This window comes from Pseudoalteromonas sp. KAN5, assembly GCF_022846535.1.
Classification (GTDB): Bacteria; Pseudomonadota; Gammaproteobacteria; order Enterobacterales; family Alteromonadaceae; genus Pseudoalteromonas; species Pseudoalteromonas haloplanktis.
Map to the genome: position 1 here is coordinate 3,105,001 of NZ_AP025589.1, position 115,343 is coordinate 3,220,343.

General features: G+C 41.3%; 97 protein-coding genes, 3 rRNA genes, 1 pseudogene and 1 riboswitch (1 of these 102 running past the window's edge). Of the genes and pseudogenes, 27 read left to right on the forward strand and 74 right to left on the reverse strand.

Annotation, left to right across the window (positions count from 1 at the left end):
• Window positions 1-271: 271 nt before the first annotated feature.
• Window positions 272-751, forward strand: coding sequence for an RNA-binding protein (locus KAN5_RS13900; RefSeq protein ID WP_016710347.1), 480 nt, complete (start codon window positions 272-274; stop codon window positions 749-751).
• Here the strand turns inward: KAN5_RS13900 and murI are convergent.
• Together murI and KAN5_RS13910 are read right to left on the reverse strand one after the other, a co-directional pair.
• Window positions 714-1,511 (reverse strand): glutamate racemase, encoded by a 798-nt coding sequence (murI, locus tag KAN5_RS13905; RefSeq protein WP_244389938.1) that lies wholly within the window; start codon window positions 1,509-1,511, stop codon window positions 714-716. The genes KAN5_RS13900 and murI overlap by 38 nt on opposite strands.
• 63 nt (window positions 1,512-1,574) lie before the next feature.
• On the reverse strand, window positions 1,575-2,696 hold the full coding sequence (locus KAN5_RS13910) for a DUF5610 domain-containing protein (protein ID WP_244389939.1): 1,122 nt from the start codon (window positions 2,694-2,696) through the stop codon (window positions 1,575-1,577).
• A 165-nt stretch (window positions 2,697-2,861) separates the two neighbouring features.
• Between KAN5_RS13910 and trmA the strand changes: the two genes are divergently transcribed.
• Window positions 2,862-3,959 carry a tRNA (uridine(54)-C5)-methyltransferase TrmA gene (gene trmA / locus KAN5_RS13915; RefSeq protein WP_244389940.1) on the forward strand — a complete coding sequence of 366 codons (1,098 nt, stop codon included), beginning with the start codon at window positions 2,862-2,864 and terminating at the stop codon, window positions 3,957-3,959.
• 19 nt (window positions 3,960-3,978) lie between these two features.
• Here trmA and KAN5_RS13920 read toward each other — a convergent pair whose 3' ends face one another.
• From KAN5_RS13920 to galU, 20 genes are all read right to left on the reverse strand, one after another.
• Complete coding sequence (locus KAN5_RS13920; RefSeq protein WP_244389941.1) at window positions 3,979-4,680, reverse strand: VpsP family polysaccharide biosynthesis protein; 702 nt, start codon at window positions 4,678-4,680, stop codon at window positions 3,979-3,981.
• Window positions 4,680-5,411 carry a CpsB/CapC family capsule biosynthesis tyrosine phosphatase gene (locus KAN5_RS13925; RefSeq protein WP_244389942.1) on the reverse strand — a complete coding sequence of 244 codons (732 nt, stop codon included), beginning with the start codon at window positions 5,409-5,411 and terminating at the stop codon, window positions 4,680-4,682. Before KAN5_RS13925 ends, KAN5_RS13920 begins: the two co-directional genes overlap by 1 nt.
• Complete coding sequence (locus tag KAN5_RS13930; RefSeq protein ID WP_244390953.1) at window positions 5,408-7,624, reverse strand: polysaccharide biosynthesis tyrosine autokinase; 2,217 nt, start codon at window positions 7,622-7,624, stop codon at window positions 5,408-5,410. The genes KAN5_RS13925 and KAN5_RS13930 overlap by 4 nt, the downstream gene beginning before the upstream one ends.
• A 21-nt stretch (window positions 7,625-7,645) precedes the next feature.
• Window positions 7,646-8,176, reverse strand: a complete 531-nt coding sequence (locus tag KAN5_RS13935; protein ID WP_244390954.1) for a polysaccharide biosynthesis/export family protein — start codon at window positions 8,174-8,176, stop codon at window positions 7,646-7,648.
• A 2-nt stretch (window positions 8,177-8,178) separates the two neighbouring features.
• Window positions 8,179-9,372 carry an outer membrane beta-barrel protein gene (locus KAN5_RS13940; RefSeq protein ID WP_244389943.1) on the reverse strand — a complete coding sequence of 398 codons (1,194 nt, stop codon included), beginning with the start codon at window positions 9,370-9,372 and terminating at the stop codon, window positions 8,179-8,181.
• Between the two features lies 1 nt (window position 9,373).
• Window positions 9,374-10,774: an undecaprenyl-phosphate glucose phosphotransferase gene (locus tag KAN5_RS13945; RefSeq protein ID WP_244389944.1), complete on the reverse strand. Its 1,401-nt coding sequence runs from the start codon at window positions 10,772-10,774 to the stop codon at window positions 9,374-9,376.
• 514 nt (window positions 10,775-11,288) lie between these two features.
• Window positions 11,289-11,912 carry a heparin lyase I family protein gene (locus tag KAN5_RS13950; protein WP_244390955.1) on the reverse strand — a complete coding sequence of 208 codons (624 nt, stop codon included), beginning with the start codon at window positions 11,910-11,912 and terminating at the stop codon, window positions 11,289-11,291.
• Window positions 11,899-12,141: a hypothetical protein gene (locus tag KAN5_RS13955; protein ID WP_244389945.1), complete on the reverse strand. Its 243-nt coding sequence runs from the start codon at window positions 12,139-12,141 to the stop codon at window positions 11,899-11,901. The genes KAN5_RS13950 and KAN5_RS13955 overlap by 14 nt, the downstream gene beginning before the upstream one ends.
• Before the next feature lie 59 nt (window positions 12,142-12,200).
• Window positions 12,201-12,283, reverse strand: a riboswitch (cyclic di-GMP riboswitch).
• A 110-nt stretch (window positions 12,284-12,393) separates the two neighbouring features.
• The gene (locus KAN5_RS13960; RefSeq protein ID WP_279612615.1) at window positions 12,394-13,080 is read right to left on the reverse strand and encodes a WecB/TagA/CpsF family glycosyltransferase; all 687 of its coding nucleotides are present in this window, start codon (window positions 13,078-13,080) and stop codon (window positions 12,394-12,396) included.
• Window positions 13,081-13,132: 52 nt separating this feature from the next.
• Window positions 13,133-13,879: a heparin lyase I family protein gene (locus KAN5_RS13965; RefSeq protein WP_244389947.1), complete on the reverse strand. Its 747-nt coding sequence runs from the start codon at window positions 13,877-13,879 to the stop codon at window positions 13,133-13,135.
• Window positions 13,857-14,894, reverse strand: a complete 1,038-nt coding sequence (locus KAN5_RS13970) for a glycosyltransferase family 4 protein (RefSeq protein ID WP_244389948.1) — start codon at window positions 14,892-14,894, stop codon at window positions 13,857-13,859. Before KAN5_RS13970 ends, KAN5_RS13965 begins: the two co-directional genes overlap by 23 nt.
• A gap of 2 nt (window positions 14,895-14,896) precedes the next feature.
• Complete coding sequence (locus KAN5_RS17540; protein WP_279612616.1) at window positions 14,897-15,454, reverse strand: DapH/DapD/GlmU-related protein; 558 nt, start codon at window positions 15,452-15,454, stop codon at window positions 14,897-14,899.
• Window positions 15,447-15,896 (reverse strand): glycosyltransferase, encoded by a 450-nt coding sequence (locus tag KAN5_RS13980; protein ID WP_347881517.1) that lies wholly within the window; start codon window positions 15,894-15,896, stop codon window positions 15,447-15,449. Before KAN5_RS13980 ends, KAN5_RS17540 begins: the two co-directional genes overlap by 8 nt.
• A complete protein-coding gene (locus tag KAN5_RS13985; protein WP_244389949.1) occupies window positions 15,859-16,545 on the reverse strand; it encodes a glycosyltransferase in 687 nt (228 codons plus the stop codon). The genes KAN5_RS13980 and KAN5_RS13985 overlap by 38 nt, the downstream gene beginning before the upstream one ends.
• Window positions 16,542-17,471, reverse strand: a complete 930-nt coding sequence (locus KAN5_RS13990; protein ID WP_244389950.1) for a glycosyltransferase — start codon at window positions 17,469-17,471, stop codon at window positions 16,542-16,544. The genes KAN5_RS13985 and KAN5_RS13990 overlap by 4 nt, the downstream gene beginning before the upstream one ends.
• Window position 17,472: 1 nt before the next feature.
• Entirely contained in the window at window positions 17,473-18,795 is a 1,323-nt protein-coding gene (locus KAN5_RS13995; RefSeq protein WP_244389951.1) for a flippase, read from the reverse strand.
• Window positions 18,788-20,008, reverse strand: coding sequence for an O-antigen ligase family protein (locus KAN5_RS14000; protein ID WP_244389952.1), 1,221 nt, complete (start codon window positions 20,006-20,008; stop codon window positions 18,788-18,790). The genes KAN5_RS13995 and KAN5_RS14000 overlap by 8 nt, the downstream gene beginning before the upstream one ends.
• Before the next feature lie 48 nt (window positions 20,009-20,056).
• On the reverse strand, window positions 20,057-21,295 hold the full coding sequence (gene wecC / locus KAN5_RS14005; protein ID WP_244389953.1) for a UDP-N-acetyl-D-mannosamine dehydrogenase: 1,239 nt from the start codon (window positions 21,293-21,295) through the stop codon (window positions 20,057-20,059).
• Window positions 21,296-21,322: 27 nt separating this feature from the next.
• Complete coding sequence (wecB, locus tag KAN5_RS14010) at window positions 21,323-22,456, reverse strand: UDP-N-acetylglucosamine 2-epimerase (non-hydrolyzing) (protein WP_244389954.1); 1,134 nt, start codon at window positions 22,454-22,456, stop codon at window positions 21,323-21,325.
• A 4-nt stretch (window positions 22,457-22,460) separates the two neighbouring features.
• The gene (galU, locus tag KAN5_RS14015) at window positions 22,461-23,396 is read right to left on the reverse strand and encodes a UTP--glucose-1-phosphate uridylyltransferase GalU (protein ID WP_244389955.1); all 936 of its coding nucleotides are present in this window, start codon (window positions 23,394-23,396) and stop codon (window positions 22,461-22,463) included.
• 330 nt (window positions 23,397-23,726) lie between these two features.
• On the opposite strand from galU, the gene KAN5_RS14020 reads away from it, so the two are divergent.
• The 4 genes from KAN5_RS14020 (at window position 23,727) to KAN5_RS17570 (ending at window position 28,298) form a co-directional block, all read left to right on the forward strand.
• Window positions 23,727-24,392, forward strand: coding sequence for a transglutaminase-like cysteine peptidase (locus tag KAN5_RS14020; protein ID WP_244389956.1), 666 nt, complete (start codon window positions 23,727-23,729; stop codon window positions 24,390-24,392).
• 15 nt (window positions 24,393-24,407) lie between these two features.
• On the forward strand, window positions 24,408-26,399 hold the full coding sequence (locus KAN5_RS14025) for an EAL domain-containing protein (RefSeq protein WP_244389957.1): 1,992 nt from the start codon (window positions 24,408-24,410) through the stop codon (window positions 26,397-26,399).
• 21 nt (window positions 26,400-26,420) lie between these two features.
• Complete coding sequence (locus tag KAN5_RS14030; protein WP_244389958.1) at window positions 26,421-26,903, forward strand: hypothetical protein; 483 nt, start codon at window positions 26,421-26,423, stop codon at window positions 26,901-26,903.
• 654 nt (window positions 26,904-27,557) lie between these two features.
• The gene (locus KAN5_RS17570; RefSeq protein WP_347881502.1) at window positions 27,558-28,298 is read left to right on the forward strand and encodes an O-antigen ligase family protein; all 741 of its coding nucleotides are present in this window, start codon (window positions 27,558-27,560) and stop codon (window positions 28,296-28,298) included.
• Here KAN5_RS17570 and KAN5_RS14040 read toward each other — a convergent pair.
• The 5 genes from KAN5_RS14040 to ccoG all read right to left on the reverse strand — a co-directional run bounded on the left by KAN5_RS14040 (window position 28,239) and on the right by ccoG (window position 32,570).
• A complete protein-coding gene (locus KAN5_RS14040) occupies window positions 28,239-28,727 on the reverse strand; it encodes a DUF523 domain-containing protein (RefSeq protein WP_244389959.1) in 489 nt (162 codons plus the stop codon). The genes KAN5_RS17570 and KAN5_RS14040 overlap by 60 nt on opposite strands.
• 61 nt (window positions 28,728-28,788) lie before the next feature.
• Window positions 28,789-29,424 carry a thiol:disulfide interchange protein DsbA/DsbL gene (locus KAN5_RS14045; protein WP_138555041.1) on the reverse strand — a complete coding sequence of 212 codons (636 nt, stop codon included), beginning with the start codon at window positions 29,422-29,424 and terminating at the stop codon, window positions 28,789-28,791.
• Between the two features lie 18 nt (window positions 29,425-29,442).
• On the reverse strand, window positions 29,443-30,066 hold the full coding sequence (locus KAN5_RS14050) for a thiol:disulfide interchange protein DsbA/DsbL (protein ID WP_016710341.1): 624 nt from the start codon (window positions 30,064-30,066) through the stop codon (window positions 29,443-29,445).
• 27 nt (window positions 30,067-30,093) lie between these two features.
• Window positions 30,094-31,071, reverse strand: a complete 978-nt coding sequence (locus tag KAN5_RS14055; protein WP_016710340.1) for a serine/threonine protein kinase — start codon at window positions 31,069-31,071, stop codon at window positions 30,094-30,096.
• Between the two features lie 68 nt (window positions 31,072-31,139).
• A complete protein-coding gene (gene ccoG / locus KAN5_RS14060) occupies window positions 31,140-32,570 on the reverse strand; it encodes a cytochrome c oxidase accessory protein CcoG (protein WP_244389960.1) in 1,431 nt (476 codons plus the stop codon).
• A gap of 289 nt (window positions 32,571-32,859) precedes the next feature.
• On the opposite strand from ccoG, the gene KAN5_RS14065 reads away from it, so the two are divergent.
• Window positions 32,860-33,219, forward strand: coding sequence for a hypothetical protein (locus KAN5_RS14065; RefSeq protein ID WP_016710338.1), 360 nt, complete (start codon window positions 32,860-32,862; stop codon window positions 33,217-33,219).
• On the forward strand, window positions 33,219-33,422 hold the full coding sequence (locus tag KAN5_RS14070) for a hypothetical protein (RefSeq protein ID WP_016710337.1): 204 nt from the start codon (window positions 33,219-33,221) through the stop codon (window positions 33,420-33,422). The genes KAN5_RS14065 and KAN5_RS14070 overlap by 1 nt, the downstream gene beginning before the upstream one ends.
• A 2-nt stretch (window positions 33,423-33,424) precedes the next feature.
• Here the strand turns inward: KAN5_RS14070 and KAN5_RS14075 are convergent, their stop codons facing one another.
• The 13 genes from KAN5_RS14075 to gspC all read right to left on the reverse strand — a co-directional run bounded on the left by KAN5_RS14075 (window position 33,425) and on the right by gspC (window position 45,528).
• Entirely contained in the window at window positions 33,425-34,045 is a 621-nt protein-coding gene (locus KAN5_RS14075; protein WP_244389961.1) for a UPF0149 family protein, read from the reverse strand.
• A 17-nt stretch (window positions 34,046-34,062) separates the two neighbouring features.
• Window positions 34,063-34,821: a type II secretion system protein N gene (locus KAN5_RS14080; RefSeq protein ID WP_016710335.1), complete on the reverse strand. Its 759-nt coding sequence runs from the start codon at window positions 34,819-34,821 to the stop codon at window positions 34,063-34,065.
• A gap of 3 nt (window positions 34,822-34,824) precedes the next feature.
• Complete coding sequence (locus tag KAN5_RS14085) at window positions 34,825-35,298, reverse strand: type II secretion system protein M (protein ID WP_016710334.1); 474 nt, start codon at window positions 35,296-35,298, stop codon at window positions 34,825-34,827.
• Window positions 35,295-36,503, reverse strand: coding sequence for a type II secretion system protein GspL (gene gspL, locus KAN5_RS14090; protein ID WP_016710333.1), 1,209 nt, complete (start codon window positions 36,501-36,503; stop codon window positions 35,295-35,297). Before gspL ends, KAN5_RS14085 begins: the two co-directional genes overlap by 4 nt.
• Complete coding sequence (gspK, locus tag KAN5_RS14095; RefSeq protein ID WP_244389962.1) at window positions 36,500-37,495, reverse strand: type II secretion system minor pseudopilin GspK; 996 nt, start codon at window positions 37,493-37,495, stop codon at window positions 36,500-36,502. The genes gspL and gspK overlap by 4 nt, the downstream gene beginning before the upstream one ends.
• Window positions 37,485-38,183 carry a type II secretion system minor pseudopilin GspJ gene (gene gspJ, locus KAN5_RS14100; protein WP_016710331.1) on the reverse strand — a complete coding sequence of 233 codons (699 nt, stop codon included), beginning with the start codon at window positions 38,181-38,183 and terminating at the stop codon, window positions 37,485-37,487. Before gspJ ends, gspK begins: the two co-directional genes overlap by 11 nt.
• Complete coding sequence (gene gspI / locus KAN5_RS14105; protein WP_016710330.1) at window positions 38,184-38,561, reverse strand: type II secretion system minor pseudopilin GspI; 378 nt, start codon at window positions 38,559-38,561, stop codon at window positions 38,184-38,186. It lies immediately after the preceding gene.
• Entirely contained in the window at window positions 38,561-39,163 is a 603-nt protein-coding gene (locus tag KAN5_RS14110) for a prepilin-type N-terminal cleavage/methylation domain-containing protein (RefSeq protein WP_138555046.1), read from the reverse strand. The genes gspI and KAN5_RS14110 overlap by 1 nt, the downstream gene beginning before the upstream one ends.
• A gap of 46 nt (window positions 39,164-39,209) precedes the next feature.
• On the reverse strand, window positions 39,210-39,629 hold the full coding sequence (gspG, locus tag KAN5_RS14115) for a type II secretion system major pseudopilin GspG (RefSeq protein WP_016710328.1): 420 nt from the start codon (window positions 39,627-39,629) through the stop codon (window positions 39,210-39,212).
• Window positions 39,630-39,703: 74 nt separating this feature from the next.
• Complete coding sequence (gspF, locus tag KAN5_RS14120; RefSeq protein WP_138555047.1) at window positions 39,704-40,939, reverse strand: type II secretion system inner membrane protein GspF; 1,236 nt, start codon at window positions 40,937-40,939, stop codon at window positions 39,704-39,706.
• 2 nt (window positions 40,940-40,941) lie between these two features.
• Complete coding sequence (gene gspE / locus KAN5_RS14125) at window positions 40,942-42,501, reverse strand: type II secretion system ATPase GspE (RefSeq protein ID WP_029216273.1); 1,560 nt, start codon at window positions 42,499-42,501, stop codon at window positions 40,942-40,944.
• A complete protein-coding gene (gene gspD / locus KAN5_RS14130; RefSeq protein WP_244389963.1) occupies window positions 42,494-44,557 on the reverse strand; it encodes a type II secretion system secretin GspD in 2,064 nt (687 codons plus the stop codon). The genes gspE and gspD overlap by 8 nt, the downstream gene beginning before the upstream one ends.
• 23 nt (window positions 44,558-44,580) lie before the next feature.
• Entirely contained in the window at window positions 44,581-45,528 is a 948-nt protein-coding gene (gspC, locus tag KAN5_RS14135) for a type II secretion system protein GspC (protein ID WP_016710324.1), read from the reverse strand.
• Window positions 45,529-45,779: 251 nt separating this feature from the next.
• Here gspC and hslR point away from each other — a divergent pair, with 251 nt between their 5' ends.
• Complete coding sequence (gene hslR / locus KAN5_RS14140) at window positions 45,780-46,154, forward strand: ribosome-associated heat shock protein Hsp15 (protein ID WP_050901608.1); 375 nt, start codon at window positions 45,780-45,782, stop codon at window positions 46,152-46,154.
• Window positions 46,155-46,166: 12 nt separating this feature from the next.
• Window positions 46,167-47,012 carry an Hsp33 family molecular chaperone HslO gene (hslO, locus tag KAN5_RS14145; protein WP_016710322.1) on the forward strand — a complete coding sequence of 282 codons (846 nt, stop codon included), beginning with the start codon at window positions 46,167-46,169 and terminating at the stop codon, window positions 47,010-47,012.
• Between the two features lie 803 nt (window positions 47,013-47,815).
• Here the strand turns inward: hslO and rrf are convergent.
• From rrf to KAN5_RS14160, 3 genes are all read right to left on the reverse strand, one after another.
• A 5S ribosomal RNA gene (gene rrf, locus KAN5_RS14150) occupies window positions 47,816-47,930 on the reverse strand.
• Window positions 47,931-48,188: 258 nt separating this feature from the next.
• A 23S ribosomal RNA gene (locus tag KAN5_RS14155) occupies window positions 48,189-51,075 on the reverse strand.
• A 295-nt stretch (window positions 51,076-51,370) separates the two neighbouring features.
• Window positions 51,371-52,912, reverse strand: a 16S ribosomal RNA gene (locus tag KAN5_RS14160).
• The 16S, 23S and 5S rRNA genes sit together here, the layout of an rRNA operon.
• Window positions 52,913-53,503: 591 nt before the next feature.
• Between KAN5_RS14160 and KAN5_RS14165 the strand changes: the two genes are divergently transcribed.
• A complete protein-coding gene (locus tag KAN5_RS14165; protein ID WP_016710385.1) occupies window positions 53,504-54,037 on the forward strand; it encodes a gamma carbonic anhydrase family protein in 534 nt (177 codons plus the stop codon).
• Here KAN5_RS14165 and KAN5_RS14170 read toward each other — a convergent pair.
• Window positions 54,034-54,288 carry a DUF1488 domain-containing protein gene (locus KAN5_RS14170; RefSeq protein ID WP_016710386.1) on the reverse strand — a complete coding sequence of 85 codons (255 nt, stop codon included), beginning with the start codon at window positions 54,286-54,288 and terminating at the stop codon, window positions 54,034-54,036. The genes KAN5_RS14165 and KAN5_RS14170 overlap by 4 nt on opposite strands.
• Window positions 54,285-55,109, reverse strand: a complete 825-nt coding sequence (aroE, locus tag KAN5_RS14175; RefSeq protein WP_244389964.1) for a shikimate dehydrogenase — start codon at window positions 55,107-55,109, stop codon at window positions 54,285-54,287. Before aroE ends, KAN5_RS14170 begins: the two co-directional genes overlap by 4 nt.
• Before the next feature lie 53 nt (window positions 55,110-55,162).
• Here aroE and KAN5_RS14180 point away from each other — a divergent pair, with 53 nt between their 5' ends.
• The gene (locus KAN5_RS14180; protein WP_016710388.1) at window positions 55,163-55,600 is read left to right on the forward strand and encodes a group II truncated hemoglobin; all 438 of its coding nucleotides are present in this window, start codon (window positions 55,163-55,165) and stop codon (window positions 55,598-55,600) included.
• 51 nt (window positions 55,601-55,651) lie between these two features.
• Here KAN5_RS14180 and hemF read toward each other — a convergent pair whose 3' ends face one another.
• The 6 genes from hemF to KAN5_RS14210 all read right to left on the reverse strand — a co-directional run bounded on the left by hemF (window position 55,652) and on the right by KAN5_RS14210 (window position 60,584).
• On the reverse strand, window positions 55,652-56,602 hold the full coding sequence (hemF, locus tag KAN5_RS14185) for an oxygen-dependent coproporphyrinogen oxidase (protein ID WP_016710389.1): 951 nt from the start codon (window positions 56,600-56,602) through the stop codon (window positions 55,652-55,654).
• 2 nt (window positions 56,603-56,604) lie between these two features.
• Complete coding sequence (locus KAN5_RS14190) at window positions 56,605-57,171, reverse strand: L-threonylcarbamoyladenylate synthase (RefSeq protein ID WP_016710390.1); 567 nt, start codon at window positions 57,169-57,171, stop codon at window positions 56,605-56,607.
• 35 nt (window positions 57,172-57,206) lie between these two features.
• On the reverse strand, window positions 57,207-57,779 hold the full coding sequence (locus KAN5_RS14195; RefSeq protein WP_244389965.1) for a topoisomerase DNA-binding C4 zinc finger domain-containing protein: 573 nt from the start codon (window positions 57,777-57,779) through the stop codon (window positions 57,207-57,209).
• Window positions 57,780-57,840: 61 nt separating this feature from the next.
• On the reverse strand, window positions 57,841-58,314 hold the full coding sequence (locus KAN5_RS14200; protein ID WP_016710392.1) for a DUF494 family protein: 474 nt from the start codon (window positions 58,312-58,314) through the stop codon (window positions 57,841-57,843).
• A 36-nt stretch (window positions 58,315-58,350) separates the two neighbouring features.
• Complete coding sequence (gene dprA / locus KAN5_RS14205; protein ID WP_016710393.1) at window positions 58,351-59,433, reverse strand: DNA-processing protein DprA; 1,083 nt, start codon at window positions 59,431-59,433, stop codon at window positions 58,351-58,353.
• A gap of 29 nt (window positions 59,434-59,462) precedes the next feature.
• A complete protein-coding gene (locus KAN5_RS14210; protein ID WP_244389966.1) occupies window positions 59,463-60,584 on the reverse strand; it encodes a LysM domain-containing protein in 1,122 nt (373 codons plus the stop codon).
• Between the two features lie 118 nt (window positions 60,585-60,702).
• On the opposite strand from KAN5_RS14210, the gene def reads away from it, so the two are divergent.
• From def to KAN5_RS14235, 5 genes are all read left to right on the forward strand, one after another.
• Entirely contained in the window at window positions 60,703-61,209 is a 507-nt protein-coding gene (def, locus tag KAN5_RS14215; protein ID WP_016710395.1) for a peptide deformylase, read from the forward strand.
• A gap of 21 nt (window positions 61,210-61,230) precedes the next feature.
• Window positions 61,231-62,184: a methionyl-tRNA formyltransferase gene (fmt, locus tag KAN5_RS14220; protein WP_138554303.1), complete on the forward strand. Its 954-nt coding sequence runs from the start codon at window positions 61,231-61,233 to the stop codon at window positions 62,182-62,184.
• A complete protein-coding gene (rsmB, locus tag KAN5_RS14225) occupies window positions 62,177-63,466 on the forward strand; it encodes a 16S rRNA (cytosine(967)-C(5))-methyltransferase RsmB (RefSeq protein WP_244389967.1) in 1,290 nt (429 codons plus the stop codon). Before fmt ends, rsmB begins: the two co-directional genes overlap by 8 nt.
• Before the next feature lie 17 nt (window positions 63,467-63,483).
• Complete coding sequence (trkA, locus tag KAN5_RS14230) at window positions 63,484-64,860, forward strand: Trk system potassium transporter TrkA (RefSeq protein WP_016710398.1); 1,377 nt, start codon at window positions 63,484-63,486, stop codon at window positions 64,858-64,860.
• A 193-nt stretch (window positions 64,861-65,053) separates the two neighbouring features.
• On the forward strand, window positions 65,054-67,204 hold the full coding sequence (locus KAN5_RS14235; protein ID WP_244389968.1) for a TonB-dependent siderophore receptor: 2,151 nt from the start codon (window positions 65,054-65,056) through the stop codon (window positions 67,202-67,204).
• A gap of 77 nt (window positions 67,205-67,281) precedes the next feature.
• On the opposite strand, the gene KAN5_RS14240 is transcribed toward KAN5_RS14235, so the two are convergent.
• The 15 genes from KAN5_RS14240 to KAN5_RS14310 all read right to left on the reverse strand — a co-directional run bounded on the left by KAN5_RS14240 (window position 67,282) and on the right by KAN5_RS14310 (window position 78,277).
• Window positions 67,282-67,497, reverse strand: coding sequence for an EF-hand domain-containing protein (locus KAN5_RS14240; protein WP_016710400.1), 216 nt, complete (start codon window positions 67,495-67,497; stop codon window positions 67,282-67,284).
• A gap of 68 nt (window positions 67,498-67,565) precedes the next feature.
• A complete protein-coding gene (locus KAN5_RS14245) occupies window positions 67,566-67,778 on the reverse strand; it encodes a calmodulin (RefSeq protein ID WP_016710401.1) in 213 nt (70 codons plus the stop codon).
• A gap of 152 nt (window positions 67,779-67,930) precedes the next feature.
• Window positions 67,931-68,143, reverse strand: a complete 213-nt coding sequence (locus KAN5_RS14250; protein ID WP_244389969.1) for an EF-hand domain-containing protein — start codon at window positions 68,141-68,143, stop codon at window positions 67,931-67,933.
• A 485-nt stretch (window positions 68,144-68,628) separates the two neighbouring features.
• The gene (locus KAN5_RS14255) at window positions 68,629-69,108 is read right to left on the reverse strand and encodes an OsmC family protein (RefSeq protein ID WP_244389970.1); all 480 of its coding nucleotides are present in this window, start codon (window positions 69,106-69,108) and stop codon (window positions 68,629-68,631) included.
• Window positions 69,109-69,122: 14 nt separating this feature from the next.
• Window positions 69,123-69,542 (reverse strand): GNAT family N-acetyltransferase, encoded by a 420-nt coding sequence (locus KAN5_RS14260; RefSeq protein ID WP_029216279.1) that lies wholly within the window; start codon window positions 69,540-69,542, stop codon window positions 69,123-69,125.
• A gap of 52 nt (window positions 69,543-69,594) precedes the next feature.
• A complete protein-coding gene (locus KAN5_RS14265; RefSeq protein ID WP_244389971.1) occupies window positions 69,595-70,188 on the reverse strand; it encodes a DUF998 domain-containing protein in 594 nt (197 codons plus the stop codon).
• 179 nt (window positions 70,189-70,367) lie between these two features.
• Window positions 70,368-70,580: a calmodulin gene (locus KAN5_RS14270; RefSeq protein WP_244389972.1), complete on the reverse strand. Its 213-nt coding sequence runs from the start codon at window positions 70,578-70,580 to the stop codon at window positions 70,368-70,370.
• 146 nt (window positions 70,581-70,726) lie between these two features.
• Window positions 70,727-70,939 carry a calmodulin gene (locus tag KAN5_RS14275; RefSeq protein WP_016710407.1) on the reverse strand — a complete coding sequence of 71 codons (213 nt, stop codon included), beginning with the start codon at window positions 70,937-70,939 and terminating at the stop codon, window positions 70,727-70,729.
• A 147-nt stretch (window positions 70,940-71,086) separates the two neighbouring features.
• On the reverse strand, window positions 71,087-71,299 hold the full coding sequence (locus KAN5_RS14280; RefSeq protein ID WP_016710407.1) for a calmodulin: 213 nt from the start codon (window positions 71,297-71,299) through the stop codon (window positions 71,087-71,089).
• A gap of 74 nt (window positions 71,300-71,373) precedes the next feature.
• The gene (locus tag KAN5_RS14285; protein ID WP_016710408.1) at window positions 71,374-71,586 is read right to left on the reverse strand and encodes a calmodulin; all 213 of its coding nucleotides are present in this window, start codon (window positions 71,584-71,586) and stop codon (window positions 71,374-71,376) included.
• Window positions 71,587-72,028: 442 nt separating this feature from the next.
• Window positions 72,029-72,709, reverse strand: coding sequence for a flagellar brake protein (locus KAN5_RS14290; protein ID WP_016710409.1), 681 nt, complete (start codon window positions 72,707-72,709; stop codon window positions 72,029-72,031).
• Between the two features lie 77 nt (window positions 72,710-72,786).
• Window positions 72,787-74,238, reverse strand: a complete 1,452-nt coding sequence (locus KAN5_RS14295) for a TrkH family potassium uptake protein (protein ID WP_016710410.1) — start codon at window positions 74,236-74,238, stop codon at window positions 72,787-72,789.
• 51 nt (window positions 74,239-74,289) lie between these two features.
• Window positions 74,290-74,904: a YigZ family protein gene (locus KAN5_RS14300; RefSeq protein ID WP_016710411.1), complete on the reverse strand. Its 615-nt coding sequence runs from the start codon at window positions 74,902-74,904 to the stop codon at window positions 74,290-74,292.
• Window positions 74,905-74,962: 58 nt separating this feature from the next.
• Window positions 74,963-76,285 carry a Xaa-Pro dipeptidase gene (gene pepQ / locus KAN5_RS14305; RefSeq protein ID WP_016710412.1) on the reverse strand — a complete coding sequence of 441 codons (1,323 nt, stop codon included), beginning with the start codon at window positions 76,283-76,285 and terminating at the stop codon, window positions 74,963-74,965.
• A gap of 105 nt (window positions 76,286-76,390) precedes the next feature.
• Window positions 76,391-78,277 carry a transglycosylase SLT domain-containing protein gene (locus KAN5_RS14310; protein ID WP_016710413.1) on the reverse strand — a complete coding sequence of 629 codons (1,887 nt, stop codon included), beginning with the start codon at window positions 78,275-78,277 and terminating at the stop codon, window positions 76,391-76,393.
• A 193-nt stretch (window positions 78,278-78,470) separates the two neighbouring features.
• Here KAN5_RS14310 and fadB point away from each other — a divergent pair, with 193 nt between their 5' ends.
• From fadB to tusA, 3 genes are all read left to right on the forward strand, one after another.
• Window positions 78,471-80,630 carry a fatty acid oxidation complex subunit alpha FadB gene (gene fadB, locus KAN5_RS14315; RefSeq protein WP_244389973.1) on the forward strand — a complete coding sequence of 720 codons (2,160 nt, stop codon included), beginning with the start codon at window positions 78,471-78,473 and terminating at the stop codon, window positions 80,628-80,630.
• A 4-nt stretch (window positions 80,631-80,634) separates the two neighbouring features.
• Window positions 80,635-81,804, forward strand: a complete 1,170-nt coding sequence (gene fadA, locus KAN5_RS14320) for an acetyl-CoA C-acyltransferase FadA (protein WP_244389974.1) — start codon at window positions 80,635-80,637, stop codon at window positions 81,802-81,804.
• A gap of 202 nt (window positions 81,805-82,006) precedes the next feature.
• Entirely contained in the window at window positions 82,007-82,246 is a 240-nt protein-coding gene (tusA, locus tag KAN5_RS14325; protein ID WP_244389975.1) for a sulfurtransferase TusA, read from the forward strand.
• Between the two features lie 62 nt (window positions 82,247-82,308).
• On the opposite strand, the gene KAN5_RS14330 is transcribed toward tusA, so the two are convergent.
• The 8 genes from KAN5_RS14330 to dnaA form a co-directional block, all read right to left on the reverse strand.
• Complete coding sequence (locus KAN5_RS14330; RefSeq protein WP_244389976.1) at window positions 82,309-83,931, reverse strand: P-loop NTPase fold protein; 1,623 nt, start codon at window positions 83,929-83,931, stop codon at window positions 82,309-82,311.
• 72 nt (window positions 83,932-84,003) lie between these two features.
• Window positions 84,004-84,453: a hypothetical protein gene (locus KAN5_RS14335; RefSeq protein ID WP_138555542.1), complete on the reverse strand. Its 450-nt coding sequence runs from the start codon at window positions 84,451-84,453 to the stop codon at window positions 84,004-84,006.
• A gap of 60 nt (window positions 84,454-84,513) precedes the next feature.
• Window positions 84,514-86,583, reverse strand: a complete 2,070-nt coding sequence (glyS, locus tag KAN5_RS14340) for a glycine--tRNA ligase subunit beta (protein WP_244389977.1) — start codon at window positions 86,581-86,583, stop codon at window positions 84,514-84,516.
• Between the two features lie 2 nt (window positions 86,584-86,585).
• Window positions 86,586-87,485 carry a glycine--tRNA ligase subunit alpha gene (gene glyQ / locus KAN5_RS14345; protein ID WP_016710419.1) on the reverse strand — a complete coding sequence of 300 codons (900 nt, stop codon included), beginning with the start codon at window positions 87,483-87,485 and terminating at the stop codon, window positions 86,586-86,588.
• A 142-nt stretch (window positions 87,486-87,627) separates the two neighbouring features.
• On the reverse strand, window positions 87,628-90,054 hold the full coding sequence (gene gyrB, locus KAN5_RS14350) for a DNA topoisomerase (ATP-hydrolyzing) subunit B (RefSeq protein ID WP_016710420.1): 2,427 nt from the start codon (window positions 90,052-90,054) through the stop codon (window positions 87,628-87,630).
• A 12-nt stretch (window positions 90,055-90,066) separates the two neighbouring features.
• Window positions 90,067-91,161, reverse strand: coding sequence for a DNA replication/repair protein RecF (gene recF / locus KAN5_RS14355; protein WP_138555541.1), 1,095 nt, complete (start codon window positions 91,159-91,161; stop codon window positions 90,067-90,069).
• Between the two features lie 6 nt (window positions 91,162-91,167).
• Window positions 91,168-92,271 carry a DNA polymerase III subunit beta gene (gene dnaN, locus KAN5_RS14360; RefSeq protein ID WP_138555540.1) on the reverse strand — a complete coding sequence of 368 codons (1,104 nt, stop codon included), beginning with the start codon at window positions 92,269-92,271 and terminating at the stop codon, window positions 91,168-91,170.
• Between the two features lie 13 nt (window positions 92,272-92,284).
• Entirely contained in the window at window positions 92,285-93,679 is a 1,395-nt protein-coding gene (gene dnaA, locus KAN5_RS14365; RefSeq protein WP_029216280.1) for a chromosomal replication initiator protein DnaA, read from the reverse strand.
• 507 nt (window positions 93,680-94,186) lie between these two features.
• On the opposite strand from dnaA, the gene rpmH reads away from it, so the two are divergent.
• The 7 genes and pseudogenes from rpmH to KAN5_RS14400 all read left to right on the forward strand — a co-directional run.
• Entirely contained in the window at window positions 94,187-94,321 is a 135-nt protein-coding gene (gene rpmH, locus KAN5_RS14370) for a 50S ribosomal protein L34 (protein WP_004335215.1), read from the forward strand.
• 7 nt (window positions 94,322-94,328) lie between these two features.
• Window positions 94,329-94,754 carry a ribonuclease P protein component gene (gene rnpA, locus KAN5_RS14375; protein ID WP_016710423.1) on the forward strand — a complete coding sequence of 142 codons (426 nt, stop codon included), beginning with the start codon at window positions 94,329-94,331 and terminating at the stop codon, window positions 94,752-94,754.
• A 125-nt stretch (window positions 94,755-94,879) separates the two neighbouring features.
• Window positions 94,880-95,155, forward strand: a complete 276-nt coding sequence (gene yidD, locus KAN5_RS14380; RefSeq protein WP_016710424.1) for a membrane protein insertion efficiency factor YidD — start codon at window positions 94,880-94,882, stop codon at window positions 95,153-95,155.
• 8 nt (window positions 95,156-95,163) lie between these two features.
• Window positions 95,164-96,802, forward strand: a pseudogene (yidC, locus tag KAN5_RS14385) (membrane protein insertase YidC).
• 113 nt (window positions 96,803-96,915) lie between these two features.
• Window positions 96,916-98,262: an IS1182 family transposase gene (locus KAN5_RS14390; RefSeq protein WP_244389844.1), complete on the forward strand. Its 1,347-nt coding sequence runs from the start codon at window positions 96,916-96,918 to the stop codon at window positions 98,260-98,262.
• Between the two features lie 306 nt (window positions 98,263-98,568).
• Window positions 98,569-99,933, forward strand: a complete 1,365-nt coding sequence (mnmE, locus tag KAN5_RS14395; RefSeq protein ID WP_138555539.1) for a tRNA uridine-5-carboxymethylaminomethyl(34) synthesis GTPase MnmE — start codon at window positions 98,569-98,571, stop codon at window positions 99,931-99,933.
• A gap of 361 nt (window positions 99,934-100,294) precedes the next feature.
• A protein-coding gene (locus KAN5_RS14400) for an Ig-like domain-containing protein (protein WP_244389978.1) crosses the window boundary here: on the forward strand, window positions 100,295-115,343 show its 5' portion. Its footprint extends 9,983 nt past the window's final position; the window shows 15,049 of its 25,032 coding nt (coding positions 1-15,049); the start codon lies at window positions 100,295-100,297; its stop codon lies off the right edge, out of view.

The following is a 115,343-nucleotide window of genomic DNA, read 5'->3' on the forward strand; positions in this document are numbered from 1 at the left end:
TTCGCTATGCGATGCGCTCTGCCGTCTCAGTGGGGTCGCATTATAGGGAGTTCCAAAAACAGATCAACACTTTTTTGTAATCTTTTGATCGTTCGCTCAAAAAGCATGCAAAACCACTAAAAAAACACATTAAAGCCGCTTTTTATGCACTTTTTTTGCTGCAAATTAAATAATTTCACACAAATAACATTGCTATGTTCATTTATCGCGTTAAGATAGCAAGTTCACAATGTTAAATTAATGTTTATTTCCTGTTTATTGGTAGATCAAAATGAAATTACCCGATCAAAAATCTCTTATCTCTTCAGTTATCCTTGCTGTTATTGGTTTCGTTATAGTTAACTTTGCACTTTCAAGCTTACAATTAAGTCCTGCACTATTATTTGCTGCTGGTTTATTAATTGGTGGTGTGGTTATTGCTGCAATGTCATCTGACGATGTTGAAGATGCCGAAGTAAAAACAAAAACACTTTATGTTGGCAACCTTCCTTATCGTGCAAATGAAGGCGTAGTTCGCACTTTATTTGAAGAGCAAGGTAAAGTATTTAATGTTCGTTTATTAAAGGATAAGAATACTGGCAAACGTCGTGGCTTCGGTTTTGTTGAAATGGCAGAACTTGATGCTGACAACGCCATTGCTAAATTAAACGATAGTGAGTTTCAACAGCGTACGTTAAAGGTACGTGAGGCAAAACAAAAACAAGATGATGAATCTAGCTCTTTTCGTTCTGAGTCAGATCAGTCAGCGTAACTAGCTCCACCGGTTGCTTATCGATATAAATAGAAGCCGTTGCGTAAAAATGCAGCGGCTTTTTTTTATCTACCGCTACTTCAGGCCTTTTTTCAGTTGCTAATAAAGTTACAACTCTCTTTGCAATTGCAGCCCCTGAATCAAGTAGCTTAACAGCTCCCGCAAAATAGTCATTAATGCCATGAGTTAGGAGCGGGAAATGTGTACATCCTAAAACTATGACATCCACACTATGATCAATTGCTAACCTATCTAGTTCGGCGGTTAGTTTATTCTGGTCTAGTTGCTTATTTAAGTAAGCCTGCTCTGCAATATTAACCAACTCTACACTTGCGTATAAATGAACAGTTACATCCTGTGCATACTCTTGTATTAATTGCTGCGTATAAGCACTTTGTACTGTTGCAGGTGTTGCTAATAATGCAATATGCTTTGATTGAGTTATAAGTGTGGCGGGCTTTATTGCAGGAACAACACCTACAATAGGGATACTCGCTAGTTTCCTAACGGCTGACAGTGCGGCTGTTGAAGCGGTGTTGCAGGCGATAACTAAGATATCAACGGTTAATTGATTAACCGTTATGTAATCGAGCAAAGCGCTTAAGCGATTAATGATAGTTTGCTGGCTCTGTTTGCCATAAGGTAAATAAGCATTATCCATAAAATAACTAAATTGCGCTTCAGGGAGCGCACATCGAATATGTTCAAGTACTGTAGTGCCACCAAGGCCAGAGTCAAAAACCAAAATATGTGCAGACAAACTACTCGCCTCGTATTTACTTTAAGCGAAGCAGTTTGCCATGCAGTTAAGCAGAAATAAAGCTTACGCTTCGCTGTCTGTCGCGGCTGAACGTAGCTTATTCATTTGCTCAAACATTGATTTAGTATATTCAACCAATTTGCCAACTTCTTCTTTATCTTGGTTCAACCATTGTAAGATACCCGCAAGCTCATTTTGTAAACCTAAATCACCTGCCTTATTGAAGGCTTCTTTTAAATCATCATTAAATGGGGCTATTTTTTCAGCAACTTTTTTCTCTGGGGCAGGTTTATTTTCTTCATAGCCTTTTATTGCAGCGAAGGTTTTGGTCTGCCTTAAATCCATTGAAAACGCCACCAGCTGTTCATTACCAAGGCTTAGCTCTTGTGCTTGTGCAAACGCCTGCTCTAAATCGCCACCAAAAAAGGTTTGGCTCACATTTTGAAGATCCTCCATTAAGGCATTTATTGCCTCTTGCTCGTCTTCATTTAAATCACCATTGACCGACATACTAAAGGACAGTTCACGTGATTGTGATGATTCACTAGCATAACCTTCGTTTTGACCATTACGTTGATAACTACTTGCTGATTGTTGTTTAAAGGCATCAGCAAAGCTAATCGTCACTTCATCACCCTCTGCAGTGGTAAAATTATATTCTGCATTGTTACTTAAACTTAAGTATTGTGCTTGGCTGACACTGACAGATTCTGGTTTTGGATTAAATAGACTCTCTTCAAACTCATCAAGGCCGCTAAAAATCCCAGCTTTTGATTTTTCAATGCCCTCTTCTATTTCATCATTTAAAACTCCTGTGCCTTTTAACTCTTCATACGCATCATCAATGCCTATTTGCACACCTGTGCGTGCATCACTGAGCATCCCTTTGAGTTTGTCATCATCGGCACCACCGGCTTGTGCTTTTTTAACCGCACCCGTTACAAAATCCAGTACATTTTTGACAATTTCTTCAAAATCGAATAACGGTTTGTCTTTTTTCTCTTCAGCGACAGGTAAACCCAAGGCTTCAGCCATTTTATCGCCTAATACTTTTGCGGCTAACTCCCTACCACGTTGCTGGTAACTATCTTGGGGAGACTGTATTGTAGGTTGCTGTAATGCATCTTTGTTACTGTATTTATTGACATTGTTATTTGGAACAAAGCCAAAGTTACCAATTTTCATGATCCGACTCCTATAGTTGCATTCTTTAGTATCGGCCTAAAAATAAATAACTGAAGCGAAATGTACAAAAAAACAGCACCTTTCATTACGCAAAACTAGACAAATACTCCCTGCCCCCTACAATAGCGCCGATAAATAGCTTAAAGATAGAAGGTAGTGGGCATAATGGCAGTTATTAAGATCGATACATCAATATACGATGCGCAATTAAGCGAAAAAGAGCAGCGTATTATTGCGCAATTCCAACGATTTGGGGTTGAGCAATTAGAAGTATTTGGCTCAGAGCCTATTCACTACCGTCAACGCGCTGAGTTTAGAGTGTGGCATGATGGGGATGATTTATTCCATATTATGTTTGACCAAGCTACCAAAGAAAAAATTCGTGTAGATACCTTTGATCCAGCAGCACCGCTGATTGGCGAAGTTATGCAAGCGATGATCGAAAATTTAAAGGGTTGTGAGATATTACGCCGCAAATTATTTCAAATAGATTATTTATCAAGTCTCAGTGGTGAAATTCTTGTAAGCTTGCTTTACCACAAACCATTAGATGATGAATGGCTAACAGCGATTAAAGCGTTAAAAGTGGCGCTGAGTGAACGCTTTAAAATTGATTTTATTGGCCGTGCCCGCAAACAAAAAGAAGTGTTGGGTGATGACTATGTTACTGAACGTCTAACCGTTAATGGCCAAGAGCTTATTTATCAACAAGTAGAAAATAGCTTCACCCAGCCTAATGCCAAAGTAAATATTAAGATGCTAGAGTGGGCTCAGGATTTATGTAAGCCATTAAAAAATGATTTGCTTGAGCTGTATTGTGGCAATGGTAATTTTTCGATTGCATTGGCAGGCTCGTTTAATCGTGTGTTAGCTACAGAGATCTCTAAGTCATCAGTACACTCTGCTCAATACAATATTGCCAAAAACAAGGTGACTAACTTAGATATTATTCGCATGTCTAGTGAGGAGTTCACTCAAGCGATGAATGGCGAGCGCACTTTTTCACGTTTAGAGGGTATTGATTTAACAAGCTATAACTGCCAAACCATTCTAGTTGACCCGCCACGGTCTGGCATGGATACACTCACTTGTGATCTAGTCGCTAACTATGAAAGCATTATTTATATTTCATGTAACCCAGATACTCTCGAGCGAGACTTAGAGCACTTAACTCGTACTCACGAAGTTAAGCGCTTCGCAATTTTTGACCAATTCCCTTACACCCACCACATAGAATCAGGGGTGTTTTTACAACGTAAGTAACTTAACTTAGCTATTGTGCTTATTTAGCACAATAGCTGTTGTTCACCCATGACCGCTTAACTTCCTCAAACCGACTATCCTTATCAAGGATTAAACACATCAGGGGTAATTGCTGAGACTGTTTTGCAATTTTTAATATCTCTACAAATTTATAACCATGGTGTAGTGCTAGAAGCAAATGTTTAAAAAAATAAACTTTATATTGTGGTTGTAAATTTGACCAGTGCTGAAGCATAATTTCTACCACTGTTTTGTGTACATCAAAGTCATAGGGGCCAACCTCCTCAGCACGAGAAATATAGTTAATTACTCGCTCATCAACATTTTCTAAATATGCTTGAACTCGCGCAAGTTCAATCCAACTTTTTGCCCATGCTTTCCGGTTATTAATAGAGTCGAGCAATAAATCTCTGGCTACCGACAACTCAGATTCAGGTAACCAATGCTGGCTAATGCCAAGGGTGATTATATTAGCTTTGAAATGTAAGTAATGTGGATGCGTTGGATCTTGCATAACCGCGCGGTCAATAGACGATAGCATTGCTTTATAATCACTTTCTTGAAAGGTAAGTGGATCAGATTGCCATGCTTGCAGACTATACAATGAAGAAAAATACCAGGCGTTTGATGTTGCTTTTTGCAAACTCCAATAGCCTACCGCCAGAGCCATACCCATCAAGACGAGGCACTGCAATAAATAAACAGCTCTACGCGTAATCATTATACTGATTTAAATAATGATTGTGTTAAACGCTTAGGATTGCTATAAAAAAGCTCATGGGCGTATGCTAAATCACTGAAACGACAAATGCGCTCGTGGGCTAACGTAAGCATTGGTGGCCGGCGTTTAACGCTATGCATATCAGACGCTACATAAGTAGCTAAACGGTGCGCTAAAATATATTCACTCAGCTGTTGTGCTTGCTCTCCAAAATGACCAAGAATACTACTTGCTGTAAGTTGTAGCTCACAACCTAATTTTTTTAATTGCGCTAAATATGCGACATTTTTTTGAATATCACGATTACGCTCAGGATGAGGGATTACAGGCACTATATTATGTTTCGCTAGCCAACGAATAAAGTTTTCAAAACCAACAGGCATATGCGAATGAGGTAGCTCTAACAGCACATAGTTAACACCATTTACCTGCCCTATAAATGGTAGCTTTTTTTGCTTAACGAGAGGCATCACTTCCAAGTCGAGTCTTACCTCAGCTGCAACTGCCAGCTGTATGTTTATATTCGCTTTCGCAACAATAGCGCAAAAAATATCAAACTTCTGCTTAATCAGCTCTACACTATTATCAAAACGACCAAAATGTATATGCGGCGTTGCTACCAGATGAGTAATGCCATCATCTTGTGCCAATCTTAATAATGCTAAAGATTCAGATATATCCTTAGCACCATCATCAATTTCAGGGAGAATATGACTGTGAATATCTATCATGCCACTTTTTTAGGATCCGATGCAGTGTCGTGTCCATAACCATAGTAGTCATAATAACCTTGGTAGCTACCATCATGATCTTTAGTCACATCAACTTGATTTAATACTACACCAGCAATATTGGCTTTAACTTCAAATAACCGGTCTAAGCCACCTTTGATTGCTTTGATCCGTGTACTATCTGATTTAACAACATAAACAACAGTATCTGCCAGTTGTGCAATCACTAATGGATCACTCACAGCTTGTGTCGGCGGCGTATCTATAACAATGTAATCAAACTGGTTTTTTAATGAGTTAATTAGTTTTGTAAACCGTTCTGATGCAAGTAGTTCCAGCGGGTTACTTGGCACTGGCCCACTTGGCATAATCATAAAGTTTGCTGTTTTATCCGTAAAAATACACTCATCAAGTTTTTCAGTGCCTATGATTAAGTTTGATAAACCGGGATGATAAGCAGGTATATCAAAACGTCTGCATATACTTGGCTTTCTTAAATCGGCATCGATCAATAGCACTTTACCTAACTGGCCAAGCGACATTGCAAGGTTCGCCGAGGTTGTCGTTTTACCCTCCCCCGGGACTGTCGACGTAACAGCTATAACGTGATGATTACGCTCCATTTGTGTCAAAATTAGACCGGTGCGAAATGTTCGTACTGCTTCGGCAAAGTTTTTATAACCATCCTGTAAATAAGCATGGATAGGTAAGTTTGCTTTCTTTGGTAGGCGTACTAAAGGTAATAGCCCTAACATACGGTGCATTAAACGATTTTCAATATCAGCTTTACTTTTTATCGTGTCGTTTAAAGAGTCGAAAATTAATGCCATTATTATTGCAAAACCAACGCTTGCTACAAATGTTAGTAGCACAATCACTTTTTTATTTGGTTTACTTGGGTTAATTGGTGCAAAGGCCCGATCGGTAAAGCGTGCTGCTGCCGAGCTAAAATCACTGGTGACTTCAGTTTCTTTCGAGCGAGATAAAAAACTATTAAAGATAGTTCGATTAGTATCCACCTCTCTTTTAAGCTGATTATAGTCGGTTTCTTTACGAGATATATCTTGATAACGCGCTCTAACATCCGCAACATCTTGCTCAAGTGCTTTAACGGTACGAATAGCACGATTCAGTTCCTTTTCAATCCCTGCCACCAGCCCCATTATCTGCTCATGCAAGTTTTTGGTAACCGTTGCCAACTCCGCTTTAGCTGAAATTATTTTTGGGTGCTTCGGCCCGTACACTTCCCCCAGTTCACTCACCTTACGCTGCGCAAAAACCATCTCCCGTTTTACGTCTTGAATTACACGATGTGAGGTAATTTCAGGCATACTGCCTAAACGTTCAATATTCTCTTTTCCGTATTCGGCAATCACTCGATTAATACTATTTAGATTATTTTTCTCGTTACGGGCCACTACCAATTGCTGTGAGGTTTGCTCCAACTCTTGATTGATCAAGCCAGAAACCCCTTCAATATCTATCAACTCTTGCGATTCACGATACTCTTGCAAACGCGCTTCAGATTCATCTAGCTGAATGCGTAACTCTGATAATCTGACATTTAACCAATCAGATGCTTTTTTTGTAATTCCCATTTTTGCACGCATATTACTGTCGATATACACTTCGCCTACAGTGTTTGCTACTAAGGCTGCAAGTTCAGGATCACTCGATTCAAACGTTATGTGGACAAGTTGAGTTTTTCGAATAGGATTAACGGTCAAGCGAGATTGAAAAGCCGCCACTAGCCCCAGCATTTTCTTTTGCTGCTGCACATCTGTAGCACTTGTATCAGGCTCTTTTTGAGGCAAAAATGGCAATAATTCTTTTAGATAAGTTTTAAACTCACCGCTTAGTGATGGTTTAGAAATAAAGTCGGGATGCTCCGCTAAGTTAAGTTTTTCAATAACCTCACGCGCAATGCTATTAGACTTTAGTACTTCAAATTGAGTTAGGTAATACTCTTTACGAGATGAATCTAAACCATATACTTCTTCAATGCCTATTGCTTTGGTTTGTGAAGACTCAATGAGCAGTGTTGCTGTGGCAACGTACTTTGGTGTTAAAGTCATTGCAAGCATACTGACTGCAATAGTAACAATTAAGGCAAACCCGAAAATAGGCCACTTTTTCTGCTTAATAACACGTAGATATGCCCCAAAATCAATAATATGATCTTGTGATCCCGTAGCCTCACTGCTTTTTCTCATATGTTCCATATACTTATAATCCTAAAATAAACGCTGCTCGATTTTAATGGTATCACCAGCATTCACATTGGTATTTACACCAGCTAAAGCTTCTTGGCTTTTAGACTTTTCTTGTGACAAGTAAATTTTATTTTCAGAAGCCCGCTCAGTCATCCCCCCAGCAAGTGCGACAGCTTGGCTGATAGTCATACCTGGTTGATATGGATATGCACCCGGCTTTTTAACTTCACCATGAATATAAAATGGCCTATATTCAATAACCTGAGCGTACACATTAGGCGCTACCAAGTAGCCATCTTTCAAGCCGACACTGATTAAATTTTCCACTTGTTTCACAGTTAAACCAACCAGTTTAACCTCCCCTAAAAAAGGGTAATTCACTAAACCACTATTACCTAATAACGCCTCAACTTCTAAATCCGGCTGCCCAAATACACGAATACTAACCTTATCACCCACTCCTAGCTCATAGCGCTCAGTGTCACTAGCAATAACTATTTCACTAAATAATATTAGTATTAGTGCTAACACAAAATAATAACGACTGCACATAATCACCTCTGTAAACCTAAAGTGAGTGTTATACCGACAACCCCTTTATCGTATTTGTAAATAGGTCTAGATGAGTTTTTATCATTAAGCTCGTAATAAAGGCTAAATACGCCCATCGAACTTTTATAATCAAGTGATGCATGAATAGTATTGGTTTGCTCATTCCGAGTCACACCTATGTATTTATCTTTTACATGGTTAAAAGACAGGTGGGTGTGCAGACGCTTTTGCCATTCATGTGACCATTTAATGCCATACAAGGTAGCTTGGACATAATCACCTTCAACAAGCGGATCTTCAGCCGCTTGAGATGTTACTAACTCAATTTTAGAGTAGCTCAACGGCTTCCATGTCAGACCTGCTAGCCAACTTAAGCCCGTAAAGTTTTCTCGTAATGACGAGTCAAAATCTTTCTTTTGATAGCCTAATTTTATCTTACCGGAGGTCAAGGCTGATGCTTGCCATTGCATACCTAACATAGCGCGGTAATCTGATGAATCTCGGTCAATTGTTCCAGTTCTTAATTGGTCATATTCGATATTTTCTGAATTTAACTCAATAAACACATCCGTTCCAGCTTGCGTATTATAAAACCCTGTTATGCTGAAACGGGTTTTTTCTAAGTCTCGAAACTGTGAAATAGAACGAAAGTTTTTATAACGCTTATCATAAAAACGAGTCCCAAAAGCAACCCGCGCAGCTGAGCTTTTTGCCCCATATTCATAAGTGCCTGACAAAGTAGAATCAATATACTCGACGGGTTCTGAGATTAAAGCTCCCGTGCCTTCACTCAACCCCGTACCTCGTGGCTCTGTTTTACCATCAAGAGCAACCGATAGGTCAAGCCGTTGCTTGCTAGAAAACTCATTATGAGACGAAAGCTTGACGTTATAATCCAAAAAGTTATCAGCGGAGTCTAAACGATAGTACCCACTATCAATACCTAAATCTAAGGTGTATTGATTTACACCATCATCCAGACGGGTTTGTAACTTTGGGATTACTCTAAAAAACTCACTGCTTTTCTCGTTCTGCGGTTGATAATAGAGGTTATCATCATAACCAAGTCCTATACTAAGTGATGGCTTTAACTCAATACCGCCGTCAGTAATGTAGCTGCCGGGTTCAAAGTTCGCACTTGCAGCCGCACTAAAGAATAACGTAGATGAGAGTAGGATTACTCTATTGAAGTCCATTTTAATAAGCATTTTTATTCACAAACCCTTTGAATATAGTCAAGAAAATAATTTTTATATCAAACCATAATGACCAATGTTTTATATATTGCAGATCATGTTCAACACGCTTGCTCATTTTCTCTAGCGTATCCGTTTCACCACGCCAACCATTAATTTGAGCCCAACCAGTGATCCCCGGCTTAGCTTTATGACGCAACATATAAAATTCAACTTTTTTACGGTATTCCTCGTTGTGAGAAACAGCATGAGGTCTAGGGCCAACAATCGACATATCCCCCCACAAGACATTAAAAAATTGCGGAAGCTCATCTAAACTAGTACGACGCAAAAAACTACCAAAGGGCGTTATCCGACTATCATGCTTTTTGGCTTGGGTAACCACTTGGCTATTTTCCATAACCTTCATAGAACGAAACTTCCACACTTTTATTTTTTGTCCTGCAAGTCCATACCTATCCTGCATGAAAATTGCGGGACCCTTGGAGGTAATTTTTACACCAATAAAAATAGCAAGTAACAAAGGAAAAATTAAAAGCAAAATAACAATACTAAGGACAATATCTTCTGTGCGCTTTATCCACTCTTTAGCACCTAGATAAGGAGATTCAAATACACTTAAAGTATCAACTGCACCGATGTGCTCAATACGCGCATGAATTAAATTAGACAATAAAAAATCAGGAATAAAGTGAACATCAACGGTAGTATCACCTAACTGCAGCAAGATATCTGCAATCCGCTTTTCCGCTTTCATTGGCAGAGCAATAAAGAGCACCTCAATTTCACCACAACGCGCCATATTGACAGCTATGTTGATCTCATCAGCCACATTTTTGTCCAATTGTGTAAATACTCGCTCAGGACTGCGGTCATCAAAAAAACCTACAAAATCATAACCTAACTCTGCATGTTTAATAATTTCTTGATATAAATACAATCCGCTTTCTGTAGCACCAACAATAGCGACTTTTCTAGCACCAACACCTAGCTTACGTTTGTGACGTTTATACAACATTGCAACTAAGCGCCAGCTATATAGCATCAAAAAACTAAAGCTAAGCCACAGTAATAAACTTACCCGTGACAATGACTCTGTGAACTTTAATAAAAATGCGATTGCAAACAATGCCATAAATGCAAGGGCCAAGGCAGTCCAAGCGCATAACACCATGTGCCTGAACTTTCCCGCTCGCCAAGAACGATAAGCAGCTAAAGCTTCTGTACAATAAAGATAAGTTGTTATGACTACTAATAAAGAAATAATGTAATAAGGTGAAAATACAACACCATAGATAAATACTGCCAACTGTAAAGATAAACACAATGAAGTAATATCGAGAAGACGATATAAACTCGCGCTCGACGAACCTGAATCTTTAAACGTCCTTGAAGAATTCATTTTACATGTCCCTGTAGAATTAAATTATTGTAATTGCTAACAACTTAAAAATCACAATAAACAAGACTATATTACTAGAAAAATAGTATCAATACTTATTATGTTTAAAGCTAAAGCAACAATTTTAATAATGAAAAAAACCAAGAAACATATATAAACATTTGTTTATAAACAAACTAAAAGGCAACACATTAATTTTTCTATCTAATTATTATAAAAGTATATTTTAAATTCATATAAATAAACACACCACAGAATAACCAAATGAGAAAGACTAAATAAGCAATTAACTCTCCATAGCAACAAACCCGCTTTACAGGAACTACGAGAATTTGACTTGTAGATTAAATAGAATGAATAATAAAAACCTGATTAAACCAGGAGACTTATAATGGTTTGGTTATTAAATTTAAATATACACTTAATTTTAGATAAAATAACTTAAGGACACAAAAGGTATGAATGAATTTTAGGGAGCTGCTCCCCCCCCTAAAATTCATTAAACGTATTTATTTCAAAAATCAGAATGGTTGGCAGTAATATCAGCATTCATTTTCTCAAAGTCTGCAAATTTATTACCGACACGAATACGATCATAATACATAATTCGAGATTCAACAGGGTCATCTTCTTGCCAGTTCCAACGATACAATCCGAATTTAGCATACGTTTTATGATCCAATGAGTCCGCAGCATAACCAACTGCACCAGAGTAATTTATAACAAGATCCTCACCTTTCCATAATTTAAGAAAGCCAACATCAGCATCCCCACTGTATTTAATATGCAGCACCCAATCGCTCCACAGGCCAAAATCAGCACTATAATCCCCAATGTCTAACACCAATTTTTCATGATCAAGGTTTGGGCTTGGCACTTCATTACTGCCCGCTATCGTTATTCTATAGCGCCCCTTGATCGTTTGTAGTGATATTGGAGTGGTAACATAGCGGTTCCAATTTCCATCCGCAGGAGACGTATGCACTTGAAAGAAAGATTCAGGATATGAGCTGTAAACATAGTCGCTATTTAAAAGAGTTGAAAAAGCATACCATCGCTCTATTTCCTTACCTCTTTCCAATGGCGCTAGTAACTCAGCACGCTTTGCGCCATATACATCAACATCAGTTTTGCGAATAGTAACTTTCGCGCCGTAATTCCCCCTCTCTCGCTTGAATAGCCCATTTCAAATTAGATGAATGAGCCCTTTCATACTTATAATATGGATTGATTTCCCAATCGAGAGACCAAATTATTTCATCGTGTTGCTCACTAAAGTAACCATTGTTCAAACTTGCGGCTGTTAACTGAAAAGGAATAATGATGGCGGCACATACTGTGATTTTCTGAACGTATAACTTATACATGGAGTTCCCCTTATTAAACATAACAATAAGAAGAAAAGCATAATTGAGCGTTGCTCAACTATGGAAGTCATCCGACCATAACTTGATGTCTTAGGCGATCACTTTGCGTCCTTGGGTTTCCCCAAGTTTGCCCTTTCTCATAGTAAGACTAATAACAAAACATCAATGCATCAAGCTAAAAGCAATAATAAAGAACTAAAACACATACAGTTAACTAACACTTATTCCCTAAATCTTTGTTACTAGGAAGATTTAGGAGGCAAGCTTTTCTTTCAATAATAACCAGGCAAACTTTGAGTTTGTAACTAGGTATCTTTTCCACATACGTCTAGGTTCTTGTAACACCCTATAAAACCACTCAAGTCCCGAGTTTTGCATCCACAAGGGAGCTCTATTTACTTTGCCAGCGACAACATCAAATGTACCACCCACTCCCATCACAAAATCAACACCTAATTTATCTTGCCATTTGTTTATAAAGTTTTCTTTTTTTGGCGAAGTAATGGCAACAAATAACAATTTAGCGCCAGATTGCGCAATTTTATTAACTAGTGCTTCTTCATCATCCCAAAAATAACCATCATTAAAGCCTGCAATATTTAAATTAGGATATAACTCATAAGATTTTGCTACCGTTTTTTTAACAACGTCATCCGTTGCGCCAAGTAAAAATATTGGAAAGTTATTACGCTCACTCATGGCTAGTAAATTATGAAACAAATCAACTCCTGCGACTCGCTGTGGCACCCGGTGCCCCAAAAATCTTGCCCCCCAAACAACTCCCATACCATCAATGTTGATTACATCACAAGACTTTACAGATTCAGCTAACTGTAAATCTTTTTGCATATTAACAAGCTTGGCAACATTAACCACTACATGTTGTAAGAATCCGCCTGTAGAGACTCTGCTCTCAATGTAAGCGACTGTTTCATCCATGGTTGCGACATCCATTGGCGAGCCTAAAAATTCAATACGTTTCATAATTTCCCTATTTAATTGTTTTGATATCGAGTGCTTTAAACGATATCTGGTTGCGTGTGGGGATTTTTGAATGGCGATACAAGCCTATTTTTAAATAATGCTGAAAATCATTAAGCATATTTGCACCCGTAAAGAAAAACCGTGTTTCATCATTGAGTGCAACCGTTAATCTACCATCCTGTTTGTTTGACCATAAAAATCTAAATTGAAAGCGGTGCCATTGCCCTTTGGATAATGGTACCCACTCTCGATTTACCCCCCCATAATCAATACCGATGCCAAAGACCCCCTGCTGAGATTCAGTAAATAATGACACCGGAGGGCTATTACCGGGAAAGTTTTGCCACGTTTCACCTCTTTCAGGGTTCGGCTGATCGTGCCATTGTGCAAATAAACTCCAGCGATTTTTTTTATCATTTTGAAAGTCATCTGGAACTTTCATTTCAAAACTATAACTTACTGTCTGCCCTAGCTGATAAGGGTAATCAATAGACAATTCAGAGCGAATGCCTGAATGTAGTCGAGCTTGGTTTGGGCTAATGTTAAAAGTAATACTATGTTCTGCATACGTGACTGTTTCATTAGCTGCCGCTTCTAAAAACATATACTTATATAAATGTTCCGCACTCAACGATTTTGCTAATTGTGCAGTAAACTGTTTGCTGTCTATCTGGTTTGATTGTGCACAACTGGTGAAGCTCAACGTTATTAAGCCTGTTATCGCAAGCCGCTTAACTATTTTTTGCAGTTGCATAAACTGATTCCCACAACGGAAGAATAACTTTTGATGTAAAACGTGCCTGATACACTTCATTGGCACTTTTGACCACCGTGCTTAGCTCTGTTGGTTTAGCCAAAACATAAGCTAGTTTTTCACGAATTTGCTCCACATTGCCCGGCTCAACTAAATAGCCAGTTTGCTGCTCAATAATAACCTCAGGGATGGCACCAACCGGCGTGGTAATTATAGGTATACCACACGCCATCGACTCTATAATGGTCATGGGTAACCCTTCATTAAAGGTCGGTAAAATCATCACACTGCACATACTTAATAATGCCTGCTTTTGCTGTGCATTGACCCAACCATGGAAGGTTATTTTTTCCTGTAAATTAAGCTTTGTGACTAGATCAGCGACCTTTTTATTCTCACCACTACCACATAAATGTAAGTGAAAATCAGTATCAAGCTTAGAACATGCCTGTAAAAGCTCATAAATACCTTTACGATTAATAAATGCACCAAGAAATAATATTTGATTGTTTTCACGGGGGAGATCTAATTTGCACACATCTACATAGTTATTTATGACACGCGCTTTTCGCCCCGCAATACTTTCAATGTAGTCACTCCAACCTTGAGATAAAACAACAAACTCATCCGTGTACTTTATTAACCATAATATTAGCTTTTTAGTTAGTTTTGAGCGCGAACCAAAATACACTCTAAACTCAGAGCCGTGTAAATGGATGATGCTATAGTGACCAAATAGTTTGGTTATAATAGTAAACACCAACTTACGCCAAAAACTACCTTTGTAAGACATATGGCAATGAACAATTAAATTTCTATGGGTGATCGCAAGCCAAGTAAACTTAAAAAAAGCAGTAATAAATAAGTATAAATCTTGCCACTTATTCATACCTAAATGACTGGTTATACGAGTGTGTACTTTATTATCAAATAAGCCATTTTCAACATAGCCATTAATAACTGAATCAATACCACCGGGCGCACTCGTTGCAATGGTTACAATGTGAGTTTTCATTTTTAACCTAATTTCCATATATTTTGTTGAGCGGCATCCGCTCCGTTAAAAGAAATAACTTTGCTTGGATTACCAACGACCACGGCATTATCTGGAATATCTTTCGTCACTACAGCATTAGCACCAATAATGGCATTGCGCCCTATGGTCACCCCACCCAACACACATGCGCCACTACCGATATACACATTGTCTTCAATCACTGGAAATAAACCGCCTTTGCCAGCGAGTGTGACACCATGCACAATCGTCACATTACTGCCTAATTTGACCTTTTCGCCAAAGGTCGTGCAAAACACATGGTACATAGCAAAGCCTGGACCAATTTCTGCGCGATAGTTAATATCAGACACATAAACGCGCTTGTAATAACTAAACATTAATTTAGGAAAAATACGTAGAATCGGATTTTTATCAAAATGCTTGGCAACTCGCAGCCAAAAAACGAACTTAAAGCCTTTAGTAAACAGCAAGCTTTTGCAAAATAAGGCAAAGCTAACAGCACCTTTTTGGCGGTAGAGATCAGATTTAATCAGGTACTTAAGTGTATAATTAGCCATGCACAACCTCACGGATCAACTGATGATATTCTCTGGCGATGTTAGTTTCTGAAAAGTGTTGTGAGCGGCTAATTAACAATTCAGGAGCAACCAGCGTACAGCCAACTTCGTCTTCAACCGCCTTAGCAAACCCTTGATAATCACCAACATCAACTAGTCGTCCATAACGACCACTTTCAAGTATTTCACTGGGACCATAATTGCAGTTCGTAGCAATAACGGGTAAACCAAATGACATCGCTTCAACAATGACATTCCCAAACCCTTCCCAAGCCGATGAAAGCACAAAAATATCCGCCGCTTTATAATACTCTTCTACACAGTCGCTATATCCCACAAAGGTAATATGCTCTGCTAATTGAAACTGCTCGATTAGCGAACATAGTTTTTTATGTTCATCATCGCTAAAAATGCCGCCAACAATGGTAAGGTGAGCATCTATTTTTTTTTCTCACATAAAACAATGCATTAATTAAAGTTGAGTAATCCTTAGCCGCTACAATTCTGCCAACAGCCAATAAATTTAAAGTCGCGGTTTCACACCTAGCATTGGCAGCAACAGCCCCATTAAATCGAACCGGGTTATAAATAGTTGAAACGTTTTTATCATTGCCAAGTAACGCGACAACTTGATTTGCCAAGCCTTGCGATACACACGTTACATGGTCGGCATAACGATAAATATACGACACATAAAAGTTAAGTAATCGTTTTTTAAGCTTACTCTTATCTTGCCAATGCTCTTTTAATGAGGCGTGTTCACTGACAATCACTTTAGTGCTAGTCAGTGAAATTAACTTTGATAACACACAAGCAGCATTGGTATCTGTATAAGCAGAAATAACAAGATCCGGCTTTGTTTGTCGAAGATATTTTGCTAGCTTGAAAATTGATAATAACGTTCTTGATGCATGTAAACTCACAACTTCAAAACCTAAATTTTTAGCTGTGACAACATTTTTGCCATGAAGATTATCAATCACAAAAATCACTTCACACTGGTATGATTTTTTCAGCTCTTTAGCAACCGATAGAAAAACTTGTTCGGCACCACCAAAGCCTAATCGCGAAATCCTAAATACTACTTTCACTTTAATCCCTTAACATACTTTAATGACTCATAAAGTTTAGGTGAGAGCAAAATGACCTTCTTTCTATAAGATATTCTTTTATCAAAAAGGTATTTTAAAAACAGCCCACGAAACTCTTTGCGTATTTCAGCACTGATTTTCTTCCCTGTTGAGCAGCGATATAAAATGTATGAGATATTCATTTTTAAATAATCTAGGTACTTTGCATTAATCGCAGGAAGGGAGTTATAAAAGGTAACTAAATTATCAAAGTAATCTGTTCTCACATTAAACGTCGCGCCCTCCACGTTGTCTCGATAGCCATAGAGCGCTTTATCAATAATATAAATGTTCTGAGTTCTATTATAGAGCTGTGATATCGCCATTAAATCTTCACAAAACCGAACGCCACGCGGGAACATATCTTGCTCAACAAAGCGCCGTGCAAATACCCTAAGCCAAGGGTACCAAACCGATCTTGCATATACATTTTCAAGCACATCACTGGTTTTTTGTAAGCCAAATTCATTATTTACAAAAATCCCTTTATCAGTCGAGATGTCCGCTAGCTCTTTAAACTTACAAAAACCAAACTCAATAATGTCAGGAGCATGATTATCAATCACCTGAGTAATTTGCGTAATGTATTGATCAAGCAAAATATCATCGGCATCAAAAAATGCCACATACTCACCCTTGGCTACTTTAATGCCGTTATTTCTGGCGATGCTGACACCTTGATTATTCTGATCAATAATTTTCATTAACCCAGATGCAATTTCTTTAGCAAAGAAAGTGTGTATCAACGTTAAGCTATTATCCTTTGAACCATCATTAACAACGATTAGCTCAATATCTTTATGCATCTGAGTTACACAAGACGATAACGAATTAACAATATACTTTTCAGCATTGTAAACAGGTACTATTATAGAAAGCTTAGCCATATCACCGACAACCCACAGTGTAAGATATTGATTTAAAATTAAGTAACGGATTAAAAAAGAAATAACCGACAGCTCTTGATCCCGTATAAAACATGCCGCGTGTTTTCTTGAAGGCGCTGTAGATCAAAAAGTCAGCAATAAAATAAGACAGCAAAGATACATATGCAGCACCTATCAAGCCAAATTGCGGGATCAATAAGTAGTTCAATGACAAGCTTAACCCCGCAACAACAAATGACTTTATAAATTCATATTTGCCAAGCCCATCCAAAATCAGAATGCGCGAGTAAAGAGCCGCAGGAAAAATAAACACCCACTTCCAAGCGAGAATGGCTAGTACGTCACCGGCACCTAAAAATTTATCACCGTATAGTAAAGCAATTATTTGATCGGCAAATACACAACAAAACAATGCAATAACAAATGCCATGCTAAACAGTAATGCTACAAGCCCTTGTACAAATTGGTCTTTATCTTCTTCGTTATTGGTTTTTTTATTCGACAGCGATAAATAAAAGGTCATGGTAATAATGTGACCTATAAACACAAACTGCGTGATAAGGCGTCCAGCAGCACTATAGATACCAACATCCTTTTCTGTCATCAGCATTGAGATCAACAAAATATCGGCTTGCATAAATAACGGGAATAAAATGGACGAACCAATCAAAGGCAACGCTTCAACTAGCAATTTTTTAGCGAGTTTAGCGTCAAAACCAAATACAAATTTATGCTTGGTTGATTTTGTGAAGTGGAATAACAAAATAACAAATTGTAAAAAAGCCTGTAATGGGATGAAAAACACGACAAACTCATACTGAAACTCAAAATACACTGCAATACATAGATACAGCAGAGCGCATAGACGTGAAATAAGTGCTGAATATGCTATTTTTTTAGGATCATTAATCGCCTGAAAGTACAGTTTAAAAACAGTCGCCCTAGAAAAATAAGTGGTTAGAAACACGGCCAAGCAGATGATTAACAAGGTAACATCAAGGGCCCCATCACTGATGAGGTATAAGCATAATAAAACAACACCACCATGGAGCAATGAACCAATCATTTGCATGGTTAATACTGTAGAAATATAACCGTAATGTTCTGGATTTTTGGCTAAATCTCTTACCACAATATGATCTAAGCCTAACACCACCATAAACATGGCAACTGCAGAAATTGCCTGAATCATACTTAGTTTGCCTAAGTTTTCAGGACCAAATATTCTTGCAACAATGATAACGGTAAATAAACCAAAGATGATGGTGGTTAAATTCTCAACGGAATACCAAGCAGCTTTTTTTAGATTATAAAGCTTAGACATTCATGCCACCGTGCTTAGTTTGATATAAAGACAACGTTAAACATGATGTTAAAATAGCGATAAACCACAAGACATTGGTAGAGAGTAGGTAAGTGCTTTCACTGATGTTGTGACAAAATGCAAAAAAGAAAAATGCAAACAGGGGTTTAAAATATGGACTTTTTTTACAGCTAATCAGATCTTGAAATACGCTGAATATAAAAAAGATAAAAATTGCAAAACCAACGAGCCCCAGCGACACTAAAATATCAATATAACCGCCATCAGAAGCTGCTAAACTTTCAACCCACAGCGGGTTATATCGAAATAAGTCAGTATAATAAATTTCAGAAAAATCACCCTTTCCCCATACCGAGTTAAAGCCAAAACCCAATATAATATCATTCTCAGCATGCAGCAGCATGGTTAACCAAAGCGTGCCACGGCCAGTCATAAACTCTTCATCTACATTATAATAAAGGTAATCCAATATCTCGTTGTAATGAGTCGCGGCGTAGCTAAACAAAGCAAGGATAACAACAACTAAAAACGTTTTAATCTTAAAATTAAATAACTTATCTTGGATATTAAAAGTAAAAAAGCAAAGTGAAAAACTAATTAATATGGAAATCACAAATAACGACATAGACGTTTTTGATAATGAACCAATAAGAATAGATACCGATAGTAACATGAACAACAATGACTCTTTTCTGGCACTTCTTTGATAATCAAAAAAAAGTATTATTGAGCATAAGGCCATAATTAAGCCTAAATTGTTTTTATGGTTATAAAACCCAGTCATACCTGCAGATGAAAATGCATTCGCGGTAAATAACATTGAATATACAACATTGATAATAATGGTGATTATTGCTGCATATTTTAATAGCTTAAAGATTGTTTTAATCGAGTAAGTATTGGTTATTAAGAGGCAGGTAAGAAATAGCATACACTGAATCAATGACTCTTCAATGCTTGCCCATTGCCAGTTAGACCACGCCGCACTTAGTAAACACCAACCAAGGACTAACACCAGAGGTACCGACTTGCCCAACCGATAAACAACACTATCAAGATTTTTTAGATTGAATAGCAACAGCACAACAAAATTAAGAAACAACACTTTTCTATCAAATAGGTTATTACCCAATAACAGGAAAGTCATTGATATCAATAGCATTGCTTTAAGAAAAAACGGCTGATTAATACCGTCTCGAATGATTAGCTTCATTTTTTATATGCAAAATTCAAGCTAATCACTGTGTTAACATTAGACATGTTAAATAACACCGCGAGTATCAATAACAGCTTTACTAGCAAATAATGCCTTATCTACGGCTTTAAATTGCTTATGATCCACCAGCACCACAAATATATTGGCAATCTCTAACGCTCTTTCTAGGGTGATAAGCTCAACATTTTTTTCAACTAACGAACCAGGTAAAGATTGAATGTTAGGCTCGATCGCTAATATTTGACCAACGTTTTTTGCTGACAGTTCTTCGACAATTTGTAATGCTGGACTTTCTCTTAAATCATCGATGTCAGCTTTGAATGTTAATCCTAAGCAAGCTATAACAGGTCGTTTAAATTGATCGGCCACTTGCTCCACTTGGTCAATCACATAAAACGGTTTAGCATCATTAGTTAGCCTTGCTTGGCGAATAATTTTTGCTTCATCAGGACAGCTATCTACAATAAACCATGGATCTACGGCGATACAGTGACCACCTACGCCAGGGCCAGGACTGAGTATATTTACACGGGGGTGACGATTAGCTAAGCGGATCAGTTCCCATACATTTATTTTCAGTTTGTCACAGATCATGCTCAACTCGTTAGCGAAGGCAATATTAACATCACGAAAAGAGTTTTCCGTTAATTTTGCCATCTCAGCAGTACGTGCATTAGTAATAATACAGTCGCCACGTACGAAGGTTTGATACAACTGCACAGCCTTTTCACTACAGGCTTTTGAAATACCACCTATTACGCGGTCATTCGATACTAACTCTTGTAGTACATAGCCAGGTAAAACTCGCTCTGGGCAATGAGCAATTTTAATATCTGCCGAATCACCAACATCTTGTGGATAACTTAGGTCTGGACGTGCTTCTTTTAACCAGCCAGCAAGCTTCTCAGTTGCGCCAACCGGGGACGTTGACTCAAGAATAACTAAGTTGCCTTGCTCAATGATAGGTGCAATAGCTTGTGCCGCAGCTTTAATATAAGAGAGATCAGGAGCATTACCTTCTTTAAAAGGCGTTGGTACTGCAATCATAAATACGTCTGCAGCTTCAGGCTGAGTTGTTGCTCGCAAATTTCCAGTCGTTACAACACTGCGAACAACAATATCTAAGTCAGGTTCTACGATATGAATTTTACCTTCATTGATCGTATCAACCGCTTTTTGATTAACATCAACGCCAATCACTGTCATACCGCGCGATGCAATTACTGCGGCTGTTGGTAAGCCGATATAACCCAGACCTATTACCGATACTGTTTTAATTTCCATCAGAAAATCCTTTTAATTCAAAAATAACTATTTGCCTAATGTGCTGGCTAATTTTGCAATGATCCGCTGGCACGCTTTACCATCCCCATAAGGGTTATGCGCTCTGCTCATTCGTTCATATTCAGCTTGATTGGTGAGCAAGTTCGATACTTCTTGAACAATTCGCTTAGTATCGGTGCCCACTAATTTAACAGTGCCTGCGGCTACCGCCTCAGGACGCTCTGTAGTATCTCGCATTACTAATACCGGCTTACCTAAACTCGGAGCCTCTTCTTGAACACCGCCTGAGTCGGTCACAATAATATGTGCTTGGGTCATTAGATAAACGAACGGCAAATACTCTTGTGGCTCAACCAAAAAAACATTTTTAATATTTTTGAGAATACGGTTGACTGGTTCACGTACATTTGGATTTAAATGCATCGGATACAAGATTTGCACATCAGGATAAGCTTCAGCAATTTCAGCTAGCGCCATACAAATTCGCTCAAAACCACCACCAAAACTTTCTCTACGGTGACCGGTGACTAAAATAAGCTTTTTACTGCTGTCTAATTGTGGGAACTTTGCTTGAAGTGTTGCAATTAGATCCTTATCGGATTTCACTTTATCCGCCACTTGAAGCAAGGCATCTATTACAGTATTACCCGTTACAACAATGTCATCAGGATCAACCGACTCAATGATTAAGTTTTGCTGCGAAGTTTTTGTTGGTGCAAAATGCAAACGTGCAATTGCCCCTGTTAACTTACGGTTACCCTCTTCAGGCCAAGGAGAGCTTAAATCACCAGTGCGTAAACCCGCTTCAACATGACCAACAGGAATTTGTTGATAAAACGCAGCTAAGCTAGTAGATAACGTGGTACTTGTATCACCATGAACGAGCACCATATCGGGTTTAAATTCTTCTAATACATCTTTTAAACCCAGTAGAATATTTGTTGTAACGTCATAGAGAGTTTGACCGGGTTTCATTATGTTCAAATCAAAATCAGGCTCTATATCAAATAAATCAAGTACTTGATCAAGCATTTCTCGGTGTTGTGCAGTCACACAGACTTTAGTTTCAAACCCAGAGGCCTGTACTAGCGCTTTAACTAAAGGTGCCATTTTGATTGCTTCTGGGCGAGTGCCAAAAACACTTAATATTTTAATACGCATCAGATTAAGCTTCTTTTATTGAGTGTTTGGTTTGCTGTTTAGCCTCATTAATAACAATCAGACTGTGTAACGCAGCGCTAAAATCCTTTCCTAAACTATGACAGTTCATTGCATACTCTACATTTGCCAGCATGTAACCAAGCTTTGAGCCACAATCATGCGATTTACCTCTCAGGTGGTAAGCTTCAATGGTTTCGAGTAATTTTAATTGGTGGAGAGAATCGGTAAGTTGAATTTCTCCACCAGCACCTGGTGGAGTAAATTCGAGCAAATCCCAAATAGCAGATGACAACACATAGCGTCCAGTTATGGCCAAGTTACTTGGCGCACTCTCTATGGCTGGCTTTTCAACCATATTCGTGATCTCAACACTGTCACCCGCATTTAATTTTTGGCTATTAACATCAACAATGCCGTATTGATTTACGTGCTCAGCTGCGACTGGCTCAACCATAATCTGACTAACGCCTGTCTCTTCAAAGCGCGCTATCATTTGTGACAAATTATCTTTCGCTAAGTTACAGCTGTATTGATCGATAATGACATCAGGCAGTAACACAGCAAACGGCTGCTCACCAACAATGGGACGAGCACATAAAATGGCATGCCCAAGCCCTAATGGTTTTGACTGTCTAACTGAGATTATTGTGACGTCCTTAGGAACAATCGCGCGTACTTCTTCTAATAAGCTGCGTTTTACACGCGCTTCTAATGTTGCTTCTAATTCAAAGCTGGTATCAAAATGATTTTCAATCGAATTTTTTGAAGAATGAGTTACTAGCACAATTTCTTTGATGCCTGAACGCACGGCTTCTTGCACTACATACTGAATAAGTGGTTTATCAACAAGTGGTAACAGTTCTTTTGGAATTGCTTTTGTTGCTGGCAACATACGAGTTCCCAGCCCAGCAACTGGCAGTACCGCTTTTTGTAATTTCATAACATCCCTTTTTCATTACAGTTAGATTTTTTAATACTAACAATCCAAGAAAACACGAACTTCCATATCGCATTTTTTAACTAGGCAGTAGCTATTCAACAATCATACTCAATAAAAGCCAAATATCAACCCTTTTTACTAGACCTTTTTAATTAGATTTTTGTTTAATATTGTTAACAACAGAAAAATATAATTAATAAGGATGTTGTGTTTTACTTTTAATCCTTTATTCTTTGTAGATAACGTTCAAAAAACATTCAGTGTAAAAGTGACTGTGAACCACTTATGATCATAATAAAAACAGCAATGTACATTGTTCGTTGAGGAAAGATGAAAGGATCTATATATCTATTAGTCATCGTCTCTTGTTGTGCATTTGCCAGCAATGAAATAAGTAGCAAGTTACTTTCAACTGAAGTCTTGGCTGAAGTTCAACGTACATATTCACAGCTTGGCGTTAAGCGAATTAATGATTGGCTAGACTTTTTAAAACGTTCGGAACATCAATCACAATGGCAGAAAGTCACTCTAGTAAATGACTTTTTTAATCAAGCCATCTCCTATCAGACTGATAGTCAGTTGTGGGGAAAGGAGGATTATTGGGCCACGCCAATTGAAACATTGGCGCAAGGTGCTGGAGACTGTGAAGATTTTGCAATTGCAAAATACTTTAGTCTGTTAGCTTTAGGGGTTGCAGAAGACAAAATAAGATTAACGTATGTACGCCAATTGCATATCAATGAGCCGCATATGGTGATTAGTTACTTAGAAGCATCTAATGACGTGCCATTTATTTTAGATAACTTTAATACCAAGTTGCTACCAGCAACAATGCGAACCGATATCAAGCCCATTTATAGTTTTAATGGCCAAGGGCTATGGCTCGCAAAAGCGAAAGGATTGGGTAAAAAACTCAATAACAATAAAGGTTTTAGTAATTGGAACATGATGCTAGAACGTATTGAACATCAACACGTTACTAATATACGCGAGTAATTTAAAGGATTAAACATGCGGCGCTTGTTAGAAAATGGACTCAGTTTAAAAACACAAATTATCAGCTTAATTCTACTTTTTGCTGTGCTTTCCTTTTGCGCTCGTTTAGTTGTAAGCATTAATACCACAAAAGAATATATGCAAGACCAAATGGGCAGTCATGCGCAAGATACTGCTACTAGCCTTGGCTTATCTATTGCCCCTTATTTAGATGAAACTAATCACATTATTGCTGAAACTATGATCAGTGCAATTTTTGATGCAGGTTATTACGCAAGTATTGAGCTTAAAGATAATACTGGAAAGGTTTTAATTTCTCGATCCAATCCAACTACGATCGCAACCGTGCCAACCTGGTTTATGAAATACTTTCCTTTACTTGCTCCAACACGGGAATCACAAGTACACAATGGTTGGCAGTATGCTGGCGCGATTTTTGTTACGAGTCATTTAGGTGTGTCATATCAAAAATTGTGGCAACACAGTGTTGATAATTTTTATGCCACGCTCATTACCCTGTTGATTTTATTAAGTCTTTCGATCCTTATTTTACAAGCAGTATTAAAACCACTAAAAAAGATTGCACACCAAGCAAAGCTAGTGACACAAAAGCAATTCACTATTTGTGACGAACAGCCTTTCACACAAGAGCTACGAGCAGTAACACAAGCGACCAATAATATGGTCAGGAACTTACAAAAAACATTTGCCGCACTAACCCAACAAACACAAAGATTAACCGCGCAAGCATATATCGACGAACTGACTAAGCTCGGTAACCGTCGTGCATTTGAAAATCATTACTTAGCGCGCTGTCGTGATGTAACAATTGATGCACCATTAACGCTTTTTTTGATCACTTTACCTTCTCTTAATTATATGAATTCAACAGTGAACTACCAAAGCGGTGACTGTTATATCCATGAAGTAAAAAAGCTTATCGAAGAGACTTTTTACCATGTTAGTGACTGTAAAATATTTCGAATTTCAGGCGGCTCTTTTATTGTAACCTCGCCATTAGAGCATGGTATGTTGAATGACATAAAAGCACAGCTAATTAAATTATTTTCTCAGCAATGCAAGAATAATTATCAGAGTGGGTTTGCCAATTTTTCTTTTCAAACTATTTACGCACCTACTGAATTATCAAGTGTTTTATCAGATCTAGATACTGCAGCAACATTTTCAACAAAAACAAACAACAACTCAAGTGACTGTTCAGCGTATAGTGTTAAACAGTGGAAAACGATCATTCATAGCATACTAGAAGCTGGCGATATTAGTTACACAGTGCAACCAATCTTAAACACCTCAAACTCGCAACCATACTACTTTGAAGTGTTCGCTAAATTTAACAACCAAAATAGAGCGCTTAATAACAGTCACTTATTCGCAATGGCTGAAAGGCTCGGATTAACGGTTGAATTAGATAAACAGCTTATCCGCACTTTCACCATGATTAAAACTCTCTACCCTGAGCGACTATTCGCACTTAACCTTAGCCACGGCTCTATTTATGATACTGATTTCTTAGCCTGGCTAAAACTCTATGCAGATACTAACCCATGTATAAAACACAATTTACTTTTTGAAATCAGCGAAACCGCGTTATTACATAATGTAGAAGCAGCAGCTAAAAGCATTTGCTTGTTCCGCAGCTTAGGTATTTCCGTGTGTATTGAGCATTTCGGTACCAGCTTAACATCGTTTAAATATCTACAAGGCTTGGATATTGAGTACGTGAAGCTTGATGGTAGCTTTGTACAAGACTTAACAGACAATGTGCAGAGTCAATTCTTTATAAATACCGTTAATACTATTTGCCACGGCTTTGGCATTAAGGTGATCTCATGCCTAATAGAAGATGCCAAAACATTAAACATATTACATCAATTGGGTTGCGATGGGCTACAAGGTAGAGCAGTGCAAGCCCCAACCCAAATAACGGAAGAGCGAGCAAGCTATTCCTTTAATTTTCCTCCTAACACTTTAAATCTACTCAACTAATATATTTTGAAGGGATACACTATGAAGCTAACACAACTTGCAGCAATTATTTGTTTGAGCACATTATCTTTTACAACTAGCGCACAGATGGTCGAAGTAGACTTTCATGATCGACTGGCAAATAATGAACCATTAGAGCAGGTAATAGCCGCACTCATTACTACACAACCGGGATCTGCCCTCACAGTTTTAGAACTAGCAATGAACAAGACATGCACCCAAACACCTCCGGCAGCTGATGAAGTACTCACTGCGGTGATTAATGCTCTTGGCAGCGATCATGAGCAAATTGAAAGCATCCTTAAAGCTGCGATCAAAAAATGTATTGATAGTGATTCTGTGACAGTGGTTGCTATTGCCGCTGGTGTAGATCCAAGCTTAGCATCCTTAGCCACGGCCTCAGGTGGTGCGGTGAGTTTCCCTGCCACGACAATTCTCGCGCCTGTAATTCCAACAGGCAGCGGCAGTGGTGGCGATTCTGGTATTTCGGAAGTAAATAATTAACCAACATTTTTAACGGGTTAACTAGCCGTAGTATGTTAATAAGTAACAACTCTAACTATGTAAATACAGTGAGTAAAAGCATTTTTTGCTGCCTATGTTCACTGTTATTTATATTACCATTGCTGCTAGGTGGATATCGCCCTTGGGCTATTACTAGCATTGGTGTACTTATATGCGCTTTGTTTGTTGTGCATATTATAGTGAGAGCGATGGAATATCGTGGTGATCGCTCAAGTCTTTACCCACCAAGCTATTGCTGGCCACTTTTTCTGGTATTCGCTGTGGTTATTACAGCTCTCTGTATTCAATTAATACCCAGCACTAGCTTTACTAGTATTGATACAAATAAGACCAAACTTACACTCTTAAAAACTATTTATCTTACGCTATTTTGTTGGTTAATCACTCGCTATTGCACAACCTCAACCCGTTTAAAACTCATCACTTATACATTATTGGTAAGCGCAGTATTTCAAGCTATTTATGCCACATACTTAAATTTTTCGCCACAATTAAACAGCCCTCTTTTTTGGCTACCCCTATACACAGCGTGCAATAGGCTCTTTTTCATACGCTAATTTCTTAGCAAACTACTTAGCCTTATGCTTATCGCTGGGTATTGGTTTACTCGTAAGTGAACTGGTAATCAATCCTGTGCAGAAAAGTCCTATACAGCAATTAAGAGCGCTCACAAAAATAATGCTAAGTGATAAAGTTATTTTACGTTTGGCATTAATTATTATGATTATTGGCTTGATACTTACCCGCAGTAGAATGGGAAACTCTGCTTTTTTTATCGCATTATCAGCAGTGAGTATTTACGCATTATTTTTTTACCGTCGTAAACCTAAACATTTACGTACGCTAATAATCAGCTTTTTTATTATTGATTTAATAATTATTGGCGCATTATTTGGTGTTGAAAAAGTGACTGAGCGCCTATCCCAGACCAGCTTAAGCTCAGAAACAAGAGATGAAGTGATCCGTGACTCAATACCTCTAATTTTAGATAAACCATGGCTAGGATCTGGTGGCGGTAGCTTTTATACCGCCTTCCCTGCTTATCAGCCACAACCCTACTCTGGATATTATGACAATGCTCACAATGATTATATTCAATTTGCTGTGGAACTTGGTATACCAACCACCATGCTACTAGGCGCACTTATATTATTGTGCTTATATAATTGCGCAGTGGTAATGCACACAAGAAAAACGCCTCTCTACCAAGGACTTGCTTTTGGCTGCGCAATCGCAATTATCCATATGCTATTACACAGTAGTGTTGATTATTCATTACAGGCTGGGGCTAATACGCTGACCTTTATGTTGATCCTAACTCTCAGCTTTATTATTAAAAATATCCCCACTACAACGACGCAGCGAAACGTGTAATTGAGCTAGTTGGCTTTCGCTATACACTTCAATGCCATGTTGAGTTAACAATGCAGCTGTCAGGCCCATCCCCTTAACCTTAGTGCCACTGTGCGAACCATCATAAATTGTGTTGCGGCCACAAGAAGGGCTTGATTCCTTTAACAGCGCAAAACGAATATTGTGCTGCTGGCAAAGTTGCAGCGCTTTGCGTGCACCTAACTTAAATTCAGCCGTCACATCATCACCTATATTGGTAATCACTTTATCATTGCTGATTTCAGCAGGATCTCTGGGGGTAGGTAAACCACCAGCAACCTCGGGGCAAAAAGGCACGATCAGCTTTTGCTGTTGCCAGGTCATTATTTGCGGATGAAGTAATTGCACTCCCGTGCCGTCGTAACGCACAGGAGTGCCAAGCAAACAGCTTGAAATGAGTATTTTTTCCATTGTATTTTCACCACTAACAAAAAAGCTCCGCGTACGGAGCCTTTTATACAGCTAACTAGTTTTATTTAGCAGCTAAATAGTTAATTAGTTTACTAATATCTTCAGGCTCGGTAATTCCTGATTCACGCCCCAAGTTAAGCTTATATTTACCATTTACGATAAAAGTGGGTACACCACGCAGTGCGCCTTTATCTTTATAGTAATCTTGGTCACGCTTCATTTTTGAGCTCATAGTACGTACTGAAAAACTTTTATAAAGTTTGTCGAACTTATCGCCGTCAACGCCTTGGGCTACGAATACATCTTTAACATCCGCTAATTCATTAAACTTAGCACGCTTAACATGAATATGACTAAACATAGCTGCAATGATGGCATCTTTTTGTGGTAACACTTCCGCAGTTGCTAATGCTTGAGAAATCATTTGTTGATTTTCAGGATCACGAACTCCAACAAAATCAACATGGCTCTTTTTAAACTCGACTGTTTTATCAAGCTTAGGCTTCACATCCGCTAGTAGCGCTTCATAGTTATTACACGCTGGGCAATAAAATGAGAAAAACTCTTTTACCTCAGGTTTTTTACTCGCTCGCTCGGATACAACATCATAATGCACACCTTCTTCGTATGTGGTTGCTGCATTTGCAGCTAACGGCAATAACAAGGCTAGCAATCCAGCTTTAACTAATTTGATCATCGGGAAAAACTCCAAAAATTATTGTTTTAATAAAAAGGCAACTAGCTCATCAAGCTGCTGTTGGCTCTTGATGGTATTGATATTAATTTTGTATTTATCGTTAACGATAAAAGTAGGTACGCCGGTTAGAGCACCCATTTGCGAGAATTTATTCTGCTTATCTTGCATGGCTTTTTCAGCAGCAATCACAGGCATGCTCGCAATTTCTTTATCAAACGTATCACTATCTATGCCGTTAACGTCAAGCAATGCTTTAACGTCTTTAATATTATTTAAAGGAGCGCGTTTTACATGAATGCTGTCAAAAATTTGATCTGCAACTTGCTCACCTTTATTGTGCTGCTTAGCAATGATGTACGCATAACTTAGGTTGCTTTGCACTTCTGGCGCTAAACCACCTAAAAAATTAACATGATTTTTTACAAACTCAGTGCCTGCGGGTAAACTTTTTTCCATTGCTTTCGCAACGGCTTCAAACTTAAAACAGTGCGGACAATAAAAAGAGAAAAACTCAGTGACCTGAGGTGTTTTGCTTTTTTCAATTTTAAGTACTTCGTATTGATCACCCGCTTTAAAGTCTGCAGCCATCGCTGCAAAGGGTAAACATAACAATAATAAACTCAGTTTTAGTTTTTTAAGCATTGGACTCTCGTTTCGATATTTTAATAATTAGTTAGGTAGCAACTTTAACGGCGGCTCTTGCAATGCAGAGTATTGCTCTTTTAACGCTAAAATCTGTTGCTCCCAGTATTTGTCATCAGCAAACCATGAAAAGTTCCGCGGGAATGCTGGATCTTCCCAGCGTTTAGCTAACCAACCCATATAATGAATCATACGCATCGCGCGTAAAGGTTCAATCAATTTGAGTTGTGTGTGATCAAAATCACAAAATTCTTCATACGCTGCCACCAAGGTGTCTAACTGTAACAGTTGATTGTGTCGATCACCACTGAGCATCATCCATAAATCTTGAATCGCTGGTCCTTGGCGGCTATCGTCCAAATCAACAAACATTAACGCATCACCTGCCCAGAGAATGTTTCCAGCATGACAATCACCATGTAAGCGAATAGTTTCTACTTGCTGATAGAGTGACTTCGTTTTAGCAATCACCATATCCAAAATAGTATAAAACGCAGTGGTTAAACTACTAGGCACCAGATTACTGTTTTGCAACTGAATTTTAGCTGTATCTAAATACTCATCACATCCTATGACCGGACGTTCACTAAAAACATTTCCTTTCGCTACCTGATGCATTCGGCCAATTAAACGCCCAAGTACATCTAGCTGATCAAGGTTATCCATTTCAAAGATACGCCCACCAACACTTGGAAATAGCGTAAACAGGTAGCCATTATGCTCAAATAAGCTTTCGCCATTACGGCGAATAGGGGCAACAACGGGTACTTCAGCATCAGCTAATTCAAATGTAAAATTATGCTCCTCCAGTATTTGCGCCTTACTCCAGCGTTCTGGGCGATAAAATTTCACCACATAACGCAGGCCATCGTCTGCTTTAAATTGATAAACACGGTTTTCGTAACTATTCAGTGCGAGCAAGCCCGATTCTGCATAAATACCAATACTTTCTACCGCATCTAAAATCGAATCTGGGGTAAGATCTACAAAACTAAATTTACTCATAATTCTCATCAGTTATAAAAAAAGCGAGAACATCCCGCTTTTTATGTGCTTATCTATAGTGTACTTAACTATCGCGCTTTAAAGAAGTTACTCGGCTGCGATATTTGTGAACTAGGGTCGTTCGTCGGCGACAACACAAAGCTAAACTCTGTCATTGGCGCTTTCAAATCATAAGGGTCCATGACTAAAGACAATGGCACATTATGCGATTCCCCTGCCTGCACGGTAAAGGTTTGCTTACCTATGTATTTAAAATTCTCCAATCCTTGCACTTTGATATTAAAGGTTTGCTCGTATTGCGCTTTGTTGATCACCTTTAGTGTATAGGTATTTTCAACAAGACCGTTAAAATCAACTCGATATAGCTGATTACGATCGCGAATAATATCTAAGTCCATTGGTTTGCGCATCACGATATTGGCCACCAGCGCCGCACTCAGCACCACTAAAATAACACTGTAGCCAATGATTTTAGCCCGCAGCGGATTGGTTTTATTCTCTGGTGTTTCTAAATTACGCTCTGTGGTATAAGAAATCAGGCCGCGTGGATAGTTCATTTTATCCATAACCCCATCACAAGCATCGATACAAGCACCACAGTTAATACATTCTGCTTGCAAGCCGTTACGTATATCGATCCCTGTTGGGCACACTTGGACACATAAGTTACAGTCAATACAATCGCCTAAGTTAAGCTCTTTGGGGTCTTGCTTACGAGAACGAGGGCCACGGTTTTCCCCACGCTTTTCGTCATAACTTACTGTGTAAGTGTCTTTATCAAACATTGCTGATTGAAAGCGTGAGTACGGACAGATATGCAAACACATGATTTCGCGCATCCAACCTGCATTACCATATGTACACACAGCAAAGAAAATAATACTAACTAATGCATAGCCACCAACATTAAAGGTTACAAAATCAGGAACGAGCTCACGAATGGGCGTAAAATAACCAACAAAAGAAATAGCAGTATAGAGAGAAAATGCAACCCAACTAGTATGTTTAGCTGTTTTGCGCCAAAACTTATCAAAGTCCATTGATCGTTGATCAAGCTTTTTACGTTGATTTGCAGTACCTTCAAACTTCTCTTCAAACCAAATAAAAATAAAGGTCCAGACTGTTTGCGGACATGTGTAGCCACACCACACCCGGCCATAAAAAGTGGTAACTAAGAATAATGCAAATGCAGCGAGCATGAGAATAAATGCGAGGATAGTGAAATCTTGCGGCCATAACGTTAGCCCAAAGATATTATATTTTTGACCTATAAGATCAAACAACACGGCTTGCTGGTCGTTAAAGTTTATCCATGGCAAAGCCATAAACGCTAACATACCTAAAAAGCCAATTCGTTGTCTTAATAACTGGTGCAACCCCGTTACCGCACGTACATAAATACGATTTCGGGGGTTAAACCTATCCTGATGGGAATGCAGATCGGGCTTTTCGATCTTTACCTCACTCGGAATATTCTTTACTTTTATTTGCTTGTCCATCGAAGTTCCTCAACGCCGCTTGGAGAATGAAAGTCAAACAATCAAATGCAATTTAAATAGCGAATCACTGCGCTTATATTTAAAAGTAGTGCAAACTGAACCACAACGCCGTAAAAGTTCAGAGATTTCTGAAAAATCTAATTGTTCCTGTCCATTATACCTACAATTGATAAAAATGCTGAAGTTGATCGCTAATAATTTATTCATCTAACTTACTTGCTTTACAAAGGCGCATTTTATTACACTGGTGGTCAATTCGTACCCGTTCAGATCAAAGTTTACATACAATATGAAAAAATTCCTTGTACTTGTAGTAGTGATACTCGCCCTATTCACAATTGATCACCCCATGATAAAAGAACCCAGAGAAAAACTGCTGGGGGAAGGCGTTGGTCTGTTAAGTAGTGCTAGTAAAGTAAACCGTGGGCCAGCCGCCAGCATGGCAAAAAATCGTATTAAATCTGAATTAACACTCTCAGAAACAGAATTAGAATACCTTGAAGAAACCATGCAAACCGATGAGCAGTTACAACTATTCCATACTCGTTATTGCCGTAGTAAAGATCTCAATTTATATTTTTACGAAGACCGTTTAAATACAGTGTGTGGCATTGCAGCGACCGCACTGGCGGAACGTAGAGGTAAATAGTGGACTTTTCAGCATTAACAAAAAAAAGTAGCGCGTCTTTTAATCAGCATAAAAATTTACTGAAGAAGCTCGCGAAAGGACACACTGTAAAATGTGAAGTATGCCAAGGCATATTAACCTTGGATTTAAAAACTCAACAACCCGGCCAAGGGGTTGCTAAATGCCAGAAAGGCTGCACAGAAATAATGTTGGATTTAGCGTAACGCTAGCTCCAACTTTCTTCTTCATCGCTATAAAGGCCACTTTGCACTGCAATTATCTCTATTAGCTCTGCAAAGCCTAATGCAAAGTCTCCCATTACAGCAAATTGCTGCAGACTTAACTGTATCTCACTAAGCTGATTTTGCTCCGCAATAGTTGTAATTAGCTGAGGTTCTAGGGCAAAAAAACCTAAACTCGCATAAGCGGTTTGCAATGCATCAACTAGCTCGGCCGTAAGGGTATCAGCTTGCATTAGCTTATCTATATAGCTTTTAGCACCTTGTACAAACCCCTGGCACCATTGTTGGCACTCGTGTAAATCTAGGTAACTGTCATCTTCGCCATTAACTTTCAAACTAACAGGAAGCTTAAATCCCGTCTCATACACCTGCTCACTGATCTGATGATATAAAGCCATAAAGGCAAACAGCACTTGTTCTTCTAGTTGCCCGTTGCTGTTTGGTACTATTTGTTCAAGCCACTCATGAACATCTAATGGTTCTGGTGAGCATATTACCGCAAACAAGTAACCCTTACTTTGCACTAAGCTCATGGCACCGTCATGACTGGCTAAATATGCATTTAGCTGCTGAGCATGTTGTACTGAAAACTCTGGGATTTGCATATAAAACCTAATCTTGCCTAAAAGTTTAGTGGATAACGGCCATTACTATCTGCGCGCCCCAAAAATTTAGCTGCATCATGTACTTCTTTTGGTAGTGATGCTTCAGGCTTAATAAAGCCTGCGACTTTGAAATCTAGATTAGCCTTTAAGGTGGCGTCCGCTGCTAGACCTAAACGATTTTCTGGATCAACCAACACCGCAATGTCGCCTGATTTACAACTTAACTTGCCACTTAATGGACCAACACTAAACCAACCTGACAGCCCCTGTACATCTATATTTGGGCTAGCAATCTCACCGCTTAACGCCTCACAATAAGGTTGTCCTGAATTGTATTGCTCTAGTTCAACAATAACTCTGCCTTTAGCATTAATAGGTAACGGCAATTGTAAGCGCTGCATCGCACGTTCAACACTTAGGCGTAAAGTTGCATCATTTAATGCCACTGCTTGATTCAATAGACCATAACTAAAATCGCCGCGACCAGACATTTCATCGGTATTGCGTGCATCACCAAACTTTATATTGCCTTTGAGCCGTCCACTAAACAATGCCCAACCTGAAATATCCCAGCTTAGGTTATTAATTTGCTCTCCCTGATAACGCAACTGCATGATCCGCCCCTGCCAAATGCTGCCCGAGGCTTGACCAATTTGCAGATCTTTTGGTAGATAAGGGTTTGCTAAATTAAGCGCAACGGCAGCAGGGGTCTTTAATAATGCAAAAAAAACAAAACCGAACAAAAACACTACTATTATAATCGCTATTTTTTTCATTATTTACTTCTCTAATACCAATCGGCTTACACGTACATAGCCTGGTTTATCGTCGCGACTAAGATCTAAATTTTCAATCAATACGCCTTTTGTATTTACTAACTCATCCAGCCACTCTACAAGTTTATTAAATTGTACAGAGTCGATGGTTAACCTAAGTGACTCGTCATTAGGTTGCATTTTACTGATAGTAATATTATAGCGACCACGAGTGGCATTCACTATCTGGCTCAAATTTTGACTGCTTGTCACTGTGCGTGCATTGCCAGCTTTTAGCTTCACGATACTGCTGTCAACCCAGGTTAATAACTCTTGCTGTTTAACTTGGTTCTTTTCAGCTTCTGCAATAGCATTATTTAATGGTCTAAAAATTCCCATGACTAAAATAAAGATAACAAAAATAACCCCAGCAACCATTACCAACTGCTGCTCTTGCTCTTTTAAGCTATGCCACTGTTTTAAAAGTTGTTGCTTCATGCAGCACCTCGTAGTTTGATTTCACCGACTACAAAGTCGCCATCATTATTCAATGAGCCTTGATCAACCGTTAGACCTCGCTGCTCGAGGATTGACTTAACTTTACCAAATGTTTGGAAGTCTTTACCACGGGCACGGATCCGAAGTTCATTACGACGTTGATCATAACGTAATGTTTCAGGGGTAAACTCTTTAACTTGGCTAAATACACCGACAAGCTCATTGGTTAAATCGAGGAATCCAGCACTGCTACCGCCTTCTAATTTAGCCAGTTCACCTTGAATTTGGTTTTTAATTAAATGTGGGCGCACAGTCTTGCCAGGAAAAGCAGCTTGGTAACGCGAAACGACTTGTGTTTTAGCAACCTCAAGATCGCTATTTAACTTATGCAACTCAAAGCCTTTTACTGCAACAGAAGCAACTAATGCAATACTGGCTGCAATGGCTGCACTTTGCCAATACCCCCACCATAACGCGCTTTTCTTTTTCAGTTGATACTGACCTTGGCGCAAGTTGAACTTAATATTTGGTAATTGCTTTGCAAATAATGCCAGTGGCAAGTCATAAGCATCCGTCTGTGCGCTTAGTGTAACTGTTTCTGGAAATTGTGATGCGGGACTGTAATGAGCAACATTCGGATGACCAAGCGCAGTTAAATACTCAGCTAACCAGCTTTGCTCTACCGCACTAATTCGCCATGCGCCTTGTTTACATAACCATTGGTTATTAAGCTCAATAACACTGAGTCCATCACCTTGTGCATCAGGTAGCAATAATGCATCAGGTAACAATTTAAACACCTCAATGTCATGCTCAGCAAATACCGCTAACCAAGCTTCAAACCAGTCTCGATCTGTCATGGCAACTTTAATAGCGTGCTTATCTGCCACCATAGTAGGTTCAGCAATGGCAATGAATAAGTCATCTACATCACATGCAATTTCTTCTTCAAGCATGTATGGCAATGCTTGCTCAAGCTTGCGGTTCCACTTTGTTGGTAAAATTACCGTTTTTAGTTGCACTTGATCACAAGGCAATAATACGACAACTTCACGGCTCTGTGATTTTTCAGCGAGTTCATTCAGTTGCTCAGCGTTAGGTAATTCGCCACTGGCAATGATTTCTTGTTCTAATGGTGAATAAATCAGCCAATTAATACTTTCTTGTTGAGTTTGACCCGTACGGATCAACAGTATTTCAGTCACTGTACGCCTCCAAATTTTCGCGCCAGTATAGTTACCTCGCCATCTTTGGCTTGCAGTAAAGTGGTCATCGAAAAACGCAGATCAACAAATTTAGCCTGCGTTTGTAGTTTAAAATATTCGCTTTTTATAGTGAACAAGTTCTCAACCGACTTAACATTTTGCGCCCCTTGTTGGTTAACCTGTTCAAAAAATTCTTCAATATCTGTAAAGCCATCTTCTGGGCGAGCAGATAACACACTTTGTGCGCCTGATTCACTCAAACCATCAATCAGTGCACTCAATAATAATGCTTGTTCAGGATCAATAGTATTGACATTAATCGCTAATAATTCGCTGCCCGGTATCACACACACATAAGGCAATACTTTTTCCATTACTAAAGGATTAAAGCCCTTCACTAAACGCAGCTCCGAGGTAGATGCAAAATAACTATTCGCCGTCATATAGGGTGATTGACGCGATAAGTACTCGTCTTCTTCCGCACCTGAGCGATAAGTAATACTGTCTTCATCGAGCCAATCGTATACACTGTCTGCCATTGCTTCTTCAGATTCTTCTGCTGGCAAATTTTCTATATTTTCCAATAAAGCCAATAACGCCGAATGAGCAGGATTAGTTTTACTCGTACTTCCACTGCCGGTTTGCGGGGCTTGAGCACGTAGAGCATTAAGGTTCAAACACGCCTGCAAATCGGTGATTTTCCCTTGCAAAGTACCATTATCAACCGGATAAGGTATATCGCCTTGTTGTGCCCATATTTGTTTCAAGGTAGTTTTGTCTGGGTCGTCTTTTTTACTTTGCAAAATTGCTTTTATGGCAAGCTCCTCAGCGGCATAGGCATACCATTTAGCTTGTTGATGACCTTGTATATTGGTACTTTTTTGCACTTGAACGAGTAAATTGGCACTCATCTCGACCGCTAAAATTGACGCTAAAGCAACAATAAATAAAACAATAATTAGCGCAGCACCACGGGAAGACTTAATTGCCATTTTCATCCTCTCGCTGATTTTGCCCACCATTGTTATTACTGCCATTACCGCCCACAGTATTATTGCCTGTAGGCACTTGCACTGTAACTTTACCATCACCTGGAACTAAAAACACACGGCGAATAGGCTCAGCTTCTATTTGCTGTATAGTAACCGCAACCGCCTTTGGCAATGCTTTAATTTGCCATTGCTCTTGCCATTCATTCTGGTCATCTAAAAATTCAAATTTTAGATCTTCGATATCATTTAGAATCACTTGTACACGCGGCTCAAGGTTATCGAGCTGATCAACATAAACTCTGTAGATACGTTCAAGGTTATCATCTACAACCCGATACCCGACGGCTTGTAATTCTGAGCGTGGCAGTAAGTTAATTGGGTTAACCCAGCCATCGCGCACAAAACCAATACCGTCGTACTGGCTGTCTAATGTGTAACGCCCTGCGAGTAAGTATTGCTCTTGTATATCACCCGCTTCATTGCGCACTTCGCGCTTAGTCATTTGACTAAAGTCTTGGTCCATTAATCTAAAAGCGGTTTGTAAGCCATTTAACTCAGCAATTTTTTCATCCGATGCATCTTTAGCTTTGGTGGTCGAATCAAGGATTTGGTGGGTAGCCAACACCACGAAGGCTAAAATACCCAGCGCTACCATCACCTCCAAGAGTGTAAAACCACGCTGCTTCACTTACTTACTGCCTTTATTTAGATAGCTGCTTAGCTCATAAACTGAGTGCTCAAGCTTTTCATCACTAAATACATTAATGGTGACTTTTACAAAACTTTTATCTGCTGTCACTTCAGTGTCTTGTCGCCAATACCAGTCTATACCGGCCATTGTTTCAGTGCCTTTCGCGCCATTTTTGCCTTGCCACTTTTCACCTAAGGTGCGCTGTTCAATCAATACATTTTCAGCGACCCATGAAGCATATGTTTGCTCTTCAAGGCTTGATAAATGATTAATGTGCTCACCTGTCGCTTGCATCGCAGCAATCCCAGCCATAGCGCAAATACTCAGCGCCACCATAACTTCTAGTAAGGTAAAACCTTGATTTTTGTTATGCATTATTCTGGCTCTCTGCGTAAGTTCACTGGCGCCGAAAATTCCCCCTCAATGAAGTACACAGGGTCTTTTTCGTCTTGTAATTCATAGATAAGTTGAAATGCACTGACTTCACCTGAGGATAAAAGTAGTACTTGTGGAATTTTCATTTTTTGTAATTCGAGTAAACTTTCGTCGTCGCCGCCACTCATGAGCTCTCGCCAATTAGACTGCTCTAATAAATTATCCTGTGACCAAGCTAAATCGTCTAAATTAAGCGTTAACTTTAAACGTTCATCGACAGTGATTGGCGCAAACAACTTTTCACGGTCAAAGGTAACCCACTTTTCACCATCAAACACTAAAAACTCGAACGTATTCTTATCTAAGTGAAAGCCGAGTTCAACTTGATTTAATATTGCAAATTCAGAGGCCATATTAATCGTGGTATGCAGTCTCAGCGCTTGTTTATCCAGCTCGTCTTCATCACCACCGTCAAGGCTGTATACCACCATTTTTGTGGCAAAGGCAATCACCACTAGTACAACTAAAATTTCAATTAAGCTAAAGCCACGACTTGGTGACTTTAGCTTTGCAAAGCGCGACTCATTGCAGCTTAATAACATGCTAAGCTCAATACTGAGTATAAAAACGCTTCTTCAAAATGCATTATTATTTTTCTTCATCCCAGTTACCAATGTCATCATCAGTACCCGCTTCGCCATCTGGCCCCATAGAAAATAAATCTATTTTGCCGATTTCTCCCGGGCTGATTAGCTGATACGGGTTACCCCATGGATCTTCTGGTAATTTAGAAATAAAGCCACCTTCAGGAAAACGCTTTGGTACTGGCTCAATGCTCGTTTTTGTCACTAACCCTTCAAGGCCTTGCTCTGTGGTTAAGTACGCTTTGTTCTTTAATTTATAAAGACTCATCGCATCTTCTAATTGCTGAATATCAAGATGCGCTTTATCTAACGCAGCTTCTTCTTGCTGACCCATAATATTGGGTGCCACGATCGACATAATCATGCCAATGATAACCAGTACCACCATAACTTCGAGTAATGAGAAACCTGCTTGTTTATTCACGTACATACCTCTGTTGTTCTTAATAATTAACCATCGTAACACGCTGAAAATGCATTACGAAATCCCTAAAACTGTTAAAGCCCAATCGCTTTATTCATAGCCATGATAGGCTGCAATATTGCCATAACGATAAACAATACAATAACCGCCATGGACGCTATCATCGCAGGCTCTAAGAGTTTTAGCGAGACATTTACCATGCTTTCAAATTCACGATCTTGGTTGTTTGCAGCACGCTCAAGCATCTGCTCAAGCTCGCCTGATTTTTCACCACTGGCGATCATATGCAGCATCATCGGCGGGAATAATTTGGTTTGCTGTAAAGAGGCTCTTAAGCTGGCCCCTTCACTGACACGAGTAGCGGCATCGGCTACCGACTTTTTAATTTTCTCATTGACTAATACCCCACCAGAAATACGCATACCTTCAAGTAGCGGCACTGAGCTTGATGACAAAATGCTCAAGGTACGGGCAAAACGGGCTGTATTGATACTACGTGCGACTTTACCAATTCCCGGTAGCATTAAAACTTTAGAGTCATACCAAAAACGAATTTTAGGTTGTTTTAATGCGTGTTTAACGCCAATTACTGTTGCGGTGAATAGTACTAACGTGATCAACCAATAGTTTTGTACAAAGTTACTGGCCGCCATTACCCATTCTGTAGTCCAAGGCAATACTTGCTTCGACTTTTCAAACGTCTTTAATATTTTTGGTACAACAGTACCAAGTAATATTGAAACGATACCGATTGCAAATATAACTAAGATCACAGGGTAAACCATCGCTTGGGTGATTTGACTGCGCATGTGTTGACGTTGCTCAGTGTAATCAGCTAAACGGTTCAATACAGCATCTAAATGACCTGACTTTTCACCTGCGGCCACCATGGCGCGATATAAGTTATCAAATACATGAGGAAACTCTGACATCCCATCTGCAAGCGTATAACCCTCAACCACTTTTGAACGTACTGACATAAGCATACGTTTCATGCGCGGTTTCTCACATTGCTCAGCCACGGCCATCACCGCCCCTTCAACTGGCAGTGCCGATTGAATTAAAGTCGCTAATTGACGGGTAATTAACGCAAGATCAGAGGTAGATATTTTCGGTTTAAAAAAACTACCAAAAAGTGAGCTTTTTTCACCTTTGACATGCTTTTCACCTTCTGCAGCCGCAACCACTTCAAGGGGAGTAAGCCCTTGTTCACGTAAAGACTGGCGAATTTGCTTTGCAGTGTCCGCTTCTTGAATACCTTTTTTTTCTTTGCCACGACTGTCTAAAGCGCGGTATTCAAATGCTGCCATGGTTAGCCTTCCTCACGTGTTACACGTAATACTTCTTCAAGGGTCGTTTTACCCGCTAATACACGGCTGCAACCATCTTGGCGAATACTGGGCGTATGCTTACGAATGTACTTTTCAACACTCTGCTCACCTTTACCACTGTGTACTAGCTCACGCACAGTTTCATCAACAACCAGCAGCTCATGAATACCTGTACGACCACGATAACCATTAAAGTTACACTCTTCACAGCCAACTGCTCGATAAATTGTCGGCGGCTCAGCAAATGGTACGCCAAGTAATTCACATTCTCGCTCATCGGCAACATGCGCTTCTTTACAGCTGTTACATAAAGTTCGCACTAGTCGTTGTGAAAGCACACCGAGTAAGGAGGATGATAATAAGAAAGGCTCAACCCCCATGTCTTCCATACGCGATATTGCACCCGCGGCAGTATTTGTATGCAACGTAGACATCACTAAGTGACCCGTTAATGAAGCTTGAACGCCTATTTGCGCGGTTTCAAGGTCACGTATTTCACCAACCATCACTACATCTGGATCTTGACGCAATATGGCACGCAGGCCACGAGCAAAGGTCATATCAACTTTGGTATTGACCTGTGTTTGACCAATGCCTGGGATTTCATACTCAATTGGATCTTCAACCGTTAAAATATTACGGTCGCGAGAATTAATTTGGCTCATTCCCGCATACAGCGTGGTACTTTTACCGGAGCCTGTTGGCCCGGTCACCAAAATGATACCGTGCGGTTTGCTGATCAGGTCAGAAAATAACTCACGGTTACGCAACGTCATACCTAAATCTTCAAGGTTTAAGCGGGCGTTATTTTTATCGAGTAAACGCAGTACTACACGCTCACCAAAACTTGATGGCATAGTTGATACCCGGACATCAACTGCACGTCCGGCAATCCTTAAACTAATTCGTCCATCTTGTGGGATACGCTTTTCAGCAATATCGAGTTTCGCCATTACCTTAATACGCGAAACAAGTAACGAGGCCAGCTTACGGTTTGGTTTCAGTACTTCTTTAAGCACACCATCAACCCGAAAACGGATCACTAACTCTTGCTCAAAGGTTTCAATATGAATATCCGAGGCACCTTCTTTAATCGCCTCACTGAGCATCGCATTGATCAGCTTAATAATTGGCGCATCATCATCGCCTGCTAATAAATCTTCAGTTTGCGGCATTTCTTCAGCAAGCGAGAATAAATCAACTTCATTACCGATATCTTCCATCATCTGCTGGGTTTCCGAGCTATCGCGTTGATAAGAGGCTTCTAGTAACAACTCAAATTTATCATCCGGTAATTGCTCAAGCGTAAAACCATGTCCAGCTATGCGGCGTACTTCTAGCAGTGCATCTATATCGAGTTCACCACGATAGAAAACTACTCGGTCATCATTATTTTTACTTAATAACATGCCAGCACGTCGCGCATAAGAAAACGGCAATCGCTTATTTGGCAGCTCGACCAAGTCATCGCTAGTCATCAATTCGCTGTTATCTAACGGCTTAGCGTGCTCATCGGTGATCTCAGTGATTGCATCAGTCATTATTGCGCTCATCTGCGTTTTGTTGCTTTAAATACTCTTCATAGGTCGGCGGCAGTACCAGGGCATCATTCCACTCAGGTAAGATAGGCGCTTCAGTGAGCGGCATTAGATCAATACCATCTTCTTTCTGTTTATACTGCTCACCACGAATAAAGTTATATTTACTGTGGCTGAGTTTATTCATTTTAATGCCATCACGAACAATCGTTGGGCGAATAAACACGATTAAGTTACGTTTACGTTTACTGGTGCTAGTTGAACGGAATAAATGACCAAGAATAGGAATATCACCTAACAATGGCACTTTAGAGACACTTTCTTGCACGTCTTCATCGATTAGACCACCCAGTACCACCATACCACCATCATCAGCCATCACTGTGGTTTTAATTGCACGTTTATTAATTGAAATATCAACTGAAGTAGCACCGCTTACACCTGACACTTCTTGCTCGATAGTCAACTGCACAGCAGTACCATCATTAATCTGTGGTGTTACTTTAAGTTTTACACCCACTTCTTGGCGTTCAACTGTTTGGAATGGGTTTGAGTTATTAGAACCAGTTTGTGAACCTGTGATAATAGGCACTTCTTGACCAACAATGATTGACGCTTCTTCGTTATCCATAGTGGTAACAGAAGGCGTAGCAAGAATATTAGAGTTAGTATCAGTAGAGACCGCCTGAATAATCGCGCCCCAGTCATTTTTGATAATACCCATGGCTAAGCCATTGATACCACCGAGTAATGTAGCTAGAGGACCTAAGTCACCTTCAACTGTTTCAGTGGTATTGTTAACATTCCCACTTTCTGAACCTATCACTGTACCTTCAATAACCTTGTCTTGTGCTTGCTCTGCGGCAACAGCAAGTGAGCCAACAGGCACGGTACTGCCGTTATTAAACTGCATCATGCCACCTTGCTCTGTAATCCACTGTAAGCCAAAGTTAATCCCATCAGCTTCCATTACTTCAACAATAATGGCTTCAACAAGTACTTGCGCGCGGCGGATATCCAAACGCTCAATAACCGATTCCAGTGAACGCATAGTATCAGGTTGTGCAGTAATGACTAATGAATTGGAATCAGGATGCGCTTCAATACTGGTTTCATTTTGACTGCGGCTACGAGTTTTAGTTGCTGCGCCTTGGCCTTCTTCGGCAAGGGTTTTACTTACCCCTTGTAGCACTTTTACTAAGTCTTCAGAGTTTGCGTAATTAAGATAAATTACTTTCGTATTACCTTGGCTTTGTAATTCACCATCTAAGCGTTTAATTAATTCAATTGCACGAGTTCTAGCTTGACCTTCACCACTAACAATTACGCTATTGGTACGACCATCGGCGACTACTTTAGGGATCAAAAATTCAGGAATACTGCCTTTGCCGCTATCTTTATAAATATTTTCGACAACAGAAACCACATCATCTGCCGTAGCAAAGTTTAGCTTCACAATATCAACGCGTTTATCACCCGCTTGGTCAACTGAGCGAATAATTTCCACAAGACGATTTACTGACGCAGCATGGCCGGTCAACATCATTACGTTAGCGGCGTTGAAGTTTGCTACATGACCACCATCCTTTTGGTCACTAAACTGGCGAACCAATGGGCCAAGCTCTTGCACACTCACATTTTTAACGCGCACCACACGGGTGATCATCATATCTCCACGAGCTTGATCATCTTGCGTGACTAACGGCACGTTTGATTTTTTTGCATCAGAGCTTTTTTCGATCTTTAAAATGCCATTATCCATTTCAACGACTGAATAGCCGTAAACCTCTAAAACATTTAAAAAGAATTGATAATAAAGCGCCTCGTCCATCAATTCATAACTACGCACATTTACTTTTCCACGCACGTTAGGATCAATAATGACGGTTTTATTCAGATTCTTACCAACGATATTTATGAACTCGTTAATATCGGTCCCTTTAAAGTTTGCAGCATACTCCACGGCAGACACCGATAGAGATAAACTAGCCGCAAAAAAAAGTGTTGCGTACTTAGCTAACCCTTTTCTGATTTTTTTGAGGTGTAGCGCGTGAACCATTATATTAGAACTCCAAAGCTAGGTTATTGCAGGCTAAATTGTACATCGATTTGCTCGCCATCACGTTCAATCGTGATGTTTGCATCGGTGCTATTACGCAGCTCGTTAATAGCTGACATGGCCTGTTGTAAATCAGTTAGTTGATAGCCGTTAATCGAAACAGCTAAATCATTATTTTGTAGTCCCATCTTAGTAAATAAGGCAGGATCTTTACCTGGGCTTAAACGGTAACCAACTAGTTCACCGTCTTTCATAGCCTGAGATACTCGAATATAGTCAAATAGTTTACCGGGATCTTTTAATAGCTCTTCGCGGGTTTCTATAATCTCTTCTTTTACATCTTGGTCCGCTGTTACATCTATTTGTCGATCACTTTCCATTTGCGGGCCGGCGTCAAGTTCTGGCTCATCACTTTCGCGCTCAGCAAGTACAGGCATTGATACTGTTTTGGTAAAATCCATACCATCTAGCATTAATGTTTCAAAGCGACCACTGACATCTAAAATTACGCGGTCAGGCAATACTTGCGCTAGTTTAGCGCGCGTGCCCTGTATAACATCATCAACTAAATAAGTTGTTTGTTGCCCTTGAGATTCAATAATTGCCAAACCGGTCAGATCATTGCCACTGACCGCAACGATACCAGTTAAATTAATACTTAATCGTGTTTCTGGAGCATTGTTAATAACTTGTGTTTGCTTACTTACTGGTTTTTTAGGGGCTGCATCAGCCTTACCAAACAAGTTTTGCTCTAAAATTGATTGCGTATTTACGCGTTCGGGTTTACCTGTAGCAGTATTAATATAGCTTGGAGAAAGGCTTTGGTTAGCAGGCAAGGGCCATATTAGCCAAAATAACTTTGCAGCTAAAAAGGCAATATAAACAACGGCTAAAAGCGTTACCACCCAACTCAATTTAGCATGGGGTAATTTACTTACTAAGTGTTTTAGCTGTTGTAATCGTTGTTCCATAAATGATGTTCTTATTTTAATTTACTGCTTTATCGCTGGCCTATAGTACCTTTTCATTTTTCATTCAACAAGCGCACTAATATTAAACTTTGTAAACAAGGTAAATTAACGCTTACGATGAACCTGAAAAGCTTCGACTATTTCTTTGTTAGTAAGTTTCATGCTAAATTTTGCCTTACAGAGCCACGCTTTTAAAGAGTACAATTGTGTCAAAAAGTAACACCCGTAATTCCACGTCAAAAGATGAAGCAATGAGTGTCCGCTTAGACAAGTGGTTGTGGGCTGCTCGCTTTTATAAAACCCGCGCAATCGCACGGGACATGGTGCAAGGTGGTAAAGTGCATTATAATGGTCAACGCACTAAACCTAGCAAAATAGTCGAATTAGATGCCGTGATTAAACTTGCTCAAGGAGTTGATGAAAAAGTTATCACTGTGCTTAAATTACTTGATAAACGCTTAAGTGCCCCCATTGCTCAAACCTTGTATCAAGAATCAGATGCAAGTATCGAAAAACGCGAAGCCAATAGCATCGCGCGCAAGAACAATAGCTTTTTTGCACCGCATCCGGATCGTAAACCAGATAAAAAGCAAAGACGCGAACTTTTAAAAATGAAATCAAGTTAGGTAAAGCCACTCATGCAACAAGATTTACTTCATCGTTATACATTTGATCAACTAGACGTCCGCGGCGAACTCGTGCAAATAGAGCAAGCTTATAATGAAATGATTGCCAATCATAATTACCCAGCTCCAGTACAAGCACTATTAGGGGAGTTATTGGTCGCAACCTGTCTACTTACTGCGACTTTAAAGTTTGAAGGTGACATTGCCGTGCAACTGCAAGGCGATGGCCCAGTGAAATACGCCGTTATCAATGGTGACCATAAACAAAACATGCGCGGTATTGCTCGCCTACAAAGTGAAGTAACAGGGTCAACAATTCAAGATTTAATTGGCAATGGTGTAATGGTATTGACTATTACCCCAACCAAGGGAGAACGTTACCAAGGTATAGTGCCGCTTGAGCACGATACCTTAGCTGCATGTCTAGAAGCTTATTTCACTCAGTCAGAGCAATTACAAACTCGCCTATGGTTTGCCACAGACACCACCGCAGATAATGCAAAGGCTGCGGGTTTATTACTACAGGTACTCCCTGTTAATAAAGAAAAATCTGTTGAAGACTTTATCCATTTAGAAGCGCTTAGTAATACTATTAAAGATGAAGAACTCTTAAAGCTTGATGCCGCCACGGTATTAACACGCCTGTACCATGAAGATAACCCTCGCGTATATGAGCCGCAAACAATCCAATTTAAATGTGGTTGTAGTAGAGAGAAAACCATCACCGCACTGGTTAATGTAGGCCAACAAGCATTGTTAGATGACGTTGCCGAAAATGGAGAAGTGAAAATCAGCTGTCACTACTGCTTAAAAGATTATGTGTTTAATGAACAAGATGTGAAAAGTATTTTCAATTAACACACTCATTTAAAATACTCATTGCTCAGCTACTACCTAAACCCTCATAAAGAGCCGTGTATACAAATTTTTATACATGGCTCCTACCACTAAAATCACATTTACTCGCTTCACGACACGATTGAAGGTTATTAAAAGCCGATGCGCCCTTTACCTTTAAAAAGACACGCTATGGCTAACAGCTGAAAACCACACTATAGGATGACCTGCTACATTCGAGTTTCGAGTTTTGAGTTTTGAGTTTTGAGTTTTGAGTTTTGAGTTTTGAGTTTTGAGTTTTGAGTTTTGAGTTTCGAGTTTCGAGTTTCGAGTTTCGAGTTTCGAGTTTCGAGTTTCGAGTTTCGAGTTTTTCAAGATTAAAGTATGGGAGAGTGAAAGAGGCAAGCCGTTTTAAAGGTGTATGTTGCGCTCTGAGGAGTTCGTGGCGTTCTTTTCTCCGTGGGTGTCAGAGACTCATCACGGTGTATAGGTTGACACTGTGCGGCTGATAGCTGACGGCTTAACGCTGACAGCTATACTTTATTCCAGACAACAAAAAACCCGTCACATTGCTGTAACGGGTTTCTCTTATTTGGAGCCTGGGATGACGTAGTGCCTACAGCGGTAGAGAGCCACATAGCAAATGCTACGCTCTCATTGTCTGTGGCTTTATTTATCCATGAGTATCAGATACTCAACCCACGCTACGGTGTCCAGGTTGACACTGTGCGGCTGATAGCTGACGGCTTAACGCTGACTGCTATACTTTATTCCAGACAACAAAAAACCCGTCACATTGCTGTAACGGGTTTCTCTTATTTGGAGCCTGGCGATGACCTACTTTCACATAGCAAATGCTACACTATCATCGGCGCTGTTTCGTTTCACTACTGAGTTCGGCATGGGGTCAGGTGGGTCCAAAACGCTATTGTCACCAAGCAAATTGGGTATTAATCCGCTCTTGCGAGCCAATTAATTAAAATCTGGAAAATCTGATAATTGTTTTCTTACAACTTAAAGCTTATCGCTTACAGCTGCTAGTAAATCTACTTTAGTTGTCGCGATAAATCACGACCTACAATCTTAACTTCTGCGCTTAAACAGTCACATAAAAATCTGTCTGGAACAGATTTTAACGCACTTGTGCGGCTTTAGTCATTTACATGGACGTAAATGATAAAACGCGTTTGGCGTTGTATGGTTAAGCCTCACGGGTAATTAGTACAAGTTAGCTTAACATGTCACCATGCTTCCACATCTTGCCTATCAACGTTGTAGTCTTCAACGGCCCTTCAGAGACTTTAAAAGTCTAGTGAGAACTCATCTCGAGGCCTGCTTCGCGCTTAGATGCTTTCAGCGCTTATCAGTTCCGAACGTAGCTACCGGGCAATGCCATTGGCATGACAACCCGAACACCAGCGGTTCGTTCACTCCGGTCCTCTCGTACTAGGAGCAACCCCTCTCAATTCTCAAACGCCCACGGCAGATAGGGACCGAACTGTCTCACGACGTTCTAAACCCAGCTCGCGTACCACTTTAAATGGCGAACAGCCATACCCTTGGGACCGACTTCAGCCCCAGGATGTGATGAGCCGACATCGAGGTGCCAAACACCGCCGTCGATATGAACTCTTGGGCGGTATCAGCCTGTTATCCCCGGAGTACCTTTTATCCGTTGAGCGATGGCCCTTCCATTCAGAACCACCGGATCACTATGACCTACTTTCGTACCTGCTCGACGTGTCTGTCTCGCAGTTAAGCTGGCTTCTACCATTACACTAACCGTACGATGTCCGACCGTACTTAGCCAACCTTCGTGCTCCTCCGTTACTCTTTGGGAGGAGACCGCCCCAGTCAAACTACCCACCAGGCACTGTCCGTAACCCCGATTCAGGGGCCAACGTTAGAACATCAAAACTACAAGGGTGGTATTTCAAGGACGACTCCAACAAGACTAGCGTCTCATCTTCAAAGTCTCCCACCTATCCTACACATGTAGGTTCAATGTTCAGTGCCAAGCTGTAGTAAAGGTTCACGGGGTCTTTCCGTCTAGCCGCGGGTACACAGCATCTTCACTGCGATTTCAATTTCACTGAGTCTCGGGTGGAGACAGCGTGGCCATGGTTACACCATTCGTGCAGGTCGGAACTTACCCGACAAGGAATTTCGCTACCTTAGGACCGTTATAGTTACGGCCGCCGTTTACCGGGGCTTCGATCAAGAGCTTTGTCCGAAAACTAACCCCATCAATTAACCTTCCGGCACCGGGCAGGTGTCACACCGTATACGTCATCTTGCGATTTTGCACAGTGCTGTGTTTTTAATAAACAGTCCCAGCCACCTGGTCACTGCGGCTCCCGTCCGCTTAGAGAGTAAATCTCATCACAGATAGGAGCGTACCTTCTCCCGAAGTTACGGTACGATTTTGCCTAGTTCCTTCACCCGAGTTCTCTCAAGCGCCTTAGTATTCTCTACCTGACCACCTGTGTCGGTTTGGGGTACGATTCGGTATAATCTGAAGCTTAGAGGCTTTTCCTGGAAGTATGGCATCAGCAACTTCACCACCTTAGTGGCTCGTCTCGTGTCTCAGTCTTAGCAACCCGGATTTTCCTAAGTCACCAACCTACTCACTTTCACATGGACTACCAACGCCATGCTTGCTTAGCCTGCTCCGTCCCCCCATCGCAATTATACCAAGTACGGGAATATTAACCCGTTTCCCATCGACTACGCCTTTCGGCCTCGCCTTAGGGGTCGACTTACCCTACCCTGATTAACATGGGATAGGAACCCTTGGTCTTCCGGCGTGCGGGTTTTTCACCCGCATTATCGTTACTCATGTCAGCATTCGCACTTCTGATACCTCCAGCAACCCTCCCGGGTCACCTTCAACGGCTTACAGAACGCTCCCCTACCACTCAAAATAAATTTTGAATCCGCAGCTTCGGTGCATAGTTTAGCCCCGTTACATCTTCCGCGCAGACCGACTCGACCAGTGAGCTATTACGCTTTCTTTAAAGGATGGCTGCTTCTAAGCCAACCTCCTGGCTGTCTGGGCCTTTCCACATCGTTTCCCACTTAACTATGACTTTGGGACCTTAGCTGGCGGTCTGGGTTGTTTCCCTCTTCACGACGGACGTTAGCACCCGCCGTGTGTCTCCCGGATAGTACTTTACGGTATTCGGAGTTTGCAAAGGGTTGGTAAGTCGGGATGACCCCCTAGCCTTAACAGTGCTCTACCCCCGTAAGTATTCGTCCGAGGCTCTACCTAAATAGATTTCGGGGAGAACCAGCTATCTCCCGGTTTGATTAGCCTTTCACTCCTAGCCACAGGTCATCCCCTAACTTTTCAACGTTAGTGGGTTCGGTCCTCCAGTTGATGTTACTCAACCTTCAACCTGCCCATGGCTAGATCACCGGGTTTCGGGTCTATACCTTGCAACTATTCGCCCAGTTAAGACTCGGTTTCCCTACGGCTACCCTAATCGGTTAACCTCGCTACAAAATATAAGTCGCTGACCCATTATACAAAAGGTACGCAGTCACAGAACTAGTCTGCTCCTACTGCTTGTACGTACACGGTTTCAGGTTCTATTTCACTCCCCTCACAGGGGTTCTTTTCGCCTTTCCCTCACGGTACTGGTTCACTATCGGTCAGTTGGGAGTATTTAGCCTTAGATGATGGTCCACCTATATTCAGTCAAAGTTTCACGTGCTCCGACCTACTCGATTTCACTTAAAATGCATTTTCATGTACGGGACTATCACCCTGTATCGTGGCACTTTCCAGAGCCTTCCATTAACACATTATAAGCTTAAGGGCTGTTCCGGTTTCGCTCGCCGCTACTTCCGGAATCTCGGTTGATTTCTTTTCCTACGGGTACTTAGATGTTTCAGTTCTCCGCGTTCGCCTCGTTAACCTATGTATTCAGTTAACGATACCTGCAAGCAGGTGGGTTTCCCCATTCGGAAATCTTAGTCTCAAGTGCTTTTTACTAGCTCGACTAAGCTTATCGCAAGTTAATACGTCCTTCATCGCCTCCAACTGCCAAGGCATCCACCGTGTACGCTTAGTCACTTAACCATACAACCCAAACGGGTCTTTGTTTTGTGACAGTTTAACTTCGCCAGAAGTTAATATTGAATACTAAAGTAGATACCAATCAATCATTTCAAAGAAACAATTAAATGGCACTGAATGATACTGCTATCATTCTTTTTTACTTTTGAAAACTCTGTATAAATAACAATGTTATTCATACGAATTTTATTATCAGCTTTTCCAAATTTTTAAAGAGCATATTAATTAATAAACCTTGCGGCTTACTAACTAACAATCATCTGTGTGGACACTTCGAACAAATAAGTTCTAAATCGTATAAGGAGGTGATCCAGCCCCAGGTTCCCCTAGGGCTACCTTGTTACGACTTCACCCCAGTCATGAATCACTCCGTGGTAAACGTCCTCCCGAGGGTTAGACTATCTACTTCTGGAGCAACCCACTCCCATGGTGTGACGGGCGGTGTGTACAAGGCCCGGGAACGTATTCACCGCGTCATTCTGATACGCGATTACTAGCGATTCCGACTTCATGGAGTCGAGTTGCAGACTCCAATCCGGACTACGACGCACTTTAAGTGATTCGCTTACTCTCGCGAGTTCGCTGCACTCTGTATGCGCCATTGTAGCACGTGTGTAGCCCTACACGTAAGGGCCATGATGACTTGACGTCGTCCCCACCTTCCTCCGGTTTATCACCGGCAGTCTCCTTAGAGTTCTCAGCATGACCTGCTAGCAACTAAGGATAGGGGTTGCGCTCGTTGCGGGACTTAACCCAACATCTCACAACACGAGCTGACGACAGCCATGCAGCACCTGTATCAGAGTTCCCGAAGGCACCAAACCATCTCTGGTAAGTTCTCTGTATGTCAAGTGTAGGTAAGGTTCTTCGCGTTGCATCGAATTAAACCACATGCTCCACCGCTTGTGCGGGCCCCCGTCAATTCATTTGAGTTTTAACCTTGCGGCCGTACTCCCCAGGCGGTCTACTTAATGCGTTAGCTTTGAAAAACAGTTCCGAGGAACCGAGCTTCTAGTAGACATCGTTTACGGCGTGGACTACCAGGGTATCTAATCCTGTTTGCTCCCCACGCTTTCGTACATGAGCGTCAGTGTTGACCCAGGTGGCTGCCTTCGCCATCGGTATTCCTTCAGATCTCTACGCATTTCACCGCTACACCTGAAATTCTACCACCCTCTATCACACTCTAGTTTGCCAGTTCGAAATGCAGTTCCCAGGTTGAGCCCGGGGCTTTCACATCTCGCTTAACAAACCGCCTGCGTACGCTTTACGCCCAGTAATTCCGATTAACGCTCGCACCCTCCGTATTACCGCGGCTGCTGGCACGGAGTTAGCCGGTGCTTCTTCTGTAAGTAACGTCACAGCTAAGTGCTATTAACACTCAACCTTTCCTCCTTACTGAAAGTGCTTTACAACCCGAAGGCCTTCTTCACACACGCGGCATGGCTGCATCAGGCTTGCGCCCATTGTGCAATATTCCCCACTGCTGCCTCCCGTAGGAGTCTGGGCCGTGTCTCAGTCCCAGTGTGGCTGATCATCCTCTCAAACCAGCTAGGGATCGTCGCCTTGGTAAGCCATTACCTTACCAACTAGCTAATCCCACTTGGGCTAATCTTTTGGCGTGAGGCCCGAAGGTCCCCCACTTTGGTCCGTAGACATCATGCGGTATTAGCAGTCGTTTCCAACTGTTGTCCCCCACCAAAAGGCATATTCCCAAGCATTACTCACCCGTCCGCCGCTCGTCAGCAAAGTAGCAAGCTACTCTCTGTTACCGCTCGACTTGCATGTGTTAGGCCTGCCGCCAGCGTTCAATCTGAGCCATGATCAAACTCTTCAATTAAAAGTTTTTATGTTCCGAAGAACAGCTCAATGAATTCTGAATTTATTTAATATCTTTCGATATTGAATTGACTGTGCTGCAATAAATAAATTTATTGCTGTTGGTCACTCAGTTCAATTGAGACTCTAAATTTGTTTGCGTCATCTAGCGAACTAGAATCTGCTGTTAGAACTCAATCTGTACGAGTGCCCACACAGATGATTGCTTTATATTGTTAAAGAACGTTGCGATTAAAGCGCTTTGCTTTATCTCGCTAGGGCTGCGCATGTTACGATTTCCTATTTTTTTGTCAACACTTAATTTTAAACTTTCTAAAAATCTAAACTCAAGTTTTACTCGACTTACTGATTAGCTGCTGCCTCGCTAAGCGTTGCCTGCTCTGCCGTCTCAGTGGGGTCGCATTATAGGGAGAACAGATTTTAACGCAAGCGTTTTTTAAAGAAAACTTCAAATAAAGTGCTGTTCGTCTGTTTTACGAGCTAAACACACCAAAAACGATACTTTTCTAAGCAACCTAACTACCCACTGGCCATTTTATAGGCTCTGCTGATACACTCTACTTTACTTACTTCAATATTTTTAGGTACTCAAATGACTATCCGTTCTTATAAAGGAGTTACTCCAAATTTTGATCAATCTGTGTATATAGATGAATCTGCTGTTTTGGTTGGTGATATTACTTTAGGCGCAAACAGTAGTGTTTGGCCTCTAGTCGCAGCGCGTGGAGATGTTAACTATATACGTATTGGTGAGCGTACCAATATACAAGATGGCAGCGTATTACATTTAACACGTTCTAGTAAAAGTAATCCTGATGGCTACCCACTAATTATTGGTGATGATGTAACCGTAGGGCATAAGGTAATGCTGCACGGGTGCCGTTTAGGAAACCGTATATTAGTAGGCATGGGTGCCATTGTAATGGATAACGCTATTGTCGAGGATAATGTGATTATTGGCGGTGGCTCATTAGTGCCACCAAATAAACGTTTAGAGTCAGGCTACCTTTATGTTGGTAGCCCTGTAAAGCAAGCTCGTCTGTTAACTGAGCAAGAACTGAGTTTTTTAAAGATCTCTGCGAATAACTATGTAGAGCTAAAAGACGAGTACTTAGAAGAAGGCTAATTGAGTGCTTTAATTTCAATTTGCCCTGCTGAGTTATACTCTTCATCTTCGATTAGTTGCTCAGCAAGCTCTTCATAATCAAAACGCAGTGATTCAAAATACAGTTTTGCGGCTGCATTATCCGAAATGGCTAGGCTGTGCGTATCAATAATACATTCAACCATCAATCCGCTAACCTGCGCGAAAAAGGTTAATAGCTGAGTTTGCTCATTAAACTCAATTCTATCGATAAATTGGATGGCTTGATTCATTTGAGCTCCCCTGCTTTTAACGCTCTTACGACAGGTAATATCTCTGGCATTTTATTGCGCCATACATAGAATGCTTGTGCAGCTTGGCCAACCAACATCCCACTACCATCAAGTACGTTAATATCAGCTTTATGATCCTGAGCCCACTGCATAAACAAGGTGCTTTTTAGTGAATAAAACATATCATAAACGCAGTCACAGCCGCTTAGGTGTTTTTTATTTAGTGCAGGTAATTCACCCAACATGCTGCTAGATGTAGAGTTTACAATTAGCGAGTAATCACCAACTGGCAAATCATCAAAACCGTAGCCTGTTACTTTTCCATATTGTGCAAATAATTCAGCAAGCGCTTTAGCTTTTGCCGCAGTACGGTTTACGATAACAATTTCACTAGGCTGCTGAGCTAATAGCGGTAGCACGACACCTCGAGCAGCACCACCAGCACCAATTAATAAAATACGTTTACCTTTAAGCTCAACGTTATTTGCCAATAAGTCATTAACAAAGCCAACACCATCGGTGTTATCACCTAGTAAACGACCATCATCTAGTAGCTTTATTGTGTTTACAGCACCAACAATGGTCGCTAACTCAGTTCGCTCGTCAACCAATTCATAAGCTTGCTCTTTAAATGGCATCGTCACATTTGCTCCAAGGCCTCCCTGCACAAAAAAGTCTGTGACTGATTTTTTAAAACCGTCAATCGGTGCTAATATTGCGCGGTAGTCGATTTGTTCACCTAAAGAGGCTGCAAATTGCGTATGTATTGCGGGTGATTTTGAGTGTTCGATTGGGTTTCCAAAAACCGCATATTTGTCCATGTTCAAGCAACCTCTTTGTACAGTAAACACTGTTAATTAACGATGATAAAATTATGATTAGACGACTTTTCTCAAAATCGAAACCAGCTGAACCACAACAAGCGCCAACGCCAGAAAATACCCCCTATCAAATAATGGGTGGTGAACAAGGTGCGCGTGCCCTAGCCAATAGATTCTACGATATTATGGCAAGTGATGAATACGCCAAACCGTTATATGATATGCATCCTCAACCATTAGATCGTATACGCCAAGTATTTTTTGAATTTTTATCCGGTTGGTTAGGTGGCCCTGACTTATTTGTTGAGAAATATGGCCACCCAATGTTGCGTAAACGCCATATGCCATTTCCGATTGATCAGGATTTACGCGATCAATGGATGTACTGTATGAATAAAGCGCTTGATATTGAAATTGATAACCCATTACTGCGCGAAGGGCTACGAAAATCACTTGAACAGCTTGCTAGCCATATGATTAACCAACATTAAACAGCAAAGTTCAGGTTAAGCAAAAAGGCGCATTCTCAGCGCCTTTGCAATTTATAACTGCCACTCTCTGGCGATTAAGTTACTTGGCTCTGCACTTAGCCAATCTTGGGGGCGTAAGTAATATTGGTATAATTGTGCTTCAGCGCTATCAGCAGCAGGAACATAATTATATTCCCAACGAGCAAGTGGTGGCATCGACATTAAAATTGATTCTGTGCGCCCTCCTGTTTGTAAGCCAAACAAGGTACCACGGTCCCACACTAGATTAAACTCAACATAACGGCCACGACGATACAATTGAAAGTCCCGCTGTTGCTGTGTAATTGGGGTGTCTTTACGGCATTCAATAATTGGTAAATATGCATCTAAAAAACCATTACCTACTGCTTGCATAAAGGCAAAACTCTTTTCAAACCCTTGCTCATTTAAATCATCAAAGAACAAGCCACCTACTCCACGGGTTTCATCACGATGTTTAATATAAAAATACTCGTCGCACCATTTTTTATATTTCGGGTATACGTCATCACCAAACGGCGCACAAAGATCATGAGCAACTTGGTGCCAGTGTTTAACATCGTCAAACACGGGATAAAATGGTGTTAAGTCAAAACCGCCACCAAACCACCAAATAGGCTGTTCACCTTCTTTTTCAGCAATAAAGAAGCGTACATTGGCGTGACTTGTTGGAATGTGCGGATTTTTTGGATGAATAACCAAAGATACGCCACAAGCATGAAAACTACGCCCTGCGAGCTCTGGCCTATGCGCTGTCGCTGATGCTGGCATTGATGCACCAAACACGTGAGAATAATTAACACCGCCTTGCTCGATAACATTGCCATCACGAATCACGCGAGTGCGACCACCGCCCCCTTCAGCACGTTGCCAGCTATCTTCGACAAATTGGGCTTGCCCGTCAGCCTGCTCTAAACCTTGGCAAATTGTATCTTGCAAAGCCATTAGGTAGCTTTTTACTTGTTCGAGTAAATTACTGTGCATGTTTATCCTCTAAATACTTTGCCAGTCATAGCATCTTTTATAGTGCTTGGTTGGGTGTTACCGCCAAGCGCTTCGTCAACATAAAACGCCACTTGTTGGTCAAATTCTGTTTTCGCCATTGCAATGCTGGTCACGGTATCTTGGCCTGATAGATTCGCACTGGTAGAAACTAGCGGCTTGCCAAACTGTTGGCATAACTGCTTGACCGTTGGATGGTTTGTAACACGAACAGCAATGGTATCAAACTGGCCGGTTAGCCATTTGGGTGTGTTTTTAGCTGCGGGCATCACCCAAGTTATCGCACCCGGCCACTGCGAAAAAATATCAGCACGCTTATCCATAGGAATTTTTGCATCATCAACGTACTTTAATAATTGCCCGTAGTTATCTGCAATTAAAATGAGGCCTTTTTCTACTGGACGCTGTTTTATTGCCAATAAGCGTTCCACCGCTTGTTGGTTATCTGGATCACAACCTAAACCATAAACGGCTTCGGTTGGATAAACAATAACGCCACCTTGCTCTAGTGCAGCAACGGCAGTTAAAGGAACTGAAGTTGAATCAGTCACAAAAAATCTCCAATACTAAAAATATAAGCGGGTAATTATTGCTCGACAGTGAATTTATGCGAACAACTTTTCTGTGGGCATTGTAACACAACACTGTTAGTCATTTGCTTTTGCATCATCACTGGCCACTGACATGCAGGGCAAGTGTGGGCAACAGGTTTAAAATTCAATGTATATTTGCAACTTGGATAGCTGTTGCATGAATAAAAGGTTTTACCAAATTTATTGCTACGTGCGACCAACTGGCCTTTTTCACATTTCGGGCAAGTTGGCAAGGCCTCTTGATTAGGCTTGGGTTCATCATGAGCAATATAATGACAATTGGGATAATCCGTGCAGCCGATAAACATGCCATAGCGGCCATTTTTAACAACTAATGGATTGCCGCATACTGGGCATGGGCTGTCCTCAAGCACTTTAATTTGGTGATTATCATGCTGAGCGAGCGAGCGAATAAAATCACACTTAGGGTAACTAGCACAACCAAGAAAAGGGCCCGACTTACTATTGCGAATTACAAGTTCTGACCCACATTGCGGACACACTTCGTATTCTTTTTCTAAGGCATGTTGGTTTGCAGAGAAAAGTGATTGATCAATTTTACTCATGTGTTTCCTAAGCAGCTGGCTAATTTTCGCCTAATATACCCAAACTAATTAAAGATACAAGTTAATGTAATACTTCTGCTGGCTCATCAAAAATGAGCTCTTCCATTTGTGCATAAGCTTGCTCTGATCCTGGCACATTAAACAACACCATAAGTACAACCCATTTAAGATCATCGAGAGAGATGAAAGGCTTGTCTAACGCAAATAAACGATCCATCACCATTTCACGGGTGGCGCTATTGATCACCCCAACTTGCTCAACAAACATTAGAAAGCCGCGACATTCAGTACTGAGCATCTGGCATTCGCTGTCGGTAAAAATACGTACGGCATGATGTGGGTGAGCATTTAGATAAGGGAATTCATCACTGTGCTGTAAATCAGCAAGCTGTTCTAGCCAATCAAGTGCTTTGTATATTTCGGGCTTATTAAAACCGGCCCGCAGCAACTCATCGGTGAGTTCGTTGTGCTCAACAAAGACTTCTGCTTCACTGTGAATATAGTTTTCAAACAAATACATGAGGATATCGAACATGTTACTTCCTCCAAGCTTGCACTCTAAAACTAAAGCTTATCGAATTCTAATATAGCCATCTAATACACGTTCTACTTTATCTGCTAACTCAAGATCAAGCAAACGAGCTTGTACTTTATCTATTGACCATTGGCTACGTTGGGCTATTAAGTCTACCGCTGTCACTTCATAACCAACACTGCTTAGCACTCGACAGGCAGCTTCATCATCTTTCAACTCCTCTATATTATATAGACTGCTTTCACAAAAAAAGCTTACTTCATCAAGAATATCACTGACATTTTCAACTAACTTTGCTCCTTGCTTAATTAAAAAGTGACTGGCTTCAGAGAGTGGGTTTTTAATTGAACCCGGCACCGCAAACACTTCTTTATTTTGTTCCAGCGCATAGCGCACCGTAATCAACGAACCACTTTTAATTTGCGCCTCAACAATTAACACCCCAAGTGATAAACCAGATATTATACGGTTACGCCGAGGGAAGTTATTGGCATTAGCAGCCGTACCGGGTAAAAACTCACTGACTAACAACCCATGCTCACAAACTTGCTCCGTCAGTAGTTTATGCCGTTTCGGATAATGAACATCCACACCAGTACCTAACACAGCTATCGTATTGCCGCTCCCTGCCAGCGCACCTTTATGAGCTGCACCATCAATGCCAAGCGCCATCCCAGAAGTAACCGTGAGTCCAGCTAATGTCAGTTGATGGGCAAATTCAGCTGCAATTTCCAGCCCGGTGGGCGTCGCATTACGACTTCCAACAATCGCGATCTGCGGGCTACTCAATAACGCTAAGTTACCACGACAAAACAATAATAAAGGCGCGCTGGCGATTTCTTTTAATAAAGGAGGATAGAGAGGATCAAAGTAATTAATTGCGGTTATCTGTGCTTGCTTAATTAATGTGTGGTAATGCTCTACTTGGCGCCAATCAGTTGCTAATAAACTGCTGGCAACCTGAGGGCTTAGGCCGCATTCTGTGAGCTGCTTGTGTGTCAGCTTGAATAGACTTTCAAGCGGCTGCGTTTGCGATAATGCGAGTAGGGTTTTGACCCCCAAACCTTTGCATAAATAAAAGGCAAGCCAATCTGTTAACTTGCCTGATGAATCTTTCATGCTCTCTCCTTAGAGCACACAAACCTGCATTAATTTATTACTACAAAATCACCGACTCGGATTGGGTGCTGGTTTTTTACGATTAAAGCGTAGCTAACATTGTTATAAACTTTAAATACCATTAGCTCACCGACTTTTTCTTTTGGCATATGCCACACTTTAGTGTCTTCATCCGGTTCAGCGCCAAAAAATTCGTTGGTTTTAGTCACTAATTTCTCAAGACTATTCGAATCTTCTTTATAGCGAGGACCATTTCGACCATCAAAAACCGTTGGTGATTGACGCTCAATATCTAAAATGTGACCTTCTTTAATTGCCTGCTCTGACCCTAAGTTTAGCACTACAATGTCCATTGTGCTGAATTCTCGCAAACCACTAACTGATGATATGATTGTTCCGTCTACTGGTTGCTCAGGACGGTGAATATTAAAATAGGCTGGTAATAACTGACCATCCATTGCCGGCATTAAAAAATCAGCTGGTTTAATTTCTTGCTTTACCTGTTCAAGTTTAACTGAAGCAGGTACACCGTTAGCAACATCCCCCTTTCTAAATACCCGACCTACAGCCACCAATTGCGTATTATTGGCGAGTACTTCATTGGTGTTGGGATCAATAAACTCTTGGCCTTTACGGTAAATAGCGTACGATTCGTAAAGCTCTAAATCACCTTTAACGTAAACAATGTGCCCTTCGGTGTTCATTTTAGTATTCACATTCGCGCCAAGAATATACGGTTTTTCTGCAATTTCTTTTGCATCAATTGCTTGCTCGTAGGTTAGGTAAGGTCGTAATAATTCCAGTGGGAGCGTAGGAACCGCATTTTTACCTTTTGGCGTAATACGCCCATGTGGAGAAAGCTTTTTATAGCCCGAATTTACCACCAAACGCGGATTACCATGCTCATCATAGATCAAAGACAAAGCATCGCCTGGATAAATCAGGTGTGGATTATTAATTTGCGGGTTCATTTGCCAAAGCTCAGGCCATTGCCACGGCTGCTCCAAATAAATGCCTGAAATATCCCATAACGTATCGCCTTTTTTTACAACGTATTGTTTAGGCGCATCTTTTTTTATTGTTAATACATCAGCTAATGATGGAAAAGTAGCACTAAATGCTAACATTGCCGCAAATAATGGGTATTTCATTGAGCTTCCTTGTAGTGTTTTTTCATTATTATCGACCAAAACCTGTTAAAGGTGAACGCGAATGGCTAAAATAAGAGCATACAATACCCTAAATTAAGCACAAGTGAAAAAGGTTACTATGGCTAGGTTAGAAGTTTTAAGATTTCCAGATGAGCGTTTACGTACTATAGCAAAAGAAGTCACTGCAGTTGACGATCAAGTTCGCGAAATTGTTAAAGACATGCTGGAGACTATGTATGATGAAAACGGCATTGGGTTGGCTGCCACACAAGTCGATATTCATCAACGTATAGTGGTCATTGATGTCTCTGAAGAGCGTAATGAGCCGTTAGTGCTGATCAATCCAACTATCATTAAACAAGATGGTAAAACTGTGAGTGAAGAAGGTTGTTTATCAGTACCGCACTCTTATGCAAAAGTTGACCGCGCAGAAACCGTTACAGTGACCGCGCTAAACGAGCAAGGCGAAGAATTCAGCTTAGATGCCGATGAGCTGCTAGCGATTTGTATTCAACATGAATTAGATCACTTAAAAGGCAAATTATTTATCGATTATTTATCGCCGCTAAAGCGCCAACGTATTCGTAAAAAGCTTGAAAAAGAAGCTAAATTTGCAGCACAGTAATAAGTACCTTAGGAAAACTCAGTGACACAACCATTACGCATTATTTTTGCCGGTACGCCCGATTTTGCTGCGCGCCATTTACAAGCTCTAATTGATTCTGAACATCAAATAGTGGGCGTTTACAGCCAACCAGATCGCCCCGCTGGCCGCGGTAAAAAACTAAAAGCCAGTGAGGTCAAAGAACTGGCTTTACAGCACGACTTACCTGTTTTTCAACCTGCGTCATTAAAAAGCGACGACGCTCTCAGTGAATTAAGCAGCTTAAATGCCGACATTATGATTGTAGTCGCTTATGGTCTATTACTACCAAAAGCTATTTTAGAAGCGCCGCGTCTTGGTTGCTTAAATGTGCATGGCTCAATTTTACCGCGCTGGCGTGGAGCTGCGCCAATTCAACGCGCAATTTGGGCGGGTGATGAAGAAACAGGCGTTACAATAATGCAAATGGATGAAGGCTTAGATACTGGCGACATGCTACATATCAGCCGCTGCCCTATTGAAGCAACTGAAACAAGTGCAAGTTTGTACAGCAAACTTGCCGAACTAGGCCCAAAGTCACTAATCGACACCATCACTAAATTGGTCAATGGCGAAATTACCCCGCAAGTACAAGATGATGAACAGGCTAATTACGCTAAAAAGCTATCTAAAGAAGAAGCAAATATCGACTGGGCTATGGATGCGCTACAAATAGAGCGTAATATTCGCGCATTCAATCCTTGGCCAGTATGTTTTACCCAAATGGGCGGCAACACGGTTAAAATCTACCAAGCAAATGTGGTTGAACAACAAGGTACTCCCGGCACTGTATTACAAAGTGATAAACACGGTATTGTGGTTGCCTGCGGGACTCACGCGCTGAATATCACCCAACTACAGCCACAAGGCAAAAAGCCAATGGCCATTACAGACTTTTTAAACGGTCGAGCAGACTGGGTAACCCCTGGCACACTAATAGGCGAACATAATGAGTAATGTCAGGGCGCTGGCCGCCGAAATCTTATATAACGTGGTTGATAAGGGCGCGTCACTCAATCAAGAGTTACCATTTGCAAGCCAAGGTTTACCGCCTAAAGATAAAGCCCTTTTGCAACAAATTTGCTATGGTGTGTTACGTTATTTACCAAGCTTAGATAATTACTGCCAACACTTAGTTGAGCAACCTCTCAAAGGGAAGCGCCGTATTTTTCAGTTTTTGTTGTATGTGGGCATTTACCAACTTCAACATATGCGCGTCCCACCGCACGCAGCTATTAGTGAAACCGTTAATGCCTTAGCACAACTGCGAGCATTAGGATTAAAAGGGTTGATCAACGCAATCTTACGTAGCTTTCAGCGTCAACAAGCAGAGCTAGAAGAACAAGCCAAGCAAATTCCTGTGTGTTTATACAATCACCCTAATTGGTTTATCAAACAAGTCACTGAGGCTTATCCTGATGATTGGCAGGCACTGCTAGAGGCCAATCAGCAACAAGCTCCAATGTGGTTGCGCGTTAACCAAGCGCAATATAGCACCGCTGAATATAGCGAAATGCTCACAGCTAATGATATTGCACACATGCTCAACCCTGACTTTCCTGACGGTATTAAACTTGATAAACCACGTGATGTATTCTCATTGCCTGAATTCGACACCGGTGCTTGCTCAGTACAAGATGCTGCAGCACAACTTGCAGCACGCTTTTTAGATCCAAAAGCAGACGAACATATTCTAGATGCCTGTGCAGCGCCAGGTGGTAAAACCTGTCATATTTTAGAGTTAGCTGATGCCGATGTACTTGCACTCGATAGCGATGCCACTCGCCTTGAGCGTGTTAAGCAAAACTTGGTACGTATAGGTTTAGGTGCCGACTTACAATGTGCCGATGCGTCACAGCCTCATAAATGGTGGGATGAACGTCAGTTTGACCGTATCTTGCTGGATGTGCCCTGCTCTGCAACGGGCGTCATTCGTCGCCATCCAGATATAAAGTGGCTACGTCGCGCGTCTGATATTAATGATCTGGCAACATTACAAGGCGATATTTTAAATAGTATTTGGCCTTTATTAAAACCAGGCGGCACATTAGTGTATGCAACCTGCTCTGTATTACCACAGGAAAACCAGCAGCAAGTCGCTAAGTTTTTAGCAAATAATAGCGATGTCGAACATATTCCGCTGCATGATAACGATACCCCAAACAACCCAGGGCTGCAGTTACTGCCTGGTGAGAGTGACGGATTTTATTATGCCAAGCTTGTAAAAACACACTCATAAGAAGCGTTTAGTAAACCATGAAAATAATCATACTCGGTGCAGGACAAGTAGGCGGTACACTCGCAGAAAACCTGGTAGGTGAACAAAACGAAATCACGGTTGTAGATATTGATGGTAACCGGTTACGTGAGTTACAAGATAAATACGATCTACAGGGTGTTACTGGTCACAGTGCGCACCCTGATGTATTACGCCGCGCTGGTGCGGAAGACGCCGATATGATCATTGCAGTGACCAGTTCAGATGAAGTAAACATGGTCGCTTGCCAAGTCGCGTATAGTATTTTTAATACACCGACTAAAATTGCGCGAATTCGCTCGGAGCAATACTTAAAGTATCGCGAAAAGCTCTTTCAAAACGACGACTTACCAGTTGATCACTATATTGCGCCTGAGCAATTGGTGACCAAGTATATTCGACGTTTAATTGATTATCCGGGAGCATTACAAGTATTAGAGTTCGGCGATGGCATGCTTTCGCTTGTGGCCGTAAAAGCCTACTACGGGGGCTTGTTGGTAGGTTATGCACTGTCAGCATTAAAAGAGCATATACCCAATGTTGAAACCCGTGTTGCTGCGATTTACCGCCAAGGTAAAGCCATCAAGCCATTGGGCACAACGGTCATCGAAGCAGATGATGAAGTGTTCTTCCTTGCGGCGACGAAACATATTCGTGCTGTAATGAACGAACTACAAAAGCTAGAGCGTTCATACAAAAAGATTATGATTGCAGGTGGTGGTAACATCGGTGCGGGGCTTGCACACTCTTTGGAAAAAAATCACAGTGTAAAGTTGCTTGAGCGTAATAAAGAGCGTGCCGAGCAACTTTCAGAAATGCTTGATAATACGGTGGTATTTTGTGGTGATGCCTCTGATCAAGAGTTGTTATCTGAAGAGCATATCGAGCAGGTTGATGTGTTCATCGCGGTAACCAATGATGATGAAGCTAATATCATGTCAGCCATGCTCGCTAAACGTATGGGCGCGCAAAAAACCATGGTGTTAATACAGCGTGGCGCTTACGTTGATTTAGTACAGGGTGGCGAAATTGATATTGCCATTTCACCACAACAAGCCACAATTTCAGCCTTACTTACCCATGTTCGTCGCGGTGATATTGTTAATGTGTATTCATTACGTAAAGGCGCAGCAGAAGCCATTGAAGCGGTGGCTCATGGCGATGAACACACCTCAAAAGTAGTAGGTCGCGCAATTGCTGATATTAAGTTGCCAGCAGGTACTACGATTGGCGCGATTGTTCGTAACGATGATGTGTTAATTGCGCATGATGACACGGTGATCCACTCTGGCGATCACGTTATTATGTTTTTGATCGATAAAAAACATATCAATGTCGTTGAAAAACTATTCCAAGTTAGCGCTATTTTCCTCTAAAACTTACCTTTCGAAACAAAGCGACTGTATCGAAAGGTGAATTTTCACAACAAACCAACGTAAATAGAAATCAATCTCAAAATCATTTACTTTAGTACCTAAATCCATTACCCTCCTCGCTGTTTGATAATCAAGCACCAACTTCTGTGAAAAGTTAATTTCACCTTCTTTAACATTAAATGGATTTCCTAAGATGATGTACCCAGCTTTAAACACGTCTCTTCGCGTTACATACTGCAGCGTTATTAGTATTCTTTTGTGTGGACTAGCCACTAACGCAAATGCTGAAGCTAAAAAAGATATTGAAAAGCTCACCATTGTTGGCGAGCAAGATAATGGTTATAAAGTTAGTTCAATGAACTCAGCTACCGGTCTCGATCTCAGTCACTTGCAAACACCGCAATCAGCGATTGCAATCACCAGTGAATTTATGGCTGATCAACAACTCACTAGCGCTATAGAAGCTATCACCAGTGTAACAGGCATCAACGCCAGAGAAGCCGACAATGGAAAGTTTTCAATTTCAGCGCGTGGTATTAGTGTCACAAGTATTTTATATGATGGTATCGCAACAACTTACGATACCCGTTTCAATTACGGCGATAACCTAACAGATACAGCGATATATGAACGTATTGAAGTTGTTCGCGGCGCAACAGGGTTAATGCTTGGTGCGGGTAACCCATCTGCTGCAATTAATTTAATACGCAAACGCCCTACAGTCCATAATCAAGTAAAACTCAGTGCATCCGTGGGATCTTGGCAAAACTATCGTGGCGTAGTTGACATCTCTGGTAGCTTAAATGACAGCGAAAGTGTCCGTGGACGAGCTGTTGCAGCCTACCAAGATCAGCAATCGTACCAAGATCGATTCTCGCAAAGTCGTAGTACTTTATATGGCATTGTTGAAGCAGATGTCACCGATAATACCTTGCTGACCTTTGCCCTAGATACGCAAACAACTACTCCAAAAGGCACTATGTCCGGCGGTTTACCTATTTTTTATAGCGATGGCAGCCGTACCAACTATGCCAGAGAAACATCGACCGCCCCAAGCTGGTCATCATCTAAAACAAAAGCATTAAATAGCTTTATCAAAGTTGAGCATTATTTCAATAGTAATTGGCAGTTAAGCGCAAGCTATATCTATGGAAATAACGACTTAGAGTATGATGTGTTTTGGGCAACCGGACACCCAGATCCACAAACTAATATAGGTATGGTTCCAGGCTCGTTAAATTATATTGATGCAAACCGCATTCAACGTACCTATGAAATAGAGTTATCGGGTCGATTTAATTGGTTTGGGCAAAACCATCAAATACTTGTTGGCTATAATGACCAAGAGCAAGATTTCTCAACGCCGTACTTTCCTGCTCAAGAAAATGCCACTATTATCGGCGACTTTAGCGCACCAGATTACGACTACCCAAAGCCAACCTGGCAAGCGGCGCCTGCTTATGGCTCATACGGCACCACACAACAGAGTGCGCTTTATTTTGCCACTCAACTTAACTTAACCAATGATTTATCGGTAATTTTAGGTAGCCGCTTAAACCAATGGCAAACGTCGCAAGATAACTTTGGTAGCGTTCATGATTATGAGTTAGATAATGAACTAACTAATTACCTAGGCACTACCTACGCTATAAATCAAAATTGGGCGCTATATGCAAATTACACAGATATATTTACACCGCAAAGCCGAGTTGACGAAAATGGTAATTACTTAGCGCCAATTCAAGGTAAAAATTATGAAGTGGGAATTAAGGCTTCATTATTAAATGAGCGTTTAGATATCTCATTGTCTGGTTTTGAAATTCATCAAGACAATTGGGGGGAATATACGGGTGAAACCATTCCAGATACTTTACAAGCAATTTATCAACCTATTGATGGCACAGTCACAGATGGCTTTGAGTTCGAGCTCAATGGGGCAATTAGTGATGTATGGAATGCATACTTTGGATATACCCGCAGTGAAGGTGAAAACCCCGATGGTACACCTTTAAATACCACCAACCCAAAAGATCAGTTTAAATTATTCACTAGTTATCAACTAAGTGATAGCTTACAAGGAGTGAAAATTGGCGGAGGTTATCGCTGGCAAAGTCGCAGCTATGATGAGGTAAGCAACCCTGTACTGGGCACAGTTGAAGTTGAACAACAAGCCTATGGAGTGGCCAGTTTAATGGCTAGCTACCAAATCAATCAGCAAATGGCCGTGAGCTTAAATGTTGATAACTTATTTGATAAGACGTACTACAACCAAATCGGTTTTTACAACCAATATCGTTACGGCAGTCCGCGGAAATTCTCTTTGCAGTTTGACTACAGTTTGTAACCAGACGCGTTCAAATTTAAATAAAAAAAGCAGCTTAATGAAGCTGCTTTTTTGTGTAGGAGTATATTTCTATCTGTTTATTGTACTTTGGCAAACTCTTCTTTTGATAATTCACCGTTGCTATCAGTGTCTAAATCAGAAAAGATTTCAACTAGCTGTGCATTAACCGACGCTTCTTTTTGGCTTATCACACCATCACCATCGGTATCAAAAGTATCAAAGCTAACTGCCGCAAACGCAGTAGATGAAGCCGCTAGGGCAATAATTGCAAGTGTTGTATTAATATGTTTCATAGTGTTATTCCTAATAATTTAAAGTGAGAGAAATCCTTTTCAGAGATCCCTGTTTGTGGAAACTGAAATTACGCTTTTGAAAATTCTTCTTTCGATAACTCACCGTCTTGGTCAGTATCTAATTCAGCAAATTGGCTCATCAGCTTGGCATCAACAGCCGCTTCGCTTTGACTAATTGTGCCGCTACCATCAACATCTAAAGTATCAAAGTCAGTGCCAGCAAAAGCTGCGGAAGAAGATGCTAATGCAATAAGTGCTAATGTTTTATTTAATGTATTCATAATCTGTTCCTTCAATGTACTATCAAAAAAATTACTCATGTTTTCGCTACTCACACTGTCCTTGTTATTCTTTTTAATAGGCTCCTTGCCTATTTAGGTGTCTTGGGCACTCAGAACTGAGCAGCATTTTATGCAAGCTAGGTTCAGCACCATTAAGCTTTTGAAAATTCTTCTTTTGATAACTCACCGTCTTGGTCAGTATCAAGTTCAGTAAATTTAGCCGAAAGAGCTGCATCAACAGATGCTTCTTGCTGACTAATTGCGCCATTGCCATCAACGTCTAACGTATCGAAATCTGTACCAGCAAAAGCTGCAGAAGAAGACGCTAATGCGATAAGTGCTAATGTTTTATTTAATGTGTTCATAATAAATATTCCTTCAAAGTTTATGGTTGTGAACGTAAGCGGTAATCAGCTTTTCGTTCAGTACAACTAGACTATTACAACTTCGGTGCCAACAATTTTTAGTTCTTTAATATCATTAGCTTGAAGGTTAAAAGTGAGGATTTTAAAGATCTAACGATTGATTTTTGTGGCTAATTTGCAACAGGGAATTTGAAAAGAAAAATAAGTCATTTAAAATCATGGGTTTAAATTTATTTAAAATGACGCAATTTTAGATTACCTAAGTAGTTATATACGATATTAGAGCGCAAGCAGCCATACAGTAGCTAAACCATAATAATTTTTAAAATTTAATTTAAAAACAAACACTCGCAACACTTTGATTTTAAATGACTTAAAAATAAATTTTAAAGAAAAACAAAATAAAAATATCATTTTTTGAGTAAAAGTAGGTTTTGTTGCCATTGTGCGAAAGTTCAATGGCGAAGTAATTCAATTCACTATAATTAAGTCTCACCAAGATAGTCAATTTCAGTCACTATGTTTGTTTTTACTGAATTCGCGATAAAGCACAATTCATGAGCTTGATGATGAAATGACTCTAACTGCGCCAAGCTTAATTTATGCCCTGCTGCTGGTTTAACTGCGGGCTTTAATGTCACTTGGGTCATTGCCATTCGTCCTTGGTTGTCTTTTTCCATCACACCGACGGCATTATCAATATAACTATCAATTTTAATTTGATGCTTGGCCACAATCGATAGAAAAAACAACATGTGACAGCTCGACAAAGATGCAATAAATGCTTCTTCTGGATCGACATTTTCGACCACCGAATAAGGCAGCGGCACGATATGAGGTGAAGACGATGCCGCTACACTTAACCCGCCATCAAATTCCCAGCGGTGAGCACGGCTATACTTATTATCTACAAACTCTTCATCTGCTTGGCGCGACCAAGCAACACTTGCTATATACTCAGACATTGAAATTTCCCACCCTAATTAAATTTACACATCCCACAGCCGAGCTCTTCATTTGGCCGACTCAAGTAACCGTAACGAGCATAAAAAGCCTCTTTACCTTTAACTGAGAGCAGCCCAATTGTCGCACCGTTTTTAGCCGCTTCGGACAAGTACTGCTCTATATTACCCATTATTAACGTACCAATACCTTGCCTTTGAAAATTGGGGTCAACAGCAACATCCTGAATATAAAAAAATAAGCCACTATCCCCGATCACACGACCCATACCAACAAGTAAGCCTTCCAGCCTGATCACGACATGAAATAGCGAGCTGTTTAAGCTCGCCTTTGCCAGCTCTGGGGCGACTTTCCCCCAGCCAACTTTTTCTCTTAATAAACAATACTCTTCCAAAGTTGGGCTACTCAACTCCACTGTATACCTTACACTTTGCATTACCTCTGCCTCTTTGCAGCTCTAAAAACAACTGCCGTTGTTAAACCTAATATTAAATCACTAACGAAAATGCGCTTAACCACAGCAATTGCACACCATAAGCAAGCCGTTGATACAATCCGGCATCACCCTGCTGCTTAAATGCTTTTGCCAACAAAATTACAAAATAACCCGTAAAGGCCACGGCCAGTATTGAAAAAACCCTAAAGCCGATACTGACATAATCACTCATGGCGACAAAAATAGCGGCAAAAAACAAAGATAACAACATAATAAGCCCTGCCCAAGAGTGTATTTGGCAACTCAAGGTTGGCGTTTTTGTTTGAGGATCCGCATCCATCGGGAAGTACCCTGCAAGCCAAGTCGCTACACCGTGACTGATGGTTAACCAACCAACTAATGTAATGAGTGTGGGAGTATCTTTCAGCTGCAACACATACCAGCCAAATAAACAGAATAATAAACCAAGTGGGTAATTATTAATGATAGGAGAAAGTTTTTCGGTAGGACTGCCAGCGGCACCGAGCTCACTGCAAAACTGTTTTTTATGGCTATAACCAGGGTAATATTTACCAGCAATGTACACCCCAACAATAATCCAAGTACTAGCAATTAAAGCGGAATATAAGCCAAGAAAACTTAACATAATCAACGTCCATGCTTAAATTAGGAACTTGATAATAAGCTGATTTAGTTAAGCTGTAAACTAGATACCGTGTTATGAGAAAAAGACCAAGTATAAAAAAAGCAGCCCGGGGTATTGGCTGCTTTTGAACGTAATAAATGAAAAATCCTTTTCAAGAATCCTTGTCCGCGAAGGGTTAATTACGCGTTTTCGAACTCTTCTTTAGATAACTCACCGTTTTGGTCAGTATCAAGCTCTGCAAATTGGCTCATAAGGTCTGCATCAACTGACGCTTCGCTTTGGCTGATTGCGCCGTTGCCATCGACATCTAACGTGTCAAAGTCTGTTGCTGCGAATGCTGCTGATGAAGATGCTAGGGCAATAAGTGCTAGTGTTTTATTTAATGTGTTCATAATTAATATTCCTTCAATGTACTATCAAAAAATTTGTTCAATACCGATTTAAAATGCAGTGAAAGTCTTCCTTGTTATCCTTTATCATGGGGTCCTTTCCCACTTAGGTTGTCTTTGGCAACTCAGGATAATCTCAGCATTTGTTTTTAAGCTTTAGAAAACTCTTCTTTTGATAACTCACCGTTTTGGTCAGTATCAAGCTCTGCAAATTGGCTCATAAGGTCTGCATCAACTGACGCTTCGCTTTGGCTGATTGCGCCATTGCCATCAACATCTAACGTGTCAAAGTCTGTTGCTGCGAATGCTGCTGATGAAGATGCTAGAGCAATAAGTGCTAGTGTTTTATTTAATGTGTTCATAATTAATATTCCTTCAATGTACTATCAAAAAATTTGTTCAATACCGAATTTAAAATGCAGTGAAAGTCTTCCTTGTTATCCTTTATCATGGGGTCCTTTCCCACTTAGGTTGTCTTTGGCAACTCAGGATAATCTCAGCATTTGTTTTTAAGCTTTAGAAAACTCTTCTTTTGATAACTCACCGTTTTGGTCAGTATCAAGCTCTGCAAATTGGCTCATAAGGTCTGCATCAACTGACGCTTCGCTTTGGCTGATTGCGCCATTACCATCAACATCTAACGTGTCAAAGTCTGTTGCTGCGAATGCTGCTGATGAAGATGCTAAAGCAATAAGTGCTAGTGTTTTATTTAATGTGTTCATAATAATATTCCTTAAAAATCAATTAAGAATGGAAGTCCTTTTCAGAGATCCCTGCTTTAAAACTGCGACCTAACTTACGCTTTAGAAAACTCTTCTTTTGAAAGTTCGCCATTGCCATCAGTATCAAGTTCTGCAAATTGGCTCATAAGTTCTGCATCAACTGACGCTTCGCTTTGGCTGATTGCGCCATTGCCATCAACATCTAACGTGTCAAAGTCTGTTGCCGCGAATGCTGCTGATGATGATGCTAGGGCAATAAGTGCTAATGTTTTATTTAATGTGTTCATAATAATATTCCTTCAATGTTTATGGTTTCGAACGTTGCTGATAAATCATCATTTCGTTCAGTACAACTAGACTATTACAACTTCGGTGCCAAAGTTTAAAAACACATAAAAATCAATGAATTAAAATTAAAAATAGGTTTTTACAGAAAATTACCGCTGTTTTTTGTTGCCTTTTAGCAACATGCAAGAAGAGATTTTTGCCTTTCATTTTAAAATCAATGAGTTAAAAAAGATGAAAATGACGCAGATTAAGTGAGATTCACTTTATAGCAGGTAAGTAAAGTAATAGGCTGTAGAATTAACGCACTAAAAAGTAACAGACAAAATAAATTTAAAAGATTAAAACATTGATATTTAACAATAATAAAAATAAATTTGCGGTTTTTTGATTGCACTCTTTGATATTCGCTATTTTGTTGCAAAATAGCGAATACCTTCAGAATTAGACTAGCGGCTCGAGTACCGAAAGATCAATAAAATGCTCTTTCATAAAGGTTTTCATTTCATCCTCACTGGCACTTAATTGAATTCCGAACTGTGCCCCCATAGCCCGACTTTTAATACTGCATATTTGCCCACTAAACTCAGTGGTGCCCTTGTTGCTTTTATCAAGCACAATATTGCACTGGGTATTTTTTAATTCACTAAGATCATCTTGACCTTTAACATCAAATAAAACCCCCGTGACGGAAATATCTTTAATTACCCCATGCAACTCGCGTTCGTCACACAGTTTTATTTTTGCTGGTAATAATGTAGGAATACGAGTTTGCGAACGTAAACTAAACAATTGTACTTGGCTTGGAAAGTTGAGATAAATAAGCCGTGCGGGGTGTGAGGATACCGACATGATTTGCTCTCGAAATGCGATGACTTGCCCACCACCACTTTCAAGTACAGCTCGGACTATGACCACCACACCATCTTTTAAATACTCTCCGGCGTTATTTAAACGCTTTACAGGTGGGTAGTTTAAAATTACAAAGCGATCATGCAATAGCCCAACAAACTCAGTTTTAAGGCGTTTGCTGGTTGTTGGCGTTAATATTTCTACATCAACAATACTACCAGCACTAATATGGGCTAGGTTTTCTAAATTTAATTGCCGTCTTGTTTTTGGCATATCCTTTCCAACTGCAAAAGTAATTTAAGATAAATAATAACCGATATAAAATTTAAAGCGATAAGCTTAAGTACTGATCAGCCACGCCAGAATGTTGGTGTAAATAACACTAACAAAGTAAATATCTCTAACCGGCCAAATACCATAGCAATAGTTAATAACCATTTAGCCCCATCACTTATTGCACCATAGTGTGCTGCAACATCACCAAGGCCTGGACCTAAGTTATTTAAACAAGCTGCGGTGGCTGAGAATGCCGTAATGTTGTCCATTCCGGTGCCCATTAATGCCAGCATGATGATCACAAATACCAACGCATAGGCGGAGAAAAACCCCCAAACGGCCTCAACAACTTTATCTGGTAAGGCCTTACGCCCCAGTTTTATTGAATAGATAGCACGAGGATGGACAAGACGGTTAAGCTCACGCACCCCTTGAAGATAAAGTAAAAACACTCGCACCACTTTCATACCACCACCGGTAGAGCCTGCGCAACCACCTATAAAGCTAGAAAATATCAGCAGGATTGGTAAGAACAACGGCCAAGCTGAAAAAGTATCTGTTGCAAAGCCTGCTGTTGTGCTGATAGACACAGCTTGAAATAGTGCTTGGTCCAGTGTTTCGTCACCATCGGCATAGATGTTATTCGATGATAAAACAGTAAAGCACACGACAACCAATGCTAATTGAATAAACAAGAACACCTTAAATTCAGGGTCACGTAAATATACGCGCAGATTGCGACTTGATACTGCTGCATAGTGCAAAGAAAAGTTAACCGCCGCAATAATCAAAAAAACCACACAAATAAAGTTAATTAACGGGCTGTCAAAATGCCCTATTGATGCATCATAGGTAGAGAACCCACCAATCGCGACTGTCGAAAATGAATGGCAAATTGCGTCAAACCAGTCCATTCCTGCCGCCCAATATGCCAGTGTACATGCAATGGTTAACGACACGTAGATATACCAAAGGTGTTTAGCTGTGTCGGCTATGCGTGGGGTCATTTTAGAATCTTTAACCGGGCCCGGTATTTCGGCGCGATATAACTGCATACCACCAACACCAAGCATAGGCAAAATAGCAACGGCTAGCACGATTATCCCCATACCGCCAAACCATTGCAGTTGCTGACGATAAAACAAGACTGATTTGGGAAGGTACTCTATCCCTGTAAGCACTGTCGCACCGGTTGTGGTTAAACCAGAAAAAGCCTCAAATACAGCATCGGCTAAGGATAAATTAGGTTCTTGTAAAAAAATTAGTGGTAAGGAGGCGAATGCGCCAAGTACTAACCAAAATAACACTACGATTAAAAAGCCTTCCCGCGCTTTTAAATCACCATGTTCTTGTCGATTAGGATAATAAGCAGCTAAGCCAATAATAACGCTGAAAATAAACGCCAATACAAAAGGCACACCGCCACCATCTTTATAAACTAGCGAGACAACTGCCGGTGGCACCATAGTAATACTAAATAAGACAACTAGTTGGCCAAGAATTTTAATGATGGTACGAAATTGCATGTAGCTATCGCTTTTATTATTAGTTAATCGTTCTGATGTATGGTTATTGTCTTACTGTTTAATACTTAACTCAACTGCGCCATGGCTCAAATCATAAATATCTTTAATAGCTTGCGCAGCTTGACGACTATCAATGGTGATCATCCATTCAATATTAGCAGTAAATTGCTTTTCTATATTAAGAACTTGGAATTGTGTTTTTAATAATTGTTCAATTGCTCCTTGAATACTGTAATCACTATAACCAATCAACTCAACACTCGGTACTTTTACCGTTGTTGTTAACTGTGTCAGTGCATTATTCAATGAGCCACCGTATGCTCTTACTAGACCTCCAGTGCCCAGTTTTATACCACCAAAATAACGCGTTACAACGGCGGTTACTTCCCCAAGCCCAGAACCAATTAATACGTTAAGCATAGGTTTGCCTGCCGTACCATTAGGCTCACCATCATCAGAAAAGCCATAAACATGGCTACCGCCAGGATTACCAGCAACATGTGCCCAACAATTATGACGAGCATCACTGTATTTATTTTCAATTTCACGAATAAACGCTTTGGCTGACGCTAAATCAGGCGTGTGCGCAATATGCACAATAAACGTGCTTTTTTTTATCTCTTCTTGATAAAAAACTGGGGCTGCGGGGTAGTTATATTCAGACATTTTATATACTTATACAAAAATGGGGCCGGCAGGCCCCAATTCTAACTCTGACTTATGATCAATCTAATGCCAGATCACGCGTCATATTTTCAAGGCTATCTTCGTGAACGATGATGTTATCTTCGATTCGAATACCACCAAATGGTTTGAACGCTTCGACTTTTTCCCAATTAATGAACTGCTTGTTGTCGGTTTGCGCTAAGTCACCCAGTAATGAATCGATAAAGTATAATCCTGGCTCAATCGTAAACACTTGGTTTTTCTCAATTAAACGAGTGCAACGCAAGAAAGGGTGTCCTTCTGGTGGCGCTTGATGAGTGCCTTTCTCGTCAGCCATAAAGCCACCCATATCATGCACTTGCAGCCCTAAATGGTGGCCAAGTCCATGCGGGAAGAAAGTAGAAGTAATACCGCGTTCCACAATTTCTGCCGCTGGTAACTTAACAATATTAAAATCACTCAGAACTTGTGCAACACGCTGATGGCAATCTAAATGTAACTCGCCGTAAAGCAATCCTGGTTTTAACGCTTTACCTAAAGCAATTTGATGTTGCGTCATAGCTGCAATTAATTCAGCAAACTCGCCAGACTTTTTAAAATCATAAGTACGCGTAATATCAGCAGCGTAGCCATTAAAATTAGCACCAGCGTCAATTAAAAATGAATGATGCGTTTGTGGTACTTTCGGCTCAAAGTGGGTGTAATGTAAAATCGCGCAATTTTCATTAAGTGCGACAATATTGCCATACGGCATTTCATTTTCACTTTGGCGTGTTGCGATTAAATAGGCTTGCTGAATATCAAACTCAGATCCCCCATTAAAGAATGTATCGCGAGCGGCTTTATGACCATCTACGGCAATACGGTTAGCTTGTCGCAAACATTCAAGCTCGTATTGCGTTTTATACGCACGGTGGTAATTAAAGTAATTAAGAACCGGCTCTGGATTCATAACACTAAAGCCCAGTGCTTGAGCAACTTCTAAATACTCACCAATATAGGCGAATTTCTCTTTATCGTAAGGTAATAACTTTTCTACCTGATCAGGCTTGAGCAACAATTCAATATCAAAATAGTCAGCCCAAAACTCGCGAGGCTCATCAGGTACTTTGTGCCAAAAATCAACCGGACGATAAAATATAAGTTTTGGTTTATCACTACCATTCACTACAACCCAACAATGCGGGTTATCTATTACAGGTAACCAAGCTTTAAAATGCGGGTTAACTTTGAACGGATAATACATGTCGTCTAAAAACTGGCGCTTAGCTTGCCCTGAGTGGATCACTAAACCCTCTAAACCTTCACGATCAATAATAGTGCGAGTACGCTGTTGCAGTGTTGCAATATGTTCGGCGTATGAAACGGCTAATTTATCCATAGTATACCCATCTGTTAAAATTTAACTTATACGAGAGTCTATCATAGACTCATATATACCTAAACGCAGATACGTTAAAGCACCTGCCAGTGCTGATGTATATTCCTAACCACCCATTTTCATATCCAATATTGGCGCCAAAATATTCCCCTCACGACCCATTCGAGTATGGTAAACCTGCCGATAAGCATAGACATTTTTTACGTACTCACGCGTTTCACGATACGGTATTAATTCTATCCATAATTCAGCGGGCATAGCCTCATCAGGTAACCATTTTTTAATTCTATGATAACCTGCATTATATGAAGCCGTTGCTAGGATCTCATTCCCCTGATTCTTCTTTTTCAAGTATTCTAAATACTCAGTACCTAAGCGAATATTTGTTTGCGGTTGATTCAGCCGCTTACTCGAGACCGTGCCTTTATTTACATACTTTGCTGTGCTTGGCAGTAATTGCATTAGACCACGAGCATTCGCGTGAGAGCGCGCATCAGGTGCAAAAGAGCTTTCACGGCGCGAAATAGCAATACTCCAAGTTACATCAATATGATTGCGCTTGCTGTAACGCTCAAACAAATCTTGAAAAGCGAACGGAAAGCGTAACTCTACATAGTCCCATGCTTTAATTTGCGCCAAGGTATAAATAGTGCTGTCGTACCAATCTAATTCTGCAGCGAGCTTAGATGCTGCAAGTTTTTCTTCTTCGCTTGAGGTGCGAGTTAAATAGTTCCATTCTCTGCGCGCGGAAGTAAAACGTTCAAGTTCATACATAGCTTTTGCTCGCTTAAAACCAGGTGCCTGTGCAACTTCGTCAACTAACTTATCACTGACAAGTAATGGCTGGTTATTAAGCTCGACAGGTAATCCCAATCGCGCAGCGGCCAAAAAGCCATAATAGTCACGCTCTTTTGCTACTGTTTGCCAAATCACTTTAGCGCGTTCACTATCACCACGTTGCTCTAAACTGTATGCCAACCAATATTGTTGACCAAGACTCAAGTTTTCTTTGCCGGTAAAAAACGCCACAATGCCAGACCAATCTTGGGTTTTCAGCATATTACCCAATTGCCACTGCATCAATTTACGGTCTTGGCGATCTTTGGGGACTTTATTGAGCCAAAAGCGCGCCTCTGCATGACCGCTCGATGCCAAGGCCAACGCAAATGTATAATACACATCGGCTTTTTGCTCATCAGAATAAGCAAACATCTTATCTAGCTTTTCCCAGGCTTTGAGCGCTAACGTTTTGTCTCGCCAAATTAACCGCTTAATGCCGTAATGGGCAATTTCGCCTTCTTTCACTGTTTTATTTTTATAACGGTACATACCCGCAGCAGCGCTCGGATCACTGCGTACTTTGCGATAAAAATCAGCTAAGTATTGCTCATTCTTGGGCAATAGTGTTTTTAAATACGGTAGTAAACTTTGTGATCCCCCTTGTGCCGATAAGGTAATACGTTGCCAAATCAACTCTTGACTCATATGACCTTTTTTACGCCAAATACTAAATAAAGGGTCACATTCTTCTGGTTGCGACTTACCTACAGTCCAGAGCTCTGTCACTTGATTCATAATCGCTTTTTCAGGGGCGCCTAAATCAAGCTGGTATTGTAAAAACGTACAGGTCAATTCACTGTTGGAGGTTTCACGGTAATTATTAATAAAAGCCGCTTTACGTTTTTTCTTTTGCAGGTTCTGTAACCATGCTTTACGCACAGGCCACTCTAATGGTGTATTTTGATAAATAGTTAAATAGCGTTCAATCTCTGATTGATGCTCAATATCTGGATGGCGTTGCCAGTAAACTTTTTCAACATAGGGCTTTAGTGGGTGATCCAGTTTTTCAACAGCGTCCTTAAACTCTTGATAACTTCCATATCTAGCTGTTTTCTCCGCATCTAAAAATGCGTCATGCTCTGTATTAGCGTCGGCAGAAAATAAAGGAAATAATAATGCAGCTGCCGCAAAGCTTAAAAATTGTTTTTTCATGATGACCTTAATATTCAAAGGTAAATAAAAGACAAACACTTCTCCTACACCTTAGCACCAAACAAGCTATATTTTAACCAGTAGAAAGCTTGGTGAGTAAATTTTTCGTTGCAATTTTAATTTAAAGCAAGCACACTGATTGAAATGCAAACTCATCGTACCAGTCTTAGTTCACTAACTAGGGAGAATAATAATGTTATATAAAAGCGATTCCTTTGAAGTTGCTTTCATCAAGGATAATATCGCCGAGTTCAAGTTTTGTGTTGCCGGCTCTGTCAACACTTTGTCTCAGCAAACCTTGAAAGATTGCGCCTCTGCATTAAAAGAATTAGCAGCAAATACTGATATCAAAGGCATGATTTTTACCAGTGATAAAGAGCACTTTATTATTGGCGCCGATATTTTCGAATTTTTACCAACGTTTACTAAACCAGAAACTGAATTAGTAACCTGGATCAAAGATGCCACAGATGTATTTGACGCATTAGAAGATTTACCATTCCCAACTTTAAGCGCAATAAATGGCTTAGCACTTGGTGGCGGATGTGAGTGGGTACTTGCTACCGATTATCGCGTTGCAAGCTCTACAGCTAAAATTGGCCTTCCAGAAGTAAAACTAGGCATTATGCCTGGTTTTGGTGGCACAGTTCGCTTACCACGCATCGTTGGTGCCGATAATGCCATGCTTTGGATCACCTCTGGTGCAGAAAACCGCGCTGCTGATGCTCTTAAAGTAGGTGCTGTTGATGCGGTAGTTAGTGCTGACAAACTTTTAGACTCAGGTATTTCAACACTTGAATTAGCAATTGCTGGCAAGCTAGATTGGCAAGCCAAACGTAATGTTAAGCTGCAGCCACTTAAATTAAACCGCGTTGAGCAAGGTATGAGCTTTGCAATGGCTGAAGGTATGGTAATGGGTAAAACCAAAGGCCACTATCCTGCTCCGATCATGGCGGTTCGCACTATTAAAGCAGCAGCTAACTGTGAACGCGCGGAAGCAATGGCAATCGAAAATGCTAATTTTGCTAAACTTGCTCGTACTCCAGAAGCTGCCGCACAAACGGGTATCTTCCTTGCTGATCAATACATCAAGGGTAAAGCACGTAAGTCTGCTAAAACCAGTGATTTAGAAATAAAACAAGCCGCTGTTCTTGGCGCAGGTATTATGGGCGGCGGTATCGCTTACCAATCTGCTTATAAAGGCACACCAATCATAATGAAAGACATCCAACAAGATGCACTTGATTTAGGTATGGGTGAAGCATCTAAGCTATTAGGCCAAAAAGTACAGCGCGGTCATATGGCAATGGAGAAAATGGTTGCCACGTTAGGAAAAATTAAACCAACCCTTAATGATAGCGACTTACAAAGTGCAGATATCATTGTAGAAGCCGTGGTTGAAAACCCTAAAGTGAAGCAAGCAGTTTTAGCCGGTCTTGAAAAAGATATGCCAGCGGGCACTATTTTAACTTCTAACACGTCAACGATTCGTATTGACGAGCTAGCAACAGCCCTTGAAAAACCTGAAAACTTCTGTGGTATGCACTTCTTTAACCCAGTGCCTAAAATGCCACTAGTTGAAATTATCCGTGGCGAGAAAACTTCAGAGCAAACAATTAATGCCGTAGTTGATTACGCCTTAAAACTAGGTAAGTCGCCAATTGTTGTAAACGACTGCCCAGGCTTCTTTGTAAACCGCGTTTTATTCCCTTACTTTGCAGGCTTTAGCAAATTAGTTGTTGAAGGCGCTGATTTTGCAAAAGTAGATAAAGTCATGGAAAACGTATTTGGCTGGCCAATGGGCCCTGCCTACTTACTTGATGTTGTAGGTATTGATACGGCTTACCATTGTACTGGCGTTATGGCTGATGGTTTCCCTGAGCGTATGTCTCGTCAAGAAAAAGACCCTGTGACTGTATTCGCCAACGAAAAACGCTTTGGTCAGAAGAACAAAGCAGGTTTCTATCAATATGCACCAGACAGACGTGGCCGCTTGAAAAAAGCCCAAGATCCACAAGCTGTTGAACTACTTAGTTCTATCACTGATGCGCCAAAAGAGTTCGATAAACAAGAAATTATCGACCGCTGTATGGTACCAATGATCAACGAAGTACTGCTTTGTTTACAAGAGAACATTATTGCCTCACCACAAGAAGCTGATATGGCGCTTATTTACGGTATTGGTTTCCCTCCATTTAGAGGCGGTGCGTTCCGTTACTTAGATCAAACTGGACTAGCTAATTTTGTTGCAACAGCAGACAAATATGCTCACCTAGGTGCGATTTACCAAGTATCTGAGCAAACTCGTAAATGGGCTGAAGAAGGCCGTGTTTTCTATAAGGTGGAAGGATAAGACCATGAATACTCCTGTAATTGTAGATTGTATCCGCACGCCAATGGGCCGCTCTAAAGGCGGTGTATTTAAAAATAAGCGTGCTGAAGATTTAAGTGCCCACTTAATGAAGGGCCTCCTTGATCGTAACCCAGCCGTTGATCCAGCATCGATTGACGATATTTATTGGGGTTGCGTGCAACAAACGTTAGAGCAAGGTTTTAACGTTGCTCGTAATGCCGCACTGCTTGCAGGCATTCCGCATACCGTGCCTGCGGTAACAGTAAATCGCTTATGTGGTTCATCAATGCAAGCATTACACGATGCTGCCCGCGCAATCATGACCGGCGCTGGCGATACTTACCTTATTGGCGGTGTTGAGCACATGGGTCACGTACCTATGACGCACGGTAACGACTTTCACCCAGGCCTTGCTACTTCAATTGCACAAGCATCCGGTTCTATGGGGTTAACTGCAGAATACCTTGCAACAATTCATGGTATTAGCCGTGAGCAGCAAGACCAATTTGCCTATCGTTCGCACCAACGCGCCCATGCAGCCACGGTTGAAGGCCGCTTCCGCCGCGAAATCCTCGCAATGGAAGGTCATGACGCAGACGGCTCACTGATTTTAGTTGAAGATGACGAAGTCATTCGCCCAGAAACAACCGTAGAAGGCTTGTCACAGCTTCGCCCTGTGTTTAATCCTGCTTCGGGGTCTGTAACTGCGGGTACTTCTTCTGCACTTTCTGATGGCGCTTCGGCGATGTTAGTAATGAGCGAAGAAAAAGCCAAAGCACTAGGCTTACCAATTCGTGCCCGCGTTAAGGCAATGGCGGTAGCTGGTTGCGATCCATCAATCATGGGTTACGGCCCAGTACCTGCAAGTAAAAAAGCCTTGGCACAAGCAGGTATCACCATTGATGACATCGACGTAGCTGAGCTTAATGAAGCGTTTGCAGCACAATCATTACCAGTATTAAAAGACTTAGGTCTTGCTGATGTGGTTGATGAAAAAGTGAACCTGAACGGCGGCGCAATCGCCCTTGGTCACCCACTAGGTTGTTCAGGCTCGCGTATCAGCACGTCACTTATTCACTTAATGGAAGACAAAAACGCAAAATATGGTTTAGCGACTATGTGTATTGGTTTAGGCCAAGGCATCGCAACCGTATTTGAGCGTGTTCAAGACTGATTAACTTTAGAAACGTAACCAACTCTTGGTGATAAAAAGCCACGTTGATTTATAAATCAACGTGGCTTTTTTATATGTTTTTGCAAATATATTTTTATGGCTGGAGTAGCATTGGTGATGTGACTTTATTTATTGCGGTTAGGCCGTTAAACTAGCAGCCTTAAATTAATCGCTTAGCGCCATTTTAATAAAGGTCACCGCCATGAATTTTGATAACCCCGATCACCAATTAGACGCCATCGGCCTACGCTGCCCAGAGCCTGTCATGATGATCCGCGGCGCGGTACGCAAAATGGAAAATGGCGAAACCTTATTAATCATCGCCGACGACCCATCCACCACCCGCGACATCCCCAGCTTCTGTATGTTTATGGATCACACATTAGTCGCCAAAGAAGTCGATGCAGTACCGTATCGGTATTTGGTGAAGAAAGGGTTGTAATAGCTATCAGCTATCAGCTATCAGCTATCAGCTATCAGCTATCAGCTATCAGCTATCAGCTATCAGCTATCAGAAAATTTATTAGTTAAGCTTATTAAACTCAAGTAGTAATCGAAGGTCACTAGGTTGATTCCAAATAAAGTCATATATGCTTGTAATAATTGAGGGTCGCTAATATCACCATGACCATCGCAATCAAATGTGTGCAAAAACCCTGGATTTCGTATATTGCCCCCACGCCTTAAAACTTCATAAAAGCATTCTATGTAAGCTAAGGTATCTATATTAGGGAAATCTCTCCTATAGCGCAGTAGTTTCTGTTGCTCGTGACCAGGTATTTTTAACACTTGTTTTATATCGCTATTACCGTCATCGGTTAAGGTCATTTCTTCTAATATTTTTTGAAGATTAAGCTTTTCATCTGATAATATTAAAGTTGTTACCTTAGGATCAAAATAAAAATACTCAGCAACAAGAGTAGAATGAAGGTAATCAAACTCTGATTTATTAAACATATAAAGGCATATCAACACAGATAGAACAACAATATCGACTGTTTTTTCGTTCTCTATTAACTCAATAGATGTTAATAACCTATCTGCTAATTGTATTGCAGATCTTGGTGGCAACTTTTTCCAATGAGCAATTTTTACGATTAGTAATGATACTTTCTTTTTCAGATCTTCATTATTTGTAGAGAGAAATGGGAAAAGCAAAATACTACGCTCTTTTAATTCGTCGCAATTTAAGATCGATAGGTCGCAACTAGCCTCTAACAGTGGAGGTGAAACATTCACTTCAAGATGGTATTTTGTATCGAAGAAGCGCCTTAAATAATTATCAGCATTAAATTCATTTCCATATAAGGCTTTTATTGTGTGCTGCAGCTCTTCTGTGTGTGTTGAAACAACTATTACTAACCCTTCAATATCGAATATATGCTTTATGGCCTCAAGCATTTCTACTGCATATGTTGGGCGGCAGCGGTCTAACTCATCAATAAAAATGAATGCAGGATAATCACGAGCTATTGCTCGCAGTCCATTTTTAGGTTTTTCAATTGAGTATTTAACTAACTCTTTTATTGTAGCTTTTAATTCTTTTACGCCTTTTTTATAATCACTATGCTCTTTAAATGCTTGGGTCGTCATAGCTTCCATTGCTGCTGATAAATCTAATGACTTATTGTTTTGTGTTGATGTTGTAGCATCTGCGTCAGAGCTTTCTTCAACAAATAAATCTTCAATATCAAATCCACCATAGCGTTTAACTAATGCAGCTAGGATTTTAGGTAATACTGATATGCCAATATTCTTAAAGCTTTTTCTCTTGGCTTGAGTTAAATGACTTTTGTTGATTGTTTCTAAAAGTTGCTCTTGGATTTCAGCAAGGACGGTAATGATGGGTGAATCCATAAAGTCATTTGACCAAGCATCTATATACACTACAGGATGCTCGTACTTTAAGTCTTCAGCCCAACGTTTTACGAAATAAGTTTTACCTGCGCCCCATTCTGCATTTACGTTAATTACATAAGAGGATTTATTAGGCTTTTCCCTATTCGAGTTTGAGCGGCGAATGAGAATTTTAGTTAGAAGTTCAGCATCTTGCTTTCTATTTAATTGATCTGCAGGATAATTTACACCATCAATTTTTATTTCTTCATTCCATTTCTTAGTATTCATTCTAACGTCCTTGTCACAAATCTATAAGTTCTCTCGGGCAACTGAAAGCTGACGGCTTATAGCTTACAGCTCTTACTTCTTCGTTATCGTCACTTTCGGTTTATCGTAATTCTGATAATCGATGCTAACAATGTAGCTGCCTTTGATCGCTGGGGTGAAGCTGAAGTAATTATAGATGGTATTACAGTCGGCGATGACGGCTTGGCCAAGCACTAATGACTGCCCTGCAGGGTCGACTTCACTGAAGCCACAGTTATAGCCTTCACTAAAATCGGCATCGGCAATTTTAAATTCGTATACTTTACCTGGCGTAGAGAACTTTACATTGGCTTGGTAAATTGCTGGTGCAACTTGCTCAAACTGATATTGTGGCTCTGCATCCCATAAGGTGAAATCGCCGCGTAAGTACATGGTTTTATCAAGCTCTTTGCTAGGCAATACATCGTCAATACTTGGGAGTTGAATTTGGCTCGAACATGCAGTTAATAAGCTAACTACCGCAAGCGTTAAAATACGTTTCATAGGTTAACCTCTAATACAAAAAAGCCAGCATAGTTGCTGGCTTTTTAAGCTAAGCTGAACTTACTTCTGTAATACAGAAATATCAGCAATATCTAAAAATAAGCCACTTAATTGACTGAGCAACGCCAAGCGGTTTTGCTTAACAGCTTCATTGTCAGCCATTACCATTACATTATCAAAGAAGTTATCGACACTTTCGCGGATACCCGCTAATTGTGCAAGCGCTTCTTGATAATCGCCGGCGGCATACAGTGGTGCAAGTTCGGTGGCAAATTTAGCAACTTGCGACGCTAATACTTTTTCAGCATCATCGCTCAATAAGCTCTGCTCTACAGTACCTTGGCTGGTAATGTCATTCTTAGCAAGAATATTACTTACACGCTTATTAGCTGCTGCAAGTGCTTCTGCGGCGTCTAATGTACGGAAGTGGCTCACTGCTTTAACACGACGGTCAAAATCTACAGGCTTGGTTGGGCGTCGCGCAAGTACAGCTTGAATTACGTCAACCTCAATGCCTTCATCTTGATACCAAGCACGGAAGCGACCTAACATAAACTCAAATACATCTGTTGATACATTTAAGTTAGTAAGCTTATCGCCAAACAGGCTTTGTGACTTAGCAACCAGATCGAGGATATCTAATGGTAGCTCTTTCTCTACCATGATACGTAACGCACCAATTGCAGCACGACGAAGTGCAAACGGATCTTTATCACCTTTTGGTGCTTGGCCAATGCCAAAAATACCCACCAAGGTGTCAAACTTATCGGCGATTGCAACCGCACAGCTGATCAAGTTTGTTGGTAAGCTGTCGCCTGCAAAGCGTGGCATGTATTGTTCATTTTGCGCAATGGCTACGTCTTCTGCTTCACCATCATGGCGCGCGTAGTGCATGCCCATCACACCCTGAACATCGGTAAATTCCATGACCATTTCGGTCATCAAGTCTGTTTTGCTAAGTAAGCCCGCTCGCTCGGCAAGCGCTTTATCGGCACCTAGTTGCTCAGCAATGTAACCCGCAAGTGCAGCAATACGCTCAGACTTATCTTTTAGCGTACCAAGCTGCTGCTGGAACAATACACTATCAAGCGATTCTAAACGGCTTTCTAAGGTTTTCTTTTTATCAGTTTCAAAGAAGAACTGCGCATCGGCTAAACGTGGACGTACAACTTTTTCGTTACCCGCGATAACTACACTTGGGTTTTTGCTTTCGATATTTGAAACAAACAAAAACTTGTTAAGTAGCTTGCCGTCTTGGTCAAGTAACGGGAAGTATTTTTGGTCATCTTTCATGGTGTAGATCAGCGCTTCAGCTGGTACATCTAAAAAGGCTTCTTCAAATGTCGCCGTCAGTGTCACTGGCCACTCCACTAAAGACGTTACTTCTTCAAGTAAATCTTCATCCATTGCAACCACTGCATCAACAGCTTTGGCTGCGGCTTCAATTTGGCTGCGAATTTGTGCTTTACGAGTCGAGTAATCTGCAATAACGTAGGCCGATTTAAGCACTGAAAATACATCATCTGCATGGCTAATAGTCACTTTTTCTGGGTGATGAAAACGATGACCTTGCAGTTGATTGCTAATAGTTTTACCTAGCACCTCACCTTCGATTAGCTTATCACCAAACAAAATAGTGGCTGTATGCACAGGACGAATAAATTGTGTTTTATTCGCGCCCCAACGCATTGGCTTTGGAATTGGCAGTTTTGCTAACGCCTTATTTACTACGTCGTTTAATAAAGCGGTGGTTTCTTTACCTGCTACTTTGGCAATATGGAGTAACCATGCACCTTTATCTGTTTCCAGGGTTTGCGCTTCACTCACCTCGATACCGCAACCACGCGCCCAGCCCATTGCCGCTTTTGTCGGGTTACCTTCGCTATCAAATGCAGCTTTTGTTGCAGGACCACGTTTTTCAACTTCTTTATCTTGTTGCTTTGCTGCAAGTGCTGTGACTTGCAAACCTAAGCGACGTGGTGATGCATACCATTTCACACCTTGGTGAGCTAACTCTAAGCTTTCAAGTTCTGAACTAAGGTTTTCTGCAAATGCTTCTGCAAGTTTTCGCAGCGCTTTTGGTGGCAACTCTTCAGTGCCAATTTCTACTAATAAATTTTGTGCTGACATGTTTAATCCTTACAAAGCGGGAAGCCAAGCGCTTCGCGAGCATCATAATAACTTTGTGCACATGCTTTTGATAATGCACGAACACGTAATATATAACGTTGGCGTTCTGTCACTGAGATTGCATGACGAGCATCCAATAAGTTAAATGCATGCGATGCTTTCATTACTTGCTCGTAGGCAGGTAACGGTAAGCCAGCTTCAATTAGCTTTTGGCTCTCAGCTTCACATTTATCAAACTGTGCAAAAAGGTCTTCAACATTTGCGTGTTCAAAGTTATAAGTCGATTGCTCTACTTCGTTTTGGTGGAAAACATCACCATACGTTACGCGACCCATTGGGCCGTCTGCCCAGACAAGATCGTAAATACTGTCTACGCCTTGAATGTACATAGCTAGGCGCTCTAGTCCATAAGTAATTTCACCAGTTACCGGTGAACACTCTAAACCACCCACTTGCTGGAAATAAGTAAACTGAGTTACTTCCATGCCATTTAGCCAGATCTCCCAACCAAGTCCCCATGCACCTAACGTAGGCGACTCCCAGTTATCTTCTACGAAGCGAACCTCATCCGTAAGGGTATCAATCCCTACTGCCGCTAAAGAGCCTAAATATAGCTCCTGGATGTTATCTGGCGATGGTTTCAATACAACTTGGAACTGATAGTAGTGCTGCAGTCTATTTGGGTTTTCACCATAGCGACCATCGGTAGGACGTCGGCATGGTTGCACGTACGCGCTCGACATCGGCTCTGGGCCAATCGACTTCAAAAATGTTTGTGGATGGAATGTACCCGCGCCAACTTCCATATCAAGTGGCTGAATAATGACACAGCCTTGCTGTGCCCAGTAATCCTGTAAAGCCAGGATCAAACCTTGAAAGGTTTTAACGTCATATTTTTGCATATTTGGCTTTTAGTATCTGCTGTGATGTAGCGTGAAAATTACCCTCAGTATACCTTGTGCGTAGTCATGTTTTAAGCAGTTTGTGCAATTGCAGCCAATAAAAAAGGAGCCATTTGGCTCCTTTTATATAATGCTGTAATTATTATACGTCTAGATTAACAACACGCAGTGCGTTAGTTTCGATAAAGTCACGACGAGGCTCTACTTGGTCACCCATTAAGGTTGCGAATAATTGGTCTGCACCAACTGCATCTTCAATAGTAACCTGTAGCATACGACGAGCTGATGGATCCATGGTTGTTTCCCACAATTGATCAGGGTTCATCTCACCCAGTCCTTTATAGCGTTGGATATAGAGGCCGCGCTTAGATTCAGCGATTAACCATTCCAATGCGTCCACAAAGTTATCAACAGCTAAGGTCTTTTCACCACGTTGGATATAAGCACCTTCGCTTAAGATATTCGCAATATTAGTGCCTGTGACTGCAATACGCTTGTAATCACGAGACGAGATAAAGTCATGGCTTAATACATGCGCTTTGTCCACACCATGCTGGCGTATATTCACTACTGGGTAATATAAGTTACGCTCAGTATCATGCTCTGTTGCAGCAGCAAATATTGTGGCATCTTCATCACGTTTAACTAAATCATCAACAAGATCTTTAGTCCAAGCAATTACTTTTTCTTCATCAGCTAAGTCAGCTTCTGTTAGCTCACTTTGATAAATTAAACGCTCCATCACCGTGTTCGGGTACTTGCGTTTTAAGCGCTCAATAACTTTAACTGTATTTTGATAATCATGAACAATACTTTCAAGCGCTTCACCTTCTAAGGCTGATGCGTCAGCACTAGTGTAAAGAGCTGCGCCATTTAGCGCTAAAGACGTAAGGTAATCTACTAATGCAGGATCATCTTTAATATAACGCTCTTGCTTGCCTTTTTTCACTTTATAAAGCGGAGGCTGAGCAATATAAATATAACCACGCTCGACAATTTCTGGCATTTGACGATAGAAGAAGGTCAATAATAGCGTACGAATATGCGAACCATCGACGTCAGCATCGGTCATGATTATGATGCGATGATAACGTAATTTTTCAGGGTTATACTCATCACGGCCGATACCACAGCCTAATGCTGTAATTAAAGTCGCGACTTCTTGTGAAGAAAGCATTTTATCAAAACGTGCTTTTTCAACGTTTAGAATTTTACCTTTAAGCGGCAAAATCGCCTGATTTTTACGATTACGACCCTGCTTGGCAGAACCGCCAGCTGAGTCGCCCTCCACTATGTATAGTTCAGATAGTGCTGGATCTTTTTCTTGGCAGTCAGCAAGTTTACCTGGTAGACCTGCTAAATCCATCGCACCTTTACGACGTGTCATTTCACGTGCTTTACGAGCGGCTTCACGGGCACGTGCAGCATCGATAATTTTGCCGACAACGATTTTCGCATCTAATGGGTTTTCTAATAAAAACTCAGTGAATTTCTCAGCCATTGCTTGTTCTACAGCAGACTTAACTTCACTAGATACTAGCTTATCTTTAGTTTGTGATGAGAACTTAGGATCTGGCACTTTAACACTTACAACCGCAGTTAAGCCTTCGCGAGCATCATCGCCTGTGGCATTACTGGTTGTTTTAGCTTTTTTGTTAAAGCCTTCTTTTTCCATATAAGTGTTTAATGTACGTGTTAGCGCAGATCTAAAACCGGCTAAGTGAGTACCACCATCACGTTGTGGAATATTATTAGTAAAACAGTAAATGTTTTCTTGGAAGGCATCATTCCACTGCATGGATACTTCAACACTAATCCCATCTTCTTCACGCTCGTGGGTAAAGTGGAATACACCTTTATGGACAGGTGTTTTATTTCGGTTTAAGTATTCAACGAAAGCACGAATGCCCCCTTCATATTTGAAGTGGTCGCTTTTATTCTCTTCACGCTCATCATTTAAAATGATACTCACTCCTGAATTTAGGAATGATAGTTCACGTAAACGCTTAGCTAAAATATCGTAATGGAAATCAAGATTTGTAAATGTTTCGCCACTTGGCCAAAAGCGTATTTCGGTACCTGTAGTTTCAGAGTCACCAATTACTGCAAGTGGTGCATCTGGCACACCCATAGTGTAAAACTGTTCATGTAACTTGCCTTCACGACGAATAGTTAGCTTTAACTTTTCTGAAAGCGCGTTTACAACTGAAACACCAACACCGTGTAAGCCACCAGATACTTTGTAAGAGTTATCATCAAATTTACCACCGGCATGCAGTACCGTCATGATTACTTCTGCAGCTGAGACGCCTTCTTCTTCATGAATTGAAGTAGGAATCCCACGGCCGTTATCTCTTACAGAAACTGAACCATCTAAATGAATAGTGACATAGATATCATCACAGTGGCCTGCTAAGGCTTCATCAATAGAGTTATCAACGACCTCAAACACCATGTGGTGCAAGCCTGTGCCATCATCGGTGTCCCCTATATACATTCCAGGACGCTTTCTTACTGCGTCTAATCCTTTTAGTACTTTAATACTCGACGAATCGTAATTCTCAGACATGGTTAATCCCACTTATCTTGTTATTAGGTTGCCATGTTTCACGTGGAACATTTGTAGTTCTCGTTGCATGGGTTCCACCACAGCAGAAATACTTTCAGATTCGATCGCAGAGATAAATATTTGAGAGTTGCAGTGCGACAAAAGTTGCCCTACTTTCTCTTTAGTATCTTCCCCTAGCTCTGAAGGTAAATCATCTATTAGCAATATTGATTGCTTTTCTGTCTCTGACTCAATCAAACTATTTTGCGTTACTTTTAACGCATAAAGCAATAGTTTCAATTGGCCGCGTGAAAAGGTATTTTCCACACTGTTGCCAGCGACACTAAAACTGAAATCTGCCTTATGCGGGCCTTTACTAGTAAAACCTTGGCGACTATCGCGCTCAAAACTTTGCTCAAGAGCCTCAGTTAGAGATTCACTCTCTTTCCAACCCGCATGAAAACTTATTTCTAAATCGCGTATAAGCGTTAATTCTGCACACATTTTATCAAAAAACTGCCGCTTAAACCTACTTATATACGCAATTCGTAAATTATTTATTTGTTCTGCCAGTCTAACAAATTCTTTATCCCAAAACTTAATTTGGTCAAAATAATTCTTAGGCTTACTTTTTAATAATGCGTTACGCTGCTTTAAAACTTTATTAAAAGATTGCCACAGGTAAAAAAAGTCTTGTTCCACGTGGAACAACCCTAAATCTAAAAACTTGCGCCGTTCTTTAGGGCCACCAAAAAATAATGAATAACTTTCAGGGGTGATAACTTGCACTGGCATTAACTGAGCAAGCTCAGACACTCGGCGGCTAGACTTACCCTGTATTTTTAATTCAGTCTCGCCGTTTAGTGTTTTACTGATACCGATGGGTATCGATAAATTATAAAGAGACTTGCGTCCGTGAATGGTAAATTTTTCTTTATGATGTTGAATGATGCTTTTGTGTTTTAATGTACGAAAAGACTTGCCATGAGAAAGATAATAAATCGCCTCTAAAAGGCTGGTTTTGCCACTGCCATTTTCACCATAAATTACATTAATACCATTCACCGGCTCTACAGTGATCGCCTCAATATTACGAAAATTATTGAGGCTCAAATGACTTAAACTCATAATGCCTTATAAGCGCATTGGCATAACAACGTACATAGCTTCTTCATCGCCAGCACCTTCTATTAACGCACTACTATTTGAATCAGCAAGTGTAAATAAAACGTCTTCTGTTTTTAATGTATTTAACACATCTAAAACATACGATACGTTAAAACCAATTTCTAAATCATCACCTTGGTAATTAACTTCAACCACTTCTTCAGCTTGTTCTTGCTCTGGGTTATTAGCAGTAATTTTTAACAAACCATTCGATAAGTTTAAGCGTACGCCTCTAAACTTTTCATTTGATAAAATAGATACCCGCTGAAATGCACTACGTAACCACTCACGATTAGCGGTGATCACTTTATCACCACCACGCGGCAACACACGGCGATAGTCAGGGAAACGGCCATCAACCAATTTACTGGTAAAAGTAAACTCAGTATCAATTATACGAATATGATTAGCCCCAAACTGAATGGTCACTAACTCATCGTCAGCAACCATCAAACGCATTATTTCTTGCACACCTTTGCGAGGAATAATCAGCTGGCGCTGGGCACTTAATGACTGTGGTAATTGTTTTTGCGCAATAGCTAAACGGTGACCATCCGTTGCCACCGTTTTAATGTCTGCATTATCAACTTCAAATGACATACCATTTAAGTAATAGCGTACGTCTTGATTTGCCATTGAGAAATGAGTGCTTTCTAATAACTTACGTAGTTCTAAACGTGTCAGCTGAAATTCGACTTCGCCATCCCATTGTTCAAGGTTAGGGAAATCTTCAGCAGCAAGTGTAGTTAATGAAAAGCGACTCTTACCGCTGGTCAATAATAATTGATGATCTTGGCTGCTCAATGTTAAGTCTGAACCGTCTGGTAGACTTTTACAAATATCGAGTAATTTTTTAGCGGGCAAAGTCAATTTAGCATCGGCGGTATCATCGCCAACAAAAACCTTTGCGACAAGTTCAATTTCAAGGTCTGTGCCTGTCATTGAAAGCTCACCGTTTTCAACCTCTAACAAAACGTTAGATAAAATTGGCAAGGTGTGTTTGCGCTCAATTGCACCCGACACTTGCATCAAAGGTTTTAAAAATTGTTCTCTTGATATAGTTATTTGCATAATAAAGTCAGCCCTAAGATGACAATGTTCTTATTAGGTTTTGATAATCTTCTTTCACTTCATGACTTTCATCACGTAGTGATTTAATTTTTCTGCACGCATGTAATACTGTGGTGTGGTCACGGCCACCGAAGGCGTCCCCAATCTCTGGTAAGCTATGGTTGGTAAGCTCTTTAGATAATGCCATGGCAACTTGACGTGGCCTTGCGATAGAGCGGCTACGACGCTTTGATAGCAGATCAGACACTCGAATACGATAATACTCAGCAACAGTACGTTGAATATTGTCTATCGTTACCAACTTATCTTGCAATGCAAGTAAGTCACGTAGTGCTTCTTTTACAAAATCGATAGAGATTGGTCTGCCAGTAAAGTTTGCATTAGCGATTACACGATTAAGTGCGCCTTCTAATTCACGCACATTTGAACGTAATTTCTTTGCGATAAAAAAAGCCACTTCATGAGGTAAATTAATTTTACTCTGCTGGGCTTTTTTCATCAAAATAGCTACGCGCGTTTCGAGCTCTGGCGGCTCAATAGCAATGGTTAAACCCCAACCAAACCGTGATTTAAGGCGATCTTCAACCCCTTCAATTTCTTTTGGGTAACGGTCTGAGGTTAAAATAATCTGCTGGTTACCTTCAAGTAACGCGTTGAAAGTATGGAAAAACTCTTCTTGAGAACGCTCTTTATTAGCAAAAAATTGAATATCATCGATCATTAGCGCATCAACACTGCGGTAATAACGTTTAAATTCTTCAATGGCATTGTTTTGCAGCGCTTTTACCATATCCTGTACAAAGCGCTCTGAATGCATGTAAACAATTTTGGCATCTGGCTTGTTTGCCATAATGCCATTACCAACGGCATGCAGTAAGTGCGTTTTACCTAAACCAGTACCACCGTAAATAAATACAGGGTTAAAAGCTGCACCTGGATTGTCAGCAACTTGTGTAGCCGCAGCTTTTGCTAGCTGGTTAGACTTACCTTCAACAAAACTATCAAAGGTATAGTTTTCTTTGATGTTTGACTTATAACCAGACTTAGGCGCAGGCTCAACGGCAACTTTAGCTTCTTTAGATTGCTGTTTATTAGCAGCAGACTGATTTGTTGGTGTTGATACACTAGCTCCTGATGGTGCAGCTACTTGTGTATTTAAGATGGGCTTACTACCAACATCAAATCTTAACTCTGGTGCTTCATCTTTACATATTTCAACAAGTAACTCATTTATGCGGTTTAAGTACTTTTCTCTGACCCAATCGAGTACAAAACGATTAGGTGCGTAAATCGTCAGGGTATCTTCGGTACTTTCTGCTTGTAGTGGTCTTACCCACATACTGAATTGCTGCGAAGGCAATTCATCTTGCAATACATATAAACAACTTTGCCAAACCGACAGATACACAGTTAAACTCCCAAAGATTTAGTATTTATTCCCGTTCATCTTAAATGATGGAAAATCATACATTTATTACTATTATTTAGGCAATTTATTAACCCAAGACCGAGTATTATGAATGCACTTTATCCACAAGTACAAGATTGATTTTTTTGAAAAATATGATCTCGCCAGAAAAAACAACCAAAACACTGATTTTTAACAATAATTATTTTTAACCAGAAAGCATGATCATAGCAAAAAAGGGCTTGGATCGCGATCAAAATATGTGATCTATTTTAGTTACCCCAAGCTTTTATGCACTTTCTATACAGTGCCTGTGGAAAACTTCTTAAATATAAGGATCCTAGCAGATCCCACAACACCATCTATTAGTCCTTCTCTATTATAAATGCGATTATGGTTGACTTTAAGGTGCTTCATCGATAATATCTCGCGCTCGCAATGGCACCTGTGCCAGGATCGCGACCTGCATAGGATGTTTTAACCTTTAACCGATCGGATGGAATTGTTATGAAAAGAACTTTTCAACCTAGCGTTTTAAAACGCAAACGTGCTCACGGTTTCCGTGCTCGCATGGCAACTGTAAATGGCCGTAAAGTATTAGCTCGTCGCCGCGCTAAAGGCCGTAAAGTTCTTTCTGCTTAATATATAAGTGGAAGACTTTAACTTTGGCAGGGAGTTACGTCTGTTAACTCCCTCGCATTACTCTCGTATCTTTAATGAACCCGCTCGGGCCGCAACTCCTTTCTTTACCTTATTAGCAAAACCGAATGACCAAGCAAAACCTCGCTTAGGACTGACTGTCGCTAAAAAACGAGTTAAAAAAGCTTGCCAACGAAATCGTATTAAACGTCTTGCTCGCGAAAGTTTTCGTTTAAATCAACACACCATTGATAATATAGATATTGTACTAATGGTTAAAAGCGGCATTGATGAACAATCAAATGAAGAGCTAACCAAACAACTCACTAAATTGTGGCGTAAAATTAACGAGCGCTGTAAACCTGGTGCGCCTAAACCACCACCTTTTAAAAAACGCCCTAACAAATCGGCGAAATCCAATAAACAAAGCCAATAGCAATAGAATTATAGGGTTAATTAAGGTATCTTTAGCTCACCTTTTAATCATGCATTTAAAATTCCGCTTTGGGTGTTTAAATTCATGGTATCAACCCACTAAATCTACACAGAGGATAGAACATCATGAGGTTACTTAAACCACTTGTTGCTTTTCCAAAGTTATGTTTAGTGTTATTAATTCGCGGTTATCAAAAGTGGATTAGCCCACTGTTAGGCCCGCATTGTCGTTTTAATCCTACTTGCTCAAGTTATGCTATTCAGGCAATTAATTTGCACGGATCAGTAAAAGGCAGTTGGTTAGCGCTCAAACGCATATTAAAATGTCACCCTTTACATTCAGGCGGAGACGACCCCGTACCTGAAAAAACAACCCATATTAACCACCAACACGAGAAATAAGAGCTGTTATGGAATCGCAACGCACGTTTTTATTCATCGGTTTGATGCTTGTATCGTTTTTATTGTTCCAAGAGTGGAACAACGACTACAACGCACCAAAAGCCGATCCTAGTGCCAACACACAAACACTACAAACTAACTCACCTGATTCTGATGATTATATACCGTCATCAACAGATGGTGATTTACCAACTGCAGCAACCAGTGCAAAGCGTTCAGTGATTGACATCACGACAGACGTATTCACTGTAAAAATTGATACCCGCGGTGGTGATATTGTTGAAGCCGACTTACTCCAATACGAAGATAAAAAAGGTAGTGAAATACCTTATATGTTACTGGGTGAGTTTGATGGTAATCAATACTTCTCACAAAGTGGCTTAATCGGCTTAAACGGACCAGATGCATCAGCAGAGGGTCGCCCAGTTTATAGCACTGCACAAAAAAGCTTTACCTTAAACGGTGATGAACTTCGTGTTCCTTTAACCTTCACTGATAGCAAGGGTGTTACTTTTACCAAAACCTATGTATTCAAAAAGGGCCAATACGATGTGGCTTTAGAGTACACAGTAAACAACACCACAGCCGAGCCAATCCAAGTACAGCTTTACACTCAAGTAAAACGCACAGTGCAAGAAAAAGGCGGCTTAGTTGATCAAACTTACTTAGGTGCGGCTTACGGCTCTAGCGAAGAAAAGTACGATAAGTACAGCTTTTCTGACATGGCTGATAAAAACCTAAATATTAATACACAAGGTGGTTATATAGCTTTTATTCAACACTACTTTGTAAGTGCTTGGGTACCTTCTCAAGATCAGCAAAATACACTTTACAGTTTAATTGCTAAAGGCAACGCTGCAATTATTGGTGCAAAGGGTGAGCCGGTAAATATTCAAGCTAACCAACAAGCTACTATTGGTGCTACTTACTACATGGGCCCGAAAGAGTCTGATAAACTAGCTGCACTTCACCCTAACCTAGATTTAACCGTTGATTACGGTTGGTTATGGTTCATCTCACAGCCTTTATTTGTGCTGTTAAAGTGGTTACACGGCATCTTAGGTAACTGGGGTTTGGCGATCATTGCTATCACCATAATCATTAAAACATTAATGTACCCACTAACGAAAGCGCAATACACGTCAATGGCGAAGATGCGTGCCCTACAACCAACCAAAAATGGCTGCACTAAAAGAAAAGTATGGCGATGACCGTCAAAAATTCGGTCAGGCAACGATGGAAATGTACCGCAAAGAAAAAGTTAACCCAATGGGTGGTTGTTTCCCTATTTTGCTACAAATGCCTATTTTCTTAGCCTTGTTCTATGTATTCTTAGAATCAACTGAGCTACGCCATGCTGAGTTTGTCTTATGGTTAACAGACTTATCTGCGCAAGACCCATACTATGTATTACCAATTTTATTTGGTGCGAGTATGTTTATAACGCAAAAACTACAACCAATGACGGTCACCGATCCAATGCAACAAAAGATGATGACTTACATGCCAGTTATCTTCTCTGTGTTCTTCTTATGGTTCCCGTCTGGCCTAGTACTTTACTGGTTAGTGTCTAACCTAATTTCAATCGCACAAATGTTAATCATTTACCGTGGTATGGAAAAACAAGGAATAAAAGTGAGGGGCTAGTAGCTCTTTTACTTAGAAAAAGGCGACTTAGGTCGCCTCAGATTGTTGAAAAAGGGCTAGACACAGATCGAGCCCTTTGATCTAATAAGCAGAGTGAATTTGGAGAGTTCATTATGCTTAGAGATAAAACCCCGCAACAACATGAATTAGAAATGGTCGCAATTGACCAACTTGTTCCACAAGACCACTTAGTACGACTCGTAGACTTAGCTATCGACTTTGAATTCATACGTGATGAAGTCGCCCACTTATATTGCAAAAATAATGGCCGACCAGCCGTAGACCCTGTCCGCTTTTTTAAATACCTATTCTTAGGTTACTTGTTTGGTATTCAAAGTGAGCGCCGCCTTATTAAAGAAGTGCAAGTGAATGTTGCATACCGCTGGTTCTTAGGTTTAGGGCTCACCGATGACGTTATCCATCATTCGACACTGAGCCAAAACCGTGTAAAACGCTTTAAAGACAGCGGTATTTATCAATCGATTTTCGACAATATAGTTCGTCAAGCGATGAAGCAAGGGCTCATTGGTGGGCATAGTTTATTTGCAGACAGCACCCATTTAAAAGCCAATGCCAATAAACGCCGTTATGACATTGAAGACTTAAAAGTCAGCCCCTCAGTGTATGTTGAGCAGCTTAATGAAGCCGTGATAAAAGACAGGAAAGCCGAAGGAAAAAAGCGCCTGAAGTATGAGGAAAAGGAGCCTTGTACAAAACCAACCAAAGTAAGCCGAACTGACCCAGACAGTGGGTTTATGGTGCGTGATGAAAAGCCAAAAGGATTTTTCTATTTAGACCATAGGGTTGTGGATGGCAAACACGGAATTATCGTTGATACACATGCCACAGCAGGTAATGTGCATGACAGTCAACCCATCATACAACGCTTAGACCGCGTACTTGATACGTTTGAACTCAACCCCATCGCGGTTGGGTTAGATGCAGGGTACTTTACAGCCGCAGTGTGCCATAATTTAGAAGAACGACAACTCATTGGTGTCTTGGGTTATCGACGGCCAAACAAAAAGAAAGGCTATTTCGCAAAGCGAGAATACAGCTACGACGTAGACACCGATACATACACATGCCCACAAGGCGAAATACTGATTTATAACACCACAAACCGACTAGGATATCGGCAATACCACTCAACCCCGCAGACATGTAAAGACTGTCCAGTGCGGTCGCGATGCACAAACAGTAAAAACCATATCAAAGTAATTACACGGCATGTGTGGCAAGCAAGTGTAGAGGCAGCAAATGAAATACGGCTGAGCGAATGGGGTAAAAAACGATACAAACGACGAGGTGAAACAGTCGAAAGAAGTTTCGCGGATGCAAAACAACATCACGGGCACCGTTATTGTAGATACAGAGGAATAAAGAATGTCAGTGCGCAATGCTTATTGGCAGCAGCCTGTCAGAATATGAAGAAAATGGCGTTAATGAAGGCGGCCTAGCTCAATATGAGCGTAATAAATCTCAAAATCCCTCTAAGACCCCGTCATACGGCGGTAAATTCAAGAAAATTCACATCAGCACTAAAACGCAAAGAATAATAATAACAACAGAAAAATATCGCGATCGCAGCCTTCGGCTGCTCAAAAATAATAAACCCCGCAAAAAAAGCAGGGTTTATCGTCAATCTGAGGCGACTTAGGTCGCCTTTTTTATTGGCTGTTTTTAGCCACAGCTATTCGCTACAAATAGCTGCATAGGTTACAATACGCACATACCATTATTCATTAAATTGGCAAATTATTAGCATGATCAATCAAGATACAATTGCAGCACAAGCAACCGCGCCAGGGCGTGGTGGTGTTGGTATTATTCGCGTTTCAGGTAACTTAGCAAAAAGTGTTGCAGAGCAAATAATTGGTCGTTGCCCTAAAGTACGCTACGCCGATTACGTGCCATTTAATAGTCTTGCTGGCGAACAACTTGATCAAGGTATTGCTATTTTCTTTGCAGGCCCTAACTCATTTACTGGTGAAGACGTACTTGAGTTACAAGGCCACGGCGGCCCTGTTGTACTTGATATGCTATTGAAAGAAATAAGCCAAATAGATGGCGTACGACTTGCCAAGCCAGGTGAGTTTTCAGAGCGCGCCTTTATGAACGATAAAATGGATTTAACCCAAGCAGAAGCGATTGCCGATTTAATTAACGCAACCAGTGAACAAGCAGCTAAAAGCGCCTTACAATCGCTACAAGGTGAGTTTTCTAAGCATATTGAGACCCTAGTCGAAAAAGTAATCCACTTACGTATGTACGTAGAAGCAGCTATTGATTTTCCTGATGAAGAAATCGATTTTCTATCAGACGGTAAAGTTGCTGGTGATTTAGACGCAATAATAGAGCAGCTTTACAATGTCACCAATCAAGCCAAACAAGGCAGTATCATGCGCGAAGGTATGCGCGTTGTTATTGCTGGTCGCCCAAATGCAGGTAAATCGAGTTTACTTAACGCGCTCGCCGGCAGAGAAGCTGCCATTGTAACCGAAATTGCCGGCACAACGCGTGATGTACTACGAGAGCATATTCATATTGATGGTATGCCGCTGCACATTATTGATACTGCGGGTTTACGTGAAAGCCCAGACCGAGTTGAACAGATCGGCATTGAACGTGCGTGGGATGAGATAAAGCAAGCTGATCGGGTGCTATTTATGCTCGACGGTACAGATACTACAGACACGGACCCGCATGCTATTTGGCCGGAGTTTATGGCTAAACTTCCTGAAGGAATGGGGGTTACTGTGATCAGAAATAAGGCCGATTTATCTGGTGATGAAGTAGGTATGAGCGAAAACCAGCAATACCCGGTGATAAGTTTAAGCGCTAAAAATGCTGATGGTATAGAGTTAGTTCGTACTCACTTAAAGGCTTGTATTGGTTTTCAAGGGGCTACTGAGGGCGGCTTTATGGCACGTCGTCGCCACTTAGATGCTCTCGATAGTGCAGCCCATCATTTACACACAGGTAAAGACCAATTAGAAATGCATATTGCAGGTGAAATTCTTGCCGAAGAACTGCGCTTAACGCAGCACTACCTCAATGAAATTACCGGCGAATTTACCTCTGACGACTTACTAGGTAAGATCTTTAGTTCGTTCTGTATCGGTAAATAACACTTTTTATCAAAGGCGCAGCTCATCTGCGCCTTCTCCAACTCACCCAATTCAACCTTCTCAAACTGGCTTTAATGTATCTATATGGGTACAATAAAGCACCTTAAAAGCTGATAGTAATTCACACTTTACCATTTCTATCTCTCTTGACCTATCCACTAAACTGGTGAATAGTAAGCTATAGAGATATATCAGTATTTTCCATGAATTTTTAGCAAAATAAACTAAACTCATTGTTATAACTATGATGCGGTCACTTTAGTTAAAACACATAAGAAAAATGACTGACTTATAAATAAAATTAAATACTGCTGCGACACATTATTAAATTGCGACTCTTTACAGGATTAAGGTTTCACCAATGGATATAGCAAAACAAGATATAGCTGCCATCGTTCAAATTTCTGGCCAAACATGGGTAATTACCAACTCTGGACAATGGATTCTAGCGCAAGAGGTAACAAGCTCCCTTGCTGACATTGAAGTCATCACCTTAACCGCAGAGCAAATAGATTTAAACGCAGAGCAACCCCAAGTACTTGTAAATGGTCAATGGTTAACTCTCCCCTCACAAGTCATTACTTCTATAACAACAATAAACGAAAACAACCAACCGCCAACCGAACAACAACCTACAAATCAACAAAGTGCAAACGAAGGCCAACAAGGTAATAACTTCTTTTATCAATTTATTCAGCGAAGTGCGGATTCTATTGTCCCTGAGTCAGGCTTTGATACAACTGGCGCGATTAATACCGATGATGAGAACAGCCCCTTAACTGGCGGTAATGATGGAGATAATGGCGGTGAGATTCTGTTACCTGAATTATCAATTACCATTGCAGATGGTGGTGATGAATGGGTCAATCAATTTGAAACTCCTAGCACAGATTTATTTGGTAAAGCCCTGTATGCTAATGATGGCCAAAGCTTAACAGTGACACTCACCGATATTAATGGAAAAACGGTCACTTTAACGACTACTGCACAAAACCAAGCATGGCAAATTAACGATATTGATTTAAGTATGTTTGCTGAAGGGCAAATTATTGCAGATATCCAGCTTACCACCCCCTTCAATAATGCCGATATTAATGCTCAAGATACGAGTGTTAAAGATACCCTTGCTGAGATCAGCTTATCTGTCCAAAAAGTAGAGAAAACTGCGGATAATATATTAGTTGTGTCTTTTTCCGGTGATGTAACCAATATTCAAGATGGCCAACCTGTTACTGTGCAGCTATTTTTCCCAGACGGCACCCTCATTACCAGCGCAGAAACAACCGTTATTGATGGGCAATGGAGTTTGGAAAACATCAGCACAGCCCCGCTTCTTGATGGCAATTATTTAGTAACTGTTACCAGTAACGATTTAGCGGGCAACCCAGCTACGGCTGAGCGCTTTGTGTTTAAAGATACTTTGGCAGAGATCACTGTTAATGTACTAGAAAATTGCAGCACAGAAGGTGAGACCTACGATGTTGTTGGAACAGTCAACGATGTAGAGGATGGTAATATAGTCACTCTCGTTTTAACCGATAGCAATGGCACAAGTAAGACCTTTCAAACCACAGTGCAAAACGGCGCTTATGCATTAATTGATGCCGATATGAGTGGCTTAGCTGATGGTTCTATCACTGTTACAGCAACAGTGAGTGACTTCTCAGATAACCAAGCAAGCGCCAACACTGACTTTATTTATGACTCTCTAGCTCTATTAACAATTAATATTAATGATACCGATGATAGCGTTATAAACGCCGCTGAAGATAACAATGTGTCAATATCTGGCACGGCGGTAGGCATAGAAAATGGCCAAACTGTGTTTATTACCTTAACTGATGTTAATGGTAATACCTTAGAGCTTAGCGCGACAGTAAGTAATGAAGCATGGCTGCTCAACAATGTTGATATTTCAAGTTTAGATAACGGCACAATAACGGCGACCGCAAATAGCACAGATTTAAATTGTAACCCAGCTACTGCAATTGACACAGCCGAGCATGATAAACTCGCTGAAATCACTGTAAATACCACAACTACACTCGCAAGCAACGGCTTACTGTATAATTTTAACGGCACTGTTATCGATATTGAAGATGGTAATGCGGTAACACTCACAATCACTGATAGAAACGGCCAAAACCAGGTTTTAACTGCCGTTATAATCAATGGCAGCTATAGTGTACAAGGCGTTGAACTGACGCTTGCCGATGGCCCACTTTCGATCACTGTAAACAGCCAAGATGACGCTGGAAACCCTGCCACTGCTAAGCAACAAGTTGACTTTGATAACAGCGCAAGTATTACAGTTAATATTGATACCGGCGGTGACGCTATCGTAAACTTAGCTGAGTCATCTAACCGAACATTATTTGGTGATGTTACTGATGTTGAAGATGGCCAAATGGTCACAGTTACAGTAACCGACGACAATGGCATTAGCCTTACTTTTACTACACAAGTAAACAATGGCAGTTGGCAAGTCGATAACGCTGATTTAGCAACTCTTGCCGATGGCACATTAATCATTACTAGCAGCGTTACTGATTTAAGTAATAACACAGCACAAGCAAGTACCACCACCACAAAAGACACACAAGCAAGTGTTACCATACACATTGATTCTGGTAGTGATGAGTTGCTTAATAAAGAAGAAGTTCTCGCTACAAGTATTACAGGAACAGCGACCGCTATTGAAGATGGTCAATTTGTTCTAGTAACTGTTACTGATAGCCAAAACAAGCAATTAAGCTTTAGAGCAGAGATAATCAATGGCAGTTGGTCCCTAACTGATTTAGACCTCAGCAGTTTAGCTGAAGGGCCTATCAATGCCGTTGCAACTGTAAGTGACTTAGCAGGAAATTCAGCAACCGCAACCGATATAGCGTTCAAAGATACGCAATCAAACATCACTGTTGAAGTTGCTGAGCAATGCCATGATGGTGTTGAAATAATCGATTTACTTGGTACTGTTGAGAATGTTGAAGATGGCGCACCAGTAGTGCTGATCATCACCGATAGTGAAGGTAATACCCTGCGTTTTGATACCACCAGTAATAACGGAGCTTGGGCATATACAGGTGCCGATTTAACTGGATTAATCGATGGCGACTTAAACATTCGTGCCTACACCACAGATCTCAGTGGCAATATTGTTTCAACCGATATCAGTTATGTAAAAGACACTATCGCGCAAATCACCATAGACGTAGATACAGGCACTGATGAAGTAATTAATAGTACAGAAACCCCAGCAACGAGCATTTCTGGTACTGTTACTAATGTTGAGGATGGCCAAACAGTAACCGTTTCTGTAAAAGATATTAACGGTAAAATCGTTACCTTTAGCGCCACAGTTTTGGCTGGAGAGTGGCTAGTTGCCGATGCCGATTTAAGTATTTTAGCGCAAGGTCAACTTATCTTCTCGGCAACCGTTAAAGATTTAAGCTGTAATACTGCAACAGCAACCGCAGATCATATTAAAGATACACTCGCCGAAGTAACGATTGTTGTTGAATCAAATGGTGATAACTTAATCAACAGCAATGAAGTCAATGCCGTTACGCTTTATGGTGAGGCGACTCACATAGAAGATGGTCAATTAGTCACTATTACCGTTACGGATTCAGCGGGTATCAGCCAACAATTCACCACAACCGTGATGAATCAACAGTGGCAATTGGCGGATCTTGATTTTACCAGCTTTGCCGAAGGTAAATTAGACTTTACCGTAACGGCTAACGACCTAGCAGGTAACTCAGCCAGCAATACAACTGATGTCTTTAAAGATACCTTATCCACCATTTCGATGCAGATCCAAACTAATGGTGATGACATTCTCAATGAGTTAGAAGTCAACCCAGCTATATTTGGTGGGGTTGCAAATGATATTGAAACTGGTCAAGCCGTTGAAATCACGGTAACCGATAGCCAAGGCACGATACTGACCTTTAATACCGTGGTGCGTAATGGCTATTTTATTATTGAAGACGGTGACTTATCAACATTGGCTGATGGTGAACTTACCTTCACAGCCACTACCACAGACATCAATGGCAACCCAGCTACTGCAACAACGGTAGTAACAAAAAATACAGCGCCAGTTGACATCACTATAGATATAGATACGGGTTCAGATAATGTCATTAATGACGCTGAGTCAGCAACTGTAGATATTACTGGTACCACAGTGAATGTTGAAGACGGTGCAATCGTTACTGTTGTGCTAACAGATATCAATGGAGATAGCTTAACCTTTACTACTCAAGTATTTAATAACCAATGGCGACTCGATAATATTGATTCCCGGTTTTTAATTGATGGCAACATTAATGGCACAGCAACTGTCACCAATAGTGTGGGTAACTCAGGCTCAGCACAAGAGATTGTTGGCAAAGATGTGGTGGCGAACATCACAGTACAACTTAACGACGCCGACCAAGTAATCAACCAAATTGAGACTAAACAAAACAACTTCTCAGGCGTTGTTAGCAATGTTGAAGACGGGCAAACCGTCACGCTTACACTGACCGATAAAAACGGCCTCACCGTAACCGCCACCACCTTAGTCGTCAATGGTACATGGACGCTCGGGGATGTTAATTTATCCACTCTGGCTGACGGGGAGATCACCGCAACGGTTGCAGTCGCCGATGCGGCTGAGAACCCAGCAAACAACAGTATTACATTCACTAAAGACACCACAGCAACAATTTCTATCACCGTTGAAGACGTTGACCAAATTATTAATGCCGCAGAGCAAAGTGCAGTGAGTGTGTCTGGTACCGTGTCTGGTATTGAAGATGGCCAAACAGTCATCATTTCTGTTACAGATAGCCGTGGCACAACTCGCACCAATGATTCACTAACGATTGTTGATGGTAAATGGTCTCTGAGCGATGTTGATATCAACGATCTGGCGGAAGGCGATTTAGTCGTTACTGTAACCAGCACCGATATCGCAGGCAATGTCGCAACAACCAGTGTGACGGTAGTTAAAGATACCCTCGCAAGTCTCACCATTAATGTAGCTGATGGCGGTGATAATTCACTCAATGCTGTAGAGGTCGCCGATGTAGCCATCTCTGGTACTGCGCTTAACGTGGATGACGGCCAAACAGTCACTGTGCTCGTCACTGACTCTGCAGGTAAAACACAGGAATATTATGCCAGCGTATCAGCCGGTGCATGGGCGTTAACTAACACTGATCTATCTGGTTTTGCTGAAGGTGTATTGACCTTCAGTGCCAGTGTAACCGATGTAGCAGGTAACCCTGCAAGCGCTGATACCACAGTCTTCAAAGACACTTTATCGACTATCTCTATTCAAGTGGGCACCAATGGCGACGGCATTCTAAATAGCGATGAAGTACTCACCACCACCTTTGGTGGTGCAGCCACGGATATTGAAGACGGCCAAGTAGTAACCGTTACAGTAACTGACAGTGCAAATGCAACGCTGAGCTTTACCACGACTGTGCGTAACGGCTATTACCTCATTGAAAATGAAGATTTAAGCTCACTTACCGATGGCGAGCTGACGTTTACCGCTGAAGGGCTGGATAGAAACGGCAACCCTGCAACAGCCACCACTAACGTTATAAAAAATACAGCCCCTGTTGATATCACCATTGATATCGACACAATCCAAGACAATATTATTAATGCTGTAGAAGCGCCGGTGGTTGATATCACCGGCACGGTGAGTAATGTTGAAGATGGTCAAACCGTCACAGTAACGCTGACTGATGGTGTTAATACCATCACCCGAACCGCCGTCGTTAATGGCGGCGTGTGGATGATTAGTGATATTGATACCCGTATCTTAAAAGACGGCGATATCACCGGCACAGCCACCGTAACGAACCAAGCAGGTAATTCAGGCTCAAGCCAAGAAGTCGTACAAAAAGACGTCGTCGCAGATATTAACGTGACATTTAATGACGTTGACCAAATCATTAATACCGCCGATAGCACAACCAATAGCTTCTCTGGCACCGTGAGTAATGTGGAAGATGGCCAACTCGTTACCCTCACCTTCACTGATACGAATGGCAACACCAAACAAGTAACCACCACCGTCACCAGTGGCCTATGGGCTATTGATAATGTTGATTTAACCGGCCTTGCTGATGGTCAAATTAGCGCCACTGTGTCGGTCAACGATGTCGCTGAAAACCCCGCGACTGATAGCATCGGCTTTACTAAAGACACCGTCGCCACAATCACCGTAAACGTGATTGATAGCGACCAAGTGATTAATAATGCTGAGCAAAGTGCCGTGGATTTATCGGGCGCTGTAAGCGGTATTGAAGAAGGCCAAACCGTGACTATCACCGTCACTGATAGCCAAAACCGCAGCCTTGAATTTACCACCACCGTTGTCAATAGTGCCTGGGCATTGGCTAATCTTGATTTAACTGTGTTTGCTCAAGGTGAATTAACCGTTACCGCAACCAGCACCGATGTCGCAGGCAATACGGCAACCAATACCACCACCGTGGTAAAAGATACCCAAGCAAGCCTCACTATCAGTGTCGATGATGGCGGCGATAACTCAATCAATGCCCGCGAAGTCACTGCGGTGCTGGTCAATGGTACAGCCAGCAACATTGAAGACGGCCAACGCGTAACCATCCTTATTAGCGATGTGGATGGCGTCACACAACAATACACCACCACTGTCGCCAATGGCGCATGGAGTTTAGGGGAGCTTGACCTCACAAGCTTTGCAGAAGGCGAATTAAGTTTTAGCGTCAGTGGCACTGATGCAGCAGGCAATGCCGCGGCAGCAGACACGCAAACATTTAAAGACACCATTTCAGCCATTTCAATGCAGATACAAACCAATGGCGACGGCATTTTAAATAGCCTTGAGGTTAACCCAGCGACCTTTGGTGGGGTGGCCAATGACATTGAAGACGGCCAACCAGTGGAAATTATTGTCCGTGATGAAGCCGGTAACCGTTTAATTTTTAATACCACAGTGCAAAATGGTTTCTTTATTATTGAAGATGGGGATTTATCCAGCCTACTGGATGGCGACCTAACCTTCACTGCGACCAGTATCGACAGCTTTGGTAACCCTGCTGTTGCCACCAACACGGTAACAAAAGACACCGCTGCGGTTGAAATCACGGTTGAGATAGACACAGTCCAAGATGACACTATCAATGCAGAAGAAGCACCCACTGTGCGTATTAGTGGCACCACCGACGCTGAAAACGGCCAAGTCGTGACGGTGTTATTAACCGACACCGCCGGTAATTCAATCACCCTCACCACCACCGTAATCAACGGCAAGTGGATGCTTGAAAACATCGACACCCGTTTCTTAGTTGATGGTGATATCACCGCCGTTGCAAGCGTAGAAAACCGCGCGGGTAATTCAGGCGACGCCACTGACACTGTACTAAAAGATGTGTTGGCTGACATTACCCTACAACTCAATGATGCTGACCAAGTCATTAACGAAAACGAGGTAACGACCAATAACTTCTCTGGTACCGTCACCGATGTGGAAGATGGTCAAACAATCACCCTGCTGTTCCTTGATAAAAATGGCAATAGCACCAGTGCAACGACAACCGTTGTCGCAGGTGCATGGACTGTTGAAAACGTTGATTTATCTAACTTAGTGGATGGGGTTATTACCGCCCAAGCGCGTGTAAGCGATCAACCTGAAAACCCTGCCAGCAGTACCATTACCTTCTTAAAAGACACCACGGCCGATATTACTGTCAGCGTGAACGATGTTGATCAATTGATCAACACTGCTGAGCAAACAAGTGTGGCACTATCAGGCTCTGTGACGGGCATTGAAAATGGTCAAACCGTGACTATCACCCTCAGTGATAATACAGGGCGAGAGCTGCAATTTACCACCACCGTTATTGATGGCAACTGGGCCCTGTCAAACATCGATTTGAGCAGCTTTGCTGAGGGTGAGTTTACCGTAACAGCCAGCGCGCAAGACAGCTATGGCAATCAAGCGGATGCCAGCACAAGCGCAACTAAAGACACCCAAGCCATTGTTACTATTGATGTTGACAGCGGCAGTGATAACTTACTCAATGGGGCAGAAGTCGGCAGTGTCGATTTAGCAGGCGATGCACTTTATATCGAAAATGGCCAAACGGTAACGGTCACCATTACTGATAGCGATGGTAAAACCCAAATCCTCACCACCACAGTCATGAATGAACGCTGGGCAATTGACGGCGTTGATATGAGTGGTTTTGCTGAAGGGGCGCTTGATTTCACGGTCGCCACAACGGATATTGCAGGGAATACCGCCACTAACACAGATCAAGTATTTAAAGACACCTTATCCACCATTTCAATGCAAGTACAGATGAATGGTGATGACATTCTCAATGAATTAGAAGTCAATCCAGCCACCTTTGGTGGGGTTGCAAATGATATTGAAACTGGTCAAGCAGTTGAAGTCACGGTAACCGATAGCCAAGGCACAACGCTGACCTTTAATACTCTGGTGCGTAATGGCTACTTTATTATTGAAGATGGGGATTTATCCGGACTTGCGGATGGCGATCTCACTTTTACCGCCAATACGACTGATATTAACGGCAACCCAGCGACCGCAACCACCACAGTCGTGAAAAACACTGCACCGGTTGAAATCACTATTGATATCGACACTCTTCAGGACGATGTCATTAATGATGCGGAATCGCCACTGGTTGATATCACCGGCACCACAGTGAATGTGCAAGACGGTGCGGTTGTGACGGTTATTTTAACCGATGCCAATGGCACTACATTGCGCTTTACCACCACAGTAGCTAACAATACTTGGCGTTTAGATAATGTGGATACATCAACATTATTAGATGGCACCATCACCGGCACAGCGACTGTCACCAATAGTGTGGGTAACTCAGGCTCAGCACAAGAGATTGTTGGCAAAGATGTGGTGGCGAACATCACAGTACAACTTAACGACGCCGACCAAGTAATTAATCAAACTGAGGCTAAGCTCAATAACTTCTCTGGCAGCGTCACCGATGTCGAAGACGGCCGAACAGTCACCCTCACATTGACTGATAAAAATGGTGCAACCGTTAAAGCAACAACCTTGATTGTTAACGGTCTATGGACGTTGGGAGATGTGGACTTATCATCCCTTGCTGATGGTGAGATCACGGCAAGCGTGGCAGTTTCTGACGTGGCTGAAAATCCAGCCAATAACAGCATCACCTTTACCAAAGACACCACAGCGACGATATCTATTACTGTTGAAGACGCCGACCAAATTATCAATGCTGCAGAACAAAGTGCGGTGAGCGTATCAGGTGTGGCAACGGGCATAGAAGATGGCCAAACAGTCATTATTTCTGTCACCGATAGCCGCGGCACTACACGCACTAACGACTCAGTTACCTTAGTTGATGGAAAATGGTCGCTTAGTGACGTAGATATCAACGATCTCGCCGAAGGCGATTTAGTCGTCACCGTTACCAGCACTGATAGTGCTGGCAATGTGGCAACAAGCACGGTAACTGTGGTTAAAGATACCCAAGCCGCGCTAACTATAGATGTTGCTTCTGGTACTGATGATCTTCTCAACGCCCGTGAAATAAGTAACGTTTTGATCAGTGGCTCAGCTACCGGTATTGAAGAGGGTCAACGTTTAACAATAACCATCACTGACAGCGCCAACATACAACAAACATACCAAACAACTGTCACTAACGGGCTTTGGTCGTTAGGCGAACTTGATTTATCTGACTTTGCTGAAGGCCCACTAGAGTTTGATGTAGCAGGCAATGATATAGCAGGAAACTCAGCAACAGCAAATACACAAGTATTTAAAGACACAGTATCTGTGATCTCTGTACAAATTAAGCATAATGGCGACGAGATCCTCAATAGCACAGAAGTAGACCCAGCAGTATTTGGTGGTGCGGCTAATGATATAGAAACAGGTCAACCCGTCGTCATCAAAGTGGTTGATGCAAATGGTCAAACTCTGACATTTAATACCACTGTAAAAAATGGCTTTTTTATAATTGAAGATGGTGACTTAAGTGGCCTTGCCGATGGTACCTTAACGTTTACAGCAACCAGTATTGATAGTAATGGAAATGTAGCAACGGCTTCAAATACCGTTATCAAAAATACAGCCCCTATTGATATCACCATTGATATAGACACCCTCCAAGACAATATTATTAATGCTGTAGAAGCGCCGGTGGTTGATATCACCGGTACGGTGAGTAATGTTGAAGATGGTCAAACTGTCACAGTGACGCTGACTGATGGCGTAAACACCATCACTCGTGCTGCTGTCGTTAATGGCGGCGTGTGGATGATTAGTGATATTGATACCCGTATCTTAAAAGACGGCGATATCACCGGCACAGCCACCGTAACGAACCAAGCAGGTAATTCAGGCTCAAGCCAAGAAGTCGTACAAAAAGACGTCGTCGCAGATATTAACGTGACATTTAATGACGTTGACCAAATCATTAATACCGCCGATAGCACAACCAATAGCTTCTCTGGCACCGTGAGTAATGTGGAAGATGGCCAACTCGTTACCCTCACCTTCACTGATACGAATGGCAACACCAAACAAGTAACCACCACCGTCACCAGTGGCCTATGGGCTATTGATAATGTTGATTTAACCGGCCTTACTGATGGTCAAATCACCGCAACCGCGTCAATTAACGATGTTGCAGAAAACCCAGCCTCGGCAACACTCTCTGTTAATAAAGACACCGTCGCCACAATCACCGTAAACGTGATTGATACCGACCAAGTGATTAATAACGCTGAGCAAAGTGCCGTGGATTTATCGGGCGCTGTAAGCGGTATTGAAGAAGGCCAAACCGTGACTATCACCGTCACTGATAGCCAAAACCGCAGCCTTGAATTTACCACCACCGTTGTCAATGGTGCCTGGGCATTGGCTAATCTTGATTTAACTGTGTTTGCTCAAGGTGAATTAACCGTTACCGCAACCAGCACCGATGTGGCTGGCAACCCAGCAACAAACACCACAACGGTGGTAAAAGATACCCAAGCAAGCCTCACTATCAGTGTCGATGATGGCGGCGATAACTCAATCAATGCCCGCGAAGTCACTGCGGTGCTGGTCAATGGTACAGCCACTAATATTGAAGATGGTCAAACAGTGACCATCTTCATCACCGATGTAAATGGCGTTAATCAGCAATACACCACCACGATTACTAATGGCACGTGGAGCTTAGGTGAATTAGATTTATCAACCTTTGCTGAAGGTGAGCTGAGCTTTACTGTCAGCGGCAGCGATGCAGCAGGTAATCCTGCTGATGCTGACACGCAAACATTTAAAGACACGTTATCCACTATTTCGATGCAAATACAAACCAATGGCGACGGTATTTTAAATGTTGATGAAGTTAACCCAGCTACGTTTGGTGGGGTTGCCAATGACATTGAAGACGGCCAACCGGTTGAAATTATTGTCCGTGATGAAGCCGGTAACCGTTTAATTTTTAATACCACAGTGCAAAATGGTTTCTTTATTATTGAAGATGGCGATTTATCGAGTTTACTGGATGGCGACCTAACCTTCACTGCAACCAGTATCGACAGCTTTGGTAACCCTGCGATTGCCACCAACACAGTAACGAAAGACACCGCTGCAGTGGAAATAACCGTTGATATTGACACCGTACAAGATGACACCATCAATGCCGCTGAAGCACCCACCGTGCGTATTAGTGGCACCACCGACGCTGAAAACGGCCAAGTCGTGACGGTGTTATTAACCGACACCGCCGGTAATTCAATCACCCTCACCACCACCGTAATCAACGGCAAGTGGATGCTTGAAAACATCGACACCCGTTTCTTAGTTGATGGTGATATCACCGCCGTTGCAAGCGTAGAAAACCGTGCGGGTAATTCAGGCGACGCCACTGACACTGTACTAAAAGATGTGTTGGCTGAAATTACCCTCCAACTCAATGATGCCGATCTCGTCATTAATGAAAACGAGGTAACGACCAATAACTTCTCTGGTACCGTCACCGATGTGGAAGATGGTCAAACAATCACCCTGCTGTTCCTTGATAAAAATGGCAATAGCACCAGTGCAACGACAACCGTTGTCGCAGGTGCATGGACTGTTGAAAACGTTGATTTATCTAACTTAGTGGATGGGGTTATTACCGCCCAAGCGCGTGTAAGCGATCAACCTGAAAACCCTGCCAGCAGTACCATTACCTTCTTAAAAGACACCACGGCCGATATCACTGTCAGCGTGAACGATGTTGATCAATTGATCAACACTGCTGAGCAAACAAGTGTGGCACTATCAGGCTCTGTGACGGGCATTGAAAATGGTCAAACCGTGACTATCACCCTCAGTGATAATACAGGGCGAGAGCTGCAATTTACCACCACCGTTATTGATGGCAACTGGGCCCTGTCAAACATCGATTTGAGCAGCTTTGCTGAGGGTGAGTTTACCGTAACAGCCAGCGCGCAAGACAGCTATGGCAATCAAGCGGATGCCAGCACAAGCGCAACTAAAGACACCCAAGCCATTGTTACTATTGATGTTGACAGCGGCAGTGATAACTTACTCAATGGGGCAGAAGTCGGCAGTGTCGATTTAGCAGGCGATGCACTTTATATCGAAAATGGCCAAACGGTAACGGTCACCATTACTGATAGCGATGGTAAAACCCAAATCCTCACCACCACAGTCATGAATGAACGCTGGGCAATTGACGGCGTTGATATGAGTGGTTTTGCTGAAGGGGCGCTTGATTTCACGGTCGCCACAACGGATATTGCAGGGAATACCGCCACTAACACAGATCAAGTATTTAAAGACACCTTATCCACCATTTCAATGCAAGTACAGACGAATGGTGATGACATTCTCAATGAATTAGAAGTCAATCCAGCCACCTTTGGTGGGGTTGCAAATGATATTGAAACTGGTCAAGCCGTTGAAGTCACGGTAACCGATAGCCAAGGCACAACGCTGACCTTTAATACCGTGGTGCGTAATGGCTACTTTATTATTGAAGATGGGGATTTATCCGGACTTGCGGATGGCGATCTCACTTTTACCGCCAATACGACTGATATTAACGGCAACCCAGCGACCGCAACCACCACAGTCGTGAAAAACACTGCACCGGTTGAAATCACTATTGATATCGACACTCTTCAAGATAATGTTATTAACGATGTTGAATCGCCACTGATTGATATCACCGGCACCACAGTGAATGTGCAAGACGGTGCCGTTGTGACGGTCATTTTAACCGATGCCAATGGCACTACATTGCGCTTTACCACCACTGTAGCTAACAATACTTGGCGTTTAGATAATGTGGATACATCAACATTATTAGATGGCACCATCACCGGCACAGCGACTGTCACCAATAGTGTGGGTAACTCAGGCTCAGCACAAGAGATTGTTGGCAAAGATGTGGTGGCGAACATCACAGTACAACTTAACGACGCCGACCAAGTAATCAACCAAATTGAGACTAAACAAAACAACTTCTCAGGCGTTGTTAGCAATGTTGAAGACGGGCAAACCGTTACGCTCACTTTAACCGATAAAAACGGTCAAACAGTGACAGCAACGACCATAGTGGTGAATGGTACATGGACACTTGGTGATGTTAATTTAGCAGCTCTTGCTGATGGTGAGATCACGGCAAGCGTAGCGGTCTCTGACGCGGCTGAGAACCCAGCAAACAACAGTATTACATTCACTAAAGACACCACAGCAACAATTTCTATCACCGTTGAAGACGTTGACCAAATTATTAATGCTGCAGAGCAAAGTGCAGTGAGTGTGTCTGGTACCGTGTCTGGTATTGAAGATGGCCAAACAGTCATCATTTCTGTTACAGATAGCCGTGGCACAACTCGCACCAATGACTCGCTAACAATTGTTGATGGTAAATGGTCTTTGAGCGATGTTGATATCAACGATCTGGCGGAAGGCGATTTAGTCGTTACTGTAACCAGCACCGATATCGCAGGCAATGTCGCAACAACCAGTGTGACGGTAGTTAAAGATACCCTCGCAAGTCTCACCATTAATGTAGCTGATGGCGGTGATAATTCACTCAATGCTGTAGAGGTCGCCGATGTAGCCATCTCTGGTACTGCGCTTAACGTGGATGACGGCCAAACAGTCACTGTGCTCGTCACTGACTCTGCGGGTAAAACACAGGAATATTATGCCAGCGTATCAGCCGGTGCATGGGCGTTAACTAACACGGATCTATCTGGCTTTGCTGAAGGTGTATTGACCTTCAGTGCCAGTGTAACCGATGTAGCAGGTAACCCTGCAAGCGCTGATACCACAGTCTTCAAAGACACTTTATCGACTATCTCTATTCAAGTGGGCACCAATGGCGACGGCATTCTAAATAGCGATGAAGTACTCACCACCACCTTTGGTGGTGCCGCCACGGATATTGAAGACGGCCAAGTAGTAACCGTTACAATAACTGACAGTGCAAATGCAACGCTGAGCTTTACCACGACTGTGCGTAACGGCTATTACCTCATTGAAAATGAAGATTTAAGCTCACTTACCGATGGCGAGCTGACGTTTACCGCTGAAGGGCTGGATAGAAACGGCAACCCTGCAACAGCCACCACTAACGTTATAAAAAATACAGCCCCTGTTGATATCACCATTGATATCGACACAATCCAAGACAATATTATTAATGCTGTAGAAGCGCCGGTGGTTGATATCACCGGCACGGTGAGTAATGTTGAAGATGGTCAAACCGTCACAGTAACGCTGACTGATGGTGTTAATACCATCACCCGAACCGCCGTCGTTAATGGCGGCGTGTGGATGATTAGTGATATTGATACCCGTATCTTAAAAGACGGCGATATCACCGGCACAGCCACCGTAACGAACCAAGCAGGTAATTCAGGCTCAAGCCAAGAAGTCGTACAAAAAGACGTCGTCGCAGATATTAACGTGACATTTAATGACGTTGACCAAATCATTAATACCGCTGACAGCACAACCAATAGCTTCTCGGGCACCGTGAGTAATGTGGAAGATGGCCAACTCGTCACCCTCACCTTCACTGATACGAATGGCAACACAACCCAAGTAACCACCACCGTCACCAGTGGCTTATGGGCTATTGATAATGTTGATTTAACCGGCCTTACTGATGGTCAAATCACCGCAACCGCGTCAATTAACGATGTTGCAGAAAACCCAGCCTCGGCAACACTCTCTGTTAATAAAGACACCGTCGCCACAATCACCGTAAACGTGATTGATACCGACCAAGTGATTAATAACGCTGAGCAAAGTGCCGTGGATTTATCGGGCGCTGTAAGCGGTATTGAAGAAGGCCAAACCGTGACTATCACCGTCA

Bases quoted from the DNA above. Each gene is read 5' to 3' on its own strand.
- KAN5_RS13955 (WP_244389945.1), bottom strand. From the start codon at position 12,141: ATGTATAAGTTATACGTTCAGAAAATCACAGTATGTGCCGCCATCATT.
- yidD (WP_016710424.1), top strand. From the start codon at position 94,880: ATGAGGTTACTTAAACCACTTGTTGCTTTTCCAAAGTTATGTTTAGTG.
- KAN5_RS13970 (WP_244389948.1), bottom strand. From the start codon at position 14,894: ATGAAAACTCACATTGTAACCATTGCAACGAGTGCGCCCGGTGGTATT.
- KAN5_RS13920 (WP_244389941.1), bottom strand. From the start codon at position 4,680: ATGATTACGCGTAGAGCTGTTTATTTATTGCAGTGCCTCGTCTTGATG.
- KAN5_RS13935 (WP_244390954.1), bottom strand. From the start codon at position 8,176: ATGTGCAGTCGTTATTATTTTGTGTTAGCACTAATACTAATATTATTT.
- KAN5_RS13925 (WP_244389942.1), bottom strand. From the start codon at position 5,411: ATGATAGATATTCACAGTCATATTCTCCCTGAAATTGATGATGGTGCT.
- KAN5_RS14075 (WP_244389961.1), bottom strand. From the start codon at position 34,045: ATGCAAATCCCAGAGTTTTCAGTACAACATGCTCAGCAGCTAAATGCA.
- KAN5_RS13930 (WP_244390953.1), bottom strand. From the start codon at position 7,624: ATGAGAAAAAGCAGTGAGGCTACGGGATCACAAGATCATATTATTGAT.
- KAN5_RS14080 (WP_016710335.1), bottom strand. From the start codon at position 34,821: ATGAAAAAAATAGCGATTATAATAGTAGTGTTTTTGTTCGGTTTTGTT.
- KAN5_RS14280 (WP_016710407.1), bottom strand. From the start codon at position 71,299: ATGAACACATTAAATAAAACACTAGCACTTATTGCTTTAGCATCTTCA.
- KAN5_RS14025 (WP_244389957.1), top strand. From the start codon at position 24,408: ATGCGGCGCTTGTTAGAAAATGGACTCAGTTTAAAAACACAAATTATC.
- dprA (WP_016710393.1), bottom strand. From the start codon at position 59,433: ATGAAAGATTCATCAGGCAAGTTAACAGATTGGCTTGCCTTTTATTTA.
- KAN5_RS14000 (WP_244389952.1), bottom strand. From the start codon at position 20,008: ATGAAGCTAATCATTCGAGACGGTATTAATCAGCCGTTTTTTCTTAAA.
- KAN5_RS13990 (WP_244389950.1), bottom strand. From the start codon at position 17,471: ATGGCTAAGCTTTCTATAATAGTACCTGTTTACAATGCTGAAAAGTAT.
- KAN5_RS14040 (WP_244389959.1), bottom strand. From the start codon at position 28,727: ATGGAAAAAATACTCATTTCAAGCTGTTTGCTTGGCACTCCTGTGCGT.
- KAN5_RS14200 (WP_016710392.1), bottom strand. From the start codon at position 58,314: ATGTTCGATATCCTCATGTATTTGTTTGAAAACTATATTCACAGTGAA.
- KAN5_RS14210 (WP_244389966.1), bottom strand. From the start codon at position 60,584: ATGAAATACCCATTATTTGCGGCAATGTTAGCATTTAGTGCTACTTTT.
- rpmH (WP_004335215.1), top strand. From the start codon at position 94,187: ATGAAAAGAACTTTTCAACCTAGCGTTTTAAAACGCAAACGTGCTCAC.
- wecB (WP_244389954.1), bottom strand. From the start codon at position 22,456: ATGCGTATTAAAATATTAAGTGTTTTTGGCACTCGCCCAGAAGCAATC.
- aroE (WP_244389964.1), bottom strand. From the start codon at position 55,109: ATGGACAAATATGCGGTTTTTGGAAACCCAATCGAACACTCAAAATCA.
- KAN5_RS13900 (WP_016710347.1), top strand. From the start codon at position 272: ATGAAATTACCCGATCAAAAATCTCTTATCTCTTCAGTTATCCTTGCT.
- KAN5_RS14255 (WP_244389970.1), bottom strand. From the start codon at position 69,108: ATGTCTGAGTATATAGCAAGTGTTGCTTGGTCGCGCCAAGCAGATGAA.
- gspI (WP_016710330.1), bottom strand. From the start codon at position 38,561: ATGCATAACAAAAATCAAGGTTTTACCTTACTAGAAGTTATGGTGGCG.
- KAN5_RS14195 (WP_244389965.1), bottom strand. From the start codon at position 57,779: ATGAGTAAAATTGATCAATCACTTTTCTCTGCAAACCAACATGCCTTA.
- KAN5_RS14390 (WP_244389844.1), top strand. From the start codon at position 96,916: ATGCTTAGAGATAAAACCCCGCAACAACATGAATTAGAAATGGTCGCA.
- KAN5_RS14240 (WP_016710400.1), bottom strand. From the start codon at position 67,497: ATGAAACATATTAATACAACACTTGCAATTATTGCCCTAGCGGCTTCA.
- KAN5_RS14290 (WP_016710409.1), bottom strand. From the start codon at position 72,709: ATGCCAAAAACAAGACGGCAATTAAATTTAGAAAACCTAGCCCATATT.
- KAN5_RS14250 (WP_244389969.1), bottom strand. From the start codon at position 68,143: ATGAACACATTAAATAAAACATTAGCACTTATCGCATTAGCGTCTTCT.
- gspE (WP_029216273.1), bottom strand. From the start codon at position 42,501: ATGACTGATGCAATCACTGAGATCACCGATGAGCACGCTAAGCCGTTA.
- fadB (WP_244389973.1), top strand. From the start codon at position 78,471: ATGTTATATAAAAGCGATTCCTTTGAAGTTGCTTTCATCAAGGATAAT.
- KAN5_RS14330 (WP_244389976.1), bottom strand. From the start codon at position 83,931: ATGAATACTAAGAAATGGAATGAAGAAATAAAAATTGATGGTGTAAAT.
- KAN5_RS17540 (WP_279612616.1), bottom strand. From the start codon at position 15,454: ATGGCTAATTATACACTTAAGTACCTGATTAAATCTGATCTCTACCGC.
- KAN5_RS13960 (WP_279612615.1), bottom strand. From the start codon at position 13,080: ATGGATGAAACAGTCGCTTACATTGAGAGCAGAGTCTCTACAGGCGGA.
- KAN5_RS14055 (WP_016710340.1), bottom strand. From the start codon at position 31,071: ATGAGTAAATTTAGTTTTGTAGATCTTACCCCAGATTCGATTTTAGAT.
- glyS (WP_244389977.1), bottom strand. From the start codon at position 86,583: ATGTCAGCACAAAATTTATTAGTAGAAATTGGCACTGAAGAGTTGCCA.
- KAN5_RS13910 (WP_244389939.1), bottom strand. From the start codon at position 2,696: ATGAAAATTGGTAACTTTGGCTTTGTTCCAAATAACAATGTCAATAAA.
- galU (WP_244389955.1), bottom strand. From the start codon at position 23,396: ATGAAATTACAAAAAGCGGTACTGCCAGTTGCTGGGCTGGGAACTCGT.
- KAN5_RS14235 (WP_244389968.1), top strand. From the start codon at position 65,054: ATGATGTACCCAGCTTTAAACACGTCTCTTCGCGTTACATACTGCAGC.
- KAN5_RS13945 (WP_244389944.1), bottom strand. From the start codon at position 10,774: ATGAATTCTTCAAGGACGTTTAAAGATTCAGGTTCGTCGAGCGCGAGT.
- gyrB (WP_016710420.1), bottom strand. From the start codon at position 90,054: ATGTCTGAGAATTACGATTCGTCGAGTATTAAAGTACTAAAAGGATTA.
- KAN5_RS14165 (WP_016710385.1), top strand. From the start codon at position 53,504: ATGACTATCCGTTCTTATAAAGGAGTTACTCCAAATTTTGATCAATCT.
- KAN5_RS14295 (WP_016710410.1), bottom strand. From the start codon at position 74,238: ATGCAATTTCGTACCATCATTAAAATTCTTGGCCAACTAGTTGTCTTA.
- KAN5_RS14110 (WP_138555046.1), bottom strand. From the start codon at position 39,163: ATGTTATTAAGCTGCAATGAGTCGCGCTTTGCAAAGCTAAAGTCACCA.
- KAN5_RS14045 (WP_138555041.1), bottom strand. From the start codon at position 29,424: ATGATCAAATTAGTTAAAGCTGGATTGCTAGCCTTGTTATTGCCGTTA.
- KAN5_RS14050 (WP_016710341.1), bottom strand. From the start codon at position 30,066: ATGCTTAAAAAACTAAAACTGAGTTTATTATTGTTATGTTTACCCTTT.
- KAN5_RS14260 (WP_029216279.1), bottom strand. From the start codon at position 69,542: ATGCAAAGTGTAAGGTATACAGTGGAGTTGAGTAGCCCAACTTTGGAA.
- KAN5_RS13995 (WP_244389951.1), bottom strand. From the start codon at position 18,795: ATGTCTAAGCTTTATAATCTAAAAAAAGCTGCTTGGTATTCCGTTGAG.
- wecC (WP_244389953.1), bottom strand. From the start codon at position 21,295: ATGGAAATTAAAACAGTATCGGTAATAGGTCTGGGTTATATCGGCTTA.
- KAN5_RS14245 (WP_016710401.1), bottom strand. From the start codon at position 67,778: ATGAATACATTAAATAAAACATTAGCACTTATTGCATTAGCATCTTCT.
- fadA (WP_244389974.1), top strand. From the start codon at position 80,635: ATGAATACTCCTGTAATTGTAGATTGTATCCGCACGCCAATGGGCCGC.
- hemF (WP_016710389.1), bottom strand. From the start codon at position 56,602: ATGCACAGTAATTTACTCGAACAAGTAAAAAGCTACCTAATGGCTTTG.
- KAN5_RS14085 (WP_016710334.1), bottom strand. From the start codon at position 35,298: ATGAAGCAACAACTTTTAAAACAGTGGCATAGCTTAAAAGAGCAAGAG.
- glyQ (WP_016710419.1), bottom strand. From the start codon at position 87,485: ATGCAAAAATATGACGTTAAAACCTTTCAAGGTTTGATCCTGGCTTTA.
- gspK (WP_244389962.1), bottom strand. From the start codon at position 37,495: ATGGCAATTAAGTCTTCCCGTGGTGCTGCGCTAATTATTGTTTTATTT.
- rsmB (WP_244389967.1), top strand. From the start codon at position 62,177: ATGAGTAATGTCAGGGCGCTGGCCGCCGAAATCTTATATAACGTGGTT.
- trmA (WP_244389940.1), top strand. From the start codon at position 2,862: ATGGCAGTTATTAAGATCGATACATCAATATACGATGCGCAATTAAGC.
- KAN5_RS14285 (WP_016710408.1), bottom strand. From the start codon at position 71,586: ATGAACACATTAAATAAAACATTAGCACTTATTGCCCTAGCATCATCA.
- KAN5_RS13965 (WP_244389947.1), bottom strand. From the start codon at position 13,879: ATGCAACTGCAAAAAATAGTTAAGCGGCTTGCGATAACAGGCTTAATA.
- mnmE (WP_138555539.1), top strand. From the start codon at position 98,569: ATGATCAATCAAGATACAATTGCAGCACAAGCAACCGCGCCAGGGCGT.
- gspF (WP_138555047.1), bottom strand. From the start codon at position 40,939: ATGGCAGCATTTGAATACCGCGCTTTAGACAGTCGTGGCAAAGAAAAA.
- def (WP_016710395.1), top strand. From the start codon at position 60,703: ATGGCTAGGTTAGAAGTTTTAAGATTTCCAGATGAGCGTTTACGTACT.
- hslR (WP_050901608.1), top strand. From the start codon at position 45,780: ATGAGTGTCCGCTTAGACAAGTGGTTGTGGGCTGCTCGCTTTTATAAA.
- KAN5_RS13940 (WP_244389943.1), bottom strand. From the start codon at position 9,372: ATGGACTTCAATAGAGTAATCCTACTCTCATCTACGTTATTCTTTAGT.
- gspC (WP_016710324.1), bottom strand. From the start codon at position 45,528: ATGGAACAACGATTACAACAGCTAAAACACTTAGTAAGTAAATTACCC.
- KAN5_RS14310 (WP_016710413.1), bottom strand. From the start codon at position 78,277: ATGAAAAAACAATTTTTAAGCTTTGCGGCAGCTGCATTATTATTTCCT.
- KAN5_RS14020 (WP_244389956.1), top strand. From the start codon at position 23,727: ATGAAAGGATCTATATATCTATTAGTCATCGTCTCTTGTTGTGCATTT.
- KAN5_RS14300 (WP_016710411.1), bottom strand. From the start codon at position 74,904: ATGTCTGAATATAACTACCCCGCAGCCCCAGTTTTTTATCAAGAAGAG.
- KAN5_RS14275 (WP_016710407.1), bottom strand. From the start codon at position 70,939: ATGAACACATTAAATAAAACACTAGCACTTATTGCTCTAGCATCTTCA.
- recF (WP_138555541.1), bottom strand. From the start codon at position 91,161: ATGAGTTTAAGTCATTTGAGCCTCAATAATTTTCGTAATATTGAGGCG.
- pepQ (WP_016710412.1), bottom strand. From the start codon at position 76,285: ATGGATAAATTAGCCGTTTCATACGCCGAACATATTGCAACACTGCAA.
- gspD (WP_244389963.1), bottom strand. From the start codon at position 44,557: ATGGTTCACGCGCTACACCTCAAAAAAATCAGAAAAGGGTTAGCTAAG.
- KAN5_RS14335 (WP_138555542.1), bottom strand. From the start codon at position 84,453: ATGAAACGTATTTTAACGCTTGCGGTAGTTAGCTTATTAACTGCATGT.
- trkA (WP_016710398.1), top strand. From the start codon at position 63,484: ATGAAAATAATCATACTCGGTGCAGGACAAGTAGGCGGTACACTCGCA.
- KAN5_RS14170 (WP_016710386.1), bottom strand. From the start codon at position 54,288: ATGAATCAAGCCATCCAATTTATCGATAGAATTGAGTTTAATGAGCAA.
- tusA (WP_244389975.1), top strand. From the start codon at position 82,007: ATGAATTTTGATAACCCCGATCACCAATTAGACGCCATCGGCCTACGC.
- KAN5_RS14270 (WP_244389972.1), bottom strand. From the start codon at position 70,580: ATGAACACATTAAATAAAACACTAGCACTTATTGCCCTAGCATCTTCA.
- ccoG (WP_244389960.1), bottom strand. From the start codon at position 32,570: ATGGACAAGCAAATAAAAGTAAAGAATATTCCGAGTGAGGTAAAGATC.
- KAN5_RS14265 (WP_244389971.1), bottom strand. From the start codon at position 70,188: ATGTTAAGTTTTCTTGGCTTATATTCCGCTTTAATTGCTAGTACTTGG.
- KAN5_RS14180 (WP_016710388.1), top strand. From the start codon at position 55,163: ATGATTAGACGACTTTTCTCAAAATCGAAACCAGCTGAACCACAACAA.
- hslO (WP_016710322.1), top strand. From the start codon at position 46,167: ATGCAACAAGATTTACTTCATCGTTATACATTTGATCAACTAGACGTC.
- KAN5_RS14065 (WP_016710338.1), top strand. From the start codon at position 32,860: ATGAAAAAATTCCTTGTACTTGTAGTAGTGATACTCGCCCTATTCACA.
- KAN5_RS14030 (WP_244389958.1), top strand. From the start codon at position 26,421: ATGAAGCTAACACAACTTGCAGCAATTATTTGTTTGAGCACATTATCT.
- dnaN (WP_138555540.1), bottom strand. From the start codon at position 92,271: ATGCAAATAACTATATCAAGAGAACAATTTTTAAAACCTTTGATGCAA.